Source organism: Rhodococcus sp. WS1 (assembly GCF_003797745.1).
Classification (GTDB): domain Bacteria; phylum Actinomycetota; class Actinomycetes; order Mycobacteriales; family Mycobacteriaceae; genus Rhodococcus_F; species Rhodococcus_F erythropolis.
Genome location: NZ_RKLZ01000001.1, coordinates 748552 through 863894, shown reverse-complemented (window position 1 = coordinate 863894; position 115343 = coordinate 748552). Strand labels below are relative to the sequence as shown.

Sequence of the window (115343 nt, the reverse complement as noted above, 5' to 3'; positions counted from 1 at the left end):
GAATTGATCAGCTGGTGTCTGGAACCCTACGTCCAAGTGAATTCGCTCACGAGCCGGACGCGCGATTCAGTCTGAAATGTCTGATAGCTCATATCGTTCCGTTCGTGCTCCGCGTGTCGGCCGACTATTCGGTACCTGTCGGTCGGTCTTGTGGTCAATGAGTCTCACCGTTGCGGTACGTCCGTACCAGAATTATGTATATGTGTATCCGCGCAAGACGGCTTACAGGCCACTGAACCCACTACGACGCAGTGGCGTTCGGTGGTGGTACTCCGACGTCTCTCGACGCTTCCGAACTCGACCGGATGTGCGATGTCGCGGAATTCCTTATGGGCGCTGACCTTTCATCCGTTCTCGTGTGAAAGAAGTCCCTGGACGCTGCGCCGGCTCAGGTCGCCATGCGCAAGTTCCTACGTGTCGGCGTGGTTGTCGAAGGTGCTGCCGACGATGCGTACCAAACCGACGGGATGATCGGATTGGGTTGTGGTGCATGCTCGTACAACACCGGAGGAAGATTTTCCGGAGGAACTGGCGCGAATCTGATCCCGATTCATCTCGCACGCTGACAGAAAAGATCCCCGGCCGAAAAGCGGCCGGGGATCTTTGTCCGTTCGTGGCAGAACTTACGGAACGTAGCGAACCGCTCCCTTGTCGGCGGACGTTGCCAGAGCGGCGTAGGCGCGTAGGGCTGTCGTCACGGTGCGCTGACGATCGACCGGCTGCCACGGGCGCTCGGAGGCCTCCATCTTCGCGCGTCGCTCGGCGAGGACGTCGTCGTCGACCAGGATCTCGAGCGTGCGCGAGGCGACGTCGATGCGGACCTGATCGCCGTTCTGGACGAGTCCGATGACTCCGCCTGCGGCAGCCTCGGGGGAGATGTGACCGATGGACAGTCCGGAAGTTCCGCCCGAGAAACGACCGTCGGTGATCAGTGCGCATTCCTTGCCGAGGCCTGCGCCCTTGAGGAAGGCAGTGGGGTGCAGCATTTCCTGCATGCCGGGGCCACCCTTGGGGCCTTCGTAACGCACGACGAGAACGTCGCCGGCCTTGATCTTCTTCTGCAAGATGACCGAGACGGCTTCTTCCTGAGATTCGACGACCAGCGCCGGGCCCTGGAAGGAGAACAGTTCCTCGTCGATGCCGGCCGTCTTGAGGATTGCGCCGTCGAGTGCGATGTTGCCGCGCAGGACAACCAAGCCGCCTTCGACGGTGTAGGCGTTCTCGACGTCGCGGATGCAGCCGCCGGCCGCATCGGTGTCGAGAGCAGACCAACGGTTATCCGTGGAGAACGGTTCGATGGTGCGCACGCCGCCGGGAGCCGCGTGGAAAAGCTCGATTGCCTCGTCGGTTGCCTTGCCGGAGCGGATGTCCCAGTCGTCGAGCCACTGGTCGAAGCTCTTGGTGTGCACGGTGGACACGTCGGTTTCGAGGAGTCCGCCGCGGCGAAGCTCACCGAGCAGCGCGGGGATTCCGCCGGCGCGGTGGACGTCCTCCATGTGGTAGTCCGAGTTGGGGGAGACCTTGGACAGGCACGGCACCTTGCGGCTGATCGCGTCGATGGTGTCGAGGTCGAAGTCGACCTCGCCTTCCTGAGCCGCAGCCAGCGTGTGCAGGACGGTGTTGGTGGAGCCGCCCATGGCGACGTCGAGAGCCATTGCGTTGCGGAACGCTGCCGGGGTCGCGATGTTGCGCGGCAGCACCGACTCGTCGCCGTCGCGGTAGTACTTGAGGGCAGCCTCGACCACGGTGGTGCCCGCACGAGAGAAGAGTGCGTGACGAGCCTTGTGAGTTGCCAGCGTGGAGCCGTTGCCCGGCAATGCGAGGCCGAGGGCTTCGGTCAGGCAGTTCATGGAGTTGGCGGTGAACATGCCCGAGCACGAGCCGCATGTCGGGCACGCGCTGCGCTCGACCTCGTCGAGGCCTTCGTCGGACACGGCATCGTTGGCAGAGGCCGAGATCGCCGTGATGAGATCGGTGGGGGCTTGGGCCACGCCGCCGACGACCACTGCCTTGCCTGCTTCCATCGGACCGCCGGAGACGAACACGGTCGGGATGTTCAGACGCATCGCGGCGTTGAGCATGCCGGGAGTGATCTTGTCGCAGTTGGAGATACACACCAGTGCGTCGGCCGTGTGGGCGTTTGCCATGTACTCGACCGAATCGGCGATGATCTCGCGGCTCGGGAGCGAGTAGAGCATGCCGCCGTGGCCCATTGCGATGCCGTCGTCGACTGCGATGGTGTGGAACTCACGAGCGACGCCGCCGGCCGCACTGATGGCCTCGGCAACGATCTCGCCTACGTTCTTGAGATGCACGTGTCCGGGTACGAACTGGGTGTACGAGTTCGCTACGGCGACGATCGGCTTTCCGAAGTCGGAATCCGTCATTCCTGTGGCGCGCCACAGGGATCGGGCTCCGGCAGCATTACGTCCGATGGTGGTGGTGCGTGACCTCAACGGGGGCATGGGCGTGTTCCTTATGTGATCGTTGCTGGTCCACTCAAATAGAAGCGAGGGCCTTCCAACGCTACTCGCGTGTTACGGGCGCTTCTCTTCGGGCTGGTCCTGTGAGTTCTCGGCGACCTCGGATTCTGCTTCTGCTTCTGCAGCTGCTTCTTCCTCTTCGGCTTCCTTGGCGGCGAAGGCTTCTGCAGCCGATGCATAGGGATCAGTGATGCGGCCGCCGCTGGCGATCGCGATCTCGGGAAGCCTGACGAAGCTGACCGCAGGCAGGGTCACCTCGGTTCCGTCGGTGAGTTCCGCGCGCGCCCAGCTGCGCTTCGGGAATCGGAAACCCTTGACGTCGTCCCAGGCGAGGGTGCGCTTGGAGAACGTCGAGCGGACCTCGAGGCCGTCAGGGCTGACGGTGGTGCGCAGTCGCGCGACGAGATAGACGGCGATGATCGGAAGGATCAGCAACCAGCTGAAGGCGACGGGCCACCCGAAGATCGGGAAGCTGACCGCGAACAGGAGGAACGCGCACGCCATGTAAGCGAGCTGCGAAATGCGGATGACGTGCCGAAGTGGTTTCGGCGTGTGGGATGATTGAGCCGGTGGCACGGGCTGCTGCGAAGTTGACACCTCTACATCTTCGCATTGCAGCCGATGTATCTCAGATTCTGGGACGGTCGACTCACCAAGTTTGCCGTTCGCGACTAGCGCCTCTACTGTCGAGTGCGTGAAACAGAATGAGTTGCTTGTAATCGGCCGGCGCGTCGTCGCCTGAGTCGATTTTTCAACTCACCAGATAACGACGCGCCACCCTCGCTCAGCAGATGCTGACGGGGGTTTTTTGTTGCCCGGAGCCAGAATCAGAGGATTTCCCAGTGAGCGCACCAACAGCACGGCCTCAACCCACGCCGCGCAAGTCAGGGACACCGAGCCCGACAACCGCGGCTGCCGCAACCCAGACGGCCAACCGTCGCCAGCTCCCGCCTGAGCGGGTAACCGGCGCGCAGTCTGTGGTTCGAGCCCTCGAGGAGCTCGAGGTCGACACGGTATTCGGCATTCCCGGCGGTGCCGTGCTCCCGGTTTACGACCCACTCTTCGATTCGGTCAAGGTCCGCCACGTGCTCGTGCGCCACGAGCAGGGTGCAGGCCACGCTGCCACCGGTTACGCCCAGGCGACCGGCAAGGTCGGCGTCTGCATGGCTACCTCGGGTCCCGGTGCGACCAACCTGGTCACGCCACTGGCCGACGCGCAGATGGACTCCGTTCCGATCGTCGCGATCACCGGACAGGTGGCGCGCTCGCTGATCGGTACCGACGGCTTCCAGGAAGCCGACATCTCAGGCATCACGATGCCGGTCACCAAGCACAACTTCCTGATCACCGACGCGATCGACATCCCGCGCATCATGGCCGAAGCCTTCTACCTCGCGGCCAGCGGTCGCCCCGGCGCCGTCCTGGTCGATATCCCCAAGGACATCCTGCAGTCGCAGACCACGTTCTCGTGGCCGCCGGAGATGCGTCTGCCGGGCTACCGCCCGGTCACCAAGCCGCACGGCAAGCAGGTTCGAGAAGCTGCACGTCTGATCGCCGACGCGAAGTCGCCGGTTCTGTACGTCGGTGGCGGCGTCATCAAGTCGGACTCCTCGCCGGAACTGCTCGAATTGGCAGAGCTGACCGGTATCCCCGTCGTCACCACGCTGATGGCCCGCGGCGCGTTCCCGGACAGCCACGACCTCAACTGCGGTATGCCGGGAATGCACGGCACCGTTGCCGCAGTCGCCGCTCTGCAGCGCAGCGATCTGCTGATCACCCTCGGCGCGCGTTTCGACGACCGCGTCACCGGTCAGCTGAATTCCTTCGCGCCCGACGCCAAGGTCATTCACGCCGACATCGATCCGGCCGAGATCGGCAAGAACCGCTACGCCGACGTCCCGATCGTGGGCGACTGCAAAGAGGTCATCACCGAACTCATCGAGGCTATCCGTGCCGACATGGCCACGGGCACCACGTTCGAACTCTCGGAATGGTGGGCGTACCTGAACGACATCCGTCGTACCTACCCGCTGAGCTACGACCGTCCCACCGACGGTCAGCTGAGCCCGGAGTACGTCATCCAGACCGTCGGCAAGCTCGCCGGACCGGATGCCATCTACTGTGCCGGCGTCGGCCAGCACCAGATGTGGGCCGCGCAGTTCGTCGGTTACGAGAAGCCGCGCACGTGGCTCAACTCGGGCGGGCTCGGCACGATGGGGTACGCGGTTCCCGCAGCCATGGGCGCCAAGATGGGCATGCCCGACACCGAGGTGTGGGCGATCGACGGCGACGGCTGCTTCCAGATGACCAATCAGGAACTCGCAACCTGCGCACTCGAAGGTATCCCGATCAAGGTTGCCCTCATCAACAACGGCAACCTCGGCATGGTGCGTCAGTGGCAGACACTCTTCTACGAAGAGCGCTACTCCAACACCAACCTCGGAACGCACGGCGCCATCCGCATCCCGGACTTCGTCAAGCTTGCAGAAGCATTGGGCTGCCACGGAATTCGTGTCGAGCGCGAAGAAGATGTCGAAGCTGCGATCCGTGAGGCGCAGTCCATCAACGACAAGCCTGTCGTGATCGACTTCATCGTCACCGCTGACGCACAGGTGTGGCCGATGGTCGCTGCCGGAACGAGCAACGACGAAATCATGGCGGCCCGGGGCATCCGGCCGCTGTTCGACGACGACGAGGCAGTTGCCGAGCCCGCCGTCATCCACGAAGCCATGTCACGCGAGCAAGCCGGACCCGCCGCGGGCACAGGGGAGGATCAGAAGTGAGCACCAGTCACACCCTCAGTGTTCTCGTCGAGGACAAGCCAGGCGTGCTGGCCCGCGTCTCCGCACTTTTCTCCCGCCGCGGATTCAACATCGAATCCCTTGCGGTGGGCGGAACCGAGATCCCCGAGATCTCACGTATGACCATCGTCGTCACGGTCGACGAGTTCCCTCTCGAGCAGGTGACGAAGCAGCTCAACAAGCTGATCAACGTCATCAAGATCGTCGAGCAGGACGGTGAAGCATCCGTCGCTCGCGAGCTCGTGCTCATCAAGGTGCGCGCAGATGCAAGCGTGCGCACGCAGGTCATCGAAACGGTGAACCTGTTCCGCGCCAAGGTGATCGACGTCTCCCCGGAGTCCGTCACCATCGAGGCGACCGGTACTCGGTCCAAGCTGGATGCACTGCTGCGGATGCTTGATCCGTACGGTATCCGGGAGATCGTTCAGTCCGGGGTCGTGGCAGTCGGTCGAGGGCCGAAGTCGATCACGGCCACCCGCTAGTACTTTTAGACACGTAAAAATCCAAGGAGAGGTTGAGAACTGTGGCAGTCGAGATGTTCTACGACGACGATGCCGATCTGTCGATCATTCAGGGCCGCAAGGTTGCTGTGATCGGCTACGGAAGCCAGGGCCACGCCCATTCGCTGAGCCTGCGTGACTCGGGCGTCGATGTGCGCATCGGCCTCAAGGAGGGCTCCAAGTCCCGCGAAAAGGCGCAGGAGCAGGGCCTGACAGTCGGTACGCCGGCCGAGGTTTCCGAGTGGGCCGACGTCATCATGGTGCTCGCACCTGACACCGCTCAGGCCAGCATTTTCAAGGGCGACATCGAGCCGAACCTCAAGGACGGCGACGCGCTGTTCTTCGGTCACGGCCTGAACATTCACTTCGACCTGATCAAGGCTCCGGAGTTCGTCACCGTCGGCATGGTTGCCCCCAAGGGACCGGGCCACCTGGTGCGTCGTCAGTTCGTCGACGGCAAGGGCGTTCCCGCGCTCATCGCCATCGACCAGGATCCCAAGGGTGAAGGCCAGGCTCTCGCTCTGTCCTACGCCAAGGGCATCGGCGGAACCCGCGCAGGCGTCATCAAGACCACGTTCAAGGAAGAGACCGAGACGGACCTCTTCGGCGAGCAGGCTGTGCTCTGCGGCGGCACCGAGGAACTGGTCAAGACCGGTTTCGAGGTCATGGTCGAGGCCGGCTACGCACCCGAGATGGCGTACTTCGAGGTTCTGCACGAGCTCAAGCTCATCGTCGACCTCATGTACGAGGGTGGCATCGCCCGCATGAACTACTCGGTGTCCGACACCGCTGAGTTCGGTGGATACCTCTCCGGTCCGCGCGTCATCGACGCCGACACCAAGGAGCGCATGAAGGCGATCCTGGCCGACATCCAGTCCGGCGAGTTCACCCGTCGTCTGGTTGCCAACGTCGAGAACGGCAACACCGAGCTCGAAGGCCTGCGCAAGGCCAACGCCGAGCACCCCATCGAGGTCACCGGCAAGAAGCTGCGCGACCTGATGAGCTGGGTCGATCGTCCGATCACCGAAACCGCGTAATTCGTAGTTTCACGCTCCACGTCTCCACTGGCCTGATGTCGCGCCGGTTCAATTACGTTGAACCAGCGCGGCATTGGGCCGGAGTCGTTTTCCGGGCCGGCTGAGTCCGGATTCATATTCCATCGAGAATTCGCCCGCGAAAGTGTCCACTATGTGGTATCGCCTACCGCGTTGTGGATTCGAAGTGAGCGCGCACTAAACTATCGGTGGTTAAACCACCTTCACACCCACCTAATCAGGGAGTTTGCACGTGAGCCAGCCTGGCCGTCCCGTTGTTCTGATCGCCGACAAGCTCGCGCCGTCCACAGTCGAGGCGCTCGGTGACGGTGTGGAGGTGCGTTGGGTCGACGGACCCGACCGCCCGGCGCTGCTCGCCGCGGTACCCGAGGCCGACGCGATTCTCGTCCGTTCCGCCACCACCGTCGACGCCGAGGTTCTGGCCGCAGGCACCAAGCTGAAGATCATCGGCCGCGCCGGCGTCGGCCTGGACAACGTCGAGATCCCCGCAGCCACCGAGCGCGGCGTGATGGTCGTCAATGCACCGACCTCCAACATCCACTCGGCAGCCGAGCACGCAGTTGCTCTGCTCATGTCGACCGCTCGCCAGATTCCCGCAGCAGACAAGACACTGCGTGAGAACACCTGGAAGCGAAGCAAGTTCAACGGCGTCGAGATCCTCGGCAAGACCGTCGGCGTTGTCGGTCTCGGCCGCATCGGCCAGCTGTTCGCGCAGCGTCTCGCCGCGTTCGAAACCACCATCATCGCGTACGACCCCTACTTGCCCGCAGCTCGTGCAGCGCAGCTCGGCATCGAACTGGTCACCATCGACGAGCTCGTCGAGCGCGCCGACTTCATCTCCGTGCACCTGCCCAAGACCAAGGAAACGGCCGGCCTGATCAACGCCGAGCGTCTCGCCAAGGCCAAGGACGGCGTCATCATCGTCAACGCCGCCCGCGGTGGTCTGATCGACGAAGACGCGCTCTACGACGCACTGGTCTCCGGCAAGGTCCGCGGCGCCGGTCTCGACGTGTTCAGCACCGAGCCGTGCACCGATTCCAAGCTCTTCGAGCTCGACAACGTCGTCGTCACCCCGCACCTCGGAGCATCGACGTCCGAGGCTCAGGACCGCGCGGGCATCGACGTGGCGAAGAGTGTTCTCCTCGCTCTGGCGGGCGAATTCGTTCCCGAGGCTGTCAACGTCTCCGGCGGCCCCGTCGGAGAAGAAGTTGCTCCGTGGCTCGAGCTGGTCCGCAAGCTCGGTCTCCTCGCTGCGACGTTGTCGCCCGAAGCTGTGCAGACCGTGCAGGTTGTCGCCACCGGCGAGCTGTCTGCCGAAACCGTCGACATCCTCGGCCTGGCTGCACTGCGCGGCGTGTTCTCCGCCAGCAGCGACGAGGCCGTCACGTTCGTCAACGCTCCGGCACTGGCCGAGCAGCGCGGCGTGACCGTATCGGTCGAGAAGCACTCCGAGGCTCTTGCTCACCGCAGCGCGGTCGAGGTTCGCGCAGTTGCCGCGGACGGCACGGTCACGTCGGTCACGGGCGCACTCACCGGTCTGCAGCAGGTCGAGAAGATCGTCAACATCAACGGACGCAGCTTCGACCTGCGCGCCGAGGGTCACAACATCGTCGTTCACTACAGCGATCGCCCGGGCGTTCTCGGTGTCCTCGGCACCGTTCTCGGCAACGCGGGCGTGGACATCCTCGCCGCAGCACTGAGCCAGGATGCCGAAGGCGAAGGCGCAACGGTCATCTTGCGCGTCGATCGCGTCGTCGGAGACGCCGAGGTCGAGGCAATCGTCTCGCAGCTCGACGCTCGCGTCGCCCAGGTCGACCTTTCCTGATTGTTTTTGCTGTGCGCCTTTATTAACCGCCCGCGGTTAATAAAGGCGCACAGTTCTACTGAGATGAGGACTCCATGAAGCTTGCGGTCATTCCGGGCGACGGAATCGGTGTCGAGGTCACAGCCGAAGCACTCAAGGTGCTCGGCAAGTTGGTTCCGGGTCTGGAAACCACCGAATACGATCTCGGTGCCCGTCGCTACAACGCCACCGGCGAGTTGCTCCCGGCGGACGAGCTGGACCAGATCCGCCAGCACGACGCAATCCTGTTGGGCGCCATCGGTGATCCGCGGATCGTCGCACCCGGCATCCTCGAGCGTGGTCTGCTGCTGAACATGCGTTTCCAGCTCGATCATCACGTGAATCTTCGCCCCGCACAGCTGTACCCGGGTGCGCTGTCGCCGTTGGCCGCCCAGCCGGAGATCGACTTCGTCGTGGTTCGTGAAGGCACCGAGGGCCCGTACACCGGTAACGGTGGAGCAATCCGCGTCGGCACCGATCACGAGATCGCGACCGAGGTGTCGATCAACACCTGGTTCGGCGCCGAGCGTGTTGTTCGTTATGCATTCGCGTTGGCGCAGACACGTTCCAAGCACCTCACACTGATCCACAAGACCAACGTGCTCTCCAATGCGGGCGCAATCTGGACGCGTGCGATCGAGACCGTCGGGGCCGAGTACCCGGACGTCGAGACCGCGTACTGCCACATCGACGCTGCCACCATCTACATGGTGACCGACCCGTCGCGGTTCGACGTCATCGTCACGGACAACCTCTTCGGTGACATCATCACCGACCTGGCCGGTGCCGTGACCGGTGGAATCGGTTTGGCCGCAAGCGGAAACATCGACGCGTCCGGTACCAACCCGTCGATGTTCGAGCCCGTGCACGGCAGTGCTCCGGACATCGCCGGCAAGGGAATCGCAGATCCCACCGCCGCGATCCTCTCGGCCGCACTGCTTCTTCGCCATCTCGGACGCGAGGACGACGCCGCTCGCGTCGAGGCTGTGGTCGCTGCCGACCTGGCAACGCGCGGCGAAGGCCCCATCTCCACGACCGAGATCGGCGACCGGATCACCGCAGCGCTGTAAGGATTTCTTTCACGAGACTGACGCGCGTAAGCCTTTCGGCTTGCGCGCGTCAGTCGTTTCCGGCACCCCGATAGACTGGCCAGTATGCGTCTTGGTCGAATTGCCAGTCCCGATGGTGTTGCGTTCGTCAGTATCGAAGGTGAAGAGGATGCCCTCGTCGCCAAGGAAATTGCGGAGCACCCGTTCGGGAACCCCACCTTTACCGGCCGTAGTTGGCCGCTTGCCGATGTTCGTCTGCTGGCTCCGATTCTCGCCAGCAAGGTGATCTGTATCGGCAAGAATTATGCAGATCACATCGCGGAGATGGGCGGCGAGGCGCCGGCTGATCCGGTGATCTTCCTCAAGCCCAATACGTCCATCGTCGGCCCGGGCGCCCCGATCGTCTTGCCTCCGACGTCCAACGAGGTGCATTTCGAGGGTGAACTCGCGGTGGTCATCGGTCAGCCTTGCAAAGACGTACCCGCGGCGAAGGCGTTGAGCGTGGTCCTTGGCTACACGATCGCCAACGACGTATCGGCGCGAGATCATCAGCGTCACGACGGGCAATGGACGCGCGCGAAGGGCCACGACACCTTCTGCCCGCTCGGTCCGTGGATCGAAACCAGCCTCGATGCGTCCGACGTCGACATCAAGACCGAGGTGAACGGTCAGGTCAAGCAGGACAGCAGCACCGCCTTCCTGCTTCACGACATTCCGAAGATCATCGAGTGGATCTCGGCGGTGATGACCCTCCTGCCCGGCGACGTCATCCTCACCGGAACCCCCGCCGGAGTCGGCCCGATCGTCGAAGGAGATTCCGTGTCGGTCACGGTGTCGGGGATCGGCACGCTCACGAACCCGGTGACCGCAAAGAATTGATCTGACCCGGTTCGTTCCGTCATGTCACTACGAAGGCCCCATTCCCACCGGATGGGGCCTTCGTCGTGGTGTGAGTCGAGAGGTGTCTGTCAAAGAAAAGTTGCAAGATGGTAACTAACGTTCGGTGGCCGATTGGGATTGCCTTCCGGTTCCAGGTAATCGGGCCCTGGGACTGACCTGCGGGTTTCATGAGCCAGGCGAAGCTTCGTTCCTGATCCTCCTGGCGTTATGTCTGATTTAGCCAGGTTGAGAGAGTTCGCCTCGCGGTTTGCTGCCGCGGCTCACAACAGACCAAATTCCCTGAAATGTAACGCTGAGCAGTAGGGTGACCGATAACTGAAGAGAAGCCGATGGGGCAATCGAGTGGATTGCGCAGAAACGTGGTGATACATGACGACCTTCGCGGAAGGCTCCCGGACAGCGGCAGGGCAAGCGCAGAACGGTCAGCGGCCGGTGTGGCGAGACAAGAAGCGCTACCTGTGGCCACTGGGTTTGCTGGTGCCCCTCAGTCCGTTCGCTGCGTGGTTCCTGGTCGACAAATTCAGTCTCGGGCTCTTCTGGGCCATCGGGGCCTGGCTCATCGTGATCGTCATTCCCCTGATCGATCTACTGGCGGGCGAGGACGGTAACAGCCCACCGGACGAAGCGATCCCTGAATTGCAAGAGGATCGTTTTTACCGCTGGTGCACGTATCTGTTCCTGCCCCTCCAATACGTCGGTCTCGTGTTCGTCGCCTGGTGCTGGGTGAATGCGCCGATGGCGGCGGGGGAGAAGTTCGCGCTCGCGATGACTGCCGGCGTGGTTGCCGGTGTGGGGATCAACGCGGCGCATGAATTAGGGCACAAGAGCGAGAAGCTCGAGAAGTGGCTCGCGAAAGTAGCGCTGGCGCAGTCCTTCTACGGCCATTTCTACGTCGAGCACAACCATGGTCACCACGTCCGTGTCGCGACGCCGGAGGATCCGGCCAGTTCGCGATACAAGGAAAACTTCTGGTTCTTCTTGCCGCGCAGTGTCATCGGCGGCCTGCGCTCGGGATGGCGGATCGAAAGCGCTCGCCTGCAGCGTCAAGGCAGACGGACGTGGAGCTATCGGAACAACATCCTGAACGCGTGGGCGATGAGTGTTGTCCTGTTCGGCAGCCTGATCGCGGTGTTCGGGTGGGAAATCGCACCGTGGCTGGCCGTTCAGGCGATTGCCGGATTCACGTTCCTCGAGACCGCCAACTATCTCGAGCACTACGGCTTGCTACGTGCGAAGCGGCCTGACGGCTCGTACGTTCGCTGCTCGCCCGAGGACAGCTGGAACAGCGACCACGTCGTCAGCAATCTGTTCCTCTATCAACTTCAGCGTCACAGTGACCATCACGCGAATCCGCGTCTGCGGTACCAGAGCCTGCGCAGTGCGGCCGAAGCGCCGCAACTTCCAGCGGGTTACGCGGTCATGATCGTATGCGCGTGGGTGCCGCCGCTGTGGCGAAAGGTCATGGACAAGCGACTACTCGCCTACTACGACGGTGACATGACACGTATCAACGTCTTGCCGGGTAAGTGATCGGCGGGATGGAGGAAGCGCTGCGGGACTAACCTGTAGTACGACCATCCATCATCGCCGAGCCAAGTGAGCCATGACCAACAGCGAAGTACGCGTCCGTTTCTGTCCGTCACCCACCGGAACCCCGCACGTAGGTTTGGTGCGCACCGCCTTGTTCAACTGGGCATTCGCACGACACCACGGCGGCACGTTCGTGTTCCGTATCGAAGACACCGATGCGCAGCGCGACAGTGAAGAGTCCTACCAGGCCATCCTCGACGCCCTCCGCTGGTTGGGGCTCAATTGGGACGAGGGCCCGGAGGTCGGTGGGCCGCACGCACCGTATCGCCAGTCCGAGCGTCGCGACCTGCATCTCGACGTCGTTGCCAAGTTGCTGGCCGCGGGCGAGGCCTACGAGTCCTACTCGACCAACGAAGAAGTGGAAGCGCGACACAAGGCGGCCGGACGCGACCCGAAGCTCGGATACGACAACTTCGATCGCGACCTCAGCGACGAGCAGCGCGCTGCCTACGTCGCCGAGGGTCGCAAGCCGGTCGTCCGCCTCCGGATGCCCGATCACGACCTGACGTGGAACGACCTGGTTCGCGGCGAGACCACGTTCAAGGCAGGCACCGTTCCGGACTTCGCGTTGACTCGCGGGAACGGTATTCCGCTGTACACGCTGGTCAACCCCGTCGACGACGCGTTGATGAAGATCACCCACGTACTGCGCGGAGAGGACCTGCTGTCCTCGACCCCGCGTCAGCTCGCGTTGTACGAGGCTTTGATCCGCATCGGTGTCGCCGATTTCACACCGTCGTTCGGGCACCTGCCGTTCGTGATGGGTCAGGGCAACAAGAAGCTTTCCAAGCGCGATCCCGAGTCCAACCTCTTCATTCACCGCGATCGGGGCTTCATTCCCGAGGGACTGCTGAACTACTTGGCTCTGCTCGGGTGGAGCATTGCCGACGATCACGATGTCTTCTCACTCGACGAGATGGTTGCGGCCTTCGACGTTTCGAAGGTCAACTCCAACCCTGCCCGCTTCGACCAGAAAAAGGCCGACGCGATCAATGCCGAGCACATTCGCTTGCTCCAGCCGGCCGACTTCGCGGCCCGCCTGAAGTCGTTCCTGGTGGAGCACGGCCACATCAGCGCCGACGTCGATGAAGCCACGTTCACTGTTGCGGCGGACCTCGTGCAGACGCGCATCGTCGTCCTGTCCGACGCGTGGGATCTGCTGAAGTTCCTGTTCGTCGACGAGGCGTCGTTTGCTCTCGATCCGGCCGCGGCGGCAAAGAACCTGAAGGAAGACGCTGGTCCGGTTCTGGACGCGTCTCTTGCGGCGCTCGAGGCAACCTCGGAGTGGACTGCGGCCAGTATCGAGGAAGCACTCAAGAAGGCCCTCATCGAGGATCTGGAGCTCAAACCGCGTAAGGCCTTCGCTCCGGTTCGGGTCGCGATCACCGGCTCTCACATCAGCCCTCCGCTGTACGAGTCGATGGAATTGCTCGGTCGTGAGGTCTCGATTGCTCGGTTGCGCGCCGGTAGGGCAGCGGTAACCGCCTAGATCGGACGGTCTTCCGGCCGAAAATGAAGCAAAAACCTCCCGTGACCATACGATTTGGTATTTGGGGCAGGGGTACTGGTAATCTTCTTTTCGGCCGGAGACGAGCCGCCGAGCACAACAGCGAAGCGGATCGGGCAAGGCTGGTGAGCAAGACCTTGGGGTATGGTGTAATTGGCAACACAGCGGTTTCTGGTACCGCCATTCTAGGTTCGAGTCCTGGTACCCCAGCGGAAATCCGGTCGATTTTGTGGCCGGACTCAGACAAGCTAAGCTTGCTGAGCATCCAAGAGCAAGACTGAATACCACGTTTAAAAGCGTGTCCTGGCCCCGTCGTCTAGCGGCCTAGGACGCCGCCCTCTCAAGGCGGTAGCGCGGGTTCGAATCCCGTCGGGGCTACAAAGGAAAGACCCTCCGATGATTGATCGGAGGGTCTTTTCGTATGTGCCGGAAATGTCTCCGGCGATGCGAAAAACGATCACCCCCAGTCGAATTCGACTGGGGGTGATCGTCATCTCACTCTGTTGTCCGCGATCGGCTATCCGCTCTTGCGGCGGAACTCTCGCTTGTGATCGGCCGGGCCATGCGTGTTGTGGACCTTGGACTGTCCGTCGCGATGGTCGGTCGATTTGGCGTTCTGATGATTCTTCCGTTCGAGGGCTTCACGGAACTTTCGTTTGGTTTCCTCCGATTAGGATTCGGGTTCCGACGGGGTGTTGCTGTCGAGATCGCTCATATGCTCACTCCTTGTTGTTGGGCCTGTTGGTGAAACTACGCCGGCCCGAATTCGAAAGCTCGTGAATTTCGCTTCACGAATCTCGGGGTCTACGGCGATGGTGCAGTAGAACCGGAAAGAGGCATCGCAGGCATCCCGAGTTTGCGGTGATCCCACGAACGAGTTCGATCGGGAACGAACCGTACCGCGACGCGCTTGTGGAGCATCGCGTCGACGGCCGGGCGGAGATCCTCCGTGTACGGGCCCGTGTATCGCTCCCAGACACTGATTCCCACGGCAAAGAGAGCCCCCGGATCCTCGACGATCACTCCGGTGCCCTCCATCGAGACTCCTCGCAGCGTGTCGTACGTCAGACCGTCTTCGATCAGGACGGACATACGGGTGTCCCGGCGAAGATTGACCGCCTTCTGCGACTTGGCTTTGGTTTCGAACCAGATTTCGCCGTCGACTATCGCAAACCACATCGCGATCAGGTGAGGCATTCCGTCGGCGCTCAACGTCGCCATCGTTGCCGTACGGCTCTTTTCGACGAAGCTCGAAATTTCGGCCTCGGTCATCGTGATCTGACTACGCTGCTTTCCTGCCATGGTCGCGTCGTACTCCTACGTGCTCGAGGATCTGAAGGCCTTACTGTGTCACGAATTACAGACGCTTGTGGAGCGCTTCGGCAGCTGCGAGAAGGTCCGCCGCCCAGCGGGCTCCCGGTCGTCTACCCATCCGATCGATGGGGCCGGAGACCGAAATCGCGGCAATGACAGCGCCTGCCGAGTCTCGGACGGGAGCCGCGACGCTGGCGACACCCGGCTCACGTTCGGCTGCACTCTGTGCCCAGCCGCGCCGGCGAACCTCGAGGAGCACTCGTTCGCCGAACGACGCATCGGCGAGAACGGTCCGTTGGGTTTGTGGATCTGCCCATGCGAGAAGGACCTTGGCGCCGGAACCGGCATTCATCGGCAGCCTGGCCCCGACGAGAACTGTGTCGCGAAGGCCCGTGGGCGGTTCCATCGACGCAACGCAGATGCGTTGGGTGCCTTCCCGGCGGTACAGCTGGACGCTTTCGCCGGTGATTTCGCGAAGGCGGGGGAGGATGAGTCCGGCCGCAGCAATGAGTGGATCATTAGCGGTGGCAGCGAGTTCGGCGAGTCCGGGCCCTGGGCACCACTGACCATCCGAGTCGCGTGTGAGGAGTCGATGGACTTCGAGACCGACGGCGAGTCTATGGGCGGTCGCGCGCGGCAAACCGGTTCGTGCACAGAGTTCGGTGAGGCTGCACGGTTCCTCAGCTACTGCATGAAGAACGCCCATTGCTTTGTCCAGGACGCCGATGCCGCTATGCTGTCTCATAGGTCGATACCAGTTTCTCGCATAGTGGGATAATAGCGCATTTCCTGGTGGACTAGCGCATTTACTGAAGGGCTAGTGCATTTCCTAGGGGCAGCCTGCATCTGCTGCGAGGGCTGGGGACCTACTTCACGCGCGGCGGGCCAGCCCGTAGTCCGCCGACGCGAGGCTACGTACAGAGGTGGAAGACATGGCACAGAAAGCACGCACTCTCGCCGAGAAGGTGTGGGACGACCACGTTGTCGTGAAAGGGGAGGGGCAGGATCCCGACCTCATCTACATCGATCTCCACCTCGTTCACGAAGTGACGAGCCCGCAGGCCTTCGACGGACTTCGCTTGGCCGGACGCCCGTTGCGCCGTCCCGACCTGACGATCGCCACCGAGGACCACAATGTTCCGACGATCGACATCGACAAGCCGATCGCCGATCCCGTGTCCAAGACTCAGGTCGACACCTTGCGCCGAAATTGCGAAGAATTCGGAGTTCGCTTGCACCGCATGGGCGATCTCGATCAGGGCATCGTGCATGTGGTCGGACCGCAGCTCGGCCTGACTCAGCCGGGAACCACCGTGGTGTGCGGCGACAGTCATACGTCGACGCACGGCGCATTCGGTGCGCTCGCAATGGGAATCGGCACCAGCGAGGTCGAGCACGTGATGGCGACGCAGACATTGTCGTTGCGCCCCTTCAAGACCATGGCGATCACGGTCGACGGCGAGCTGCCTCCTGGCGTCACGAGCAAGGACTTGATCCTGGCAGTCATCGCCAAGATCGGCACCGGCGGCGGCCAGGGCTACGTCCTGGAGTACCGCGGCGAGGCCATTCGCAAACTGTCGATGGAAGCTCGTATGACCATCTGCAACATGTCGATCGAGGCCGGAGCCCGTGCGGGCATGATCGCACCGGACGAGATCACTTACGAGTTCATCAAGGGCCGTCCGCATGCACCGTCGGGCGCAGAGTGGGACGAAGCCGTCGCCGCGTGGGAGTTGCTCAAGACCGACGAGGGCGCCGAATTCGACAACGAGGTCCACATCGACGCAAGCGCATTGACGCCTTTTGTCACGTGGGGAACCAATCCGGGACAGGGTGCACCGCTCGGTGACCGTGTTCCCGATCCGGAACTGATCGTCGACGAGAGCGAGCGTCAGGCTGCCGAGAAGGCGCTCACCTACATGGGTCTCGACGCCGGCATGGCGCTTCGGGATGTTGCTGTCGACACCGTCTTCGTCGGTTCGTGCACCAACGGACGCATCGAAGATCTGCGCGCGGTGGCCGAGGTGCTCGAGGGTCGCCATGTGGCAGAGGGCGTTCGGATGCTCATCGTTCCCGGCTCGATGCGGGTGCGTGCTCAAGCCGAAAGTGAAGGTCTCGGTGAAATCTTCACGGCGGCAGGGGCCGAATGGCGCCAGGCCGGTTGCTCGATGTGCTTGGGAATGAACCCTGACCAGCTTGCTCCCGGCGAGCGTTCGGCATCGACGTCCAACCGGAATTTCGAAGGCCGACAGGGTAAAGGCGGTCGGACCCATCTGGTTTCCCCGCTCGTCGCGGCTGCCACTGCGGTCCGCGGAACGCTCTCGGCACCGGCCGATCTGGTCTGACCCACTTACCATCTCGAGGAGAATTTCGATGGAATCCTTTACCACGCACAAGGGTATCGGCGTCCCGCTGCGACGCTCGAATGTCGATACCGATCAGATCATCCCTGCCGTGTACCTGAAACGGGTGACGCGCACGGGATTCGAGGACGGGCTGTTTGCAGGCTGGCGCACCGACCCCAACTTCATTCTCAATCTGGCTCCGTACGACAAGGGAAGTGTCCTCGTAGCCGGTCCCGATTTCGGCACGGGCTCTTCGCGTGAGCATGCCGTGTGGGCTCTCTCCGACTTCGGATTTCGGGTCGTCATCGCTTCCCGGTTCGCCGACATCTTCCGCGGGAACGCCGGAAAAGCCGGTCTCGTAGCGGCACAGGTCGAGCAGAGTGACGTCGAATTGCTCTGGAAGTTGCTCGAAGAGCAGCCCGGACTGGAATTGACAGTAGATCTCGAGAATCGGACCGTGAGCGCCGGAACTACGGTGGTGCCGTTCAATATTGACGACTACACACGGTGGCGTCTGCTGGAGGGTCTCGACGACATCGGACTGACATTGCGGCAGGTAGAAGCGATTTCCGAGTTCGAAAAGTCAAGGCCTTCATGGAAACCGACTACCCTTCCAGCCCGAATTTCGCAGGGCTGAACCGAAATCCGCAACTCCGCGCGGGAAGAGAAATAGGTCACCATTTCGCAGTCACGTTGAATGAGAATTGGCGTGGCACATAGACTCTTGCCGTTATCAGGTTTACCGTGGTTCTCAGTCGGTCCGACGGTGGACCACAATTAGCGGAGGAATTTCAATGAACAAGGCAGAGCTCATCGATGTTCTGACTGAAAAGCTGGGTTCGGACAGGCGCACAGCGACCGACGCAGTGGAGCACGTCGTGGACACCATCGTCCGCGCCGTCCACCGTGGCGAGAGCGTGACCATCACCGGCTTCGGAGTCTTCGAGCAGCGTCGTCGTGCAGCACGTGTTGCACGCAACCCGCGTACGGGCGAGACCGTCAAGGTCAAGCCGACGTCGGTTCCGGCTTTCCGTCCGGGTGCGCAGTTCAAGGCTGTTATCGCTGGTGGACAGAAGCTTCCGGCCACCGGCCCGGCAGTCAAGCGTGGCGTAGCAGCACCGGCCACCAAGGCTGCAGCCAAGAAGGCTGCTGCCAAGAAGACCGCAGCCAAGAAGGCTCCGGCAAAGAAGGCTCCGGCCAAGACCGCAGCCAAGAAGACGGTTGCCGCGAAGGCTCCCGCCAAGAAGGCTCCGGCCAAGACCGCAGCCAAGAAGACGGTTGCCACCAAGGCTCCCGCCAAGAAGGCTCCGGCCAAGACCGCAGCCAAGGCTCCGGCCAAGAAGGCTCCGGCCAAGAAGGCTCCGGCCAAGACCGCAGCCAAGAAGGCTCCGGCCAAGAAGGCTCCGGCCAAGCGCGGAAAGTAGTCGCGTTCGGGTGAAAAACCCGATGCCGTAAGACAAAGAGGTGCAGCCGCGGATCTGATCCGCGGCTGCACCTCTTTTTGCTGTCTGGGAGAAGTGTGAATTCTCCTGTGTTTCAGTGCTTTGCAAAACTACCGAATCGAGCTGGGGCCGGTTGGTCCAAATCCCTCAGGAGTTGGCGACTTTGGGGAGCGGGCTGTCGAGGTGATCGGCGGCGACGAGACGGCCGTCGAGGAACGAGAGCACCCAAGTGCTCGCCTTACGGTTGCGTGCAGAGGGCAGTGTTACACCGGCCGTATCAGCCCACCAGCGCATCAAATCGGGGATGACGCCTCCTTGGCTGCAGATCACTGGAGTGCCCTCCAGTGCGGCTATCTGCAGCGCACGTGCCCGCGCGGCGTCGGGATCGGCCTCGTAACCTTCTTCGGTCAGAAGAGGTTCCGTCGAAATCTCGACACCCAATGCCTCCGCCAACGGCATTACGGTGTCGATGCAGCGCGTACGGTCAGCCGCGAAAACCGAATCGGCTCCGAAGATTTTCAGCTGTTCGACCAAGGCGGCGGATTGTTCTTTGCCCTTGGCGTCGAGTGGACGCAAATTGTCGTCGCCCTTGTACCGCTTACGGCTTCCAGCCTTTGCGTGGCGGACGAGTAATACCGTTTTCGTGTCAGGCCGAATGGAAACGAAGCGGCGAAGAATCATTCGATCCATCGGGTAGGAAAGATGATCGGCGACTTCGGCGACCGGAAGCCAATAGAGAACATCTACTTCGTTATTCGGCCCGAAATCTCCGTCGACTGCTTCGGCCGACCAGTATTCGACTCGTTTGAGTTTGCGATGTCCCGGGATCGGGTACGTCACGCCACCGAGGTGCCTTCCGAAACGTCCGGTGATCGAGGTCTCTTCGCGGACCTCGCGAACTGCTGCGGTCAAGAAGGTCTCGCCTGGATCGAGCTTTCCTTTGGGGAATGACCAGTCGTCGTACTTCGGTCGATGTACGACGGCGATCTCGATGGCGGAAGGATCCTGGGGAGCCTTCCGCCACAGAACCGCGCCTGCGGCAAAGATGTTGGCTTTGACCGGCTTGTCGCTCATGGTGTGATCCGAGCCCGTCAAGACCCGCTGGCGGTGCGGCTGCGCATCAACGACTGTTGATGCTCACGTACGTCCTCACCGCGTTCGGGTGCAGCGACCCAACTGCCGTCCGGATGCAGTACCCAGCAGCGAGTTCGCGGATCGAGAGCGGAATCGAAGATGTCACCGAGTTGCTTCGACAGTTTCGGATCCTTGACCTGCACCATGACCTCGACGCGGCGATCGAGGTTGCGGTGCATCATGTCTGCGCTGCCGATCCAGAATTCGTCGGCCGAGCGGAAATGGAACATTCGCGAGTGTTCGAGGAACCGCCCGAGAATGGAACGTACTTCGATGTTTTCGCTGAGGCCCGGAACACCCGGCTTGAGCGCGCAGATTCCGCGGACCACGATCTCGACGGGGATACCGGCCTTGGACGCGCGGTACAACGCGTCGATGACCTGCTCGTCGACCAATGCGTTGGCTTTCAAGCGGATACCGGCATCGCGGCCTGCAAGCTTGTGAGCGATCTCGTTGTCGATCCGCTCGATGATCCCGCGGCGAACCCCGTACGGCGCAACGAGAAGGTTGCGGTAGCTCGTCTTTCGGGAGTATCCGGTCAGCGAGTTGAAGAGGTCGGTGAGGTCAGCACCGATCTCCGGTGCTGCGGTGAGCAATCCGACGTCCTCGTACATGCGCGCGGTCTTCGGGTTGTAGTTGCCGGTGCCGATGTGGCAGTAGCGACGAATTGTCGAACCTTCGCGCCTGACGACGAGGCAGGTCTTGCAGTGAGTCTTGAGACCGACGAGACCGTAGACGACGTGAACGCCGGCCTGCTCGAGTTTGCGTGCCCACTTGATGTTGGCCTGCTCGTCGAAGCGCGCCTTGATCTCGACGAGGGCAACAACTTGCTTGCCGGCCTCGGCGGCGTCGATCAGTGCGTTGACGATGGGGGAGTCGCCCGAAGTTCGGTACAGGGTCTGCTTGATCGCGAGCACCTGCGGGTCGGCCGCGGCCTGTTCGATGAAGCGTTGAACGCTGGTGGAAAACGAGTCGTAAGGGTGGTGGACGAGCACGTCGCCCTCGCGCAGGGTCGAGAACACACTCTTCGGCGTCTCACGCTCGCCGAACGCCGGATGCGTCGCCGGGACGAACGGAGCGTCCTTGAGCGCCGGGCGATCGACGGCGTAAACCTGCCAGAGGCAGGACAAGTCGAGGAGCCCGGAAACCTCGATCACGTCAGCCGGATCGACGTCGAGTTCACGCAGAAGCAGTTCGAGCATGTGCTCGGTCATGTCGTCGGCAACTTCGAGGCGAACGGGCGAACCGAAACGACGACGCGCCAATTCACGTTCGAGTGCCTGCAGCAGATCCTCGTCCCGATCCTCTTCGACCTCGAAATCGGCGTTGCGTGTGATTCGGAAGGCGTGATGTTCGACGATTTCCATTCCGGGGAACAGCACGTCCAGATGAGCCGAAATCAGTTCTTCCATCGGGAGGAACGAATCGATGGTGGACGAAGACGTCGTGCTCTTGACTCGCACGAACCGGCCGACGTTGTCGGGGACCTTGACTCGAGCGAAGTGTTCGCCGCGGGTGACGGAGTCCTTCACTGTCACGGCGAGGTTGAGGCTCAGTCCGCTGATGTAGGGGAACGGGTGGGCGTGATCGACTGCCAACGGCGTCAGTACCGGGAAGACCTGCTCGTGGAAATGCGCCGATAGCCGGCCGTGATCGTCGGCGCTGAGGTCGGCCCATCTAACAATTGAAATGCCTTCTGCCGCCAGGGCAGGGCGGACCGAGTCGAGAAACACGTGTGCGTGCTTGTCGGCGAGTTCCTGGGTGCGACGCGCAATGAGCGCCAATTGTTCGCGTGGGGAGAGGCCGTCGGCGGACCTGACCGACAGTCCCGTCTCGTCGCGGCGCTTGAGTCCGGCGACCCGGACCATGAAAAATTCGTCGAGATTGGAAGCGAAGATGGCGAGGAACTTTGCGCGTTCGAGCAACGGCAGTGACTCGTCGGCAGCCAATGCGAGAACACGGGCATTGAAATCGAGCCAGCTGAGTTCGCGGTTTAGGTAACGATCCTCGGGAAGTCCGACGAGCAATTCGGGTAGCTCTGCCTTGGTAGCTGCTGGGGGAGCGCCCGGGATGTTGGTGGCGACCGCGACGGCCTGAGATCGCGGCGAGGTGGCCGCGCCGTTCTCGTGTCGGCCGGAGCTGTGGTCTCCGTCCGACTGGTCTTCGGAAATACGGTTTTCGAGTGCTTCGCCATTGCTCACTCGTCGATCATCCCCCACAATCGCGCGGTCCGACAATCGATGAAAGAAAATTCATCGACTGTTCGACGGCGTGGCCTTGAGTCTGGTCAACGAAGCCAATGTCGCGGGGCCTACTCCCATTGCGCGCACGGTGTCGAGATCGGCGTGGGTATCGACGTCGGTGCGCAGTCCCGGCCATTGGCCGTTGAGTGGACGAGCACCTGAATTAGCATGTCCCCGTGCGGATTCCGGACCGAATCGGGGGTCGAGCGCACTCTCGCCACACGCAAACAATGCGGAAGTGCCGGTGCCGTGGTGATCGACGACGACTGAACGTCCACCGCTTCGGGCGGCGGCCACGGCCTCCGTCAGTTCGCTCGGTTGCATCGCGGGCAAGTCGGCTTGCAGCACAACGAGGTCGACCACTCCGCGTTTGGCTCGGATATCGGCGGCCGCTGCACTCAACGCTGCGTTGAGGGTTTCCTCCGCGCGCGGTGAGGCGCCGTTGGTCAGCGAGATGTCGGGAGCTGGATCGGCGTAGACCGTCACGCCGACGGAATACGCAAGAGCGGCAACGGTCGGGTCTGGGGTGACCACTGTGACGGTGTCGATGGCAGAGACGGCGGCAACGGTCGCGAGGGTGTCGTGAAGCATGGCCAACACGAGGTCTGCACGCGCGTCCGCGTCGAGTTCGCCCGCGAGCCGGGACTTGGCCGATCTCAAGGACTTGACGGCCACTATCGCATGCATGGGGCGTTCGATCTCCGTGCGCGCATGCGGTGTCTCCACGACGTGTGGGTACGGGGGTTCCGCGCTGTCCATCCCTCGATCTTGCCAGTCATCACGCTCGGTGTCCGCGGCTGCCCACCGCAGTGCACCACAGGCGATACTCTGTGCAGACGATTTTTCTGGCGGCGACCCGCTTCGCCGGGTAGACGGGGTGAGCGTGTGAGTAAGGCAGCTGTATTGGGCGCAGGTTCGTGGGGAACAGCGTTGGCCAAGGTGATGGCCGAGGCCGGAACCGACGTGACGATGTGGGCCAGGCGTGAAGAGGTCGCGAAGCGCATCGACACCACGCACGAGAACAGCGACTATCTGCCAGGCATTGCTTTGCCTTCGTCGATTCGCGCGACCCATCACCACGAGGAGGCGATGGCAGGCGCTGACTTCATCGTGCTGGCGGTTCCCTCGCAGTCGCTACGGGGAAACCTGGAGCAGTGGAAAGGCTCGATCGGACCCGATGCGACTCTGCTGAGTCTGGCCAAGGGAATCGAGACCGGGACGCTCATGCGCATGAGCCAGGTCATCGTGTCGGTGACCGGCGTGGAACCGGGGCGCGTCGCGGTGCTCTCGGGCCCGAATCTTGCACACGAGATCGCCAGCGGGCAGCCAGCGGCCACGGTGATCGCCTGCTCGGATTCCTCGCGTGCCCTCGCTCTCCAGGATGCTTGCGCTACCGGCTATTTCAGGCCGTACACCAACTCCGACGTCATCGGTTGCGAGATCGGTGGCGCGTGCAAGAACGTGATCGCGCTGGCCTGCGGCATGGCCGCCGGTAGTGGATTCGGCGACAACACGGTTGCCAGCATCATCACCCGTGGTCTCGCCGAGACGATTCGGCTCGGTGTCGCGCTCGGCGCCAAGGCGTCGACGCTTGCAGGCTTGGCGGGCGTCGGTGACCTGGTCGCGACCTGCACGTCCGAGTTGTCGCGAAACCGGACGTTCGGAGAGCGACTCGGACGGGGCGGGTCGATGGAGTCGGCACAGAAGGCAACCAACGGTCAGGTCGCCGAGGGCGTGAAGTCGTGTACGTCGGTACGCGCACTCGCTGCCGGCTACGACGTGGAGATGCCGTTGACCGACGCGGTCCATCGGGTGTGCCACGAAGGCATGGCCGTCAGCGATGCGATCGGTCAGTTGCTCGGACGCCGGACGAAGCCGGAATGAGTGAAATCGGTGTGAGTGATTTCGAGGGTTACGGGGATTCGACGCGCAGTGTGAGCGCCGTTGCGCGCGAACACGCTGCGGGTCAGCCCATGCAGCTGGGTCCGATATTTGCTGCGCCGTACCAACTTTCGGTGGACGAAGGCTCCGAGTCCGATACCTATGCTCGAGCGTCGAACCCGGGTTGGCGTGGACTCGAATCGGCGCTCGCGGCGCTCGAAGGAGCGGACCACGCACTCGTCATGGGGTCGGGGATGTCTGCGATCACAGCGACCTTGCGCAGCGTGCTCGTCGCCGGGGATACCGTCGTCGTGCCCTCGGACGGGTACTACCAGGTGCGGTTGTACGCGAACGAACGTCTGGCTCCGTTGGGAATCACCGTTCGCGAAGTCTCGACCCTGCAGATGGGCGACGCGAGCTTCGCGGATCTGCTCGACGCGTCACCGGGTCGCGTGGTCGTCGTCGCCGAGACGCCGTCCAACCCGGTGCTGGACGTGGTCGACCTTCGCGTGCTCGCCGACGTGTGTCACCGATCGGGCGCGCTGCTGATCGTCGACAACACGACTGCGACACCGCTGGGGCAGCGCCCGCTCGAATTGGGTGCCGACGTCGTGGTGGCCAGCGGTACCAAGGCACTCAGCGGGCACAGTGACCTCCTGATGGGTTACGTCGCTACTTGCGATGCGGCGGTGAGTCAGCGGATCGAGCGTGAGCGACTTCTTTCGGGAACAGTGCTCGGCCCCTTCGAGACGTGGCTTGCGCACCGGAGTCTCGGCACGGCAGGCCTGCGATTCGGGCGTCAGTGCGACAACGCGCTGGCCCTGGCAGAGATGTTGGCTGGACACAAAGCGGTCCGGTCCGTTCGTTATCCCGGCCTTCGCGGTGACCCGTCCTACACAACGGCATCCGGTCAGATGAAACGATTCGGCGGATTGGTGAGCGTCGAGTTGGATTCGGCTCAAGCATTCCACTCGTTCGTCGAAGCGAGCAATCTCGTCACGGCCGCCACCAGCTTCGGTGGGATCCACACGACGGCGGATCGTCGTGCGCGCTGGGGCGATCCGGTCAGTGCGGGTTTTGTCCGAATCGCTTGTGGCATCGAGGACACCGCCGATCTCCTGGCCGACATCGAGCGCGCGCTCGACGCGTGAGCGGACCACGTCGATGATTTCCGGCCCGGCCCGATCGCGTGCCGAAGTCGATTCGGCGGTACGGTTTGACGCGTGAACAGCAGCCGTACCCGCGTGGCCGTGATCTTCGGTGGCCGGAGCAATGAGCATTCAGTGTCCTGTGTTTCCGCCGGAAGCGTCCTGAGCAACCTCGACCCGGATCGGTACGACGTCGTACCGATCGGCATCACAGTCGACGGTTCCTGGGTCCTCGGGTCGAGCGACCCCAGCTCCCTCGCGATCAGCGGGCGCGCGTTGCCGTCGGTCGACAAAGACGGAACGTCGGTGGTCCTCAGCGCGGACCCCACCCGCGAGGGCGAGGTCATCTCCTTCGACGGCTCCGACGCCGGTGCTGTGCTCGCGTCGGTCGACGTCGTTTTCCCCGTTCTGCATGGGGCTTACGGCGAAGACGGCACCATTCAGGGATTGCTCGAACTTGCCGGGGTTCCGTATGTCGGACCAGGAGTCCTGGCCAGCGCCGCCGGCATGGACAAAGAGTTCACGAAGAAGCTTCTTGCCGCTGAAGGACTTCCCGTCGGAGTGCAGGTCGTGCTTCGACCGGGAATCGCAACGCTGACCGAAGAGCAGAAGGCGGAGTTGGGCCTTCCCGTGTTCGTGAAGCCCGCTCGTGGTGGTTCGTCCATCGGCATCACCCGGGTGAGCAATTGGGACGGTCTGGACGGGGCGATCGCTCATGCGCGCCTGCACGATCCCAAGGTGATCGTCGAAGGCGCGATCATCGGCCGTGAGGTGGAATGCGGCGTCCTCGAATTCCCGAACGGTGACGTCAAGGCGAGTGTGGTCGCTGAGATCCGGATGCCGGATTCCGACACCGATTCGGACGCGTTCTACGACTTCGACACCAAGTACCTCGACGACGTCTGCGAATTCGACATCCCCGCGAAACTCGACGAGTCGGTGAGCGACCAGATCAGGGAGCTTGCAGTCCGCGCGTTCAAGGCACTCGATTGCCAGGGACTCTCGCGAGTCGATTTCTTCGTCACGGCTGACGGCCCGGTGATCAACGAGATCAACACGATGCCCGGGTTCACTTCCATCTCGATGTATCCGAAGATGTGGAACGCCACCGGAATCGATTACCGCACTTTGATTTCGACACTGGTCGACACCGCCATCGCTCGCGGTACCGGACTTCGCTGATCAGGGAACCGCGACCGGCGCCGGGTCGAGGGGCTTCTGTTCGAGAGTCGCCGTGATGGTGTCGGAGATCTCCTGAATCGGCGTCGGGCCGGTCCCGTCGGGGATCGTGATACCGATGTACTCACCGCGGTCTACGGCAAACCAAGTGCTCGCAGCCAGACCGACGTCGGTTCCCGAGACCTGGAACCATTGGACACCGTTCACAACCTGTAGTGCTGCAGCCTGGTCGAACTCGGTCGGACGGTCGAGCCCGCAGCGCAACACGATCGGCTCACCTTCGCTGCGCTGCCAAGCTGCCGCTCCAGCCGGAGCGGGGTCAACCAACTCGGCTTTCGTGAAGTCGTCGATCTTGTCGGGGAGCGCACCGAGGAGGGAAACGCAGGCCTCCGACTCCGCTGCCGGTGCCGGTACGGGTCCCAGCGCTACCGGCGAGAGTTCAGGGTTGTTTCCCGCTACGACGGCCGCGATCACCACTCCGACGATCAGGGCTACCGGGAGCGCGATGGCGGTGGCGATCAGCGCCGGACTGCGGCGCTCGGACGGATCGTCGTCGCTATCGGGGTCGATGTCGGCGTTGTCTGCGGTGGAGGTGTTTTCTGCCATGCTCAGTTCTTCGCTCGGGTCCTGGTCCAGTCGATCAGCGGCCTTGTCACTTCTGAGGGCACGTCGGTGAATCGGTAGGATTGCCGACACACGCGTGAGCTTGCAGAAGCATTCACGACCACAGCTAGAAGGTACCGCAGGCCGCTTACGAGCGAATTGCGTCGGCATTGGAGACACTCATCGCATCATCGGAGTTCGGGTCAGAGCACACTGTTGAACAGGTGGGGGAGTTCGACGTGATCGCGCGATCTCTGGTCGGCCGAATCCAACCGGTCACCACCGAATTGGGGCCGGGTGACGATGCCGCGATCGTGACGTCCGGAGACGGCCGTGTGGTTGTCTCGTCCGACATGCTGGTCGAAGGTCGGCATTTCCGAATGGATTGGTCTTCGCCACGCGACATCGGCCGAAAGGCAGTGGCACAGAACGCTGCGGATGTCGTCTCGATGGGAGCGCGGCCGACGGCATTCACCGTGTCTCTGGGATGCCCGCCTTCGACTCCGGTCGACGTGATCGACGCAATCTCCGCGGGAATCTGGGACGCGGCAACTGATCTGGGGGCCGGTGTGGTCGGCGGTGACCTGGTCCAGTCACCGGTGGTCGTGGTGTCGGTGACCGTGCTCGGCGATCTCGGTGGCCGTCCGGCAGTTCTGCGTTCGGGAGCAAAGATCGGTGACAAGATCGCGGTCGCCGGGTTGTTCGGTTGCTCGGCAGCAGGGTTGGCACTACTGCTCGACGAAGCCGTATTGCTCGACGAGGCCGAAAGCTTTCCAGACTTGCTTGCCTCTCATCGTGTTCCGAATCCGCCGTATCAATCGGCATGGGATGCCGCAGAATCAGCACATTCCATGACGGACGTATCCGACGGATTGATCGCGGACCTTCGACATCTCGCAGAGGCCTCGCACGTGCGGTTCGACATCGTCTCGGCCGCGGTTCCCACCTCACCCGATGTCGCATCGGTGGCCGAGGCGCTCGACGTCGATCCGCTGGACTGGATCCTCTCCGGTGGTGAAGATCACGGATTTGCAGCAACTTTCGGGCCTGAGGTCGAGATTCCGTCGGGTTGGACTGTGATCGGTGAGGTTGCGGCCGGTTCCGGCGTGAGCGTCGACGGTTCGCCTCGTGAGAGCGGTGGGGGCTGGCACAGCTTTTCGACCACCGGCACCACCGCGGTATAGGTTGCTTTCATGGCTGTATATGCACTTGGAGACAGAGTTCCGGACATTCATCCGGACGCATACGTTCACCCGGACGCAGTGGTGATCGGCGCCGTGACTCTCGCGGCAGGCACCTCGATCTGGCCGCAGGCGGTATTGCGTGGTGACTACGGAACCATTTCGGTGGGAATCGGATCCAACATCCAGGACGGAACTGTCATCCATTGCACCGCCATCGATGCGACTGTCATCGGTTCCGGTTGCGTCGTGGGCCACAACGCGCACATCGAGGGGTCGACCATCGAGGACCACTGCCTGATCGCATCGGGATCCGTGGTTCTCAACGGAACGGTGATCGGGACGGGGTCGATCGTCGCCGCGGGTGCGGTGGTGGCCAACAAGATGCAAGTTCCCCCGCGCAGCATGGCACTCGGTGTGCCCGCCAAGGTCCGTGCGGGATACGAAGTTCCGCTCGGCCACCTCGACGGAAACGTCAAGATGTACGCAGCCAATGCGGCGTACTACCGCGACGCGTTGCGCAGGCTCGACTGATGGCGCCGCTTGCAGAGATCGTCGATCCAGGGTGGGCGCGGGCACTCGAACCGGTCTCGGAGCAGATCTCCGCGATGGGTAAGTTCTTGCGCGAAGAGATCGCTGCGGGACGGGAGTATCTGCCTGCGGGAGAGAACGTCTTGCGTGCATTCACGAACCCGTTCGACGACGTTCGGGTGCTCATCGTCGGTCAAGATCCCTATCCGACGCCCGGTCATGCTGTCGGGTTGAGCTTTTCGGTTGCCCCGGACGTGCGGCCGGTTCCACGAAGTCTCGGTAATATCTACAAGGAGTATCACCAGGATCTCGGGTTGCCGATACCGCCGAACGGCGATCTGACGCCGTGGTCGAAACAAGGTGTGCTGCTTCTCAATCGCGTACTCACCGTGCAGCCGGGTCAAGCCGCTTCTCATCGTAAGAAGGGCTGGGAGCCGGTGACCGAGCAGGCTATCCGCGCTTTGGTGGCGCGGTCGTCACCGATGGTGGCGATCTTGTGGGGTCGTGACGCGGCCACTCTCGCGCCGATGCTGGGCGACACACCGATCATCGAATCAGCGCACCCGTCACCGCTTTCGGCTTCGCGCGGCTTCTTCGGTTCGCGCCCGTTCAGTCGTGCGAACGAACTCTTGACCGGACTCGGGGCCGACCCGGTCGACTGGAATCTGGGCTGATCGAACTGCGCCTGCACTCACCTGGCATGCCGAACGTCGTGACACGACATTCGGCATGCCAGCTGACTAGGCCTGCTTTGCGGAAGTGAAATCGGGGCGACGCTTGTCGACGAATGCGTCGACACCCTCGCGCCCGATCGGGCTGTTCGCCGCGAGGGCGATGGACGCAGCCTCGGCGTCGAGTTGCTCGGCGAGCGAGTTCGTCCGCGACGAACGCAGCAGTGCTTTGATTCCCGAGTACGACGTACTCGGTCCGTTGGCCAAAGCGCGGGCGAGGCGAGCTGCCTCTTCCTGGACCTCGTCGTCGCCGACGAGGCGGGTGAGGATCCCCAGCCGGACGGCTTCGTCGCCACCGATCACCGAATCGTTGAGAAGAATCTCGCGAGCGCGTGCCACGCCGACGATGCGGGGGAGTGTCCACGACATTCCGCCGTCCGGGGTGAAACCGATGGAGGGGTACGCGGGGCGGAGCTTGGTGCCGGTGCCGCCGATTGCGACGTCGGCGAGGCAGACCAGGCTCATTCCGGCGCCGGCAGCCCATCCGTGGACCCCGGCCACCACTGGAGCGGTCGCGGCGTCGAGCGCGCGAACGAACACGTGGAAGACACGGGCAACCTCGGCGACGTACTCGCCGCGGTCGGGGGCGGCCGCGAACGCGCGGACGTTGCCTCCGGCGCAGAAGTTTGCGCCTTCGCCGACCAGAAGGATGCTCCCGATGTCGTTTCCGACTGTCTCGAGCGCCTGCGCGCCCTGAACCAGTCCTTCGTCGTCGAGGGAGGTGCCGTTGGCGGCGGTGGAAATGGTGATGCGGAGTACGCCCTCGTCGAGGGTCACTTTGCTCAGGTCATCGATGGAAGTCACTCAACGCACATTACGGGTGTCGGACAGCCATACGAAACACGGGGACACATAGATACAGCCACATAGAAACAGCTCTGCCCCCGTCACCGAAGTGACGGGGGCAGAGCCTGCAATAGTTTGTGCTCGGGCAATCAGCCCCGAGCGACCTTGCCTGCCTTCAGGCAGGAGGTGCACACGTTGACCTTACGGGTGTTACCCGGGGCAACCTCGGTACGAACAGACTGAATGTTCGGGTTCCAGCGACGATTGGTACGCCGGTGCGAGTGCGAGACCGACTTACCGAAGCCGGGCCCCTTGGCGCATACGTCGCAGACGGCAGCCATAGTCGCGAACTCCTTGTTAGAAATGAATATTGAAGTGGTTACCCTACACGGTAGGGCAGCCAGAATTACAATCCGAATATACTCGACTTCGAACCGATCCTTGACCGCTCACTGTGCAGTCGAACGTGAAAACAGTCAATCAGCAACAAACAAAGTGCAGCATTATTTCGTGTAGCCCGTTCGAGGCAACCGTGTAAGAGTAACCGCTTCCGGCCCGAATGGCCAAACCGCCCGGTAATGACGGTTGCGCAGAAGCGTCGGACTACCCTCGACTGCACCGATCACCGATCTCTTTTTCATCGTCAGTCTTTCCATCGTCGAGGGGAACCGTCAGTGGGGGAAGTGCAACGCGTCGCCGAAGAAGCGGAATCCGTCGCGGACGGACATCTGCTGCGGCGCTGGGCCCGCCGGGCGGTCGACAGCCTCCAGAAACGTCGCGGAGAGATCAACAGCCTCAACGTCTTTCCCATCCCTGATTCGGATACCGGCACCAACCTGTTGTTCACGATGCGGGCCGCGCTCGATTCCGCCGAGACGATCGAGGACGACGTCCGCAGTGCCGGCCGCGTCGCCAACGCGCTGGCTCGGGGCGCAGTGTCCGGTGCACGCGGTAATTCCGGAGTGATCCTCTCCCAGGTGATCCGGGGTATCGCGGAGAGCGTTCAAGGCGAGCACATCGACGGCCGGAGCTTTGCGAACTCACTGACCACGGCGACGGGACTGGCTTCTCGGGCTGTCTCCGATCTGGTGGAAGGCACCATCGTCACGGTTCTGCGCGCGTCGGGTGAGGCAGCGCAGGAGTGCGTCGACACCAAGACGCCGAGCGGCGAGGACCTTGCTTCCGTGGTTGCCGCCGCTGCCGATGCGGCTGCGATCGCGCTGAACAAGACCCCGGAGCAACTGGACGTTCTGGCGTCGGCCGGGGTGGTCGATGCCGGGGGATTCGGTCTGGTTCTGATCCTCGACGCTTTTGTCGAGGTGGTGACCGGGAAGTCGCAGGTTCGCGAGGATCTGGGGACGCCGGACCCGAGGTCGAGCGCAGTTGTCGACGTCAGCGCATTCGATCACGATTGGGCTCACAAGAGCCCGATCGAATGTGGTGATCACTCGGAACAGGATTTCGAGGTCATGTACCTCGTCGACGACTCGGACGACGATCGCATGACGGCGCTGCGCACGCGACTGTCCGTCCTCGGAGATTCGACGGTCATCGTCAGCGACGGCTTCGGTGGCTGGTCGGTGCACGTGCATTGCTGCGATGCCGGTGCAGCCGTGGAAGCCGGCCTCGAAGCCGGGAAGGTCCACGGTATTCGCATCAGCAGTTTTCTCGTCGACGAACGCGACCAGTTGGTGGCACGGGCGGAGAGGCGATTCCCGGGTGCCGGTGCCCGCGGCGTTCTGGCCGTCGTCGCCGGTGAGAGTGCGGCGGCGTTGTTCGAGAGTGAGGGCGCGACGGTTCTTCGGTGCGACGACGCGCCGGTGACACGTGCGCAACTGCTCGGCCGCATTCGTCAGATGGAGCGAAGTGAAGTTCTGGTGCTGCCGAACGGAGCCTTGACGGCTCAGGAACTGGTCGCAGTCAGTGCCGCTGCACGCGATCCGCTTCACCAGGTCCTGCTGCTGTCGACATCGTCGATGGTTCAGGGCTTGGCCGCACTTGCCGTTCACGACGCTCAACGCAACGTCGCCGACGACGGCTTCACGATGTCCGAGGCGGCGGCTGCGACGCGCTGGGGATCATTGCGAATTGCGGTCGAGCGTTCGCTGACGTACGTCGGGACGTGTGATCCGGGTGACGCGATCGGTCTGATGGGGCACGAGGTGGTGCTCATCGGTCCCGACGTCGCGGAGTCGAGTGCGCGACTGGTCGACCTCGCGCTCGGATCCGGTGGCGAACTCGTGACCCTACTCATGGGCGCCGACGCGCCGGACGACCTGGCCGGGCAGCTCGAGGCGCACGTCATCGCGCACCATCCGGGCGTCGACGTGCTCGTCTATCAGGGTGATCAGCCGGGTGACCTGTTCCAGTTGGGTGTGGAGTGATCGAATCGGGTCTGTCGGTGACTACTGATATACGAACACATGTGCTTACCGCGACACTGTGCTGGAGGAACTGATGGCGACGCTCGCCGACCCACTCGATCGGCTGCTGGGAAAGAAGACCGCGGACGCGCTCGACGAGGCATTCGAGATTCGGACGGTCGAGGACCTGCTGCGTCACTACCCACACCGGTACGCGTCGGCAGGCAAGGAACTTGCCGAGAAGGAGCCGCCCGAAGGTGAGCACATCACCATCATCGCGCGGGTGGCGTCGGCGGCGGTCGTGAAGATGAAGAACCGTCCGGGGCAGATGTTGCGAGTATCGCTCGCGACTGATTCGCAGACCGTCGACGTCACGTTCTTCAACCCGCAGAAGGTGCGGCACGTCATCAAGCCCGGCGTGCGCGCGATGTTCTCCGGGACGGTGAAGTACTTCCGCGGCAAGTGGTCTCTCACCCACCCGAGCTACCTGATTCTCCCGGAACCTCGTGTCGGCGAGGAGGATTCGGTAGTTCCGCTTGCATCCATCAAGGGGGCCGGTGACCTTGCCGGTCTGGCTCGCGCAAACCAGGATCCCGGCGCCGAACTCGACCTGTCCGTCTTCGACCGCGCATTGATCCCGCTGTACCCGGCAACCCGCGAGGTCGAGAGCTGGACCATCATGCGGTGCGTGCGGCAAGTGCTCGACCAACTCGATCCGATCGAGGAGCCGTTGCCTGACGAGACCAGGGCCGAGCACGGATTCATCGGTTTGGACGAGGCACTGCGCACCGTTCACCTCCCGGATACCAAGGAGGACATCGAACGATCTCAGGATCGTCTGCGTTTCGACGAGGCGCTGTCTCTGCAGTTGGTCCTCGCGATGCGTCGTCACGACAATTCCGAGCGGGTGGCGCCGGCCAGCGCTCCGGTTGCCGGCGGGATCGCGGACCAGTTCGAGGAGATGCTCCCGTTCACTCTGACGGAGGGACAGCAAGCAGTCGCGGAGGAGATCTCCAGCGATCTCGCTCGCCCACACCCGATGAGCCGGCTTCTTCAGGGCGAGGTCGGGTCAGGCAAGACCATCGTGGCTCTGCGCGCGATGCTGCAGGTCGTCGACGCCGGTTATCAGTGCGCGTTGCTCGCACCGACCGAGGTCCTGGCAAATCAGCACGCGCGATCACTGCGCAAGATGATGGGCCCGCTGGCCGCAGGCGGTGAACTCGGTTCGGCCGAACATTCCACCCGTATCGCCCTTCTGACCGGCTCGCTGCCGGTCGCTGCGAAGCGCGCAGCGCTGCTCGAAGCCGTGACTGGCGATGCCGGGATCGTCATCGGTACCCATGCGCTCATCCAGGACAACGTGGAGTTCTTCAACCTCGGCATGGTTGTCGTCGACGAGCAGCACCGCTTCGGCGTCGAGCAACGTGATCAGTTGCGATCACGTGCCCGTGAAGGTCTGAGTCCGCATCTGCTGGTGATGACGGCAACGCCGATTCCGCGAACCATCGCCATGACGGTGCTCGGCGACCTCGAGGTCTCGACCCTGCGGGAACTACCGCGTGGGCGAACCCCGATCAAGAGCAGCGTCGTGCCCGCGAAGCAGAAGCCGCAGTGGGTGGATCGCGCATGGGAACGAATCCGTGAGGACGTTGCCGCTGGTCGTCAGGCGTATGTCGTGTGCTCACGCATCGGCGACGGTGAGCAGGGTGCCGGTGAGGACCAGTTCACCGAGGAGAAGCAGCCCGAGACCAAGTCGGCGGTCGACGTCTTCGAAGAGCTGTCGAGTGGCCCGCTGGCCGATCTGCGAGTCGGGTTGCTGCACGGTCGACTGCCTTCCGACGAAAAAGACGTCGTGATGAGCGCGTTCAACGTCGGTGACATCGACGTCCTCGTCTGTACGACTGTCGTCGAAGTCGGTGTGGACGTTCCGAATGCGACGGTGATGGTGATCGTCGACGCCGAGCGGTTCGGCGTCAGTCAGCTCCACCAACTACGTGGACGAGTCGGTCGAGGCAAGCACCAGGGACTGTGCATCCTCGTCACCGGAAGCAATCCCGGCGGACCGGCGTACGAGCGGCTCTCTGCGGTGGCAGCGACCAACGACGGGTTCGAACTGGCACAACTCGACCTCGCGACCAGACGTGAAGGAGACATCCTCGGTGCGGCGCAGTCTGGCACAACCTCGAATCTGAGACTGCTTTCCCTCATGGCCCACGGAGACATCCTCGAGTCCGCCAGGGAGTTCGCTCAGGGAATCGTCGACTCCGATCCGTCGCTCGAGGATCATCCCGCCCTCGCTTCCATGGTGACCGCTGCCCTGGACTCCGACCGGATCGAGTACCTCGAGAAGTCGTGACGGGTATGACGACAAGCTGAAATCGAATAGCACGAGGACCACCGGGTTGGTTTCTCGATTCAGTCCGAAATATGAGACTCCGCATGTAGACGCAAGATGAAATCGGGGTAGTTTTCTCGAATGTTCTCCAAAGTGCTCGTCGCGAACCGCGGCGAAATTGCGATCCGTGCCTTCCGCGCCGCCTACGAACTAGGTGCCGGAACCGTCGCGGTGTTCCCGTACGAGGATCGGAACTCGATCCACCGTCTCAAGGCAGACGAGAGCTACCAGATCGGGGAGAAGGGTCACCCCGTTCGGGCGTATCTCTCAGTCGAGGAAATCGTCGCCGCCGCCAAGAGTGCCGGAGCCGACGCCATCTACCCCGGTTACGGCTTCCTTTCCGAGAACCCGGATCTGTCGGCGGCGTGCGCCGAGGCAGGCATCAAGTTCGTCGGCCCGTCCGCCGAGATCCTCGAGTTGACCGGCAACAAGGCTCGGGCCATCGCAGCGGCAAAGGCCGCCGGTCTCCCCGTGCTCGCGTCGTCGGAGCCGTCAGCGGACATCGACGAGTTGCTCGCGGCCGCCGAGGACATGACCTTCCCGATCTTCGTCAAGGCCGTTGCAGGCGGCGGTGGACGCGGAATGCGCCGCGTTGCGGAGCGCTCACAGCTCAAGGAATCGATCGAAGCCGCAGCGCGCGAAGCGGAATCGGCCTTCGGCGATTCGACGGTCTTCCTCGAGCAGGCCGTCATCGACCCCCGGCACATCGAAGTGCAGATCCTCGCCGACGAGCAGGGCAACGTCATCCACCTCTTCGAGCGTGACTGCTCGCTGCAGCGTCGCCACCAGAAGGTGATCGAGCTTGCTCCGGCGCCCAATCTCTCGGAAGAGTTGCGCGCCAAGATCTGTGCCGACGCCGTCGCCTTCGCGAAGGAGATCGGGTATACGTGCGCGGGCACCGTCGAGTTCCTCCTCGACAAGCGCGGCAATCACGTCTTCATCGAGATGAACCCGCGAATTCAGGTGGAGCACACCGTCACCGAAGAAGTGACGGACGTTGACCTGGTCCAGTCGCAGCTCAAGATCGCGTCCGGTTCGACGCTTGCAGAGCTTGGTTTGTCACAGGACACGATCAAGCTTCGCGGCGCGGCGCTGCAGTGCCGCATCACGACCGAGGACCCGGCCAACGGATTCCGCCCGGACACCGGCCGCATCACCGCGTACCGCACCCCGGGCGGAGCCGGTATCCGCCTGGACGGCGGCGCCACGCTCGGAGCCGAGGTCGGCGCCTACTTCGACTCGATGCTGGTCAAGCTCACCTGCCGTGGTCGTGACCTCGAAGCCGCTGTCGCGAGGGCTCGCCGCGCGGTCACCGAGTTCCGCATTCGTGGCGTCTCGACCAACATCCCGTTCCTGCAGGCGGTTCTCGACGACCCGGACTTCCGGGCCGGACGTGTGACGACCTCCTTCATCGAGGAACGTCCTCAGCTGCTGACTCTGCGTTCTTCGGCAGACCGCGGCACGAAGATCCTGACCTACCTCGCGGATGTGACGGTCAACAAGCCTCACGGTGAGCGGCCCTCGGCGGTGTACCCGCAGGACAAGCTGCCCAAGATCGATCTTTCGACGACTCCTCCTGCCGGTAGCCGTCAGCGCCTGCTCGAACTCGGACCCGAAGGTTTTGCGAAGGCACTGCGTGAGCAGAAGGCCGTCGGCGTCACCGACACCACCTTCCGTGACGCGCACCAGTCGTTGTTGGCCACGCGAGTTCGAACCAGCGGACTGCTCGGAGTTGCCGGGCACGTTGCGCGGTTGACGCCGGAACTGCTCTCGATCGAAGCCTGGGGCGGCGCGACCTATGATGTGGGACTTCGCTTCCTGCACGAGGATCCGTGGTACCGGCTCGCCGCACTCCGCGAGGCGATCCCGAACATCTGCCTTCAGATGCTTCTTCGCGGCCGAAACACGGTGGGCTACACGCCGTATCCCGAAAAAGTCACGCGCGCATTCGTTCAGGAAGCCACCGACACCGGTATCGACATCTTCCGAATCTTCGACGCGCTCAACAACGTCGACCAGATGCGGCCCGCCATCGACGCGGTGCGTGAAACCGGAACGGCCCTCGCGGAGGTTGCGCTGAGCTACACCGGTGATCTGTCGGATCCGAACGAAACTCTGTACACGCTCGACTACTACCTGAAGTTGGCCGAAGAGATCGTCGATGCCGGCGCTCACGTGCTCGCGATCAAGGACATGGCAGGCCTGCTGCGCGCTCCGGCAGCTACCAAGCTGGTGACGGCGCTACGCAGCAACTTCGATCTGCCGGTTCACGTTCACACGCACGACACTCCCGGTGGACAGCTGGCCACGTACTTCGCAGCGTGGCAGGCGGGCGCCGACGCAGTCGACGGTGCTTCCGCGGCACTGGCCGGAACCACCAGCCAGCCTGCGCTCTCGGCCATCGTCGCCGCTGCCGCGCACTCCGAGTTCGACACCGGACTGAACCTGCAGAACGTGTGCGACCTCGAGCCGTACTGGGAAGCGCTGCGAAAGGTGTACGCGCCGTTCGAATCCGGACTGCCGGCGCCGACGGGTCGCGTGTACACGCACGAGATTCCGGGCGGCCAGCTCTCCAATCTCCGGACGCAGGCCGTTGCTCTCGGTCTCGGCGACCGGTTCGAAGAGGTCGAAGCCAAGTACGCCGACGCGGACCGCATGCTCGGGCATCTCGTGAAGGTGACGCCGTCGTCGAAGGTCGTCGGCGACCTCGCGCTCCATCTTGTCGGTGCCGGCGTGCCTTCGGAGGAGTTCGCCGCAGATCCGGCGAAGTTCGACATTCCCGACTCCGTGGTGGGCTTCCTGCGCGGTGAACTCGGTACGCCTCCCGGTGGTTGGCCGGAACCGTTCCGCAGCAAGGCACTCGAAGGACGTGGCCAGGCCAAGCCGGAAGCGACGTTGTCCGCTGAGGACGAGGTGCTGCTAGAGGGCTCGTCGAAGGACCGTCAGGCGACGCTGAACCGTCTGCTGTTCCCCGGCCCGACAAAGGAATTCCTCGAACACCGCGAGAAGTACGGTGACACGTCGCGGCTTTCGGCAAACCAGTTCTTCTACGGTTTGCGGCGCGGCGACGAGCACCGGGTCGAGTTGGCTCCCGGCGTGGAACTGATCATCGGTCTCGAGGCGATCTCCGAGCCCGACGAGCGCGGCTACCGCACTGTCATGTGCATCCTGAACGGCCAGCTTCGCCCGGTCTCGATCCGCGATCGCTCCATTGCCAGTGACGTACCGGTGGCGGAGAAGGCCGACAAGAACAACCCGGGCCACGTGGCTGCACCGTTCGCGGGCGTCGTGACGCTCGCGGTCAAGGAAGGCCAGAAGATCGAGGCCGGCGACACCGTGGCCACGATCGAAGCGATGAAGATGGAAGCGGCGATCACCTCGCCGCGCGCCGGCGTCGTCTCGCGGATCGCGATCAGCGCCGTCCAACAGGTCGAGGGCGGAGACCTGCTGGTAGTCGTCTCGACGGGGGAGAGCGCCGCAGAGTGACACGCATCATCTCGGGACTCGCGGGCGGTCGACGCCTGCGAGTCCCGCCGAGCGGCACCCGTCCGACGTCGGACCGGGTTCGTGAGGCGCTGTTCAGTGCTCTCGAAGCGCGCATCGATCTCGAAGGGTGCGCGGTTCTCGACCTCTTTGCGGGTTCGGGTGCTCTCGGCCTCGAGGCGCTCTCGCGGGGAGCCGAGCACGTTGTTCTCGTGGAATCCGATGCCAAGGCTGCTGCCGTCATCAAGGCGAACATCGGCACTGTCGCGTTGCCGGGGGCGACGGTTCGCGCCGCTCCGGTCGCGGCCGTGGTCTCGGGTCCGAGCGCGCGTGAATACGACATCGTGATCGCGGACCCGCCGTATGCGGTAACCGACGAGGCCGTCGTGTCCATGCTCGCTGATCTGCAGGCCAACAAATGGGTGGGGGAGGGCACGATCGTGGTACTCGAACGATCGTCGCGCTCGCCGGAGACCGTGTGGCCTCAGGGCTACGAGCCGATCAAGGCCAAGAACTACGGTGAAGCCCGCATCGAGCTGGCCACCTGCTACGGTCTGGACTCATGACTGGCGCCGTCTGCCCCGGATCCTTCGACCCTGTGACCAACGGTCACCTCGACGTAATCGGAAGAGTTGCTGCGCAATTCGACGAGGTCGTGGTCACCGTGCTGATCAACAAGAGCAAGCGTGGCATGTTCACGATCGACGAGCGGATCGAGATGCTCGAAGACGCGACGAGTCACCTGCCCAACGTTCGCGTCACGTCGTGGCACGGATTGTTGGTCGACTACGCGAAACAAGAAGGCCTCAGCGCGATCGTCAAGGGTCTGCGCGGCGCGAACGACTTCGATTACGAGCTGCAGATGGCTCAGATGAATCAGAAGCTCACGGGCGTCGACACGCTCTTCGTTGCCACGAATCCGACTTACAGCTATCTGTCGAGTTCTCTGGTGAAGGAAGTTGCGACCTTCGGCGGCGACGTCTCCGACATGCTCCCGGCCAAGGTGCATTCTCGGCTACTCGCGCGTATCGCCGAACGAGCAGCCGAAAACAGCTGATCCCCGACACACCGACCACGACGACACCCCGTTGGCCGTTCTTCCGGCAAACTTGGACAGGAACGGGCACAGGTCCGAGTGGACCGGTGACGATGTGGGCCGATTTCGGCCGGTAGAGATTGGGGTTGCTTGTGTACCGCGTATTCGAGGCACTGGACGAACTGGTCGCAATTGTCGAAGAGGCGCGCGGTGTTCCCATGACCGCAGGGTGTGTTGTGCCTCGCGGTGACGTACTCGAGCTACTCGACGACGTCCGGGACGCAATTCCGAGTGAGCTGGACGACGCTCAGGACGTCCTCGATCATCGCGACAAATTGGTCGGTGACGCGCGAGCAAACGCCGAGAAGACAGTCAGCAGCGCCAATGCCGAGGCAACCTCGACTGTCGAGAACGCACGCGACGACGCCGACCGGATTCTGTCCGATGCCAAGGCTCAGGCCGATCGCATGGTTGCCGAAGCACGCGCGCACGCCGATCAGTTGGTCGAGGACGCCGAAGCAGAAGCGGAACGGACCGTCACCGACGGCCGTCGTGAGTACGAGGCCGTCACCGGACGGGCGCGTGCCGAGGCCGATCGGATGATCGAGTCCGGCCAGGCCTCGTACGAACATTCGGTGGCGGAGGGAACGGCGGAGCAGGCTCGTCTGGTGTCGCAGACCGAGGTTGTCCAGTCAGCTCACGCGGAATCCGCGCGAGTGATCGACGCCGCTCATGCCGAGTCCGACAGGATGCGTTCGGAGTGTGACCTGTACGTGGACACCAAGTTGGCCGAGTTCGAAGAGTTCCTCACCGGAACGGTTCGATCGGTCGGGCGTGGTCGTCAACAGCTTCGAACAGGTTCGGGAGTCCCCGACTACCAGGACGACGATCGTCGTTCGGAGCGTCGTCGCTAGAGCGAACGAGACAGTCGAGGGTGGGTCGTCCGATATGGGGCGGCCCACTTTTTCGTGGACGGAATTGGGATTTGCGCTGTAGCTGCCGTATTGTGGAGTGGTTGCCCATACCAGTTTCAACAGTTAGGTGAGTTCTCTTTGTCAACGCATCGTCGTAGTTCGTCGCATCAGTCAAGTGATGCGGGATTTTTGCTGGACACGGTCAAGCTCGGTCGTCGTCCAGGGTCGATGCGTACCGTCGAGAGAACAATTCAGTCCCCGAACCGTATCGGTCTCGATCTGATCGCGATCGAAGCGGGCGCGGACATAGATCTCGATCTTCGTCTCGAAGCAGTGTCCGAAGGCGTTCTCGTCACCGGAAACGTGCACGCACCCACCAAGGGTGAATGCTCGCGGTGCCTTGAACCTTTCACCGACACCGTGGACATCTATCTCACGGAGTTGTTCGCTTACCCGGACAGCACCACCGAGGAGACGACGGAAGAGGGAGAGGTCTACGCGGTCGAAGACGACGAAATCGACCTCGAACCGGTCATCGTCGATGCAGTCGGTCTGGCGCTTCCGCTCCAGCCTCTGTGCAGTGACGATTGCCTGGGATTGTGCTCAGAATGTGGCATTCGCCTGGCGATTGCGGAATCTGGGCATGGGCATGACATACTTGATCCTCGCTGGGCTGGTCTCGCGGCCAAATTTGGCGTGGAATCAAACACCAGCGAAAATCTTGTGATCACCGAAGCCGAGGAGAAGTAGAAGTGGCTGTCCCCAAGCGCAAAATGTCGCGATCCAACACGCGGTCGCGTCGTAGCCAGTGGAAGACCACTGTGCCCACCCTCGTTACCTGCCCCAACCGTGGCTGTGGCGAGCAGACCCTTCCCCACATCGCATGCCCGTCATGCGGTACTTACAAGGGCCGCCAGGTAACCGCTGCTGTCTAGTTCTCCCCGGAGAAAGACTATGACGAGCGAAAATACAGTTTCAGCCGCCGGCGGCGAGGGCAATCACGACAAGCTCCTCGCCGCTGTCGGCGTAGATATAGAGCCCGGTCTTCTGACCCTGGCTCTAACGCACCGCTCGTACGCGTACGAGAACGGCGGTCTGCCCACGAACGAGCGCCTCGAATTTCTCGGGGATTCCGTTCTCGGCGTCACGGTGACCGAAAATCTTTATCTGTCCCACCCGGACAAATCCGAAGGTGATCTGGCGAAGATTCGTGCCAGCGTGGTCAACATGCATGCACTCGCCGAGGTTGCCAGGACTCTGGGTGAAGGTGGACTCGGAGCTCACCTGCTGCTGGGTAAGGGCGAGGAAATGACGGGCGGCCGTGACAAGCCGTCCATCCTCGCCGACGGTATGGAGTCGATTCTCGGCGCCATACACCTGCAGCACGGCATCGATACTGCGAGACGTGTTGTTCTCGATCTGTTCGACGATCTACTCACTCGCGCACCGCTTCTCGGCGCGGGTCTGGATTGGAAGACGAGTCTGCAGGAACTGACCGCAGAACACGGTGCCGGAGTTCCCGTCTACGAGATCACCGCTACCGGACCCGATCACGACAAGGAATTCACGGCCACAGTTCTCATCAGTGGCAAGCCCTTGGGCGTCGGTGTCGGTCGTTCCAAGAAGGAAGCCGAGCAGAAGGCAGCAAGTTCGGCATGGAAGACGATGTCGGAGAATGCCGCTGCTAGCGCAGTCGCTGCTGACAACCCGTCTGATCTCGCCGGCTGAGTTCACTCTTGCCTGAGCTTCCCGAAGTCGAAGTCGTTCGCCGCGGCCTACAGTCTCATGCTGTAGGTGCGGCGATCGAGGCCGTCGAGGTCCTCCATCCCCGCGCGATCAGGCGCCACATTCTCGGTTCCGAGGACTTGATCGGCCAACTCACCGGGCAGACCATCGCTTCGGCAGAGCGTCGCGGCAAGTATCTGTGGCTGGTTCTCGAGCCTGCCGGTGTCGGACTGGTGGTTCATCTCGGGATGAGCGGACAGATGTTGGTCCAACCCCCGACAGTCGACTGGGAAAAGCACCTACGCATTCGGTTGGCCCTCGATTCCGGGGCTGATCTTCGATTCGTCGACCAGCGGACCTTCGGTGGCTGGTCGATTTCACCCCTCGTCGAGGTCGACGGAACGATGCTGCCCGAGTCGGTGGCGCACATCGCTCGCGATCCTATGGATGCTGCGTTCGATCTCGAATCCGTCGTGAAAGTCCTGCGGGGCAAGCACACCGAGATCAAGCGGGCGATTCTCGACCAGACAGTGGTCTCCGGAATCGGAAACATCTACGCCGACGAATCATTGTGGCGTGCAAAGATTCACGGCAACCGAATCGCCGAATCGCTCACCAGGCCCAAACTTCGAGAACTGTTGACCGCGGCGCACTCGGTGATGGGCGAGGCGCTCGATCAGGGCGGTACGTCCTTCGACGCGCTGTACGTGAACGTCAACGGGGAATCGGGCTACTTCGACCGGTCGCTGTCGGCGTACGGGCAGGAGAATCTTCCGTGCCCGCGATGCGGCGCGCCGATCAAGCGTGAGAAGTTCATGAATCGATCGTCGTTCAGTTGCCCGCGGTGTCAGCCGACCCCGAGGGCACGGCGAATCGCCTAGGTCTCCGCCCCTTCGGTTCGGCGGAGTGGCAAGATTGCGTCATGGCTGAACAGACTCCAGACAACACTGCAACCGCCCCAGCTCACACGGAGCTTTGGGTGGAACGCACAGGAACCCGCCTCTACACCGGCAAGAGTTCGCGCGGCGCAGAGGTTCTCATCGGCTCCGAATCGGTGCCAGGAGTCTTCACGCCCGGCGAACTCCTCAAAATTGCACTGGCTGCATGCACCGGGATGAGCTCAGACTTCCCGATCTCTCGCCGCCTCGGTGACAACTACGACGCGACGGTCCGAGTGTCCGGTGCCGCCGATCGTGAAAACGAGGTCTACCCGCAGCTCGACGAGGTTCTCGAACTCGACCTCAGTGAGTTGGATGCCGAAGCGCAGCAGCGCCTCATCACTCTCGTCGAGCGTTCCGTCGACAAGGTGTGCACGGTCGGGCGCACTCTCAAGGCCGGAACCAAGGTCACGCTGTCGTTCGACACGGAAGCCTGATGTCCCGCGCCGGCAGTGTTGTCGCTGCGATCGCACTGGGTTCCGTTGTGGCGGTGAGTGCTCCGGCACAGGCCTCGGTCCCGGCCGACGGCTCGGACGGTGGTTGCGGCAAATGGACGTCGAGCGTCGTGACGACTGGTGCCGGAATGCTCGAGAATCTCGAATTCGACGGCAGCGGATCGATGGTGTTGTCGCAGTCGGCTCTGATCGGGCCGGGTGCACTGCTGAAAGTGGCGCCGGACGGAACACGGACAACTTTGGTCGGTGACGTCACCGGACCTGGCGGGCTGGTCGCGCGTGACGGTTCCGTGTACTTCACCACGGGCAACTCGACTGTCTCGGGTCTGTTCGGAATCGCCGACGGCAGCCTTCGTAAGGTCGACGTCGCAGACGGATCGGTGACAACGATTGCCGACGGTCTGGTGATGCCGAACGGGCTTGTGCCGCTGGACGGTAACCGTTTCCTCACAGCTCGCACCCTGACCCGGCCGGGGCTCACGGTCATCGACAGTGACGGAACCAGTTCGATCGTTCGTGAGGATCTCGGCACCGTCGACGGCCTCGCACGCTCCGGTTCGACGATCTACGTAACGACCACTTTCGACATGGTGACCGCGGTCCACGTCCTCGACGCACACGATCTGGGCGGGCCGGTGCGAACGATCACGCTCCCCGGGTTCGGTCCGGCAAACATGGCGGACGATCTGACCGTCGGACCGGACGGCGCGTTGTACGTCGCATTCAATGCCGGCGGCAAAGTTGTTCGCGTCGATCCGGATTCAGGATCTTCGTGTGAGATCGCCTCGGGTCTGCCGTTCACATCCGCGGTGAAGTTCGGTGCCGGCCCGGGCTGGGACCCCAACTCGATCTACACCACCGGTTTCCTCGGCGACGTCCACCGTCTCGAACGTGTGGCGGGCTGAACGTCATGACTGAGACACCGCCTGTGCGGTTGACGGCGTGGGTTCACGGATATGTTCAGGGCGTCGGGTTCCGGTGGTGGACCAGGGCCCGCGCCCTTGAACTCGGGTTGATCGGATATGCGTCGAATCAGCGTGACGGTCGAGTGCTCGTCGTGGCGGAAGGCGAACGCACGCAGCTCGAGAGATTGTTGGAGTTGCTTCGCTCGGGAACAACACCGGGCACGGTGGATCTCGTGGTCGACAGCTGGGACCCCGCCAGGGGCGACCTGACAGGGTTCGTCGAACGCTGACCGGTTTGGCGGTAAAGTTTCCCCCCATGCACCTCAAGAGTCTGACACTCAAGGGATTCAAATCCTTTGCGTCGGCAACGACTCTTCGGTTCGAGCCGGGGATCACCTGTGTCGTCGGGCCGAACGGCTCGGGTAAATCCAACGTCGTCGATGCGTTGACCTGGGTGATGGGCGAGCAGGGCGCCAAGGCTCTGCGCGGCGGCAAGATGGAAGACGTCATCTTTGCCGGCACCTCCGGCCGCGCGCCGCTGGGCCGCGCCGAGGTGACCTTGACCATCGACAACGCCGACGGCGCGCTCCCGATCGAGTACTCCGAGGTGTCGATCACGCGCCGGATGTTCCGCGACGGCGCGGGGGAGTACGAGATCAACGGCTCGTCCTGCCGTCTGATGGACGTCCAGGAACTGCTCAGCGACTCCGGTATCGGCCGCGAAATGCATGTCATCGTCGGGCAGGGACGGCTCGCCGCGATCCTCGAATCCCGCCCCGAGGATCGACGCGCCTTCATCGAAGAAGCCGCGGGAGTCCTCAAACATCGCCGCCGCAAGGAAAAAGCGGTACGCAAGCTCGATTCCATGCAGGCCAATCTCGCTCGACTCAGTGACCTCACCGCGGAACTGCGTCGGCAACTCAAACCGCTGGGACGCCAGGCCGAGGTTGCTCGGCGAGCACAGACGGTCCAGGCTGACCTGCGTGATGCCAAGATGCGGCTGGCCGCTGACGACCTGGTGACCCGTCGAACCCAACTGAACGACCAGGCGCAGGACGAGATAGCGGCCCGCGAACAGCACAACGAGGTGGCGTCCGCGCTCGACGAGGCCAACCTCGAACTCGGGCGCCAGGAGCAAGCTCTCGCTCGTCTGACTCCGGGATCGGAAGCGGCAGCGCAGAGTTGGTTCCAGCTCTCCGCGCTTGCCGAACGAGTCAACGCCACCGTGCGCATCGCCCGCGAGCGTGCACGACATCTCGACTCCGAACCCGTCGGCAACCGCGGCCAGGACCCGGACGAGATGGAAGCGCGCGCCGAACGTCTTGCGGCCGAGGAGGCCGAACTCCTCGAAGGCGTCGAAATCGCGCGAGCGGCGTCGGAAGCTGCTCGGGACCAGCTGGCAGCCACCGAAGATGCTGCAGCAGAAGCGGAACGGGCGCACATGGCGGAAGTTCGTGCCGTCGCCGACCGCCGTGAAGGTCTTGCTCGACTCTCCGGTCAGGTCGACACTCTGCGTACCCGCGTCGAATCCGTCGACGCGGAAGTTTCGCGACTGACCGAGGCCATCGACGAGGCTCGTCTGCGTGGTGATGCCGCACAAGCCGAGTTCGACACGGTGCAGGAAAGCATCGGGGACCTCGACGCCGGTGAAGTAGGCCTCGACACCAATCATGAACGCGCCGTCGAAGCTCTCGAGATGATCGACGCACGTGTCGAAGAACTTCGTGAGGAAGAAAAGACGAGCGGGCAACGCATAGCTTCGCTCCGTGCACGCGTCGAGGCACTGTCGATGGGCTTGCAGCGCAAGGACGGTGGCGGCTGGCTGCTCGAACATCGGCGCGACGACGGCATCACCTCGCTGGTCGGATTGATTCACGTCGAACCCGGCTACGAAGCTGCGATCGCTGCCGCGATGGGGCCGGCGGCGGACGCCGTCGTGGCGCAGTCGCTGGACTCTGCTCGCTCCGCTGTTGCAGTGCTGGCCGATCAGGACGGTGGGCGTGCGTCGCTGATCGTGAGCGGTGAACCGGTGATCAAACGCGAGGCCGAGATCGCACCGGGCGGTCGTCCTGCCGTCGACGTCATCGACTGCCCTGACGAGTTGCGTGCGGGGTTGACCGCAATACTCGATGGCGTTGTCCTGGTCGAGACCCTCGAGGACGCGATTCGAGTTGTTGCTGACCACAAGGGAATTCGTGCAGTGACGCGTTCCGGCGATCTGCACGGTTCGGGGTGGATGATCGGTGGCTCGGATCGGCAACCCAGCACGCTGGAGGTACAGGCGGCGATCGACGCGTCAGCAGCGGAACTGGCGGCAACGGAGAGCCGATCAGAGGAACTCGACGCGGCGCTGTCCGGCGCTCTGGCCGAACAGGCCGCTCGACGCGAGACCGCGGAGCAGACTTTGGCGGCGCTCAACGAGTCGGACGCCGCCATGTCCGCCATTTACGAGCAGTTGGGCAGATTGGGGCAGGCAGCACGAGTCGCCCACGCGGAATCCGAGCGGTTGACCGCCCAGCGAGTGCGTGCCGAGGAGGGCCGCGGTGAGTCGCTGACAAAGCTGGCGGACCTGGAAGAACGTCTGCGTGTGGCCGAAACCGACGGCAGTGCACCGGGACACGGTGCGGAATCGACCGCTGCCGATCGCGAAATGGCCGCAGCAGCGCTGGCCGAAGTGCGCATAGTCGAAATGGATGCTCGCCTTGCCGTGCGCACCGCCGAAGAACGTGCGGAATCCGTACGCGGAAAGGCTGATTCGCTTCGCCGCGCCGCTGCTGCCGAACGAGAGGCACGAATTCGCGCCGAGCGGGCTCTGCGCGCCAGAGCGCACGCTGCGGAGGTTGCAGCTGCCGTCGCCGAGTCGGGGCAGCGCGTGGCGGCCGAACTCGAGGCCGTCGTCGCTGCAGCTCTTGCTCATCGCGACGAGTTGGCTCGGGCCCGCTCCGAGTGCACAGCCAAGCTGGATCAGGTCCGCGAGATCGTCCGGGCACTGACCGGACAGCTCGCTTCACTCACCGACGCCGTCCATCGCGACGAGGTTGCGAAGGCTCAGGCAGCGCTGCGCATCGAACAACTCGAGGAGTCGATCCTCGATCAGTACGGTATCGGCCTCGATGATCTGATCGCCGAGTACGGACCCGACGTCGAACTGCCGCCGACCGCTCTCGAAATCGAGGAGTACGAGCAGGCCAAGGAGCGCGGCGAGCAGGTAACCGCCCCCGCTCCGCTTCCGTACGATCGTGCGACTCAGGAACGGCGCGCGAAGCGGGCGGAGAAAGACCTCGCCACCCTCGGCAAGGTCAATCCGCTGGCCCTCGAGGAATTCGCAGCTCTCGAGGAGCGGTATACCTTCCTCTCCACTCAGCTCGAAGACGTCAAGACCGCACGCAAGGACCTTCTTGCTGTGGTCGCAGACGTGGACGCACGAATTCTGCAGGTGTTCACCGAGGCCTATGCCGACGTCGAGCGTGAGTTCGTGGGCGTGTTCGAGAAATTGTTCCCCGGGGGAGAAGGACGACTGGTTCTCACCGATCCGTCGGACATGCTGACCACAGGCATCGAAGTCGAGGCGCGTCCGCCCGGTAAGAAGGTCAAGCGGTTGTCGTTGCTGTCGGGCGGCGAGAAGTCCTTGACCGCGGTGGCCATGCTGGTCGCGATCTTCCGGGCACGCCCGTCCCCGTTCTACGTGATGGACGAGGTCGAGGCGGCGTTGGACGACACCAACCTGCGGCGGCTGATCGGACTCTTCGAACAATTGCGGGAGAAGTCGCAGTTGATCGTGATCACTCACCAGAAACCGACGATGGAGATCGCCGACGCGTTGTACGGAGTCAGCATGCGCGGCGACGGCATCACCACCGTGATTTCGCAGCGACTTCGCGGTCAAGACATGGCCTCGACGTAAGCCCTGCTCACTTTCCGGGTCGGAGCCTGAAACAATGGGCCGGTGACTACCCAGGCTTGGATCATCATCGCGGCTGTAGCGGCCATACTACTCGTCGTTCTCGTTGCCGGATTCCTGCGCTACCGCAAGGGGCAGGTCTCGCTGAAGGCGCCCGAGACGAAGCCGGAGCTCGGCACCCCCGAGAAGGACAAGTCAGGCGGCTACAAGGCCGGTGGCGGGTTCAACTTCAGTCAAGGCTCGACGGCAACGGCGCCACCTCCGGTGGTTCCGACGCCGCCGGTCGCGGAGAAGCCGCCTGTCGTCGAAGAACCTGTCGTCGAAAAACCGATCATCGAAGAACCTGTTGCGGAGAAGCCGGCCGTCGTCGAGGAGCCGGTTGTCGAAGAACCCGCTGTTGTCGAGGAACCGGTTGTCGAAGAGCCGGTAATCGAAAAGCCGGTCGTAGAAGAACCACCAGTAGCAGAACCTGTTGTCGAAGAACCTGTCGTTCCCGAACCTGCAGTCGTACCCGAGCCCGTCGTAGTTCCCGAACCCGTCGTAGTTCCCGAACCCGTCGAGCCTGCACCGCTCGTGTTGGACGAGATCGACCCGACCGAAGGCCGGCTGGACCGACTGCGCGGGCGCCTCTCCCGCTCGCAGTCAGCAGTCGGCAAGAGCTTGCTCGGCCTACTCGGTGGCGGCGATCTCGACGAGGACTCGTGGGAAGAAGTCGAGGACACCCTTCTCATCGCAGACCTCGGCTCCGCGACCACGGAAAAGGTCGTCACGAAGCTTCGTGAGCAGATGGCGGCCCGCAGCGTCCGGACCGAGGCTGCCGCCCGCGCGCTCCTGCGTGAGGTGTTGATCGCCGAGTTGCGTCCCGAACTGGACCGCTCCATCCGCGCGTTGCCGCACGATGATCACCCGGCTGTTCTGCTCGTCGTCGGCGTCAACGGAACCGGCAAGACCACCACCACCGGCAAGCTGGCTCGCGTGCTCGTCGCCGACGGTCGTCGCGTCGTGCTCGGCGCCGCGGATACGTTCCGCGCGGCCGCTGCTGATCAGCTCCAGACGTGGGCCGAGCGTGTCGGCGCTGAAGTTGTTCGTGGCAAGGAGGGTGGCGATCCCGCTGCGATTGCCTTCGACGCGGTCTCACGGGGCATCGCGGACGGCGTCGACGTGGTCCTCATCGACACCGCCGGCCGTTTGCACACCAAGACCGGTCTGATGGACGAGCTCGGCAAGGTCAAGCGGGTCATCGAGAAGAAGGCGTCGGTCGACGACGTTCTGCTGGTTCTCGATGCGACGGTCGGCCAGAACGGACTGGCGCAGGCTCGAGTGTTCGCGGAGGTCGTGGACATCACCGGCGTCGTACTGACCAAGCTGGACGGAACCGCCAAGGGCGGAATCGTCTTCCAGGTTCAGCATGAACTGGGTGTGCCGGTGAAGTTGGTCGGTCTCGGTGAAGGTGCCGACGACCTGGCGCCCTTCGAGCCGGGTGCGTTCGTCGACGCCCTGCTGGGCTGACGCCCCGTGCGCCTTTTTGGTAGCGCGAACTACCGAAAAGGCGCACAGGGTCGGTAGAACCCCCTGGCGAAACCTGTTTGCAACAAAGTTGGGCAATTGGTTCACGTCTGCGAAACGCGACAGCGCCATGGACGAAACACCAGCCCAGCACTCTTCTCCTTAACGACGTGCTGCCCGGCACGTGCGACTAGGAGGTAGTAAGTGAGTACCGACGATTTGTTGGCGAACTCCGGTAACGCCGCATGGATGCTGATGGCTGCATCTCTGGTCTTGCTGATGACACCCGGCCTCGCTTTCTTCTACGGCGGGATGTCTCGGTCCAAGTCCGTCCTGAACATGATGATGATGTCCTTCGGGGCCATGGCCGTCATCGGCGTCATCTACGTTCTGTGGGGATGGTCGATGTCCTACGGCACCGAGAACATCGGGGGCATTTTTGCCAACCCGTTCGAGTTCTTCGGCCTCAAGAACAGCATCACCGATGCTGACGGCAACTTCATCGCCGGCGCGTGGGGCTACCCCAACGTCATCGACATCGCGTTCCAGGTGACATTCGCGATCATCACCACCGCCCTTATCAGTGGTGCCCTGGCCGAGCGGGTCAAGTTCGGCACCTGGCTGCTGTTCTCGGGTATCTGGGTCACCGTCGTCTACTTCCCCCTCGCACACATGGTGTGGGGCGGCGGACTCCTCTCGGGCTCCGAGGACGGCATCGCGGCAAAGCTCTTCGGCACCACGGTCAACGACGACGGAGTCACCGTCGCCAACGTCGCTCCGATCGACTTCGCCGGTGGCACAGTCGTTCACATCAACGCGGGTATGGCCGGTCTGGTCCTCGCCCTCATCGTCGGCAAGCGTCTCGGCTTCGGCAAGACCGCCTTCCGTCCGCACAACCTGCCCTTCGTGATGCTCGGCGCCGCACTTCTCTGGTTCGGTTGGTTCGGCTTCAACGCCGGTTCGGCATTCGCCGCCGACGGTAACGCCGGTCTCGCCTGGGTCAACACGACCACCGCGACGTGTGCCGCAGTCCTGGCCTGGCTCGCCACCGAGCGTATTCGTGACGGTCACGCCACCAGCCTCGGCGCAGCTTCCGGTGCGGTCGCCGGTCTGGTCGCCATCACCCCTGCTGCCGGTGCGCTCAACCCCGTCGGTTCCATCTTCCTCGGCGCCGTAGCCGGCATCCTGTCCGCTCTCGCAGTCGGCCTGAAGTTCCGCTTCGGCTTCGACGACTCGCTCGACGTCGTCGGTGTTCACCTTGTCTCCGGCCTGTGGGGCACGATCGGTATCGGATTCTTCGGCACCGCAACCGGCCTCTTCTACGGCGGCGACTACAAGCAACTGGTGGTTCAGATCGTGATCGCACTCGCAGCACTCGTCTTCACCGGCGTTCTGACGACGATCATCGGCTTCGCACTCAAGCCCCTGGGCTGGCGAATCTCGGCCGAGGACGAGGCACGCGGCATCGATGAGACCGAACACGCAGAGACCGCATACGACCTCGCGTGATCAGCACGTGATTAAAGTGAATTCAGGCACTTCAGAGTTTGGAAAGGGATGAGCACATGAAGCTGATCACAGCAATCGTCAAGCCGTTCACGCTCGAGGACGTCAAGACCGGACTCGAGCAGGCCGGAGTGCTGGGTATGACAGTCAGCGAAGTTCAGGGCTACGGCCGACAGAAGGGCCACACCGAGGTGTACCGAGGCGCGGAGTACTCCGTGGACTTCGTACCCAAGGTCCGGGTCGAGGTCGTCGTCGACGACGCGGCCGTGGACAAGGTGGTCGAGGTGATCGTCGAGGCCGCTCGCACCGGCAAGATCGGTGACGGCAAGGTGTGGGTCTCGCCAGTCGAGTCGGTCATCCGGGTTCGCACCGGGGAACGCGGTGGCGATGCACTCTGACCCGAAAGGGTCCGAGAACTTCGGCCCTGGTTCCGTCGCGAAAGCGACGGGGCCAGGGCCGGTCTCGTCAGGGGGATCCGACGAAGCTGCGGACCTGGCCCGCGCACGCAAGGCCCTACTCACCGGAGGCGTCAAGAACAGGAGGCTCGACGCCCCCTCACTGCGACATGCACTGGTCGATCTGCACGAATTCTGGTTGACCACCAAGGGGACCGAACTGGGCATCAAACCGGATTGTGGGTTTGCCATCGTCGCCGTGGGTGGTCTGGGCCGACGCGAACTGCTGCCGTATTCCGATCTCGATCTGATTCTGCTGCACGACGACATGGACCCAGCAGTCGTGGCCCAGGTTGCGGACAGCCTGTGGTACCCGCTGTGGGACGCGCACATCAAACTCGACCACAGCGTGCGGACGCTTCCGCAGGCGCTTCAGGTTGCGGCCACCGACATGACGGCGGCACTCGGAATGCTCGAAGCACGCCACATTGCCGGCGATGTGGAGCTGAGCAACCTGTTGATCAGTGGTGTCCGTCGACAGTGGCGCATGGACATCCGCAGCCGATTCGACGAATTGATCACCCAGACCCGTACGAGGTGGGAGCGCAGCGGCGAGATCGCCCATCGCGCCGAACCGGATCTCAAGAGCGGCCGTGGCGGGCTGCGTGACGTCCAACTGCTCAACGCCCTGTCCATCGCGCAATTGACCGACGGGATGCCAGGGCTGGGACCCAACTCGCCCGGCGGCGGTCTGGCACTTGCGCACAGGCGGTTGCTCGACGTGCGCACCGAACTTCACCGCGTTGCCGGTCGCGCCCGCGATCAACTGCGAGCGCAGGATGCCGACGAAATCGGTGCGGCGCTGCGGATCGGTGATCGATTCGATCTGGCCCGCCTTCTCAGTGAATCGGCGCGCACCATCAGCTATTCGGTGGACGTCGGTATCCGTACCGCCGGAAACTCCTTGCCCCGGCGTGGTTTGTCGCGGCTGCGTCGCGCGCCGGTGCGGCGACCACTGGACGAGGGCGTCGTCGAGCATGCCGGCGAAGTTGTCCTGGCGCGCGATGCGAGGCCGAAGAAGGATCCCGGTCTGGTGATGCGGGTCGCGGCAGCGGCGGCCACCAACGGCATGCCGATCTCCGCATCGACGCTCAATCGACTGGCCGACAATGCCCCGGAACTGCGTGAGCCGTGGCCGAAAAATGCGGTCAACGATCTCTTGGTCGTGCTCGGTTCGGGATCGCGTGCGGTTCCGGTGATCGAGGCGATGGACCGGACCGGGCTCTGGGGTCGACTCCTGCCGGAGTGGGGGACCATTCGCGATCTTCCGCCGCGCGACGCCGTCCATACGTGGACGGTGGATCGCCACCTGGTCGAAACCGCCGCGTATGCAAGCGGATTCACCACTCGCGTCGCTCGGCCGGATCTGCTCATGCTCGGTGCGCTGATCCACGACATCGGGAAGGGGCGAGGGGGAGACCACAGCGTCGTCGGTGCCGAATTGGCCACCGCGATCGGAAATCGCTTGGGACTCTGGCCTTCCGACGTCGCGACGTTGACGGCGATGGTGCGCTATCACTTGCTGCTGCCGGAAACCGCGACTCGTCGCGACCTCGACGATCCGGCAACGGTGCAGCGAGTGGTCGACGCACTCGAAGGGGACGGGACGCTTCTCGATCTCCTGCATTCGTTGGCGGAGGCGGATTCGCTGGCCACCGGTCCTGGCGTCTGGGGCGACTGGAAGTCGTCTCTGATCGGTGAGCTCGTGCGTCGTTGCCGTTTGTTGATGGCGGGGGAGGAACTCCCACAACCCGATCCACTCGCTCCCGAGCAGTTGGCCATTGCCGAGGATGGCGGGGTTCACGTCTCGCTCGTACCGGCCGAGAATCCGCACACCTACGTCGTGACCGTCATCGCGCCCGACGCGCCCGGGTTGCTGTCTCGGGCTGCCGGCGTTCTGGCGCTGCAGTCGTTGCGGGTGCATTCCGCTTCGCTGGGGTCGCATGCGGGTTCGGCGGTCAATTCGTTTGTCGTCACACCGAGGTTCGGCACACCGCCGCAGGCGGTGCTGCTCAGGCAGGAATTGATCCGCGCTTCGGCCGGTGAACTGAATCTGCTCGAACTTCTCGACGCCAAGGACGAGGAGGCACGGGCAGAGCAGTGGGACGACCCGATCCAGACAAACAAGGACTCGGCGGTTCCGGTGCTCTATTCGCAGGCGCCGCCGCGGGTCATCTGGTTCGACGCGCCCGGTGACGGTCACGCGATCCTCGAATTGCGTACCGAGGACCGCGTCGGCCTGCTTTGCCGACTGGCCGCAGCACTCGAACACAGTGGTGCCGACATCCGGTGGGCGAAGGTCGCCACGTTGGGTTCCTCGGTGGTCGACGCGTTCTGCCTCGACTTCGGTGAGGCCGATACCCGCGCGGCGCGAGAGCGCGTCGAGGAGGCGGTGCTGGCGGTGGTTCCGGTGCCACAACCGAAGAAGAAAGAGGATTGACGGACCGGTTTCGGCAGTTACGCCCGCATCGGCTGGGATCGGTGCGGGCGTAGCGGCTAGGCTGGTGCCCGAGAATATCCACGGCTAACTCGCACGACCTTCAGGAGCGCACTCGGTGTTCGAATCCCTTTCCGACAGATTGACCGGATCTCTCAAGGATCTGCGTGGCAAGGGTCGTCTGTCCGGCGCCGACATCGACGCTACGGCCCGCGAGATCCGCCTTGCCCTGCTCGAGGCCGACGTCGCGCTTCCCGTAGTGCGCAGCTTCATCGCCAAGATCAAGGAACGCGCCAAGGGCGCCGAGGTCTCGGGTGCACTGAACCCGGCTCAGCAGGTCGTCAAGATCGTCAACGAAGAGCTGGTCGAGGTTCTCGGCGGCGAAACTCGTCGACTCCAGTTCGCCAAGACTCCGCCGACGGTCATCATGTTGGCCGGTCTGCAGGGTTCCGGTAAGACCACGCTGGCCGGAAAGTTGGCCAAGTGGCTCAAGGACCAGGGGCACACGCCCCTCCTCGTTGCCTGCGACCTTCAGCGTCCCGGCGCCGTCACTCAGCTTCAGATCGTCGGTGAGCGTGCGGGCGCGGCAGTCTTCGCGCCGCACCCCGGTACCTCCATCGGCGGCGGCGAAAACGCACTGGGCGTGTCCGCAGCCGACCCCGTCGAGGTCGCCCGGGCCGGCGTCGAAGAAGCACGCAACAAGCATTACGACGTCGTGATCGTCGACACCGCCGGTCGCCTCGGTATCGACTCCGAGCTGATGGCGCAGGCCGCCGGTATCCGTGACGCCGTCAACCCGGACGAGACCATCTTCGTCCTCGACGCCATGATCGGTCAGGACGCGGTCAGTACCGCCGACGCGTTCCGTGAGGGAGTCGGCATCACCGGTGTCGTCCTCACCAAGCTCGACGGCGACGCCCGCGGTGGTGCCGCACTGAGCGTCCGCGAGGTCACCGGCCAGCCGATCCTCTTCGCGTCCACCGGCGAGAAGCTCGAAGATTTCGACGTCTTCCACCCCGATCGCATGGCCAGCCGGATCCTCGGTATGGGCGACGTCCTGAGCCTCATCGAGCAGGCCGAGCAGGTTTTCGACGCCGATCAGGCCGAAGCGACCGCAGCGAAGATCGGTTCCGGTCAGCTCACCCTCGAAGACTTCCTCGATCAGATGATGGCCGTCCGCAAGATGGGCCCGATCGGCAACCTCCTCGGCATGCTGCCGGGTGCCGGCGGCATGAAGGACGCGCTGGCCAACGTCGACGAGAAGCAACTCGATCGCATTCAGGCCATCATCCGCGGTATGACGCCGGCCGAGCGCGACGATCCGAAGATCATCAACGCCTCACGCCGACTGCGCATCGCGAACGGTTCGGGCGTCAAGGTTTCCGACGTCAACCAGTTGGTGGATCGCTTCTTCGAAGCCCGCAAGATGATGGCTGCAATGGCCGGCCGTATGGGCATGCCCGGCGCGCGTAAGCAGGTTCGCAGCAAGAAGGGCAAGAAGGGCAAGAAGGGCGGCAAGGGCCCGACGCAGCCCAAGATGCGCGGAGGATTCCCCGGCATGGGCGGATTCCCGGGTATGCCCGGCGGAATGCCGGCCGGTATGCCCGACCTGTCGAACATGCCCAAGGGTCTCGATCAGTTGCCGCCCGGACTGGAAGGCATCGATCTTTCCCAGCTCAAGCTGCCCAAGAAGTAGTCGGTGGCTGCGCTTCATCTGCGGGGTATCGGTCTGCCCGATGCCGAGCCGATCGAATTGTGGATCGTCGACGGGCTGATTTCCTTCGAGCCGGTGTCCGGTGCGGAGACGATCGTCGAATCGGGTTGGATCACACCGGGTCTCGTGGATGCGCATTGTCACGTCGGTATCCGCTACGGCGGTGGCGGCGGCGAAACCGTCGACGGCTTGCTGGAGCAGGCGAAGACCGAACGTGACGCGGGCGTGCTGTTGCTCCGCGACGCCGGATCACCGGTCGACACCAGGTTCATCGACGAGCGCCTCGATTTGCCGCGGATCATTCGCGCAGGTCAGCACATCGCGGCACCCAAGCGGTACATCCCGGGCTTGCCGGTCGACCTGGACGACGAATCTCAGTTGCCGGCCGAGGTAGTGCGTCAGGCACGCGCTGGTGACGGCTGGGTCAAGCTCGTCGGCGACTGGATCGATCGTTCCGTCGGCGATCTGGCTCCCTTGTGGAGCGACGAGATCCTGGTCGAGGCCATCGCTGCCGCCCACGCCGAAGGCGCAAAGGTCACCGCTCACGTTTTTGCCGAAGACGCTTTGCCCGGCCTGATCAACGCCGGTATCGACTGCATCGAGCACGGCACCGGATTGACGGACGCGACCATCGAGTCGATGGTCGCGCACGGCACGGCCCTGGTTCCGACGCTGATCAACATCGCTACTTTCCCCGAGATCGCGGACTCCGCCACGCGGTATCCGATCTACGCGGCGCACATGCGCGATTTGCACGCTCGTCGGCACCAGACAATCGGTGCCGCTCACGAGGCCGGGATTCCGATCTATGCCGGAACGGATGCCGGCGGTTCGATCAGGCACGGGCGGATCGCCGACGAGATCGCCGAACTCGAAGTTGCCGGATTGACAGCTCACCAGGCGTTGGGCGCAGCCAGCTGGGATGCGCGGAGTTGGTTGGGTGCCCAGGGCATCGAAGAGGGAGCGCCCGCCGACCTGGTGGTTTACTCCGAAGATCCGCGCGGAAACCCCGATGTGCTCGCGAAGCCGGCGCGTGTGATCCTCCGCGGCACCCCCGTGAGTGGTTAGGGAGTCCCTGCACTCTCGAAGCGCGCACAGGGTGGTTTCCGAACGAGCCCACCCATCTGGCACAATGGACCATTGTTCGTCGCAACCGGTTACGTACCGCTGCGACGGTCACAGGATAGAGGCAAAACCGGGCTCACAAATCGTGTGGGTCGCTGAATTGCACGTGACATGCGCAGCACTGTTGTGCGCGCTGAAGGAGAACTGCAGCTGTGGCTGTCAAAATCAAGCTCACCCGCCTCGGCAAGATCCGCAACGCTCAGTACCGCGTTGTCATCGCCGACTCGCGCACCCGTCGTGACGGCCGTGCGATCGAGACCATCGGCAAGTACCACCCCAAGGAAGAGCCCTCGCTGATCGACATCGATTCCGAGCGCGCTCAGTACTGGCTGTCCGTGGGCGCACAGCCCACCGAGCCCGTCGAGGCACTCCTCAAGATCACCGGTGACTGGCAGAAGTTCAAGGGCCTGCCGGGCACCGAAGGCACCCTTCGCGTCAAGGAAGCCAAGCCCACCAAGCTCGAGCTCTTCCAGGCTGCACTCGCGCAGGCCGAGAACGAGCCGGTTGCAGAAGCAATCACCCCCAAGAAGAAGAAGGCTGCAAAGGCTGACGAGGCCAAGGCAGAAGACACCGCGGCTGACGCCGAGGCTCCCGCTGCAGACGCCGAGGCTGCTGACAAGTGAGTGCCGTCGTCGCTGATGCGGTAGAGCATCTCGTGCGTGGCATCGTCGCCAATCCCGACGATGTGCGTGTCGAGCTGATCACCGGACGTCGGGGACGGACCGTCGAGGTGCACGTGCACCCCGACGATCTCGGCAAGGTCATCGGTCGGGGTGGTCGCACGGCGACCGCTCTGCGGACCTTGGTCTCCGGCATCGGTGGCCGCGGTATCCGTGTTGATGTCGTCGACACCGATCAGTAGACGGCAGTAAACAGGTGGAACTCGTAGTCGGTCGTGTCGCGAAGTCGCATGGCATCAAAGGTGAATTGGTAGTCGAGGTTCGTACAGACGAGCCCGAAGATCGTTTTGCCGTAGGTTCTGTGCTGCGTGGGCGCAAGCCGCGCGAGTCCACACTGAAGTCGTACACAGTGGAAGCCGCCCGGGATCATTCCGGGCGGCTTCTGCTGCGCCTCGAAGGCGTCAGTGACCGTGGCGACGCAGATGCGTTGCGCGGCACACTGTTTGTCATCGACAGTTCCGAACTCGAGCCTTCGGATGATCCGGACGAGTTCTACGATCACGAACTCGAAGGACTGAAGGTCGTCCTCACGGACGGTACCGAGGTCGGTTCGGTCATCGAGGTATTGCATTCCGCAGCAGGCGAATTGCTTTCGATTCGTCGTACCGGCGAGACGTCCGGTGAATTGCTGATCCCGTTTGTCGCCGCCATCGTCACCTCGGTGTCGATTGCCGACGGCGTCGTGATGATCGAGCCTCCCGAGGGACTGCTCGACCCGGACTTCGGCGACAAGTCGAACAGCGATAATTCGAACCCAGACAACGACTGATCGTTTGTCATGCGTCTCGACGTCGTCACCATCTTTCCCGAGTATCTCGAACCGCTTCGTGCTGCCTTGCTGGGCAAGGCAATCGAACGTGGCTTGATCTCGGTCGACGTCCACGATCTTCGGTCGTGGACCCATGACGTACACAAAGCCGTCGACGATTCCCCGTACGGCGGCGGGCCCGGCATGGTCATGAAACCCACCGTCTGGGGCCCGGCGCTCGACGACGTGATCGGTCGCTCCGATTCTTCCGGCCCGGATGATGCCGAGACGATCTTGGTGGTGCCGACTCCCGCAGGCGTCCCGTTCACTCAGGCGACCGCACATCGCTGGGCCACCGCCAAGCACCTTGTCTTCGCCTGCGGCCGATACGAAGGTATCGACCAACGGGTTTTCGACGACGCCGCCAAGCGGGTTCGCGTCGAAGAAGTCAGTATCGGCGATTACGTTCTGATCGGCGGTGAAGCAGCCGTGCTGGTGATGGTCGAGGCTGTTGTGCGACTGATGCCCGGTGTTCTCGGCAATCAGCTGTCACACCAAGAGGATTCGTTCTCCGACGGGCTCCTCGAAGGGCCCAGTTACACTCGCCCCGCCGTGTGGCGTGATCTCGAGGTTCCGCCTGTTCTGCTTTCCGGAGATCACGCGAAGATCAAAGCCTGGCGCCATGAACAGTCGCTGCAGCGCACGGCCGAGCGTCGACCGGATCTACTTCCTTAGGTATTTCTCTTCAACCAGGTGATGCTTGCGCCGTCGTCGAGCGATTCGGTTGCAGTCGGTGTGAACAGTGTCGGCTCGAAGTTACCTCTGATCAGCGGTATGCCCGCGCCGGCGACAACCGGATACCTTTTGACGATCAACTCGTCGATCTCCGGTAGTAGTTCGCCGGCGAGAGTTCCGCCGCCGCACAGCCAGATATCTTGTCCTTCTTCCTCTTTGAGGGATCTGACGACCGCACGTGGATCGGTGCGAACGATGGTGACCGCGGGATCCTCGGCGTCAGGGAGGGTGCTGGAGACGACGAACTGGCGCAGGTGCGCAAAGGGGCTGGTCACGCCGAGGCTCAGCCCGGGCTCGTAAGAGCCGCGGCCCATGACGACCGTGTCGAAGGTTCTGTTGGGTGCGTCCTCGATTCCGAGAGCGGGCCGCACATGCGTTGGCACGGTCTCGGGATATCGATCGCATATCCAGGCCGTGATCTGTTCGGAAACCGGGAAGAAATCGAATTCGCCGTCTGGTCCCGCGATGTAGCCGTCGAGGGAAGCTCCCACGTAGTACACAAGCTTTCGCATGAAACGCTCCGTTCGTAGTACTATGTTTGTAGTGGTTTAACTTAGGGGCGTGTCAGGAGTGATGTCAAGTGCGAAAGAACCCGGAACGACGGCTTGCCCTGATCGACGCGGCAATCGAGGTGTTGGCCCGAGAGGGTGCTCGAGGCTTGACCTTTCGAGCCGTCGACACCCAGGCAGCCGTGCCGAACGGGACAGCGTCGAACTACTTCTCCAATCGCGACGACCTACTCACGCAAGCCGGTGGCCGGATCTACGAGCGACTGATTCCGGACGACCTCGAGGGATTGATCGATCCCGTCAACGGCACCGATCGTGAGCGACTGGTGACGCTCATGCTCGACGTGGTCGAGCGGGTCACCTCGTTTGGAACGGGTTTCCTCGCGCTCATGGAGTTGCGACTGGAGGCGATACGTCGTCCGGACCTGCGAGCGGTCCTGACCGTCCGCATCCGAGAAGACTTCGATCTGAACGTAGCCAATCATCTGGCGTCGGGCGTGCCGGGTGATGCGATGACCGTTCGCCTGCTCTATTTGTCGCTGAACTGGCTCGTACTGGATCGACTGACATTGCCGAACCTGTTCGGGGAGGAAGATATTCGTACGATCGTCGAGGCCGCGGTGGATCGAGCGCTACCCCGCGAATCGTAGAAGGGTCAGTGCCGCTCGGCAGGTTTGCGGCGGAACGAGAAGTATCGATGACCGAAGAAACTCACCCCGGCAACGATCAACATGACAACCGCCTGGGCGGGAAGCGGCGGGGCATGCAGAATCGACACCGCGATCGTTCCGAGTATCAGATTCAGCACGAGGCCACCGGAATTGACGACGATGAACGCGCCCAGGTCGCGTGCCACATGTCCGCGGACGCGGAAAACCAACGTCCGATGCAGAACGAAAGCGATGAGCACGCTGATGGAGTACGCACCGATCACAGCCACTTGATACAGATCCTTGTTGTCGAGGATCAGTGACCAGATCACGAAGAGCCCGTATCCGATCGCCGTGTTGGCCACTCCGACAATGGCAAACGCGATGGGTTGATGCTTGACCACCCGCAGCAGTGGGCCGGGGTTCTCGGGTGATGCGATGTCTTCGGTCATGAAGACTCGGTTTTCACGGTGTTGATCCGGTCCTTGCGTCGTGTCCGCAGATACATCCACTCGAGCACGCCGAGTCCGAGGATTCCGGCGACCATCGAAGCGCCGCCGACCTTCCATCCCGGGGGTCGCCACGTGAGGACAAGTTCAGCGTCCTTCGTCCCGGCTGGGATGTCCACGGTGACAAAGGACTTCGCGACGACGTCGATCGGGACAGGCTGACCGTCGAGGCTAGCTCGATACCCGGGCCAGCCGAGCCGTGCGAACACAACCTTGCCGCCGGTCTCCGAACTGACACGAAGGGTGCTCGACATGTTCGACTCGGCGGTCGAAACAGCTTCGACGCCATGGGTATCGGCGATGCGGCCGTTTCGTGTCGAGACGGGCCCGTCGACGCGTTCGAGTACGGAGATGTAGTTCTCGTGACCGGGGTAGTCCACCCATGTCCACCCGTCGGGGGCCGGGCTCTTACGTGCATCGGGGTAGAGGGCGTTCTGCAGTACGACGCGGTCCACGTTCATCAGGTCGACGATGGTGCGGCCGGTGGTGGGTTCGACGGTGAATGCCCGTCGGAAGGCGTCGGGGCAGACGCTCATGTCCCAGCGCATGCAGAGCAGATCACCGAAATAGAAGTGCCCGTTGGGGGTGTAGCCGCTGGTGTAGGTCAGTTCGAGGTCTTTGGGGTAGTTGCCGAAAGCCAGGGAACCGTACGCTCCGTCGAGGGTTTTGTCCCCGGGTGCGATGAGTGCACGGTCGCCCAGTTGCAGTGTCGTGCCTTCGAAGTCGGGGAAGGCCTCTTTCATCTCCGAGCGGGATTCGGGCAGGTCCCAGCTCATCGGGGTTGGTTGCGCGGCCCGAACCTGGGCGTAGGCGATGGGGGAGACCGCGGCGATTGCCAACAGGCATGCGAGCGCGGTGCCCTTGGTGCGGCCCAGCCACACCATCGCAGCGCCGAGTGCGGCAACGACCAGGGCTGAGATCACATGCCATTTCGCGAGCCCGGGAGCTGCCGAGGCGGACCTGATCAAGAGCAGGCCCACGAGGATTCCCGCTGCAACGCAGCGTCCGCGCAACTTGTCGGTCGTGGCGTAACGCCCGAGCAGGATGCACACCAGAAGCAGGAGTCCGATGGCCACCATCGGAAGCACGCGCGCGGGCCACCGCAGGGGGCCGATCGTGCTCGGCCCGGCAGTCCACATGAGGACGGCGACCGTGAAGATCCCGACGGCGGTCAATTCACGTGCCGCGGCGCGTGCCTTGCCCCAGTCGATGAATGCCAGAGCCGGAATGAGGAACCACGCGACGTAGACCATGGGCATGGTCTGGATGTATCCCCACCACGAGGAGAACGCGGGCATCGTGCTCGGCAGGCTCGCGTTCAGCGATTCCGACCAGGGAACGGCAAGGAAAGCGTCGTTCTTGACTTCGGATGCACCGCGCCAGGTGACGTCGGCGGTGAGCAGGCTCGGTAGATACGTCGCGAGACCGGCGAGGGCGGCACACGCGGACACCGCCAATAGCCGCAGCGACGGCAGCCAACGCCGCTGATAGACAACTTCGCCGATCGCGACTGCGACGATCATCAAGCCGGATTCGACTGCGGGGAAAACATATTGGACCGACATCGCGAGATACAAGAACACGAAGGTCGGGATCGGACCGCTCTTGCCTCTGGCGTAGCGGATTGCCGAGGCCCACGCCTGCACCATCCAGGCAGTGCCGGTGAAGGCTGTCATCCAACTGGCCGAGTCGAAGAACAGGAGGAAACCGGTGAACGGAATCGAGACTCCGGCGACCGCAGCCCACGTGGGCTGCGAGCCGTACTCCAGGCAGATCCGATAGACGCCCAGCGCAAGGATGATCGCGAAGATCAATTTCACGATCGTCGCGTACAGCGCCAGGTTGTCGAAGGACGGTGCGATCAGGTCGATCAGAAGTTGTGGCGGATTGAGAAGGCCCGCTTCCTCGATCGCGTAGTTGCCCGCCATCCAGTTCTCGGGGACGAGTACCGGCAGGTGTCCTTCTCGCAGGCTACGGCCGAGCATGACCCACAGCGGCGCGTACTGGGACTCGGTGTCGTCGGTGTAGAAGTGACGAGCGTTCGCGAGCACCACGGCCAGGTAGCCGGCGATGACACCGACCGCCGTGACGGCGCCCCACTTGTACACGTCTGCCCGGGCGAGAGTGCGAGTTTCCACCACGAGTTCCAGACCTTAACAGGGCAGGTGGGGCGCGCGGAGACGCGAGCGCATCACGCGCCGTCGGCATCCGAAGTCCAGACATCTCTGCGTGTTAAAGTTCGCGACGGTGTGGGCCCGATCGTGCCTGTCTCTCGGCGCCAGTCGAGCCCCCTGAAGGGAGTGGAAGCGAGTGCACTCGATTTCCGTCGTAGTGCCCGTTTATCAGGGCGAAAAGACGATCACGGCGCTCGTCGAGGAGTTGGACGGCCTGTGCGCACCGAGTTCGACGCCCGGTGGAGCGCAGTTCACCGTCGACGAGATCGTGCTGGTTCACGACAACGGTCCGGACCGTTCCGACGTCGTGTTACTCGAGTTGGAGCGCCGTTTCGATCAGGTGCGTGTCGTGTGGCTCAGTCGCAACTACGGCCAGGACGCGGCGACTATCGCCGGTATGGCCGTTGCACGTGGCCAGTGGATCGTGACGATGGACGAAGACGGCCAGCACGACCCGGTGCACATCGGGGCTTTCCTCGACACCGCGCTGACGGAGCGATCCGATCTCGTGTATTCCAAACCCACGAACACCCGCCCGCATGGATTCTTGCGGAACCTGACCTCGCGCGGCGCAAAGATCGTCTTGGCGACGGTATTCGCGTTCCCTGATTCGACGAGATTCGAAAGTTACCGCCTGATCCGAGGTGACATCGGCCGACAGTTGGCCGGCGTCGCCGCCAACGGCGTGTATCTGGACGTCGCGCTGACGTGGGTCGTCGGCAATACCGCCACTGCGCCGGTGACACTTCGAGCGGAAGGCCGCGAGGAATCGGGGTACAACTATCGCCGTTTGTTCTCGTTGTTCTGGAAGATGGTGTTGTGTAGCGGAACCCGCGGTCTGCGGCTGGTGAGTCTGCTCGGGGTCACCCTGGCGTCGGCCGGTGTGATCATGGCTGCGGTGATCTTCGTCCAAGCCATGACCGGTGACAACAACGACCCGGAAGGATGGGCGTCGATCATCATGGCGCTGCTGGTCTGTTCGGGTGCGATCCTGTTCTCGCTCGGTCTCATCGCCGAATACCTTGGCGTGGCACTGCACGTCCTTGTCGGAAAGCCTCTGTATCTGACTGTCGATTCACCGCGCCCCGGAACCTCGATCGATCGGCGTAGTCGTGAGCACTGATCGCATCATCTTCTCCCGCCCCTATCGGGCATCGAACGAATTGTCGAATCTGGCAACGGTTCTGGAGTCCGATCACATTCACGGTGACGGACGTTTCACCAAGTCCGCGACTGCAGCGCTCAAGGCGATCACCGGATCCACGCATGCTCTGCTGACGACCTCGTGCACGCACGCACTCGAATTGGGTGCGCTGCTACTCGAATTGGGCCCAGGTGACGAGGTGATCGTCCCGAGCTTCGCGTTCAGTTCGGCGGCAACCGCCGTCGCGTTGCGCGGTGCCACTGTTGTTTTCGTCGACATCGATCCGAGTACCGGCAATATCGATCCCGACTGCGTCGCAGCGGCGATCACGGAACGCACGAAAGCTGTACTGGTCATGCATTACGGCGGAGTCGCCGCCGACATGGAACCTCTCCTCGACCTCGCGGAACTCCACGGCGTCGCGTTGATCGAAGACAACGCTCACGGGCTCGGCGGAAAGTGGCGCGGGCGGGCGCTCGGCACCATCGGAACTATCGGTACGCAGAGTTTTCACGACACCAAGAACGTTCACTGCGGTGAGGGTGGCGCGCTGTTGCTCTCCGACGATCAGTTGATGACCCGCGCCGAAATCATCCGTGAGAAGGGGACCGACCGTGCGCGTTTCCTGCGCGGCCAGGTCGACAAGTATTCGTGGCAGGACATCGGGTCGAGTTATCTGCCCAGTGAACTCAATGCCGCTGTCCTCGACGCACAACTCTCGGAGTTCGACGCGATTCAGGCGGCCAGGCATCGCGTCTGGGATGCCTACAGCGTGAGTCTGGGCGAGTGGGCGTCCGAGAACGGTGTCGTTCCCATGGCGGTTCCCGATGATCGCGAGCACACCGCGCACCTGTTCTATCTCAAGATGCCTACCGAAGAGAGCCGCGACGGCTTGATTCGGCATCTTGCCGCCGACGGAATCGTGGCGCCGTTCCACTACATTCCGCTCGATACGAGTGCGGCCGGTGTGCGCTACGGACGAACACCGGAGCCGTGTGTGCGTAGCGCCGAGTTCTCCGCGTCGATCCTTCGACTGCCGCTGTGGCCCATGCTCACGTCCGAACAACAGGAACGGGTCATCGGTTCCGTCCTCGAGTACAAGCAGGCTTGAGGACGAACACGACCGCGTGGATCGAATCAGGGCCCGGAAGCTTCGGGCATCACCGAATCCGCGGTCGTGGATGCCGCCGCCCAGTCGTCGATGCTTCCGCTCGGGAAGAGAATCTGTGTGACGCCGGTGACCGTGTCACGTGCGTGCAGTGCGCTTTCGTCGTCGACGGCGTCGGTGAACGAGGTGTCGGGATAGAAGCTGTCCTCGTCCGTGTACTGGACGTCTTCTCGCGAACCGATTGCGATGATGTATCGGTTGTCGTCACCGACGATGCCGGTGGACAGATGGATCCACTTGTCCTCGACACAGCACATCCAGCCTTGCTTGACTCCGATGACCGACTCGCCGAACAAGGCCTCGGGCAATCCGAACCTCTGGTCGTAGCCGTCGGTTCCTTCGGGAGTGGATTGCCGCAGGTACTCGACGAATTGCTCGACCCGCTCAGGTCCGAGCTGGTCGGAGTCGTCGAGGACGCCGTTGTAGAAAGTGACCAGGTCGTGCGTCGTGGTCTCGGTGTTCCACCACATTCCGTCCCACGGCGGCGTCGTCGCGGTCAGTGCGTAACGCTCGGCAACCCGGGTGATCACCTCTTGTCCGCCGACCTCGTCCCACAGAAGGTTGGCTGCGGTGTCGTCGGAGGATTCGAGCATTGCCGCCATGAGGGTGCGATCGTCGTCGGTGATGGGCCGCTCGCCGCGAGCGTCCTGATGGAGGAGATCCTCGGCGATGAAAAGTTTTGCCACCGAGGCAGTTTCGATTTGCTGGTCGCCGGCGACATCGAGGTACCTGTCCGAGGATCGATCGAGGACGGCGATGGAGACGTCCGCACCACGCCCGAGCGCCGCCACCTGAGCTTGAGCCAGTCGGCCGTCGAGAGTCTCCGCGACCGGAACATTGGTGTCGGGGAAGGCGGGGGTCTGCATCGAATCATCCGGGTTCTGTCCACCGCTGCACGAAGCCGCAAAAGTAACTGCGGCCGCCATTGCGGCAATCCGGACGTACCGCGTACTCATCTGTTTCCCCCGGTAGCCCTGACACGGCACTGTTGCCGATCTTCTTGTCTCAGGATAGCGGTAGGGTCGGATCTCGTGATTCTCAAGACCGTGAACCAGCGCATTGCCGAGGAACTCGACGTCCGCGAAGGCCAGGTTGCAGCAGCAGTCGACCTTCTCGACGGCGGAGCCACGGTGCCCTTCATCGCCCGGTACCGCAAGGAAGTCACCGGCACGCTCGACGACGCCCAGTTGCGACTCCTGGACGAGCGGCTGCGGTATCTCCGCGAGCTCGACGACCGTCGTGACGCCGTGCTCACGGAGATCGACTCTCAGGGCAAACTCGACGATCAACTGCGCGGTCAGATCATGCTGGCCGAGACAAAAGCGCGGCTGGAGGACATCTACCTCCCCTTCAAGCCGAAGCGGCGCACCAAGGCGCAGATCGCCCGCGAGGCCGGCCACGAGCCCGTCGCGGACGCTCTCATCGGAGATCCCACCACCGATCCCGCGCAGTATTCGGACGAGCAACTCGACGGTGCCCGGTCGATCCTCGTGGAGCGCTTCGCCGAGGACGCCGATCTGGTCGGTGAATTGCGCGAGCTGATGTGGAGTCGCGGCCAGGTCGTCTCATCGGTCCGCAAGGGCAAGGAAACCGATGGCTCGAAGTTTGCTGACTACTTCGAGTTCTCGGAACCGTTCTCCAAATTGCCCTCGCACCGCATTCTCGCCGTCCTGCGCGGAGAGAAGGAAGAAGTGCTGTCGCTCAACATGGCGGCCGACACCGAAGAACTCGCGCCGGGGGAGCGCACAGTGTACGAAGGCCGCATCGCGTCGCGGTTCGAGATCGCCGACCGTGGTCGGGCCGCCGACGGGTGGCTTCTCGACACCGTCAAGTGGGCGTGGAAGACGAAGTTCGCCGTCACGCTCGGTATCGACACTCGAATGCGTCTGCGGCAGTCGGCCGAAAAGGACGCAGTCGACGTCTTCGCCACCAACCTCAAGGATCTACTCCTCGCGGCCCCCGCCGGCGCCCGACCCACCATGGGACTCGACCCCGGATTTCGCACCGGAACTAAGGTTGCCATCGTCGACGGAACCGGCAAAGTTGTTGCATACGAGACGATTTACCCGCACCAGCCGCAGAACAAGTGGGACGCGGCGCTTGCGACGCTTGCCGGGCTGGTCGCCAAGCACGGCGTCGAACTGATCGCCATCGGCAACGGCACGGCCTCACGCGAGACCGACACGCTCGCTACCGAACTGATCAAGAAGACCGGCGCGCCCAACCTGACCAAGATCGTCGTCTCCGAGGCAGGCGCATCGGTGTACTCGGCTTCGGCCTACGCGTCGCAGGAACTTCCCGACCTCGACGTCTCGATTCGCGGTGCGGTGTCCATTGCGCGTCGCCTGCAGGATCCGTTGGCGGAGTTGGTCAAGATCGATCCCAAGTCCATCGGTGTCGGTCAGTACCAGCACGACATCACCGAATCGCTGCTCTCACGTTCCCTCGACGCCGTCGTCGAGGATGCCGTCAACTCGGTCGGCGTCGACGTCAACACCGCGTCCGTGCCGCTGCTCGCTCGGGTGTCCGGAATCGCAGGTTCCCTAGCGGAGAGCATCGTCGCCCATCGGGACCAGAACGGTCCGTTCAAGTCCCGCAAGGGACTCAAGGACGTCTCCCGACTGGGACCCAAGGCTTTCGAGCAGTGCGCAGGCTTCTTGCGGATCACCGACGGCGACGACCCTCTCGACGCGTCGAGCGTCCACCCGGAGGCATATCCGGTGGTTCGCAAGATCGTTGCCAGTGCCGGCGGGGACGTGCGCACCGTGATCGGAAACTCGCAGGCACTTCGATCGGTCAAGGCGTCCGACTACGTCGACGAGCGATTCGGTCTACCGACCGTCACCGACATCATCTCCGAGTTGGAGAAGCCGGGGCGAGATCCACGACCCGAATTCAAGACCGCGACCTTTGCCGCAGGCATCGAGAAAGTCGCGCATCTCAAGCCCGGTATGACTCTCGAAGGTGTGGTCACCAACGTCGCAGCCTTCGGTGCCTTCGTCGACATCGGAGTTCATCAGGACGGTCTGGTTCACGTCTCGGCGATGTCACACAACTTCGTCAAGGACCCACGCGAGGTCGTCAAGTCAGGTGACGTCGTCAAGGTGAAGGTCCTCGAAGTGGACGAGGCACGCCAACGCATCGGGCTGACGCTTCGTCTCGACGACGAGGTGGGCGCACCCCGCAAGTCCGAAGGCCCGCGAGGTGGGCAACCACAGCGTCAGGGCCAGCCACAGGGTCAGCGTCAGGGGCAGCAACGAGGTAGTGGCGGACGTCAGGGTGGACGCGAGTCGCGTCCGGACAACCGCGCGCCCGCTGCCGGGTCGATGGCTGAGGCTCTGCGCAAGGCGGGCTTCGGCAAGTAATTCCGTCCGCCGGGTTTTCGGAGTCCGTATCGTCTCATTCGAGTCGGTTGGCGGTATCAATCGGAAGAATGATCGGATCTGAAATTCGGTGAAGGGAGGACAGTGATGCGGGAGTGGCTCGAGCGCGAGATCATCGCCCATGGCCGATTGCCATTGCTGTTCTTCCTGCTCGGATTCCTCTCTGCCTTCCTCTTCATCCGTCTCAGCGTCCGGATGATCCGTGCGCAGGTGAAATGGTGGCCGGGCAACATCGCGCCCGGAGGTCAGCACGTGCATCACGTCGTGTTCGGTGTGATCGCCATGATGATCTCCGGTGGTGCGCTGATCGCGGTCTACGTCGATGGTTCGCAGACCACCGGTGCCGTCCTGGCGGCGATCTTCGGTATGGGTGCGGCATTGGTGCTCGACGAGTTCGCACTGATCTTCTATCTGAAGGATGTGTACTGGTCCGAGCAAGGTCGGACCTCGGTGGATGCGGTTTTCGTCGCAATCGCGGTGACCGGTCTGGTGCTGTTGGGTTTCCGCCCGCTCGAACTTCTCGACGTCGCCGGGTTCCGTGAAGAACGGGATCCGTGGATCAAGTTGGTGTTCGTTTTTGTCGCGTTGATCAACTTCGCCTTGGCAGCCATCGTGATTCTCAAGGGGAAGATCTGGACGGGGCTCGTCGGCCTGTTCGTTTTCCCGTTGCTGGTAATCGGTGCGGTTCGCCTGAGCCGGCCGGGTGCGCCGTGGGCGCGTTGGCGGTACACGCGTAAGCCGAAACGGATGAACCGCGCGCTCGAGCGTGAGCGGAAGTGGCGGCGACCGGTCATCAGGGCCAAGATCTACGTCCAGGATCTGATTGCCGGATCACCGAGCGTCGAGCATGCGATGACCGCGGCCGAGCAGGAATTGGACCACACCATTCACGCGGCTCCGCCGCCACCGATTTCCCCGCTGGTGTCCGCGTCTGGCACAATGGACGGGTTGCCTGGACCAGGCAGCAGCACTTGATCTGGGCACGAACCAGACGAGCGCCGTTTCGGGAGACCGAAACGTGTGCCGCTCGGTTCCTCTGCTCCTGCGAAATACAAGGATGACATATGAACACCCTGGACTTCCTGGACAAAAAGTCGCTCCGCGACGACATCCCCGAGTTCCGTCCCGGCGACACGCTCAACGTGAACGTCAAGGTTATCGAAGGCTCCAAGGAGCGCGTGCAGGTCTTCAAGGGCGTCGTTATTCGTCGCCAGGGCGGCGGCGTTCGCGAGACCTTCACCGTCCGTAAGGTCTCCTTCGGCGTCGGCGTCGAGCGCACCTTCCCGGTTCACAGCCCCACGCTGGCCTCCATCGAGGTTCTGACCCGCGGTGACGTCCGTCGCGCCAAGCTGTACTACCTCCGTGAGCTTCGTGGCAAGAAGGCGAAGATCAAGGAAAAGCGCTGATCTTTCCGATGAGCCCGGCACCGCGTACGCGCGGTGTCGGGCTAATCTGGTTTCTGTGGCAGATTCTTCGAAGGAGCAGGCATTGTCGTCCGGACCCGAGAATCACGAGGGATCAAGCGGTTCCGCGGAACCGACCTCACATCGGCCGCAGAAGAAACAGCGATCGTTCCTGCGAGAACTCCCTGTTCTGATCGGCGTAGCGCTGGTACTCAGCATCGTCCTTCAGGCATTTGTCTTCAGAGTTTTTCTCATCCCATCCGAGTCGATGGAACCGACACTGCACGGCTGTGCAGGATGTACCGGTGACCGCATCGTGGTGGAGAAGATCGGATACCGCTTCGGCGATCCGGAACCCGGCGACGTCGTCGTCTTCAAGGGACCCGATTCGTGGAACACGAAATATGTGTCCAATCGGTCCGACAACGTTGTGGTTCGCGGCATTCAAGAGGTCGGTTCGTGGGTCGGCCTCGTTCCGCCGGACGAGAACGACTTGGTCAAGCGAGTGATCGCTACCGGCGGCCAGACCGTCGAATGCTGCGACGATCAGGGCCGAGTCCTGGTCGACGGCAAGCCGCTCGACGAGCCGTACATCAAGATGGATTTCCCGTTCACTCCGGGAACGCAAACGTGTGACACCGAATTGAAGTCGGGCCGCTGCTTCGGACCGATCACCGTTCCCGAGGACCACGTGTGGGTCATGGGTGACAACCGCAGCAATTCCGCCGACTCGCGCTACCACGTGGACGACGAGTTCCAGGGAACCGTCCCGATCGACAACATCATCGGTCAAGCTCGATTCATCGTTCTTCCCCCGTCGCGAATGGGCGCCATCGATGCGCCTGATATTCAGGGCAATTGAGTTGTCGTACCGCACACATGGATTCGCGTAGTTTCGAGTAGGCAGAGACAGTGAGTAGTTGGCCCCCTCGCGTTGTCATTCGCAGATCGGCAGGTCTGCGGACGATGGAGTCTGCGTTGGCGCGAACCGGACTCGGTCCGGTCGCCGGCGTCGACGAAGCCGGGCGCGGAGCGTGCGCTGGTCCACTCGTCATTGCCGCGTGTGTCCTGGCGCCGAAACCGCAAGCGGCACTGGCGCGGCTCGACGATTCGAAGAAGCTGACCGAACGTGCGCGCGAGGAGCTTTTCCCGGCGATCAAGCGCTTGGCGTTGGCGTGGAGTGTCGTTTCGGTACCCGCTGCGGAAGTCGATCAGATCGGTATCCACGTCGCCAACATCGAGGGGATGCGTCGAGCAGTCGCGGGCCTCGATCTCGAACCGGGCTACGTCCTCACCGACGGTTTCCGGGTTCCAGGACTGACGGCTCCGTCGCTACCGGTCATCGGCGGTGACGGCGCCGCTGCATGTATCGCCGCGGCCAGCGTTCTCGCGAAGGTGACCCGAGATCGTGTGATGACCGAGATGGACGAGACTCATCCCGGATACGGCTTCGCGATTCACAAGGGATACAGCACGCCGCTGCACATGGACGCTCTCGACGAGCTGGGGCCGTGCCCCGAGCATCGCATGACGTACGCAAACGTGGTGGCTGCGGGAGTCCGGTTGGAACAACGCGCGGGCCGTACGGGATGATGGACGTTCAGACGAACTGGGAGGACTGGCTAAACCGATGAGTGCCGAGGATCTCGAGAAGTACGAAACCGAGATGGAGCTGTCGCTCTACCGTGAATACCGGGACATCGTCGGACAGTTCTCCTACGTCGTGGAGACCGAACGACGTTTCTACCTGGCCAACACGGTCGAGTTGCTGCCCCACAATTCAGACGGGGAGATCTACTTCGAACTGCGGATGTCCGACGCCTGGGTGTGGGACATGTACCGCCCGGCGCGATTCGTGAAGTACGTGCGCGTCGTGACGTTCAAGGACGTCAACATCGAAGAGCTGGACAAGCCGGATCTGCGCCTTCCTGACTGATCTTGACAACGAAGTGCCCCGCCGATATCGGCGGGGCACTTTGCATTTCGCGGAGTTGCGCGGGGTCAGTTGCCCTTGACATTCACGATCTGACGCAGCGTGTGTCGAATCTCGACCAAGTCCCTCGCGTCGTCCATCACGACGTCGATGTCCTTGTACGCACCCGGGATCTCGTCGAGGAACGCCGCGGAACGCTTGTATTCGATGCCGACCATCGCCTTGTCGAGATCTTCGATGGTAAAGGTCTTGCGTGCCTGGTTACGTCCGTACACCCGACCCGCGCCGTGGGGGCTGGACTTGAACGACGGCACGTTTCCCTTCCCGACGACGACGTAACTCGCCGTCCCCATCGAACCGGGGATGAGCCCGGGCGTGCCCTCGTCTGCCTTGATCGCACCCTTACGGCTCAGCCACACACCCCGGCCCATATGGAACTCCTTCTGGGTGAAGTTGTGGTGGCAGTTGATCCGCTCGACTTCGTCGATGATCGCGGGCTTGCCGTCACCCATGAAGTGCGCGAAGTCCTTCACCACGCGGTCCATCATCTCTTCGCGGTTGAGCAGAGCGAAGTGCTGAGCCCAGTTGAGATCGGTGATGTACGAGTCGAATTCGGGCGTCTTCTCGACCAGGTAGGCAAGATCCGGATCGGGAAGGTTGATGTACCACCGCTCGCACAAGTCCTTGGCGATCTTGATGTGATGCTGTGCGAGCTTGTTTCCGATACCGCGGCTGCCCGAGTGCAGGAACAGCCAGACGCCGTCGCTCTCGTCGAGCGTCACCTCGATGAAGTGGTTGCCAGAACCCAGCGTTCCGAGCTGAAACCTCCAGTTGTTCTTGAACTTGTCGTAGAAGGCCAGGCGATCGCCCGCCATTGCCTCGAGTTCTGCGATGCGGATTTGCGCCGTGTCGCTCAGCGTCTTGTTGTAGACACCTGCCGAGAGCGGAACGGAGCGTTCGATGCTGTGGCGAAGAACGCTCAGGTCGCGGCCTTGAAGGTCGCGTGCGCTGAACTGGGTTTTGACCGCAATCATTCCGCAGCCGATATCGACTCCGACGGCGGCGGGCATGATTGCGCCTTCCGTCGGAATGACCGAACCCACCGTCGCTCCCGCACCGAGGTGCGCATCCGGCATAAGCGCCAGATGTGGACGGACAAAAGGCATCTGGGACGTACGCAGCGCTTGCTCGCGAGTGTTCTCGTCGAGTATCGATGCCCAGTTCCACAGCCTCTTGGTGATCTTCTCCATCAGATTTCTCCCACATAGTTCACAGCCGAACCGATCGGTCCGGTGTGTCGTGCAGGAATGACCATGCGCTCCGTCAGTGGTTGTGTGCAACCTCTTTTCAGGTGCGCAGACCGTCTGCGAGTTCGTAGATCCGTCCGACGTACTTTTCCTGGAAGGCTTTTCGGGCAGCATCTGCTTGTTGCCGTGCGCCCATCCTGGCGTAGAGGTACTCGAGTTGAACCAAGCTCTCGCCGATGTCGACGCGTCGCTGGTCGAGAACCGTCAACTCGTCGACCAGCCGAGCCAGATCGAGTCGTGCAAGATCTAGCGCTGTCTCCGGTACCTCGTCCATGGTGATCCTCGATGTCCGTGAGTGCTTCCTGGGTTTGAGGCTAGCATCATTCGAACATATTTTCGATACCTGGAATTGTTGGTTACTTCGACAATGTGGCGGACAGTTGGTCTATGGCGTACGGAATGCTCAGGACGGTATTGCCGGACATCGCCGCGCCGACGGGTGGATCTGCGGTGTATCGCACGACTATCGCATTTCCGTTTTTCACAGCGGGTAGCCGCTGGTAGAGAGTGTTGCCGGGGAGGGCCTTCTCTCCCTCCGGATCGGCCATCACGATCAAACGATCAACGGGTTCGAGGATGTCGTATCGCTCGTTCGGCAGCCAGTCGCCGAACTGGTCGCCGACGAATGCGTCGACCGTCGGGGGGAGGGTGAATCCGAGTGACGAGAGGAAGATGCCGCGTGGGTCGTGCGACGAGAACACGTATCCCTCGGGAGTGTCGAGGTTGACGATCGTTGCGGTTTGCCCGGAAAACTCCGGGTGTGCAGCGCGAGCGGTGGCAAACGCGTTTTCGGTATCCGCGATCAGTTGCTGAGCTTGTGGTTCTTTGCCGAGGGCGCGCCCGGCGGTGAGTGTCATGTCGGTCCACGGCGTTGTGTATGCGTCGTAGTCCTTGCTCTGCGCGACAGTCGGCGCAATCGAGGTCAGCTTCTTGTAGGTCTCCGCGTCGATGTCGGCGTACAGCGCTAGGATCAGATCTGGTGCGAGGGAGGCGATTTGCTCGAAGTTGAATTCTCCGCCGCTGTTGATGTAGGTCGGAGTTTTCCCCTTCCAGTAGTCCTTCGTCCACGGCCAGCTTTCATCCATGCCGGACCCCCACCATTCGGCCATGCCGACGGGTTCGACTCCCAAGGCGAGCAGTGGTTCGTGATCGGTGTATCCGAGTGTCACTACCCGCCGCGGTTCGGCATCGATGGTCGTCGAACCCTGTGCGTGCTCGATCGTCACGGGGAATGCGTCGTTGCTCTGGGTCGCTGATGCGGTGTCGACGCCTTGCGAGGTTCCACAGGCGGTCGAGAACCCGATGATCGCGGCCGTCGTGAATAAGGCGGCGAGGATTCGGGTGCTACGTGAGGGCACGTGCATGCTCCTTCGAAGTGGTGGGCGAAGTGATCTGAGTTCCGCGTGAAGTGCTGAACTGGTCGCGTCAGCAATAAAGTGAGGCTAACCTTTGCAGGATCGTCGGTCCATCCTTCAGGATGGACTCGGATACGCCCAGAAAGACGCAAAATGTCCACTATCGAGTACTCGACTCGTCCAAAGTCCTTGCTAGCGCTGCCCGATAGTCGCGGACGGACATTCAAAGATTTTCAGGTCTACACCAACGTCGTCGACGGAGTGACTGCGTACGGAGCTCATCGACACCCCGAGCATCAGATCGCCTGGATGAGTGAAGGGACGATGCAGATCGCTGCCGGAGGCAATGTGTGGCACCTGCACAGCGAGCACTTGGTCTGGTTGCCGGGCACCGTTCTCCACGACATGACACTTCTGACGGAGGGGTGCATGATTGCGGCCTATGCGCGTCCGGATCTACGCCCTGCCGGGCCGCGGTGGACTCAGCCACTTGTTCTCGAAGTCGATGCTCTGTCCGCTCAATTGCTGCGTCATCTCGCAGATCGGACCATCGACGATGCTCGGCGGTTGATGAGTCAGGAGTTGCTCTACGACATTCTTGCTGCCGCGCCCGAACGGCACGACGTCCTCGCGGTTCCTCGTAATGCTTTGGCGAGTTCGGTTTCTGCCCGCATCCTTGCCGATCCGGCAGACTCACGGACGCTGGGGGAGTGGGCGGGCGAACTCGGGGTCAGTTCCAAGACCTTGATGCGAGCCTTTGTCGCCGATACCGGGATTACCTTCGGGCAGTGGAGAACTCGAGCACGCATGTACGCATCACTCGAGATGCTCGCGCGGGGTGAGGGTGTCAATGACGTTGCCCCGCAGGTTGGTTACCGCACCAGCAGTGGGTTCATAGCCGCATTTCGGGAAACCTTCGGTACGACGCCGGCCCGGTACGGCGGAAAGCTGATGCGGTGATTTGCTGATGATTTCTTGAACTCGGTTGACGGCAAAGCTTTGTTCGGCAACGTAGAAATGGGCCGAGCTACCAGCATCTGCTGGTAGCTCGGCCGATTTACTAATCTGAACTGAGTCAGCTCATGTTGCCGAGCACATTGCCCAAGACACCGCTGATGACATTGGTCATCGACCCCTGCGGGTCGGTCAGGGAGCCGAATACCTGGCCTGATCCGGAGTTGAGTGAGCCGAAGCCCATGTCCTCGAGGCTTCCGGCGCCCGCCTCGACGGGGTTCGGCTGCCGGATGGTGACGCAGACGCCCATCGGATTGATGTTCCAGTCGCCCGCCGCCAGCACAATGTTGGTGCCGGCGCCGCTGTCGAGCTGCGTGCCTACAACTGCGTTATCGGGAACTTTGTAGGTGGTTTCCAAAGCGATGACGCCGCCGCCCGCAGTGGTCCATCCGCCGCCCTTTGCCACCACGGAGTTGTTGCCGACAACGACGGTCTTGGTGACGTCGTCCCACTTCTGGTCGCCGATAAGCCATTTGACGTTCAGGCGAGCCTTGACCAGCTGGAATCCTGCCGGGTGGAAATCGCGGATCTGATTGACGAGGGCTCCGGAACCGGAAACCTTGGTGATGTAGGTGACCGTCTGACCCGCGGCGACCTTGCCATCGCCGACAACCTCCTTGCTGACGGTGTACGGCGTCCCGAGGGAACCGGCCCAACTGTCGGTGACCGACTGGTTGAGCGCGCATGCCGGTGCTGCTTGCGCCACCGAGGCTCCAAGTCCAACAGTGACGCCGGCGGCGATGAGAACGAGGGATGTAGTGGTTGCTACTGCGTGGCGAAGTGAGCGGCGGGCCATGTAGAACTCCATTCAGCGGGGTGCGTGACGGTTTGAGCAAAACTGTAACTAGTTCTACTGGACTTTCGTCCAAATTGTGGGGATTTCAGAAAATTGTCACGGTTCGGGCCGCCGTTGGTGTGTCGCGCTGCCGAATTCCACAGGTTCTGAGTTGTCAACAGGTTGTTTTCGGGTGGCTTGGTTTTGTCGTGGTGGGTCGAGGGTGGTGGTTGGGACGCGTTTCGTATGGGGCGGGCGCGGGGTGTGAGTGGTGGGGGCTGGGATGGCGAGGAATATGGCGTTGGGTGCTCGGGGCGAGGATGTAGCTGTCGAGTTCCTGATCGATTCTGGTTTGGAGATTGTCGAGCGCAATTGGCGTTGTCGGTACGGCGAGTTGGATGTTGTTGCGACGTCCGGTGATCGGATTGTGTTCGTGGAGGTGAAGACTCGGTCGGGTGTCGGGTACGGGAGTCCGGCGGAGTCGGTGACGTTCGCGAAGCAGCGTCGGATTCGGGTGTTGGCGATGCAGTGGCTCACTGATTCGGGTCGGTCGTGGTCGAGGGTGCGTTTCGATGTGGTGGCGGTGTTGATCGGCCGCGACGGCGTGCCTTCGGTCGAGCATTTTGTGGATGCGTTCTGATGGCGTTGGGGCGGGCGCATTCTGTTGCGGTCAGTGGCGTGGACGGGCAGATCGTGGAGATCGAGGCGGATATCGGGCGCGGGTTGCCTGCGGTGCATTTGGTGGGGCTGCCTGATACGGCGTTGCACGAGTCGCGTGATCGGATTCGCGCCGCGGTGACCAATTCTGGTGAGGAGTGGCCGGACAGCAAGGTGATTTTGGCGTTGTCGCCGGCGACGTTGCCGAAGGTGGGCAGTGTTTACGATTTGGCTCTGTCGTTGTCGGTTCTCGATGCGGCGAAGAAGTTGCCGCGGAAGTTGTTGCGGGAGACTGTGTTTTTGGGGGAGTTGGCGCTCGACGGGCGTTTGCGGACGGTGCGTGGTGTGTTGCCTGCGGTGCTTGCGGCGAAGCGGGCGGGGTGGGGGACTGTGGTGGTTCCAGCTCGGGCGTTGGCTGAGGCGGGCCTGGTGAAGGGGATCGAAGTGCTGGGAGCTGACGATCTGTCTGCGGTGATCGGGTGGTTGCGTGGTGAGTTGGCGCTGGCTGTTCCTGATGTTTTCGAGCGTGCGGATGTGGTGACGGTGCGTGATTTGAGTGAGGTTGTCGGGCAGACGGATGCTCGGTGGGCGATCGAGGTTGCTGCGGCGGGTGCGCATCATTTGATGTTGACGGGTCCGCCGGGGATCGGGAAAACGATGTTGGCGCAGAGGCTTCCGGGGATTCTTCCGCCGTTGACGGAGGGGGAGTCGTTGGAGGTGACGGCGATTCATTCGGTGGCGGGGGTGTTGCCGGAGGATCGGCCGTTGATCGATATGCCGCCTTTCATTGCGCCGCATCACAGTTCGTCGGTCAGTTCGCTGGTGGGTGGTGGTAGTGGGATGGCTCGTCCTGGTGCGGTCAGCCGCGCCCATCGCGGCGTGCTGTTTCTCGACGAATGTGCCGAGATCGGGGTGAAGGTGCTCGAAGCGCTACGCACGCCACTTGAAGACGGGGAAGTGCGAATCGCCCGGCGGGACGGAGTTGCCCGATACCCGGCGCGGTTCCAGCTGATCCTGGCCGCCAATCCCTGCCCATGCGCGCCGCCGCGAGACGCGGACTGCGTCTGCGCACCTGCGGCGCGTCGCCGTTACCTGGGGAAATTGTCCGGTCCACTCTTGGACCGAGTCGACATCAGGGTCCGGATGCAGGCCGTTGCAACCGGAGCGCTGATCGACGAAGTAGGGGAAAGTACCGGCGATGTCCGTGCGCGCGTGGCGGCGGCTCGAGACACTGCAGCCCAGCGGTGGAGTGAGTACGGGTGGCGGACCAACGCGGAAGTACCAGGGCCGGCGTTGAGACAGAAGTTCAGACTCTCGCGTGCGGCGCTGGCGCCGGTGGAACGGGCGCTGCGCAAAGGTGTCATCACTGCTCGTGGGGCGGACCGAGCGTTGCGGGTTGCCTGGAGTGTCGCCGATCTGGCAGGTGAGGCGATGCCCGGACCAGACCAAGTTGTCACCGCACTCGACTTCCGAGACAGGGGATTCCAATGACTGCGCACGATCCGCGACTACTCGCTTGGGCATATCTGTCCCGCGTCGTGCAGGGCCCAAGCGCGTATATGTCCATGTTGATCGACGAGCTCGGGGTCGAAGAAACTGCGAGGGCGGTCCGCAACGGCGATCTGCCACCCGCGATCGAGGAGAAGACACGAGCCCGCGCTCACATCGACACAGCCCAACGAGACCTCGACCTGATGGAGGCGATGGGTGGCAGGCTCGTAACACCGAACTGCGCCGATTGGCCGGCGTGGCGAATGCTTTCCTTCGACGGACTCGATGCCTCCGGGGGTGAGACGGCGCCATTTGTGTTGTGGGTGTTGGGGTCCGGGGATTTGGTTGATCTGACCGAGAGATCGGTTGGGATTGTCGGCACGCGAGCATCTACTGCGTACGGCGAACACGTGACGGCAGAGATTGCCGGTGACCTCGCTGTCGACGGATGGACCGTGATTTCCGGGGCGGCCTTCGGTATCGACGGGGCCGCGCACCGCGCTGCATTGGGCGTAGGTGGAAACACACTGGCTGTCTTGGCCTGTGGGGTCGATCGAGCGTATCCGTCAGGGCATGCGCGACTACTCAAACAGATAGCGAGTTCGGGTGCAGTGATAAGTGAATATCCACCGGGCACAACACCTGCAAAGTTCCGGTTTCTGGCAAGGAATCGACTGGTAGCTGCGTTGTCGGACGGAGTAGTGGTGGTCGAGGCGGGTTGGCGCAGTGGTGCACGCAATACCGCCAATTGGGCCCGGAAATTGGGCCGGCCGGTAATGGCGGTGCCCGGGCCGGTTACTTCGGCATCGTCGACCGGATGTCACCGGATGATCCGCGAAGGTGAAGCGCAACTCGTTTCCAATGCCGTGGATGTAGTCGAAGCGTCAGGTCCATTTGGTGTCGGGGATTCCGCGGAGGATGCAGCCGCTACACGTGACATCGACGCATTGCGGGGCAATTCTCGATTGGTATACGAAGCATTGCCGGGTACAGGTTCACGTAGTACGCGTGAGCTGTCCGAGGAATCGGGATTGCTCATAACGCAGGTTCGTGCAACTCTTCCTCTGCTCGAACTCGAGGGGTTTGCGAGTTCTGATTCGAGTGGATGGTTTCGGACGCGGTAGCGCGTGAACTTGATTGTGCTCGTCCGGTGGGCGGGTGGCGATGCCCACTAACCGTTCCGGCGAGAACGAAACTCGAATACCCTCGCGATGCTGGTAATTGCACGTCAGGACTGCTTTTCGTGAACTCGATCGGCCTGTGTGCAGCGTTATTCTCGACCCAGCTTTGCAGACCTGGCCGTGAATTTAACGGGCCTCAGGAAAGTCTCAGGTCAATGTGCTTTGAAGTCTGATTAGTCTGGATCCCCTGAGTGCGGGTATTGATTGGTGCGTCGTTAACCCGCTGCTAATTCGGACCATTGAGTCTGTTCGGAAATGGCACAGGTTTCCGGACTTCTTTTGTTCATCAACGCTCTATCTGTGTATTGTGAAGGAGAATTGAATCGATCATTGAAAGAGGAGTGCAATGGCTGAGAAGCTGATTCGGCAACTCATCGACGACCTTGACGGTAAGCCGATTGACGATGGATTCGGTGATCGAATTGAGTTCTCTTACCAGGGAACGGATTACGTGATCGATCTGCGCGCCACCAATGCAGAGAAGTTCGACGCTGCGGTGAAGCCGTTCGTCGAGGCGGCGGCGAAGGTGAGCGGGAAGCGTGGCAAGAAGGCGCAGGCTGCATCTCCGCAGGCCACCTCGGGTTCTGGCCGCTCCAAGGAGACGCTCCAGGCCATTCGTGATTGGGCGGGTAAGAACGGTTACGAAGTTGCTCCGCGCGGGCGTATCAAAGCGGAAATCATCGACGCTTTCGACGCTGCACACTAGGTTGAATTAATACCTCCTCTGGCCCCTGGCGAACCTCGCCGGGGGCCAGAGGCGTATTTTACTATTGCTTTGCTGAATTTCTCCGATAGCGATGTGCTGCCTGATCATGCACGAGTCCTGATTCGGAAATTTGGCTGCCACCGACGAATTTACCCGGCAGAGTGGTCGGTTTATTTCGTTGAGCACCGTGGTCTGTCGCGCGCGGGGCGGATGTACCGGGGGAGGCATTTTGTCCATGCGCTGCAATTGTCGTGTACCTTAGTTAGGTAACACTAACTTTTGGAAGGATCTTTCTGTGGCCAAGCCGACAACTGCATTGACGGTTCTGCGGACCGAACAATTGACTCCCCATATGGTGCGAGTGTTTCTCGGGGGACCGGGCTTCGAGTCCTTCACTCCCAGCGAATACAGCGATTCCTATGTAAAGATCGAATTCGGTACTCCTGATCAGCCGATACTGCGCACCTACACGATTCGTTCGTACGATCTTGATGCCAAAGAGATTGCAATCGATTTTGTCGTCCACGGCGACATGGGAGTTGCAGGTCCGTGGGCCGCGTCCGTTCAGCCGGGCGCTGAGATTACCCTGCGTGGACCGGGTGGCGCGTTTTCGCCGTCACCATCCGCTGACTGGTATCTCTTCGTCGGAGACGAGACCGCAATACCTGCTATTACTGCTTCGATAGCGAGATTGGCGCCGGATGCGGTCGGCTACGCCGTCGTCGAAGTCGGGGGGCCGGAAGACGAAATCGCGCTCGATGCCCCCGAAGGTATTGCCGTGACCTGGCTGCATCGCGGAGCATCGTCCGATGCGGTCGGCGAAGAATTAGCTGGCGACAACGCTCCGGTTGTCGCCGCGGTCAAGGCACTCGAATGGTTACCGGGCGAACCGCACGTGTTCATTCACGGTGAAGCACAAGCCGTCATGCACAACCTCCGGCCGTACATTCGCAAGGAACGAAATGTCCCGGCGGCGGCTGCTTCTATTTCCGGCTATTGGCGTCGTGGTCGCACCGAAGAAGGCTTCCGGGTCTGGAAGTCCGAACTCGCCGCGGCCGAAAACTAACTCGCGGCGGCCTTGCCGCGAGTCAGCAACACGAGCGCAACGGCCGCAAGAACTCCGAAGGTGGGAATTGCGATTGCCATCGGCACGGCAGTGTCTTCTCCCGCAATTCCCACCAACGGCGAAACCAGCGCTGCCAAGCCGAACTGGCCCGCTCCCATCAGGGCTGAACCAGTTCCGGCCGCGTTGGTGACCTCTCCTTGGGCGAGAGCGGTTGCATTGCCCATGATGAACCCGATGCTCGAAATCGCCACGAACAGCGGGACCAAGATCAGCCACGTATTCGTGGAACTGAAAACCACGCTGGTACAGAACAATACGGCGCCACCAATGAGGAGCAGGCACACCCCGAACCGCAGCAGCGTGCGAGCTCCGACGCGACCGAGCAGGCGAGTGGTGATCATCGCTGCCGTGACCATTCCGGTGGCGTTCACTGCGAACACGATCGAGAATTGTGACGGACTCAGCCCGAGAACATTCTGAACGACGAACGGTGACGCGGAGATGTACGCGAACAAGGCGCCGAATCCGAAGACGAATGCGAGCGCATATCCGAGGTAGTGCCGGTTTCGGACCACGTACTGCAGATTCGAGATCAGGGCCTTCAAACCACCGCCATGGCGTCGCTCGGGTGGAAGTGTCTCGGGAACGAGCAAAACCACACCAGCCACCATCACGGCGCCCGCGACAGCCAGGACCCAGAAGATTCCGCGCCATCCGACGGGGCCGAGAAGTGCGCCGCCGATCAGTGGTGCGACCACGGGAGCGATACCGCCGATGATCATCATGATGCTGAAGAGCTTCGCTGCGTCGTCGCCGCGCGCTCGGTCGGCAATACAAGCGCGGGCAAGAACGATGGCAGCGCCTCCACTCAAGCCCTGGACGAGTCGTGCACCGATGAGAAACTCGATGTTCGGCGCCACAGCGCATGCCGCGCCGCTCAGTGCCGTGATGATTGTCGCGGCCAGCAGTATTCGTCGCCTGCCAAGTCCGTCGGAGATCGGACCGATGATCAGCTGGCCGATTCCGAGGCCTGCCATGAAGGTGGTCAGGGTGAGCTGAACGCTGGCCGCAGTAGTGTCGAGTGCATCCGCCATCAAAGGTAGGCCGGGCAGGTACATGTCGATGGACAGTGGAGCGATTGCGGAAATCAGTGCCAGTACACACAACATCTTCAGAGGAATTGCTCGATTCACCGATCAACCCTATCGGCGAGGCAGCTTGCGGTTTCAATCGCGGCGAGCGAGCGTGTGTTCATGACTGACGCATTGCCGGCGAGCTTGAGCGTTCACCTCGATGCGTATGCCGAGCACCTCCGACTGAGCCGAGGCCGGTCGGAACACACGATCCGCGCCTACGTCGGTGACGCGCGGGCGTTGCTGACCCATTTCTCCGCGGGTTCGGAGAATGCAGATCTCGACCGCCTCGACCTAAGTGTCATGCGTTCGTGGTTGGCCGCCCAGAATGCCGTAGGAACAGCCCGTACGACGGTAGCTCGACGGGCTTCTTCGGCGCGTGGTTTCACTGCGTGGCTCGCGCAGACCGGACGTATTTCCGTCGACCCGGGCACACGTCTGGCGGCTCCACCTGCTCGTCGCACGCTGCCGACGGTGCTGCGTCAGAGCCAGGCCCTCGACGCAATGGATGCAGCGGAAAGCGGTGCGCAGCAACAAGAGCCGCTCGCCCTGCGAGACCGACTCATCGTGGAATTGTTGTACTCCACCGGAATTCGCGTCGGCGAGTTGTGTGGACTGGACGTCGAGTCGGTCGATGCTGATCGACGTTTGCTTCGTGTCCTCGGCAAGGGGAACAAGGAGCGATCGGTGCCATACGGCCTGCCCGCAGAATCGGCACTGAACGGGTGGCTGGAGCACGGACGACCCGCGCTGAGTTCGGATAGGTCCGGGCGAGCATTGCTCCTCGGAGTTCGAGGCGGCCGGCTCGATCAGCGTCAGGCGCGTTCGGTGGTCCACGAAACCATGGCTGCAATTCCAGGGGCTCCCGACATGGGTCCGCACGGGCTTCGGCACTCGGCTGCGACGCATTTGCTGGAGGGTGGTGCAGACCTTCGTGTGGTCCAAGAACTCCTCGGGCATGCGAGTTTGGCGACCACTCAGCTGTACACGCACGTGTCGGTCGAACGCCTTCGATCCGTCCACGATCAGGCCCATCCACGCGCCTAGATTGTGAAGCGACGCGAGTTCTCGGCCGGTATTTGGTAGCGTCGCAGCTCAGAAGAGTGAACAATCGGCAAGTTCGATCGTCGTGTCGAGACACTCGATGACATGCGAAATCCGGGGGATTCGTGAACCGCCAAGATGTGAAGCACCTGCCGAACAGCGGCCAACCGGCCTGGCTGTCCGAAGCGCCGCAACCGGCTCCCGAGCCTGCGCCGACGCCGACGCCTGTGGCACGACTGCAAGAGGTCTGGCCCACGCCACCGCCACCGTCGAGCCAACAGCAGGTGACAAACCAGGATCTGGTTGCCGAAGCTTTACTGAAACGCCCTAAACGGACGCCGCGTGGCGGATGGCGTAGAGGATTGCATCGTGCGACCGGAGGTGTGGTCAATCTGGGGGATTCGACCAACGAACAGCGCAACCGTGCACTGGCCGCCCGAATCGAGCAGCCGATCCGTAACGACTACCGAGTCGCTTTGCTCTCGCTCAAAGGGGGCGTGGGCAAGACGACGGTCACCGTCGGACTCGGTGCGACATTTGCTTCGCTTCGTGGTGACTGCGTCGTAGCGGTTGACGCCAATCCAGATTTCGGAACTTTGGCGCAACGTGTTCCGCTGCAGACCAATTCGACGGTGCGCGATCTGATTGCTGCTAGACCGGACATAAAGAGCTATTCGGACGTTCGAGTGCACACATCCCAGTCGTCGAGTCGTCTCGAGGTCCTGGCGAGTGAGCAGGATCCGGCGATTTCGGAGGCATTCAGCGAGGCGGACTATCGCCAGGTCATCGACATCTTGCAGGTCTACTACAACATCATCCTCACTGATTGCGGTACCGGGATCATGCACTCGGCGATGAACGGCGTTCTCGATCTTGCCAATTCGTTGGTTCTCGTCAGTTCGCCGGCAATCGACGGAGCGCGCAGCGCAGCGGCAACGCTCGATTGGCTTCAGTTGCACGGATACGGCCATCTGGTCGAACGGACCGTCGTCGTCATCAGCGCCGCCCGACCAGGGTCGAGCGTGATCGACATGGACGCTTTGGTGGACTATTTCATGCGTCGATGCCGCGCCGTCGAGGTCATTCCTTTCGACGAGCATCTCGCGGAGGGGTCGGTGATGGACCTCGAGTTGATGCGACCGGCCACCAGACGAGCGTTCATGGAACTGGCAGCGATGGTGGCCGACGACTTCGCGGACGCTGTGGGTCGGCACGCCGTTTCCGAGTGGCACTGATTCTGCGACCGATTTCTGCGACCGATCAGCCTCCTTTCAATGGCTTGAGCCTGAGCGGTTGCGTCCGAACGAGTCCGAGTGGATCGAGATACTCGCGTCCACGGCGCAAGCCCCAGTGCAGACACGCTTCGACAGCACACCCTTCGTGCCCGGTTTCGAGGGTTCCGATCACGGACCTGGCGGCGACGCGTTCTCCTGCGCGAACGACTGCTACGACGGGTTCGTAGGTCGTGCGTAGGCCGCCGGAATGATCTATCGACACCGTCGGCTTTCCGGCGACCACTCCCGCGAACACCACAATGCCGTCGCCGGACGCGAGGACGGATTGGCCGGCACTGCCGCCGAGATCGACCCCGCGATGACCCGGCAGCCAATTCTTGGCCGGTTTGTCGAAAGCGCGTTCCACGTGCGGCCGGGGAGCGAGCGGCCAGTCGAAACGCGTGTCTGCCGACGCCGTGCCTACGGCGACACAGCAGGAGATCACGGCCACGACCACTCCTCGTCGAGCTCCGAGCAACATCGTCATTCCTTGATCTTGCGTGGAGTCGCACGCGCGTCAATGCAGATCAGACGGGTAATCCACAAGATGATCGCCGATCCACAACCGCCGGTTCGGTCTGTTGCTTACAGGGTGGTTATGGCATCGGCGGACGAGGACGTACACTTGTCGAGCGGTCTGTGCTCGCACAGTCCGACTTCGCGCGCCCGCGCACGTTTTCCGGCCTCGGCTGGTCCTGGTTCTCACGAAACAGGTCCGACGGCCGTGCGGGTGCCAGGGCAGGGATCACCCGATCGCCTGCATCAACCGGATTGAAAGTTTGAGGTACACAGCCATGGCTGTCGTAACCATGAAGCAGATGCTCGATAGTGGAACCCACTTCGGACATCAGACCCGTCGCTGGAACCCGAAGATGAAGCGATTCATCTTGACCGACCGCAACGGCATCTACATCATCGACCTCCAGCAGACGCTGACGTACATCGACAAGGCGTACGAGTTCGTCAAGGAGACCGTTGCCCACGGCGGCACCGTCCTCTTCGTCGGCACCAAGAAGCAGGCGCAGGAGTCCATCGCTTCCGAAGCGACTCGCGTCGGAATGCCCTACGTCAACCAGCGTTGGCTCGGCGGCATGCTCACCAACTTCACCACCGTTCACAAGCGTCTGCTTCGCCTCAAGGAGCTCGAGGCAATGGAGCAGACCGGTGGATTCGAAGGTCGCACCAAGAAGGAAATCCTCATGCTCACGCGTGAGATGACCAAGCTGGATCGCACCCTCGGTGGTATCCGCGACATGGCCAAGGTTCCTTCCGCGGTGTGGATCGTCGACACCAACAAGGAGCACCTGGCAGTTGCCGAGGCTCGCAAGCTGAACATCCCGGTCATCGCGATCCTGGACACCAACTGCGACCCCGACCTCGTCGACTACCCGATCCCGGGCAACGACGACGCCATCCGCTCCGCAGCACTGCTGACCAAGGTTGTCGCTTCCGCGGTTGCCGAAGGTGTGCAGGCACGTGCAGGACTGAGCGCCGACAAGGACGCGAAGCCCGAAGCCGGCGCAGGCGAGCCCCTCGCCGAGTGGGAGCAGGAACTGCTCTCGCAGGCAGCTCCGGCTGCAGAGGCTGAGGCAGCTCCGGCTGCAGAGGCTGAGGCAGCCCCCGCCGCAGAGGCACCGGCCACCGAGGCCTGATTCGTTGAAACCGGCCCTGACCAAGAGTTCTTTTGGTCAGGGCCGTTTCACCGTTAGGCCCGAGCACCACCGTCAGGCCGTGCTTCACCGCTAGGCCGTGCTTCACCGTTAGTCCTAGGTCCGAAACAGACACATGAGGAGGCTCGCTAATCATGGCGAACTACACCGCCGCTGACGTCAAGCGGCTCCGTGAGCTCACCGGCTCCGGAATGATGGCATGTAAGAACGCACTCGCAGATGCAGACGGCGATTTCGACAAGGCCGTCGAGCAGCTGCGCATCAAGGGCGCGAAGGATGTCGGAAAGCGCGCAGAGCGCACCACCGCTGAGGGTCTCGTCGTCGCCAAGGACGGCGTCATGATCGAGATCAACTGCGAGACCGACTTCGTCGCCAAGAACGACGAGTTCATCAAGCTGGCCGACGAGATCGTGACCGTCGCTGCTGCTGGCAAGCCTGCGGATCTCGACGCTCTCAAGGCGCTCGAGCTCGACGGCAAGACCATCGACACCGTAATTGCGGAGCAGTCCGCGAAGATCGGCGAGAAGCTCGAACTGAGCCGCGTCGCTTCCTTCGACGGCCCCGTTGCCGTTTACCTGCACAAGCGCAGCTCCGACTTGCCGCCCGCTGTCGGCGTTCTCATCGAGTACACCGGCGAAGGCGATGCTGCCGCTGAGGCCGCTCGCGGCGCTGCAATGCAGGTCGCAGCACTCAAGGCAAAGTACGTCACGCGTGACGAGGTTCCCGCTGAAATCGTCGCTTCCGAGCGTCACATCGCCGAGGAGACCGCCCGCGCAGAAGGCAAGCCCGAGCAGGCTCTGCCGAAGATCATCGAAGGCCGCGTCAACGGTTTCTTCAAGGACGTCGTTCTGACCGAGCAGTCTTCGGTCACGGACTCCAAGAAGACCGTCAAGGCGATCCTCGACGAGGCAGGCGTGACCATCAAGCGCTTCGTGCGTTTCGAGGTCGGCGCCTCCGCTTAATTCGGAGCCCGTACACATGGACCCCGCCTGAAGAGCATTTGCTCTACCGGCGGGGTCTACGTGTACCTGGGGCCTCCGATGAGGCAGGATAAGAGTGCTTCGGGACGAGTCCCGGGGGCTTTCCTATGTCGCGGTGTCCGATTCGGCGGCAGAAGAAGAATGAAGGACCTACAAGGTCTTGTATCGAACTGAGGAGAACAATGTCCGAACCAGCCAACGAACGTCCAGGATTCAAGCGGGTCCTGCTCAAACTCGGCGGCGAAATGTTCGGAGGCGGCAAAGTCGGTCTCGATCCCGACGTGGTCACCAAGGTGGCTGAGCAGATCGCAGAGGTCGTTCGATCGGGCGTACAGGTTGCAGTGGTCATCGGCGGCGGAAACTTCTTCCGCGGAGCGGAACTGCAGCAGCGTGGCCTCGATCGCGCGCGCTCCGACTACATGGGCATGCTCGGCACCGTCATGAACTGCCTCGCTCTGCAGGATTTCCTGGAGAAGGCCGGCGTCGATTCTCGAGTGCAGACGGCAATCACCATGGGACAGGTCGCCGAGCCGTACCTTCCGCTTCGCGCACGTAGGCACCTCGAGAAGGGGCGCGTAGTCATCTTCGGTGCCGGGATGGGTATGCCCTACTTCTCCACCGACACCACTGCTGCGCAGCGCGCGCTGGAGATCGGTGCCGAGGTAGTGCTGATGGCCAAGGCCGTCGACGGCGTCTACTCGGCCGACCCGCGTATCGACCCGGACGCGACGATGTACGAACAGATCACGCACCGCGAGGTCATCGAACGTGAGCTCAAGGTCGCGGACGCGACGGCGTTCAGCCTGTGCATGGACAACTCGATGCCGATGATGGTGTTCAACCTCCTCACCGAAGGAAACATCGCTCGCGCGGTGTCCGGTGAGAAGATCGGCACCCTGATCAAGTCGTGAGTGACACCCAAAAAATGATGCAGAACAACATGGAGGAACAGCCGTGATCGATGAAGCGCTCTTCGAGGCAGAAGAGAAGATGGAAAAGGCTGTCACGGTAGCCAAGGACGATCTCGGCTCGGTTCGCACCGGACGCGCGAACCCCGGTATGTTCTCGCGCATCGTGATCGACTACTACGGTTCGATCACGCCGATCACGCAGCTCGCGAGCATCAACGTCCCCGAGGCCCGCATGGTCATCGTCAAGCCGTACGAGGCTTCGCAGCTCAACGCGATCGAGACGGCGATCCGCAACTCGGATCTCGGTGTGAACCCGTCCAACGACGGCAGCATCATCCGCATCTCGGTTCCGCAGCTCACTGAAGAGCGTCGTCGTGAACTGGTGAAGCAGGCCAAGTCCAAGGGCGAGGATTCGAAGGTCACGCTGCGCAACATCCGCCGCAAGGCGATGGACGAACTCGGCCGGATCCAGAAGGACGGTGAAGCCGGCGAGGACGAGGTCGGTCGCGCAGAGAAAGAACTCGACAAGACCACGGCGAAGTACGTGCACACGGTCGAGGAACTCGTCAAGCACAAGGAAGCAGAGTTGATGGAGGTATAGCCTCCTCATTTGCAGTGTTTGTCGTCGGGAGTAGATCAGGGAGTTTGGGTGCACGCACAAGAGGGAACCGCCGGTGGTCCCGTCACGGACGGGCCTACGGGCGGCGCTGAGGGCGCGCAACCGCCGAAGTCGAAGGCGGGCAGGAACCTACCTGCCGCCATCGGCGTCGGAGCTGGTCTCGGAGCCTTGGTCATCGGCACTTTGATCTTCCTGCCCCCGGGATGGATCGCTGTCGTCGCGATCGCGATGTTCATCGCGACGTGGGAGGTCACCACGCGGCTTCGTGAAGCCGACATCGAGGTGCCGCGAATTCCGCTTCTCGTCGGAGGGCAAGCCACGATCTGGCTCGGCTGGCCGTGGGGACCGGTCGGGGTGCTCAGCGGATTCACCGCGACCGTCCTGGTGTGCATGGTGTGGCGGTTGTTCGACCACGGGCTCAAGGCGACCCCGAAGAACTTCCTGAGAGACACCTCCATCACGGTGTTCGTTCTGGCGTGGATCCCGCTGTTGGCGTCGTTCGGTGCGTTGATGGTGCTCGAAGACGACGGCCCGGGTCGCGTTTTCGTCCTGATGATCGGTGTCGTGTGCTCCGACATCGGCGGTTACGCGGCCGGAGTGCTGTTCGGGAAGCACCCGATGGTGCCGGCTGTGAGTCCGAAGAAGTCCTGGGAAGGATTTGTCGGCTCCCTCATTTTCTGCGTCATCGGCAGCCTGCTTTCGGTGACGTTGATCCTCGACGCGAACTCGATGATCGGCGTCCTGCTCGGTGTCGTCCTGGTGGTAGTCGCGACGGTCGGCGACCTGATCGAATCGCAGATCAAGCGTGAACTCGGCATCAAGGACATGGGAACCCTGCTTCCCGGCCACGGCGGAATCATGGATCGCCTGGATTCACTCCTGCCGTCGGCATTTGTCACCTGGCTGATTCTGTACGCACTCGTCTGATTTCGCGTGCGTGATTTCTTCTCCGGCCGTTCCAAGCCGATCCCCAGCCCGAACATCTGGCATTGGCCGGACGTGTACGAAATCGAGAACCGCGCGCAGGACGTCGACGGTTCCATCTGGGCCGCGATGCGAGCCCAGGTCGACTGGTCTGGACGCGACGTCGTCGACGTCGGCTGTGGGGCGGGGTTCCATCTACCGGAGTTCGCTCGTACTGCCCGTCGTGTTGTCGGAGTGGAGCCGCACGCACCGCTGGTGAAGGCCGCGCGGGAACGAACCCGCGATTCGGCGTCGATCGACGTAGTCCAGGGTTCAGCAGAGTCCACGGGTCTGGTGGATGCTTCAGTCGATCTCGTTCATGCCCGTACGGCGTACTTTTTCGGCAAAGGCTGCGGCCCGGGAATTCGTGAAGCCATGCGCATCCTGAGGCCCGGGGGAGCCCTGCTGATCGTGGATCTCGATGTGAGCGCCGGCCCGTATGGAGAGTGGATGAGGGCGGATCTGCCCAAATACGATCCCGCGCCGGTCGAAGGATTCTTCGAGGCTCAAGGGTTCTCGCTCACGCGTGTCGACGCCCGGTGGGAGTTCGAGAATCGAGACGACTTGCGGCGGGTACTCGGAATCGAGTTCACCGAGAAGACTGCCGAGCGTGCGTTCTCGCAAGTAACGGGATTGGGCTTCACGGTGCGATACCGGATCCATGTTCGGTCCAAACCACGATCACTCGAACTTGCGTGAAAGCGGGCTCGAAAGACGAACGTCAGGCGCTCCGACCTGAGCGCCTGACGTTTTCTGCACCGATTCAGTAGTAAAAAAATCAGTGATCGGTGGGGATGTGGAACAGGGTGGCGAGCTTGTGAATCTTCTTCGCCTTGGCGAGCTTGGGTAGGTCGCTGCCATCGCGCACGCGTGAGCCGTCTTCGCCGAGATCGTCGATGACATTCTGAGCCCAGATCGCGTCGGCCACGGAGGGACTCAGTCCCGCGTTGACGGGGGCGGTCTGCGCGGTGGTCATGCAGAGTTTGCCGGCCATACCGAGTGACAAGGTGATCGCACAGTCTCGGGCGAGCAGATCCAGATCGGGGCCGAGCGTGGGACCGTCGATCGGCGGAGCGATGCGTGCCGCGCGGCTGGCGATGGTGAGCCGCGAACGCGGGTACGACATCGACGTGGGGGAGTCGTCCATCCCAGTGTCGCGCCGGAAGTCGCCGCTGCCGAAGGCGAGACGGAAGATGCCGTCTGTGCGTGCGATCTCGGGCGCAGCCTCGAGTCCCACCGCGGATTCGACGAGAGCAAGAATCTTGGTGCCTTCGGGAAGTCGCTCGGCCGTGGCGTCGGCCTGCTGACCGCTTTCGGTCTTTGCGAGCATGACACCCTCGAGTCCGGGGAGGCCCGCGAGTGCGGCCAGATCCTCTTCCCAGAACGGTGTCGTGGCGTCGTTGATCCGAACCCAGGCGTGATTGTGTTCGCTCAGGAATGCGGCGACGTCGCGGCGGGCCGCCGGTTTGTTGGGTGCGGTGACGGCATCCTCGAGGTCGAGAATGACGGCGTCGGCCGCACTCGCGAGTGCGGCGTCGAAGGTGTCCGGTTTGGACGCGGGGACGAGGAGCCAGGATCTTGCCTGTTGCGGGGCAATACGCGAGGTCACAGGTCTCTCCATGTGAGTAGTCACATCGGGGCCTTTCGGGTGATTTCCACGACAACAATGATGCCTGCTTACTCGCGGGTAGACCCAATTGCCTAACTAGATTTCAGTCACATCTGCCGCTTCGCTGCGCGCCGGATCTGAATGATGCGAACCCCGCCTGCCAACGCCATGATCAATGCGCCCGCGATCGCGGAGAGCAGGATCGTGATTCCGAGCGGAAAGTCGATTTGCCAGGCCAGGATCTTGACGGAGACGCTCTCGAGGTTCTGCAGGATGAACACCAGCAGCATGATCAGCACGATTGCGCCGATGACCAGGCCAACCCACGTCGTCGCAGCCCTGGTTCGGTCGGTTACCGCGGTTCCGGTCGGCACCGGTTCAGGCGTCGGGTTCGGTTCGGGATCGTGTTTTTCGACTGCCTTGTCCTCGCCCACCTTCGGAAGTTCCGGGTCGGGACCGAAACCGTCGGCAGGGCCGTACACGGGGGAGTTCGACGGATCCTCTGGTGTGGTTGACATGACATGATCATCACGCAACCTGCGCAAAGTTGCACGGGTAATCCGGCCACAATCGGGTGGCAGTGGGGTAGCACCCCAAAACAATGGGACAATGGTGTAACTATGGCTGCCTCTCTTCCCCTCGTTTTCACTGCACCCAAGCGCGGAATGCCTCCACGGCACCTCGCCGATCTCGATTCCGCCGAGCGCAAAGAAGCGGTGAAAGAGCTCGGCCTTCCGGCTTTCCGGGCCGATCAGCTCGCGCGTCAGTACTACGCGCGTCTCGAAGCCGATCCGGAGAAGATGACCGATCTCCCCGCATCGGTGCGCGAGAAGGTGGGGGAGTCGCTGTTCCCGACCTTGCTGACCCCGATCAAGCACCTCGCGTGCGATTCGGGCGACACTCGCAAGACCCTGTGGAAGGCGCATGACGGAACGCTGCTCGAAAGCGTCCTGATGCGCTATCCCGATCGGGCGACGCTCTGTATCTCGAGTCAGGCAGGCTGCGGAATGGCCTGCCCGTTCTGTGCGACGGGTCAGGGCGGCCTCGACCGCAACCTTTCGACCGCCGAGATCGTCGATCAGGTTCGCGAGGCAGCGGCCGCAATGCGCGACGGTGATGTTGCCGGCGGACCCGGACGCCTCTCGAACGTCGTGTTCATGGGTATGGGCGAGCCTTTGGCGAACTACAAGCGCGTGGTGGCAGCGGTACGACGCATCACTTCGCCCGCACCCGACGGGCTCGGCCTGTCTCAGCGGTCCGTGACGGTCTCGACTGTCGGCCTCGCCCCCGCTATCCGCAAGCTCGCTGACGAAGGCCTGAGCGTCACGCTGGCGGTATCGCTGCACACACCGGACGACGAACTGCGCGACACACTTGTGCCGGTCAACAATCGCTGGTCGGTGTCGGAGGTACTTCAGGCTGCCCGGTACTACGCAGACAAGACCGGTCGGCGTGTGTCCATCGAGTACGCGATGATCAAGAACGTCAACGATCAGCCGTGGCGCGCGGACATGCTGGGCAAGAAGCTGAAGAAAGCACTCGGCGGGTTGGTGCACGTCAACCTGATTCCGCTCAACCCGACTCCGGGTAGCGAGTGGGACGCGAGCCCCAAGGACGTCGAGCGTGAGTTCGTGCGTCGGGTCATCGCCCAGGGTGTCTCGTGCACCGTGCGCGATACGCGCGGTCAGGAAATCGCCGCAGCCTGTGGCCAGCTGGCAGCCGAGAACTGAAACCCTCCAGGCCTGAAAAACACATAAAGAGAAGGCCTCCACGAACTTTCGTTCGTGGAGGCCTTCTCTTTGTCAGGTCTCTAGCGCGGGCGGCGACGGATGACGATGTCGCGGACCAGAACGAAGATCATCAATCCGGCGGTGCCGATGAGCCACAGATCCTCGACCTTGCCGTGATGGTTTCCGATCATCATCAGAAGCAGGAATATTGCGAAGAACCATCCGAGGAAACGGAAAAACTTGAGTCCTTCACCACTCCACCCCCATGCGGCAGAGGGGACCTCGGCCTCATCGACGTGCGAGACCACGACGGGGGCGCTGGACTTGACGTCCAACTGGGTATCGGCCACGGTCGATCCTCCTGCTCATTCGGTTGCACTACTGCCCAATATGGTGACATACGACTGCCTGTCGTACGTAGTTGGGCGTCGATAAGGTTGTTCTCAGGTGTTATCAGGAACAATGGGCGAGTGCAGGAAACCACACGTACCCGCGTCCTCCTCCTCGGCAGTACCGGTTCGATCGGTACCCAAGCGCTGGAGGTCATCGCAGCCAACCCCGATCGTTTCGAAGTAGTCGGTCTCGCAGCGGGCGGCAACAACGTCGAGTTGTTGGGCGAACAGATTCGTGCAACCGGCGTCACGGACGTCGCCGTCGCCGATCCTGCAGCGGCATCGGCGCTGGAATCGGTAACCGCCCGTTCGGGACCGAGCGCCGTGACGGAACTGGTTCGGGACAGCGGTGCCGATGTTGTCCTCAATGCACTCGTCGGTTCGTTGGGACTCGAACCGACTCTGGCGGCGTTGAACTCGGGAGCGCGCCTGGCGCTGGCGAACAAGGAATCGCTTGTCGCCGGCGGAGCGCTGGTGACCAAAGCCGCCGCACCAGGTCAGATCGTGCCGGTCGACTCGGAGCATTCGGCGCTTGCCCAGTGTCTACGTGGTGGAACTGGCGACGAAGTGGCTCGGTTGGTTCTCACCGCTTCGGGTGGACCGTTCCGTGGCTGGAGCGCCGAGGATCTCGAAAGTGTGAATCCAGCTCAGGCAAAAGCGCACCCCACCTGGTCGATGGGGCCCATGAACACCCTCAATTCGGCAACTCTGGTCAACAAGGGCCTCGAGCTGATCGAGACGAACCTGCTGTTCGGGATCGACTACGACCGCATCGACGTCACCGTGCACCCGCAGTCGATCGTGCATTCCATGGTGACCTTCTTCGACGGGTCGACGCTGGCACAGGCAAGCCCGCCGGACATGAAGCTCCCGATCGCTCTCGCTCTCGGCTGGCCGGACCGCATCGAAGGTGCTGCGTCGGCGTGCGACTTCACCACCGCCTCCACCTGGGAATTCGAGCCGCTCGATTCGTCGGTGTTCCCCGCCGTCGATCTGGCGCGAAGCGCGGGCAAATCCGGCGGTTGCTTCACCGCGATCTACAACGCGGCCAACGAAGTGGCGGCTCAGGCATTCCTCGACGGTGTCATTTCCTTCCCGGCGATCGTCCGCACGGTGGCCGCTGTTCTCGACGATGCAGGTCAATGGTCCGCGGAACCGGTTACCGTGGACGACGTTCTGGCCGCAGACGGCTGGGCACGCACACGAGCGCGTCAGCTCGTGAAGCAGGAGGGCTAGAGCTTTCATGGTTTTTGCACTGGGCGTAGTGCTGTTTGCCCTCGGCATCGGCGTGTCCATCGCCCTGCACGAAGCCGGCCACATGTGGACGGCCAAGGCTTTGGGAATGAAGGTTCGCCGCTACTACATCGGCTTCGGACCGAAGATCTTCTCGTTCCGTCGAGGTGAGACCGAGTACGGCCTCAAGGCGCTGCCGCTCGGTGGATTCTGCGACATCGCCGGTATGACGGCTCTCGACGAGATGACGCCCGAAGAAGAGCCGCACGCGATGTACAAGAAGGCGGCGTGGAAGCGTGTCGTCGTCATGTCCGGCGGTATCGCGATGAACTTCATTCTCGGGTTCCTCCTGATCTACGCGTTGCTCCTCGGTTGGGGCCGAACTGAACCCGCTCAGCCAGTGGTGCAAGAGGTCACATGTGTAGCCCCCGATCAGCTGGGCCAGGACGGCAACTTCGAGCTGACAGAGTGCTCGGGTGGAGGCCCCGCAGGAGATGCGGGCCTGAAATCGGGGGATCGGATCACCGCAGTCGATGGAAAGTCGACGAGTACCTTCCCCGAGGTGGCAGCTGCTATTCGAGGTGTGGATGGCCCGATCGTGTTGTCGGTTGATCGCGACGGAGAGGCGTTGTCGATCACGGTCGTCCCCGAACGAGTCCAGCGATATGTGAACTCGGCCAGTGGCGTTCCCGTGAAGCAGGAAGTATCCGCTGTCGGAATCGGTGGTCCGGGCTCGGCGCTGGTCGAGTACAACGCGCTCTCTGCTGTTCCGGCAGCCTTCGACTACACCGGACAGATCATGGTCGACTCGGTGAAGGCGTTGGCCGACATTCCGTCCAAGGTGGGGGCTCTGTGGGAGTCGATCACGGGCGGCGAGCGGGCACTGGACACACCTATCAGCGTGGTCGGCGCCAGCGTGATCGGTGGCGAGGCCGCTGATCGAGCCGAGTGGCCGATGTTCGTCGGACTGCTCGCATCGATCAACTTCTTCCTCGGCGTTTTCAACATCCTGCCGCTGTTGCCGCTAGACGGCGGTCACATCGCGGTGGTCTTCTACGAGAAGATCCGCGATTGGTTCCGCGCTCGCCGCGGCTTGATTCCGGGCGGTCCCGTCGACTACACGAGACTCCTTCCGATTACTTACGTATTCATCGTGATCGGTGGCGCGTTCATGTTGCTGACACTCACGGCTGACATCGTCAATCCGATCAAGATCTTCTGACCGTGTGAGCATGGCGACGGTTGCCGCGCGGTAGTGCGGCGATCGCCCGGCTAAACTTGCAGTGAAGCTATGAAAGAAGGCACAGACGTGACCATCCCTATCGGACTGGGAATGCCCTCGGCACCCGCAGCGATTCTTGCTCCTCGACGCAAGACACGGCAGCTGCAGGTCGGCACGGTAGGTGTGGGCAGCGATTTCCCCATCTCGGTGCAGTCCATGTGCACCACGAAGACGCACGACGTCAATGCAACGCTCCAGCAGATCGCGGAACTGACCGCGTCCGGTTGCGACATCGTCCGTGTCGCCTGCCCGCGTCAGGAAGACGCGGACGCGTTGTCGATCATTGCGAAGAAGAGCCAGATTCCGGTTATCGCCGACATCCACTTCCAGCCGCGCTACATCTTCGCGGCAATCGATGCGGGATGCGCTGCGGTGCGCGTCAATCCGGGCAACATCAAGGAATTCGACGGCCGTGTCAAAGAGGTAGCCAAGGCTGCCGGTGATGCAGGCATTCCGATTCGTATCGGTGTCAACGCGGGATCGCTCGATCCTCGGTTGATGGAGAAGTACGGCAAGGCGACGCCCGAAGCGTTGGTCGAGTCCGCGCTGTGGGAGGCCGGGTTGTTCGAAGAGCACGGCTTCGGTGACATCAAGATCTCCGTCAAGCACAACGATCCGGTGATCATGGTCGAGGCTTACCGCCAACTCGCCGCGAAGTGCGATTACCCGTTGCACCTCGGCGTCACGGAGGCAGGGCCGGCGTTTCAGGGCACGATCAAGTCCGCGGTCGCCTTCGGTGCGCTGCTCGCGGAGGGTATCGGCGACACCATCCGGGTTTCGCTCTCGGCTCCGCCGGCCGAGGAAATCAAGGTCGGTAACCAGATTCTGCAGTCTCTGAACCTGCGTCCCCGCAAGCTCGAGATCGTGTCATGCCCCTCGTGTGGCCGTGCACAGGTCGATGTCTACACACTTGCCGACGAGGTCTCTGCCGGCCTCGAAGGCATGGAGATCCCGCTGCGCGTGGCAGTCATGGGTTGCGTCGTGAATGGACCGGGTGAAGCACGTGAGGCTGACCTCGGTGTGGCGTCCGGCAACGGCAAGGGCCAGATCTTCGTCAAGGGCAAGGTCATCAAGACGGTGCCCGAGGCGCAGATCGTCGAGACTTTGATCGAAGAAGCGATGAAAATCGCCGAAAGCATGGAGGGTGACGCTTCGGAGGGTGCGCCGGTCGTCACCGTGAGTTGAGTGATTGCCGGATGAATCTTCCCCGTCGGTGTCAGGTTCGTGGCAATCTGAGTGCATCATGATCGGGTAGTGATATTCGTGGACGCGCAGTCGAGTCGAGGGGGTTGACGGATGCTCAAACTCCTCGGAGCCAAGCAGGTCGGAAGTCGAGATCTCGAAGACGTCCGACGGGTACTCGACGCCGATCCGGTGGCCGCCTGCATGATTGCCGCGCGCGTCGAAGAATGCGGTGTCGACCCACGAATGATTCACGGCGAGCTGTGGAGTCGAGGCGGGCCGTTGTCCTCGCTGTGCTTTGCCGGGGCAAATCTGGTTCCACTTCGAGGCGATCCGGATGACATTCGGGCATTCGCTGACCGCGCCTGTCGGATTCCGCGCATGTGCTCGTCGGTGGTCGGTCGCGCCGAATTGGCGTTGCCGCTGTGGGAGATGCTCGAGCTCGATTGGGGAACTGCGCGGGAGGTTCGCCCCGAACAGCCGTTGCTCGCGGTATCCGAGCCGCTGGCATGCCCGTCGGATCCACTGGTCCGGCAGGTTCGCTCGGACGAACTCGAGATCTATCTGCCTGCCGCGATCGCGATGTTCATCGAAGAGGTTGGCGTCGATCCGCGTGCAAACGACGGTGGGCGCGGATATCGACATCGTGTGGCAAGCCTGATCGCCGCAGGTCGAGCATGGGCGCATATCGAGGACGGCCAGGTCGTTTTCAAGGCGGAGGTCGGTTCGATGTCTGCTCGCTGTGGCCAGATTCAGGGCGTGTGGGTCAACCCGGAATTTCGTGGGCAGGGCTTCGGCGTGACCGGTACAGCGGCTGTAGCGGAGTCGATCATGGCGACCGGTCGCATTGCGAGCCTGTACGTCAACAGCTTCAATACGATTGCGCGGTCGACCTATTCGCGGGTGGGGTTCCGGCAGGTCGCGACCTTCTCGACGGTGCTGCTCGACTGAGCGTCCAAGCTGCGTGCAATGGTCGCGCCTACGCTGGGTGGAGCATTTGTCGCCCTACTATGGGGCTCGATGAACACTCGGCATTTCTCTCGTAGTCGCTCGGCCCAACTGTTGGCCTCCTGCACCGTGATTTTTTTGGCGGTGGGGATCAGTTCGTGTACTCCGAAACCCGCCGGCCCCGAGCCCGTCGCGCAGCAGTTCCTGAGTGCGTTCGGTAACAGGGACATCGACGAGGCAGCAAAAATGACGGACCGGCCTGATTCCGCGGGTCCTGTATTGAGTGACACCTGGGATGCGCTTCAGGCGGAGTCGATGACTGCCGAGACCACGTCGGTGAAGATGAACGGTGACACTGCGACGGTCGGCTACACCTACGAGTGGCACCTGCCGAAAGACCGCGTCTGGACGTACGACGGCGAGCTGCAGATGGGACGCAAGGACGGCGACTGGTCCGTCCGTTGGAGTTCGACGGACGTTCATCCGCGCCTCGGTGACAAGCAGACGATGTCGTTGCGGGCAACCGCGGCGCCGCGAGCGCGGGTCAACGAGCATTCGGGGACCGACGTCCTGGTGCCGGGAATCGTCTACCGAGTGAAGTTCGATCGCTCCAAGAGCAACGACATCATAGGTTCCGCGAACAGTCTCGCAAGTGTTCTCGGGCGGTTCGATGCGTCGCTGACGGGTCAGTCGATCGCCGAATCCTCGACGGCCGTCAAGGGTGACTATCTGGTGACGCGGCTGCGCAGTGACGACTACGACCAAGTTTCGGCGCAGTTGGGTGCGATATCGGGAGTATCGGTATCGGACGAATCGGATCTCGTGTCGACCGACCCGGAGTTCGCGCCTGACCTTCTCGGGCAGATCAAGAAGACGATCATCGACGAGGTCGACGGCAAAGCCGGCTGGAGTGTCGTCACTGTCAACCAGAACGGCGTCGACACCGACGTGTTGACCGAGACTGCGCCACAACCGGTTCCGTCGTTCAGTATCAGTCTGGACCGCAACATCCAGATCGCTGCTCAGCGCGCGGTGAACGTGAACAAGGATCAGGCGATGATGGTGGTGATCGAACCGTCGAGTGGCGCGATCCTGGCCGTCGCGCAGAACAAGGCAGCTGACCGCGACGGGCCGGTCGCGACGATGGGTCAGTACCCGCCTGGTTCGACCTTCAAGATCATCACGGCAGGTGCGGCAATTTCGACCGGTCAGGCGACCCCCGACACGATGGTGCCATGCCCGGGCCGAATCGAGATCGGCGAGCGCAGCGTCCCCAACTACAACGAGTTCGCACTCGGCACGGTGCCGATGGCAACGGCCTTCGCGCGTTCGTGCAACACGTCCTTCGCCAAGTTGGCCAGCGAGATGCAGGCAGACACGTTGACCACTGCGGCAGCGCAGTTCGGCATCGGCCAGGACTACAACGTGGTGGGATTGCCGATCGATTCCGGTTCTGTGCCGCCGGCGTCGGACCTGGTCCAGCGGACCGAAGACGGGTTCGGTCAGGGCAAGGTTGTGGTCAGTCCGTTCGGAATGGCGATGGCTGCTGCGACGGTCGCGAACGGTTCGACTCCGGTGCCGCAACTGATTTCAGGGCGCGAAACCACCATCGACGGTGAGCGCCCGGCGATCACGCCTGCCATGGTCGACGGCCTGCGCGGCATGATGCGGCTCGTGGTCACGAGCGGTACTGCAGAACGCGTCGAAGATCAGGGTGAGGTGTACGGCAAGACCGGTGAAGCCGAGGTCGACGGGGGATCGCATGCGTGGTTCGTCGGCTATCGCGGCAACCTGGCCTTCGCCACTCTGGTTGTGCGGGGCGGAAGTTCGGACAACGCCGTCGCAGTCACCCGCGACATGCTCACCGCCCTGCCGGAAGGCTACTGACCCCTCAGGGGAGCAGTCCCAACCTGCGGGCGGTAACCACGGCTTCGTGGCGTGAGCTCGCGTCCAGCTTTCCCATCGCGCTCCGCAGATAGCTCTTGACTGTTTCAGGTCGAAGGGAAAGCCTTTGGCCGGCTTCGATGTTGGTGCAGCCGAGTGCGACTTGCGAGAGAACGTCCACTTCACGCGGGGTGAGCGCGACGTCGGATTCGGCGTCGGCGGTAGGCCGCAGCAAGTTGGCCAAACGCTGGGAAAGTCCGCGAAGCTTGGTCTGCAAGTCGGTGTCGGTCACGGTCTGGGCGACACTGCGTAGTTCGGCGTGGACTCCGCGGATCTCTTCCGAAGACATACCGTCGGCGGTGGTCGCGGCGGCGGCCTGAAGTAGTTGCAGGCGACGATCGACCTCGTCGCGGATGGCGAACTCCATCCCGAGGCGCCGGGACGCGCTGACCATGACGTCTGCTGTGCGATCGCCGAGGGGAGCGGAATCGCGGATCGCGGCGTAGAGGACCGCGCGCGATTTGCCGGACACCATGACCGGAACGGCGATGATCGAATGCAGGCCCTCACTGAGAACAGGCCGGTCGAAGTGATGCGTGATGGACTGCGAATTGCCGTAATCGTTGACGGTGATCGGTGAACCCTGGGCGACGACGCGTCCGCCCATGCCCGAGCGCGGCGGGATGGCCAAGCCCTTGAGATTGTTGGTGCGGGTGCCGACGAATTCGCTCAGGTGCAGGGTTCCGTCCTGGACCTCGCCTCCGAACAGCACGGGAACAACGCCCTGAGCTGCAATTGTTCGGAGTTCACCTCGCATAGCGTCCCCGTCGCGGGGACGCAGAAGTGACGAAGCATGTCGATTCACGCAGGTACCCCTTTCTGGGGGTAGTGAAGTTCTCTTGTGAGCTAGATCATAGGGGGTGAACAGTACGTATGACGAGCCGCCAACGTAACCGGTCGGGCCAACCATACGACGATCGATAAGGAGCAAGTTGATGAGCACCGATCCCACCGCACGGGTGCGCGAGCTGCTGGACCAGTACGACACCCCGCATGCCAGCGCCGCAGAATTGCTCTGCGATCGGCATCCCGCGGATGGCGTTGCATTCACCGTCGTCGAAGCAGACCTTAGCTCGGTGGACCTCACTTACGGTCATCTACGTGAGCAGTCCGCGCGTTTCGCGGCAGCTCTGGCCGGCCTCGGAGTCGAGCCGGGTGACAACGTCGCGACCTTGATGGGCAAGTCTGCGGACCTCGTGGTCGCGCTCCTCGGAATCTGGCGCCGGGGCGCGGTCCACGTGCCCTTGTTCACGGCGTTCGCTTCGCCGGCCATCGCTTTCCGCTTGACGGCCAGTGGCGCGAAGGTGGTCGTTTCCGACGCCAATCAGCTCGACAAGCTCGCGCCGGGCGAGGACATCCCCGCCGACGCAGCGTGGCAGGTCATCGTCGCGGGCGGCGCGGCCGGTGACGAGTTGGACTTCGATGCACTTGTCGCAGCTCAGGATGCCGAAGACCCGAAGGGCGCTGCTCAGGCAGTCGGCGGCAACGCACCGATGGTGCAGTTGTTCACCAGTGGCACCACGGGGACACCCAAGGGCGTGCCGGTTCCGGTGCGCGCGCTCGCGTCGTTCCACGCCTACCAGGAGTTCGGCCTCGACGTCCGTCAGGACGACGTGTTCTGGAACGCCGCAGACCCGGGCTGGGCGTACGGGCTGTACTACGCGTTGCTCGGTCCGCTTGCCGCGGGAACGCGAAGCATTCTGCTGCACGCCGGATTCTCCGCGCCGCTGACGTGGCAGATCATCGAGAAGTTCGGTGTCACCAATTTTGCCGCTGCTCCGACCGTGTACCGCAGTCTGCGTGCCGACAAGGCACCCGTTCCGGAAGGCATCTCGCTTCGCCGCGCGTCCTCGGCCGGTGAGCCCTTGACTCCGGATGTTGTTGCGTGGTCGAAGAACTCGTTGGGCGTCGAGGTTCGTGATCACTACGGCCAGACCGAGCACGGCATGTTCATCGTCAACGCCTGGGCCGACGGACTCCGCGAGGACGTCCGTCCAGGATCCATGGGTCGTCCGTTGCCGGGCTGGTCTGCCGCTGTGCTGGAGGACAATTCGGATGACATCGCACCGGCTCGCACTCAGGGACGCGTGGCGATCGATACTCACAACAGCCCGTTGATGTGGTTCACCGGATACGTCGATGCGCCGGAGAAGACGAAGCAGCGATTCAGCGAAGACGGTCGCTGGTACATCACCGGTGACGCCGGAATGACGGACGAGGACGGATTCTTCTTCTTCTCCTCGCGCGACGACGACGTCATCATCATGGCGGGCTACCGCATCGGTCCCTTCGACGTCGAGAGCGTGCTGGTCATGCACGAGCACGTCATCGAGGCGGCAGTGGTGGGCATGCCCGACGAGTTGCGCGGTGAGGTCCTCGAAGCGTTCGTCGTACTTCGCGAAGGTGTCGACGGTGACGACGAACTCGAGAAGGAACTGCAAACCCTGGTGAAGAAGAAGTTTGCAGCGCACGCGTACCCACGCACAGTGCACTTTGTTCCGAACCTTCCCAAGACCCCGAGCGGCAAGGTTCAGCGGTACATCTTGCGGAAGGGATAAACCCCTTGCTGTGCGCCTTTATTAACCGCGGGCGGTTAATAAAGGCGCACAGCAAGGTCAGCGCCGACGGATTCTGCCGACCACCATGAGGGCGATCAGGGTAACTGCAAGCAGCAGTGTCGTATTTGCTGCGGCAAGAAATACCTGGCCGCGGTCGGTGAGTCCGAAGATGCTGACCGGCAAGGTCTTCCATGTCGCCGGGTAGACCATGACCGTTGCGCCCAGCTCACCCATCGACAGTGCGATGGAAAGCCCGGCGGCCGCACCCAACGCTGGGAGCAGCAGCGGTAGCGTCACCCGCGTCAGCACCCGCACTGGGCCGGCGCCGAGTGATTCGGCAGCTTGACGGTAGGCGGGATCGAGCCGTTCGAGCGCGGCCGATACGGAACTGAAGGCAAAGGCAAGCACGAGAACCGTGTGAGCGAGGATCACGATCCATTTGGTGCCGCCGAGCAGTAGTGGGCGCTCGTTGAAAGTGATGAGCAGACCCAAGCCGATCGCGACCGACGGAACCGCAATCGGTAAATGGAATACGGCATCGGTGATGCGCCGCAGCCACATCGGTGCCTCACGAGAGGCCAGCGCGGCCCACGTTCCGACGATCAATGCCAGTGCTCCCGAGATGAACGCAGTCTGCAAACTGACGATCAGGCTGGCGAAGTTCTCGTCGGACAGCGCCGTGGAGAAGTTCTTGCCGCCGAGATTCGACGGAAGTGGACCGGTCCACGATCCGGCCAAGGCAGCTGCGACGACGGTGGCGATGGGCGCGACAAAAACCACCGCGACGACGAGGGTGAAGAATCCGAGTACGAGAGCCCTAGAGCTTCGTGTCCACAGCAGCACGGCTTCCTCCCATCAATCTGTTGAAGGTGAATCGGTAGAGGCAGTACAGGCCGAGTGAGAGTGCGACCTGGACCGTCGCGATCACTGCCGCGCCGGGCAAGTCGAAGGTGACGATGCCGCGGGTGTAGATGAGGACCGGAAGAGTTACGACGTCTTTTGCTCCGGTGAAGAGCACGATGCCGAATTCATTCAGTGTCATCAGAAGTACGAGCGATCCACCGGCCAGGAGGGCTGGCCACGCTTCCGGCATCACCACCTGCCGCAGAACTCGGACGGGTGACGCGCCGAGACTGGCTGCAACGTCGAGCTGTTCACGCGGAATCTGGGTGAACGCGGCCAATAGCGGACGCACGACAAAGGGTGTGAAGAAGGTGATTTCGGCCGCGATGACTCCGAACGGAGTGTTCAGGAAATTTAGCGGGCCGCTCGCGTCGCCGGTGATGCTGATGATCAAGGCGTTGACGGCGCCGGCCGTGCCGTACAGAAACGTGAACGCCAGCGTGATCAGGAATGACGGCAGGGCGAGCACGGTGTCGATCAATCGCCCCACCACCTTGGATCCGGCGAATGGAACGAAGGCAAGCACCAAGGCGAGGAAGGTTCCCAGGATCAGGCACCCCAGAGTCGACGCCACGGCGATCTGGATGGTCCGCCACAGTGCGGTTCGGAACAGTTCCGAACCGAGCACGGAGGACCACGTGGACAACCCGGTGCCGCTTCCGGTGCTCAGCGATTCCGTGAGGACACGCGCAGTGGGATAGACAGCAAACACGAGGACAAGAAGCAGTGGCGGTAGCGTCCACCCGATCCGGCGCCAGGGGATGGGGTCTTTGTGCTGGGGCACAGCGGTTTCAGGGCGTTCCAAGGTTGTCGTCATGGGTGGCGATCCGCCGGCACCAGGACACTGCCGTCCGTGGGCAAGACGACGCCCACTTCGGTGTCGACCGGTCGTTCGTCGTGCCCTGGAACATCCACGTCGACGCGGACGTCGTCGAGGCCACGGACAGCCAGCGTCAGTCGCGTCGTGGAACCGCGCCAGACGCTCGAGACGATGCGCGCCGGGAATGATCCTCGTGCGCCGACGCCGGTTACGCCTACCGCGTGTGGACGAACACACAGGTAGGCGTCCATGTCGGACTCCCATTCGATGTGCCCGATCTCGGGCTGCGGGGCGTGAGCGGTGAACGGCGTGCCACCGATCGAGACCAGTGCGGAGGTGCCGATGACGCGTGTGACGGTGCAGGGCAGCAGGTTGGCACCCCCGAGGAAGGCCGCGGTGAAGCTGGACGGCGGGCGTTTCCACAAGGCCTCGGCGGTGTCGATGTCCGCGAGTCTGGCGTTGCGCATCACTGCGATTCGGTCTGCGAGCGCCAGGGCTTCACTCTGATCGTGCGTCACATAGAGCATGGCTGTGTCAGGTAGTGCGGCGCGCAGTCTCGCCAGTTCGCCGAGCATGCTCTCGCGAAGTTGCGCATCCAGGGCGGCCAGTGGTTCGTCGAGGAGGAGTACTCCAGGGCGAATTGCCAAGGCTCGGGCGATTGCGATTCGCTGCTGTTGACCGCCGGAAAGCTCACGGGGAAGGCGCTTTCCGTACGCCGACATCCCGACCATGTCGAGGGCTTCGGCTACGCGAGGGCCGATCTCCGACCGCGGCACGCGATGGGCTCGGAGTCCGAAGGCTACGTTCTCGGAAACTCGCATGTGCGGGAAGAGTGCGTACGACTGAACGACGACGCCGATACCGCGTTGTGCGGGAGGCAGATTGGTGACGTCTCGGGTGCCGAGCTTGACGGAACCGGACGTGGGGCGGACAAATCCCGCGAGGGCCTTCAGAGCGGTCGACTTGCCGGATCCACTGGGCCCCAGCAGTGCCACAGTTTCACCCGGTGCCACTCGCAGATTGAAATCGACGAGTGCATGGGTTGCGGTCTTCCCGCGGCCGTAGGCGACGTTGACGCGATCGAAGGTGATGGCCGGAGCGGAATGTTCGATCGCTCCGTGAACACCGACGGTCTCGGGGAGCGTCCGCCCCAGTCTGGTTCTTGCCATGATCAGCTCCCGGTGGCTTTCTGGTAAGCGGCGATGTCGGCGTCGAGCGAGCTGAGGACGTCGTTCCAGTTCGGGGTCCACACGTTGACGCCCTGTAGAACTCCCGACGGCGTGTTCTTGTCGGTCGATTCACCGGCACTGCTTCGGACGTCCTCGCGGACCGATACGCCGAGTGCATCGGTGGCGACGGTCTTCTGGGATTCTTCGGAGAGCAGGAACTCCATCAACTTCTTGGCTTGTTCGCTGCTCGGTGCGCTCTTGGCGAGGCCCATCACGTAGGGCAGTGCAATGGTGGTGCGAGTGCCGTCGGCTCCCGCGGGGAAGAAGATGTCGAACTTCGAGCCGTCGTCGGCGATGGAGGCGAGGTTCATCTGGACGTCACCGTTGGCGACCAGGAGTTCTCCGTTGCTGACCTTGGGCTGGAGCTTTCCGGTGGAGGACGAGGGACCGACGTTGTTGGCCTGGAGCTTTCCGAGGTAGTCGAGTGCGCCTTCCTTGCCCATCAGATGCTGGAGCAGCAACAACACCGCGGTACCGTCGCCGGCCTGGCCGGGCGTGGAGTACTGCAACTTGCCCTTGAACTGATCAGTGAGCAGGTCGTCCCAAGATTGTGGGGCGGGTGACGCAGTCGGATTGGCGATGAACGAGAGGTAATTCTCGACGACGGGTACGTATTTGCCGGCGTCGTCCTTCTCGTCCGCGGGAACGGCGGAGGTGTCGATTCCGCTGGGCTCGAGCAGACCTTGGGCGTCGGCCTTCTGGATGAACGGCGGCAGCGTGATGATCACGTCCGCCTGTGGGTTGGACTGTTCTTTCTCGACCCGCGAGACGACCTCGCCGGATCCGGCTTCCACGAGGTTGACGGCGATACCGGTCTGCGCGGTGAAGGCGTCGAATCTTCCCTTGTACCAACCGGACAGACCGTCGGCGCTGTAGACGGTGACGGTTTCGGTGTCTGATCCGGCAGCAGTGCCGGTGCCACCGCAGGCGGTGGTGAACGAAAGGACGGACACGGCGAGAGCGGCCGCAGCGATGCTCGGGCGTAGACGCATGACGATTCCTTTTTCGGAGGTGAGATCAGGAGTGGGTGAGGAGTTCGGCGAACTCCGTCACCGACGGGACGATGTGGGTGGCTCCGGCGTCGCGAAGCTGTTGCTCGTCGTGTGCGCCGGTCAGAGTTCCGGCGACGATGGATGCGCCGGAACGAATGCCGCTGAGCACGTCGTTGGACGTGTCGCCGAGTACGGCGATCTGGTGGACGTCGTCGATCGAAAGTTTGAGCAGGGCAGTCAGAATCAGGTCCGGGTACGGTCGACCGCGACCGGCCTCGGCGGGGGAGAGGGTGAGATCGGCGAGGGTTTCCCAGCCGAGCGCGACGAGGAGTTTGTCCTGCGTCGATCGGCTGAACCCGGTGGTCAAGGCAACTTTGATGCCGGCCTCGCGCAGTGTGGTGATCGCCTTCTCCGCGCCAGGGATCGGCTCGGCCAGCCCCTGGTCGATGAGGGAATCGTAAGTGGTTTCGAATGCGGCGTTCGCGGCCTGGGCGCGGTTCTCGTCACCGAAGATCGCCCGGAACACGACGATCTTCGACTGGCCCATGGTGTCGAGGACGTACTGGCGAGCGGCGTCGGCTTCCGGGCCTTCGGCAGGCAGTCCGCCGGCTTCGGCAGCGGCGGCGAACGCGCGAAGAACCAGTCCGTCGTCGGCGACGGTGGTGCCGGCCATGTCGAGAACGGCAAGGGTGATGGGAGACATGAGAAGTCTTTCTTGTCGGAAGGATTCAGAGACCGAGCTGGTCGGCGGTTTGTTCCGCCAGTGCCGGGCCGAGCGTCATGCCGCGGCCACCGGGACCGGCAACCACCCAGACGTTGTCGGCGGCTTGTGCGCGGTGAACAAGTTGTGAGGGGTCGAGGCACTGGCTGTAGACGCCCGCCCATCGCTTGACGATGGGCGGAAGATCGCGCCCCAGAAGTATTTCCACCACTCCGGACAGATGGCGATAGGGCGCCTCGTCGACGTCGAAGTCGAAGGGCTCCTCGTATTCGTGGGTGTCACCGATGGTCAGACCGCCGTGCAAGCGCTGCACGCACAGGAGTTGCATGCGGTGCTCCTCGGCAGTCGGTTCCTGTGGCTGCACCGTGCGAAGGTGATCGAGGGCAGATCCGGCGAAACCGGGGTAGTAGCGGAAGCTGTCACCGTCAGCGATTGCGGTGGTGAGCTTTTCGCCGAGTGGGGCGGTCTGCATCATCTGCAGGCGCACACGTCGCAACGGGAGATCGCCGGCGAGATCGCGGGCCAATCCGCCGAGTGTTGCTCCGGGGCAGACGATCACGAGATCGGCGTCGAAGTTGCGACCGCGATCGTCGCGGATGTGTACGCCGGGGGTGTTCGTCGTGATCTCGCGGGCTTCCGTTCCGGCGTGGAAGGTGTAACGGCCGGTGGATTCGAGGTAAGAACGGATGGCGGGGAGCGCTTGCCGTGACTCGACAGCGGCGTCCAGGGTGCAGTGCAGTCCGCCGAGAAACTTGCCCCGGAGCGCGGGGTTGACGACGCGAACGGCGTCGGGATCGAGAAGTGCGAACCCTCGGTTGTCGGCGTCCGGCCGAGCGAATGCTTCCTGCGCGACTGCGACCTCCTCCTCGGTGCGCATGAGGGTGATGGAGCCGGCCGGGCGGTATCCGACGCCGGGGACACGGGCGGCAAGGTCCGCCCACAGCTCGCGCGAACGCAGCGCGGCTTCGAGTTCGTGCGGAGCGCGCCCGGATACCCAGACCAATCCGAAGTTCCGTACCGTTGCACCGCGGGCTTCGGGCTCGCGTTCGAGATGGATGACGTCGTGTCCCCGGCGGATTGCCTCGTCGGCGTGCGCCGTTCCGAGGATTCCTCCGCCCACAATCAAAATTCGCATGTAGAGATAGTGACGTTTGGTCTAGACCAATAGGGGGAATCGAGACGAACTCAAGGTTAACAATTGGTATAGACCGAATTCTTGTACGCTTGCGCCATGAATCAGCAGACGTCCACCGGGCCGGGGACCTCGAGCGTCGTGATCGAACCGGAGCTGAAGTACTACCGGGTGCGCACCGAGATCGAGACCATTCTCAGTGGGCTCGAGGAGGGCGACGCAGTCCCGTCCGAGCGGGAATTGGCGGCACGTTTCACTGTCGCTCGCGAGACGGTCCGTCAAGCGCTTCGTGATCTGCTTGTCGAAGGACGGATCGAGCGGCGGGGGCGGGGCACTGTCGTCGCGAGTCCGAAGTTGGTTCAGCCGCTCTCGATTCGTTCTTATACCGAAGGCGCACTGAGTGCTGGGCGAGTGCCCAGTCGTAAGGTTGTGACGTTCGAACGAATGTCGGCCGACGACGGTCTCGCCACGGAGTTGGGTATCGAGTTGGGCGACAGCGTCGTTCATCTCGAGCGTGTCCTCTTCGCCGACGGTGAGAAGATCGGACTCGAATCAACCTTCCTGCCGGACAGCAGGTTCGGTGAAATGCTCGACGCTTTCGACGCGACGACATCGCTCTACGCGGCCATTCGCTCGATCGGCGTGGTCTTCGCCTCCGCAACCGAACGGATCGAGACGGTACTTGCCTCACCGCGGGAGGCAACCCTCGTCGAGTCCACCACCTCGATGCCGATGCTTCTACTGCACCGCACGTCTGTCGACCCGGATGGTGTGCCGATCGAGCGGGTTCGCTCGCTCTACCGTGGTGACCGTATTGCCTTCTTGACGACTCTTCGCGAGTAGGAGGGGCGCCGAGGGGGTCTGCTGTTACCGGGAACGATAGGCACTCCCAGGCCCGTGGAATCTGTTCTGTACTGGACTCCATCAAACGGGAGGACAGTGAACATGGGTGACAAGAAAGTCTGGTTCGTAACCGGCGCAGGCCGGGGCATGGGAGTCGACATTGCTCAGGCGGCTCTTGCCGGCGGGCACGCGGTGGTGGCAACGGGGCGTGATGCGGACCGTGTTTCTGCAGCGATCGGTGAGCATGACGACCTGTTGGTGATTGCCTTGGACATCACCGACGAACAAGCCGCATATGCTGCGGTGGACACGGCAGTTGCGCGATTCGGTGGAATCGATGTGCTGGTGAACAACGCCGGAAACTTCTACGCCGGGTTCTTCGAGGTTGTCAGTCCGGCGCAACTTCGCGCTCAGATGGAGACCAACTTTTTCGGGCCGATCAATGTGACACGGGCGGTGTTGCCGGTGATGCGTAGGCAACGGAGTGGACATGTCGTGACTGTCAGTTCGCTTGCGGGCCTGGTTGGTCAGGAGTTTTGCGCAGCCTACGCCGCGTCGAAATTTGCGCTGGAGGGCTGGATGGAATCATTGCGATTCGACGTCGAACCGTACGGAATCGGGACGACGATCGTGGAGCCGGGATTCTTCCGGACCGAACTGCTTGTCGAGGGTGCGTCGTCGATCTGGCCTGAATTGTCGATAGACGATTACGACGCCCGGACTGGCAAGACCGTCGAAGCGTGGAAGAGCATGAACGGTGCCCAGGGTGGGGATCCGGTGAAACTTGCCGCGGCACTTGTGGCACTTGTCGATTCGCCGCTACCCCCGCGTCGGTGGGTCGCCGGCGCCGATGCACTGTCCGTGGTCGAGCAGAAAGCCCACCAACTGCTCGATGAAGTCGAAGCCCACCGTGGTTTGTCTTCGTCGCTTGCCCTCGAGGCATGACGACCTGATCCGAATTCGTCAGGTCACGGTTGTGAGTTGAACATGTCCAGGAGCCCCTGGGGTGCGTTCTCGCCGAAGCACATGTCCAGACCGTCAGCCGACTGTTGTGCCGATGCGGCGCTGCGTGGGAAGAGTCGTTCTTCGTAGGCAGCAAGTCCTTCCTCCGTGCCGCTATGTGATGCGATCGCCTCGCCGAGTTCGGCGCCGTCGAGCATTGCCAGGTTCGCGCCCTCTCCGGCAAACGGCGACATGACATGCGCTGCGTCCCCGAGCAGAGTGACCCCGGGAGTACGGCTCCAACTGTGCCCGATGGGAAGAGCATGGATGGGGCGAGGGGTCAGCGAGCTGTCCGCTTCGACGATCAGTGACCGCAGCGACTCGTCCCAGTCCGAGAAGTGTTCCAGCAGAATCTTCTTCGCAATATGATCGTCGGAGAAGTCGACACTCGCTGACCAGTTCTCGGGAACTCGCAGGGCGGCGTAGATGTGCAGACTGTTGTCGGTCTCACGGTGGGCAAGGAAGCCCTTGTCGGCGCTGAGCGCGAACATCATTCCGCCGCCTACTGTTTCAGCGGCCTTCGCGTGCTGGTTGTCGGCGTCGTGAAGGTCGAACTCCACGAAAGATACTCCGGTATAGGCAGGAGTGGCGTTTGAAACCAGTGGGCGAATTTTCGACCACGCGCCGTCGGCGCCGACCAGGAGATCGGTGGTGAAGTGGGTGCCATCCGTGAGGTGGACCTCGTGTCGACGGTCCGGCAACGGATGGGCACTGCGGACCTTTGCTCCCCAGTGGATTGTTTCTTTCGGAATAGAGCTGAGCAGTAGGTCACGCAGCTGGCCGCGGTCGATTTCCGGGCGGTCGCCGTCTCCGGTGTCCTGCTCGCTCAGGTGCACGACGGCATTTCGATCGAGGACGCGTGTCTCTTCGCCGCCTTGATGAACGAGTGCGCGGAACTCGTCGTAGAGGCCTGCGGCACGAAGCGCGATCTGGCCCGAGTCTTCGTGGATGTCGAGCATCCCGCCTTGGGTCCGAGCTGTTGGTCCGGATTCGAAATCGAATACCGCCGAATCGATTCCGCGGAGATGGAGGACTCGGGCGAGGGTGATGCCGCCGAGGCCGGCGCCGATGATTGCGATGGGGTAGTGGTTCATGGTGGGTTCCTAAGAAGTGAGTGGGGTGTTCTCGATGCCCGTGATGAGCGTGCGGAATCCCCAGGAGAGGCGCGCGGTGGGTTCACCGGCAAGTAGAGCTGTTGCATGGCCTGCGACGAGTGGGTGCGTCTGCGGGTTTGCGTTCCGGATTGCGTCGGTCAACGCGCTCCATTGGGCATCCGAGTCGGCGGAATTGTTCGGCGCCGAGTGTTCGGCAGCAGTGGACGTCGCGTACTGCAGCAGCAAGTCCACGCCCCACGCGGCTTGACCCGAAGGGACTTCGCCTTCGTCGAGCAATGCCAGCAGGCGCTCGAGCAGGCGTACGTAGTGAACTCCGCTGGGCCGGGAAACGAGAACCGACTGGGCAAGGCCGGGATGATCGAACAGTATGGCCGTGTAGGACGTCAGCACCCGTTCGAGGCGCGCTTGCCAAGTGCCGGAGGAATTTTCGGCGAGGTCCACGACTCCGAGCAGTTCGTCCAGAACGGCGGCGTGCAATTCGGCGGTATTTTGAACGTACACGTACAGCGACGCCGGCCCGGTGTCGAGTTCGAGGGCGAGTCGACGCATGGTCAACTTCTGCAACCCCTCCGACCGCAAGATTTTCACCGCGGTACTGACGATGCCCTCGCGTGTCAGAGCGGGTTTGGCCGGACGATTGCGTCGGCTCGATGGACTTGCTGGCTGATTGGGCATATTTTCACGGTACACGAACATGTTCGTAACGAACATGTTCGTTGAGTCACGTGAAGATGTCACGAATCACATGCTGATGTGAATGGGCTACATGCCCGTACCGCCGGAGAGCATTGCGATCGTCAGCAGGATGCCGCCGACTATGCCCACGAGCGGGCTGTCGCTGTTGAGTAGCCAGTCGTTCAACGATCCCATGAGCGCCTCTTTCGGGTTTCGATCTGCCGACGGTCGAGCTTATCGACAGATCGAACCCGGTATGTCACTTTTGTCCGAATTGTGGATCGGACCTGAGGTGATCAGCCGTAGACGTTGTCGGGGCTGATCAACTTGGTGATCGGTGCCATCAATGCGCTGGTCAGATCAGTCTCGCCGTCGATGTCGGTGTTGATGAAGACGACCAGGGTGGTGTCCTTCTCGGGCAAGTAGACCGAGACTGTCTTGTAGCCGGGCAGGCTTCCGTTGTGACCGATCCAGCCACCGCTGTTGAACAATCCGAGTCCGTAGCCGGAGCTGTCGTCCCCTTCGCTCAAGTTCACGGTTTGCAGGCGCTGCTTCTGAGTGTCGTCGGTGAGGAGATCGCCCTTGGCCAGCGCCGGAACCCAGATGCGCATGTCGTCCAACGACGAGATCATTGCACCCGCGGCGCCGCCCCACGACGGATTCCAGTCCGTCGCCGCGGTCACGGATTCGTCGAGCGTTTGGTTGGTGTACCCCTGTGCGTGTGGTGTCGGGAACGCGTTGGTCGTGGGAAAGCTTGTGTGCTCCATGCCGAGTGGTGTCGTGATCTTGGTGTCGATGACGTCCGACAGTTTTGAGCCGGAGACCTTTTCGATCACCATTCCCAGCAGAATAGTGTTGGTGTTCGAGTAGTCGACGGTGGTCCCTGGTCGAAGTTGGAGTGGGAGGTCCTTGACGTATCCGACGAGTTCCTCCGGTGTGAAAGTTCGGCGAGGATCCGAAAGATATTCCATCACAAACTGTTCAGACGTCGTGTAGTCCACGAGGCCGCTGCGCATCCCTGCCAGATGACGCAAGCTGATCGCATCACCTTCCATGACCCCGTCGACGTACTGGGAGATCGGATCGTCGAGACCGATCTTTCCCTCGTCGACCAATTGCAGCAGGGCGGTGACGGTAAATGTCTTGGTGACGCTACCGATCCGGTGGTAGAAGTCGGTCTCCATCGGTGCCTTGGTTGCAGTGTCGGCGACTCCTGCAACCTTCACATAGTTGCCGTCGGGTCCCCAAATGCCCACCATCGCACCGGGAATCCCCGTCGAATTCACCGCAGCGTCGATGATCGAATCGAGCTGGCCGGTGATGGCAGAGTCCATGACCTTGTCAGTGGTGGATGTGGGATTGTCTGCGGATTTGTCCGTGCTGCAGCTGATTACAGCGCCGGCAACCATGGCGCTGCACAGGCCGACAAGCATGATGCGTCTTGCTCCGGTTTTCATGAGTCGAACTCTGCCTGTCCGAGGGCACTCACACATCGACCCCGGGTACGGCAGACGCAGTCCCCAGGTACCTCCTCAACCGGTACCGGGGGACTACGGAACCCTGGTCTGAACCCTTGACTTGGGTCAGAGCCCGCCGTCGAAGAACGCCGCCAGGGCCAGTGCGGGGTCTGCCGCGGTGCCCATATTTGCTACGCCGACAACGATCAATCCCAGCGTGAACAGTGCAGTGAGAAGACCTATCGACCCCGACATGAATCTCGTCCGCCTGTCGGATCGTGCCGTTCTCGCGAAGCGTGCCCACACGACCACAGCCACGGCCAGTGATATTGCTGCCGCGATCAGCGCGATCACCGCCATGGCCAAGTGATACCGCGCGAAGTCGCTGATCATCAGTTCGAGGGCGGGACTTTGCTGATTTCCGGTGCCCGTCGACTGAGCGAGCTGTTGTCGGACCTGCCCGACAGTTTCGGAGAGTGCCCCATCCGTCTGGGCCACGGGCAACATCGAGATCAGCGAAGAGAAGGGTGCGACAACACCTTGGACATTTGCCATCACGAGTACCGAAGAGAACAGTGCGAGGAGCGCGACCAGGCCTCCCGCCGAGACGAATGCGAGTTTCTTTCCAGTCGTCAGAGGGCCGGCGTTCACGAACGACGCCTTGAGCATGCGGCCGAGTGCGAACAGAACCGTCAGCAGGATTACCGCGATCACAGCCTTGGCCACGTGGTAACGCAGCCAGTAGTCGACAGCGGACTCCAAGCTCGGAGAGAAGGCTTGGGCACCGGAACTCCAGTATTCGACGAACGCGGCGCGGACCGTCTCGACGAGTTCCCCCTCGCCTGCGTACCCATCGCCCGGCCTACTCGTCAGCATGCCCGGGGCGAGAACGAAGGCAGCGGAGAAACCGGCGACCAACGCGATCAACGTGGCGATCTTGCGACCGGAGGACTGCGTCGAGCGCGACGGCCCCGCGGTGTTGTGCAGTGGAGAGTTGTGCAGTGGGATTCCTCCAGCGTGATGAGCGATCATCTGGTCACCGTCCACAAAGTCATGTCAACGAGTGTAGAAATCGGTACACCGGACTTCATCGTTCGAGAGGATGATATTTCCGGCGATGGCGTCCGCCCGCCGTCGCCGCTGCCGTCGACATCCCCTCAGCACTCGACGACATTGACGGCGAGTCCGCCTTCACTGGTTTCCTTGTAACGCACGGACATGTCGTTTCCG

Annotated in this window: 108 protein-coding genes, 2 tRNA genes and 1 pseudogene (1 of these 111 running past the window's edge); 75 read left to right on the top strand and 36 right to left on the bottom strand. The window is 62.6% G+C overall.

Translation table 11 applies throughout. The features are described from left to right. Window positions 1-623: 623 nt before the first annotated feature. Together ilvD and EEB12_RS03920 are read right to left on the bottom strand one after the other, a co-directional pair. Window positions 624-2465 (bottom strand): dihydroxy-acid dehydratase, encoded by a 1842-nt coding sequence (gene ilvD / locus EEB12_RS03925; RefSeq protein ID WP_019747927.1) that lies wholly within the window; start codon window positions 2463-2465, stop codon window positions 624-626. Between the two features lie 72 nt (window positions 2466-2537). Further along, entirely contained in the window at window positions 2538-3059 is a 522-nt protein-coding gene (locus EEB12_RS03920) for a PH domain-containing protein (protein ID WP_021333074.1), read from the bottom strand. Window positions 3060-3325: 266 nt separating this feature from the next. Here EEB12_RS03920 and EEB12_RS03915 point away from each other — a divergent pair, with 266 nt between their 5' ends. From EEB12_RS03915 to EEB12_RS03870, 10 genes are all read left to right on the top strand, one after another. Continuing rightward, on the top strand, window positions 3326-5266 hold the full coding sequence (locus tag EEB12_RS03915) for an acetolactate synthase large subunit (RefSeq protein WP_019747929.1): 1941 nt from the start codon (window positions 3326-3328) through the stop codon (window positions 5264-5266). Then, window positions 5263-5766: an acetolactate synthase small subunit gene (gene ilvN / locus EEB12_RS03910; RefSeq protein WP_003944718.1), complete on the top strand. Its 504-nt coding sequence runs from the start codon at window positions 5263-5265 to the stop codon at window positions 5764-5766. Before EEB12_RS03915 ends, ilvN begins: the two co-directional genes overlap by 4 nt. Before the next feature lie 53 nt (window positions 5767-5819). Continuing rightward, window positions 5820-6821, top strand: coding sequence for a ketol-acid reductoisomerase (ilvC, locus tag EEB12_RS03905; protein WP_029255107.1), 1002 nt, complete (start codon window positions 5820-5822; stop codon window positions 6819-6821). Between the two features lie 250 nt (window positions 6822-7071). Further along, a complete protein-coding gene (gene serA, locus EEB12_RS03900) occupies window positions 7072-8664 on the top strand; it encodes a phosphoglycerate dehydrogenase (RefSeq protein WP_003944758.1) in 1593 nt (530 codons plus the stop codon). Between the two features lie 74 nt (window positions 8665-8738). Next, window positions 8739-9752, top strand: coding sequence for a 3-isopropylmalate dehydrogenase (locus EEB12_RS03895; RefSeq protein ID WP_069145944.1), 1014 nt, complete (start codon window positions 8739-8741; stop codon window positions 9750-9752). A gap of 84 nt (window positions 9753-9836) precedes the next feature. Continuing rightward, window positions 9837-10610, top strand: coding sequence for a fumarylacetoacetate hydrolase family protein (locus tag EEB12_RS03890; RefSeq protein ID WP_134998813.1), 774 nt, complete (start codon window positions 9837-9839; stop codon window positions 10608-10610). Window positions 10611-11000: 390 nt separating this feature from the next. Continuing rightward, a complete protein-coding gene (locus EEB12_RS03885; protein ID WP_020969312.1) occupies window positions 11001-12161 on the top strand; it encodes an alkane 1-monooxygenase in 1161 nt (386 codons plus the stop codon). Window positions 12162-12234: 73 nt separating this feature from the next. Further along, complete coding sequence (gene gltX, locus EEB12_RS03880) at window positions 12235-13710, top strand: glutamate--tRNA ligase (RefSeq protein ID WP_019747934.1); 1476 nt, start codon at window positions 12235-12237, stop codon at window positions 13708-13710. A gap of 156 nt (window positions 13711-13866) precedes the next feature. Next, window positions 13867-13938, top strand: a tRNA-Gln gene (locus EEB12_RS03875). A gap of 95 nt (window positions 13939-14033) precedes the next feature. Next, a tRNA-Glu gene (locus EEB12_RS03870) sits at window positions 14034-14106 on the top strand. Window positions 14107-14245: 139 nt separating this feature from the next. Here the strand turns inward: EEB12_RS03870 and EEB12_RS03865 are convergent. The 3 genes and pseudogenes from EEB12_RS03865 to EEB12_RS03855 form a co-directional block, all read right to left on the bottom strand. Beyond that, window positions 14246-14398: pseudogene (locus tag EEB12_RS03865) on the bottom strand (DUF5302 domain-containing protein); the annotation flags it as partial. Between the two features lie 134 nt (window positions 14399-14532). Next, window positions 14533-15030, bottom strand: coding sequence for a pyridoxamine 5'-phosphate oxidase family protein (locus EEB12_RS03860; RefSeq protein WP_069145947.1), 498 nt, complete (start codon window positions 15028-15030; stop codon window positions 14533-14535). Window positions 15031-15085: 55 nt separating this feature from the next. Then, the gene (locus EEB12_RS03855; protein ID WP_007729342.1) at window positions 15086-15787 is read right to left on the bottom strand and encodes an IclR family transcriptional regulator; all 702 of its coding nucleotides are present in this window, start codon (window positions 15785-15787) and stop codon (window positions 15086-15088) included. Window positions 15788-15965: 178 nt separating this feature from the next. On the opposite strand from EEB12_RS03855, the gene leuC reads away from it, so the two are divergent. The 3 genes from leuC to EEB12_RS03840 all read left to right on the top strand — a co-directional run bounded on the left by leuC (window position 15966) and on the right by EEB12_RS03840 (window position 18811). Next, window positions 15966-17387 carry a 3-isopropylmalate dehydratase large subunit gene (leuC, locus tag EEB12_RS03850; RefSeq protein ID WP_046378385.1) on the top strand — a complete coding sequence of 474 codons (1422 nt, stop codon included), beginning with the start codon at window positions 15966-15968 and terminating at the stop codon, window positions 17385-17387. A 28-nt stretch (window positions 17388-17415) separates the two neighbouring features. Next, window positions 17416-18024 (top strand): 3-isopropylmalate dehydratase small subunit, encoded by a 609-nt coding sequence (gene leuD, locus EEB12_RS03845; protein ID WP_019747937.1) that lies wholly within the window; start codon window positions 17416-17418, stop codon window positions 18022-18024. 157 nt (window positions 18025-18181) lie between these two features. Next, a complete protein-coding gene (locus EEB12_RS03840) occupies window positions 18182-18811 on the top strand; it encodes an HU family DNA-binding protein (RefSeq protein WP_019747938.1) in 630 nt (209 codons plus the stop codon). A gap of 165 nt (window positions 18812-18976) precedes the next feature. Here EEB12_RS03840 and EEB12_RS03835 read toward each other — a convergent pair whose 3' ends face one another. The 3 genes from EEB12_RS03835 to cofC are packed head-to-tail and all read right to left on the bottom strand — an operon-like array spanning window position 18977 to window position 22965. Then, complete coding sequence (locus tag EEB12_RS03835; protein WP_019747939.1) at window positions 18977-19903, bottom strand: bifunctional NUDIX hydrolase/histidine phosphatase family protein; 927 nt, start codon at window positions 19901-19903, stop codon at window positions 18977-18979. 17 nt (window positions 19904-19920) lie between these two features. After that, window positions 19921-22164 carry an RNA degradosome polyphosphate kinase gene (locus EEB12_RS03830; RefSeq protein ID WP_003942685.1) on the bottom strand — a complete coding sequence of 748 codons (2244 nt, stop codon included), beginning with the start codon at window positions 22162-22164 and terminating at the stop codon, window positions 19921-19923. Window positions 22165-22215: 51 nt separating this feature from the next. Continuing rightward, on the bottom strand, window positions 22216-22965 hold the full coding sequence (cofC, locus tag EEB12_RS03825; RefSeq protein ID WP_141487423.1) for a 2-phospho-L-lactate guanylyltransferase: 750 nt from the start codon (window positions 22963-22965) through the stop codon (window positions 22216-22218). 126 nt (window positions 22966-23091) lie between these two features. Here cofC and EEB12_RS03820 point away from each other — a divergent pair, with 126 nt between their 5' ends. From EEB12_RS03820 to EEB12_RS03810, 3 genes are all read left to right on the top strand, one after another. Further along, window positions 23092-24090: an NAD(P)H-dependent glycerol-3-phosphate dehydrogenase gene (locus tag EEB12_RS03820; protein ID WP_019747941.1), complete on the top strand. Its 999-nt coding sequence runs from the start codon at window positions 23092-23094 to the stop codon at window positions 24088-24090. Further along, window positions 24087-25238: a cystathionine gamma-lyase gene (locus EEB12_RS03815; protein WP_141487422.1), complete on the top strand. Its 1152-nt coding sequence runs from the start codon at window positions 24087-24089 to the stop codon at window positions 25236-25238. The genes EEB12_RS03820 and EEB12_RS03815 overlap by 4 nt, the downstream gene beginning before the upstream one ends. Window positions 25239-25310: 72 nt before the next feature. Then, window positions 25311-26417, top strand: a complete 1107-nt coding sequence (locus EEB12_RS03810; RefSeq protein WP_024487352.1) for a D-alanine--D-alanine ligase family protein — start codon at window positions 25311-25313, stop codon at window positions 26415-26417. Here EEB12_RS03810 and EEB12_RS03805 read toward each other — a convergent pair whose 3' ends face one another. After that, the gene (locus EEB12_RS03805; RefSeq protein ID WP_141487421.1) at window positions 26418-27110 is read right to left on the bottom strand and encodes a DUF3515 domain-containing protein; all 693 of its coding nucleotides are present in this window, start codon (window positions 27108-27110) and stop codon (window positions 26418-26420) included. A gap of 89 nt (window positions 27111-27199) precedes the next feature. Between EEB12_RS03805 and EEB12_RS03800 the strand changes: the two genes are divergently transcribed. The 3 genes from EEB12_RS03800 to EEB12_RS03790 are packed head-to-tail and all read left to right on the top strand — an operon-like array spanning window position 27200 to window position 29403. Beyond that, a complete protein-coding gene (locus EEB12_RS03800) occupies window positions 27200-28201 on the top strand; it encodes a thiamine-phosphate kinase (RefSeq protein WP_141487860.1) in 1002 nt (333 codons plus the stop codon). Between the two features lie 9 nt (window positions 28202-28210). Next, a complete protein-coding gene (locus tag EEB12_RS03795; RefSeq protein WP_007729328.1) occupies window positions 28211-28732 on the top strand; it encodes a gamma carbonic anhydrase family protein in 522 nt (173 codons plus the stop codon). Further along, on the top strand, window positions 28732-29403 hold the full coding sequence (locus EEB12_RS03790) for a uracil-DNA glycosylase (protein WP_020907272.1): 672 nt from the start codon (window positions 28732-28734) through the stop codon (window positions 29401-29403). The genes EEB12_RS03795 and EEB12_RS03790 overlap by 1 nt, the downstream gene beginning before the upstream one ends. A gap of 66 nt (window positions 29404-29469) precedes the next feature. Here the strand turns inward: EEB12_RS03790 and EEB12_RS03785 are convergent, their stop codons facing one another. Both EEB12_RS03785 and rpmB read right to left on the bottom strand, forming a co-directional pair. Continuing rightward, a complete protein-coding gene (locus EEB12_RS03785; RefSeq protein ID WP_019747947.1) occupies window positions 29470-30264 on the bottom strand; it encodes an enoyl-CoA hydratase-related protein in 795 nt (264 codons plus the stop codon). A gap of 131 nt (window positions 30265-30395) precedes the next feature. After that, window positions 30396-30587, bottom strand: coding sequence for a 50S ribosomal protein L28 (gene rpmB, locus EEB12_RS03780; RefSeq protein WP_003942669.1), 192 nt, complete (start codon window positions 30585-30587; stop codon window positions 30396-30398). Window positions 30588-30920: 333 nt separating this feature from the next. On the opposite strand from rpmB, the gene EEB12_RS03775 reads away from it, so the two are divergent. From EEB12_RS03775 to trmD, 24 genes are all read left to right on the top strand, one after another. Continuing rightward, window positions 30921-32630: a DAK2 domain-containing protein gene (locus tag EEB12_RS03775; RefSeq protein WP_020907273.1), complete on the top strand. Its 1710-nt coding sequence runs from the start codon at window positions 30921-30923 to the stop codon at window positions 32628-32630. Between the two features lie 73 nt (window positions 32631-32703). Next, window positions 32704-34965 (top strand): ATP-dependent DNA helicase RecG, encoded by a 2262-nt coding sequence (gene recG / locus EEB12_RS03770; protein WP_141487420.1) that lies wholly within the window; start codon window positions 32704-32706, stop codon window positions 34963-34965. Between the two features lie 120 nt (window positions 34966-35085). Continuing rightward, entirely contained in the window at window positions 35086-38490 is a 3405-nt protein-coding gene (locus tag EEB12_RS03765; RefSeq protein ID WP_141487419.1) for a pyruvate carboxylase, read from the top strand. Next, the gene (gene rsmD / locus EEB12_RS03760; RefSeq protein WP_003942746.1) at window positions 38487-39053 is read left to right on the top strand and encodes a 16S rRNA (guanine(966)-N(2))-methyltransferase RsmD; all 567 of its coding nucleotides are present in this window, start codon (window positions 38487-38489) and stop codon (window positions 39051-39053) included. The genes EEB12_RS03765 and rsmD overlap by 4 nt, the downstream gene beginning before the upstream one ends. Continuing rightward, on the top strand, window positions 39050-39544 hold the full coding sequence (coaD, locus tag EEB12_RS03755) for a pantetheine-phosphate adenylyltransferase (RefSeq protein WP_003942776.1): 495 nt from the start codon (window positions 39050-39052) through the stop codon (window positions 39542-39544). The genes rsmD and coaD overlap by 4 nt, the downstream gene beginning before the upstream one ends. A 131-nt stretch (window positions 39545-39675) precedes the next feature. Further along, window positions 39676-40437 (top strand): DivIVA domain-containing protein, encoded by a 762-nt coding sequence (locus EEB12_RS03750; RefSeq protein ID WP_003942696.1) that lies wholly within the window; start codon window positions 39676-39678, stop codon window positions 40435-40437. A 189-nt stretch (window positions 40438-40626) separates the two neighbouring features. After that, window positions 40627-41187, top strand: coding sequence for a YceD family protein (locus EEB12_RS03745; RefSeq protein WP_007729319.1), 561 nt, complete (start codon window positions 40627-40629; stop codon window positions 41185-41187). 2 nt (window positions 41188-41189) lie between these two features. After that, window positions 41190-41372, top strand: a complete 183-nt coding sequence (gene rpmF, locus EEB12_RS03740) for a 50S ribosomal protein L32 (RefSeq protein WP_007729318.1) — start codon at window positions 41190-41192, stop codon at window positions 41370-41372. Between the two features lie 19 nt (window positions 41373-41391). Next, window positions 41392-42165: a ribonuclease III gene (rnc, locus tag EEB12_RS03735; RefSeq protein WP_019747952.1), complete on the top strand. Its 774-nt coding sequence runs from the start codon at window positions 41392-41394 to the stop codon at window positions 42163-42165. Between the two features lie 8 nt (window positions 42166-42173). Continuing rightward, window positions 42174-43043: a bifunctional DNA-formamidopyrimidine glycosylase/DNA-(apurinic or apyrimidinic site) lyase gene (mutM, locus tag EEB12_RS03730; protein ID WP_019747953.1), complete on the top strand. Its 870-nt coding sequence runs from the start codon at window positions 42174-42176 to the stop codon at window positions 43041-43043. Between the two features lie 41 nt (window positions 43044-43084). Beyond that, window positions 43085-43537, top strand: coding sequence for an OsmC family protein (locus EEB12_RS03725; protein ID WP_020907278.1), 453 nt, complete (start codon window positions 43085-43087; stop codon window positions 43535-43537). After that, complete coding sequence (locus EEB12_RS03720; protein ID WP_029255119.1) at window positions 43537-44460, top strand: SMP-30/gluconolactonase/LRE family protein; 924 nt, start codon at window positions 43537-43539, stop codon at window positions 44458-44460. The genes EEB12_RS03725 and EEB12_RS03720 overlap by 1 nt, the downstream gene beginning before the upstream one ends. Before the next feature lie 5 nt (window positions 44461-44465). Continuing rightward, a complete protein-coding gene (locus tag EEB12_RS03715) occupies window positions 44466-44750 on the top strand; it encodes an acylphosphatase (RefSeq protein WP_019747956.1) in 285 nt (94 codons plus the stop codon). A gap of 26 nt (window positions 44751-44776) precedes the next feature. Beyond that, window positions 44777-48364: a chromosome segregation protein SMC gene (gene smc / locus EEB12_RS03710; RefSeq protein ID WP_141487418.1), complete on the top strand. Its 3588-nt coding sequence runs from the start codon at window positions 44777-44779 to the stop codon at window positions 48362-48364. 42 nt (window positions 48365-48406) lie between these two features. Further along, window positions 48407-49870, top strand: coding sequence for a signal recognition particle-docking protein FtsY (gene ftsY / locus EEB12_RS03705; protein ID WP_141487417.1), 1464 nt, complete (start codon window positions 48407-48409; stop codon window positions 49868-49870). Between the two features lie 246 nt (window positions 49871-50116). After that, window positions 50117-51376 (top strand): ammonium transporter, encoded by a 1260-nt coding sequence (locus EEB12_RS03700; protein ID WP_042450902.1) that lies wholly within the window; start codon window positions 50117-50119, stop codon window positions 51374-51376. A 56-nt stretch (window positions 51377-51432) separates the two neighbouring features. Then, window positions 51433-51771, top strand: a complete 339-nt coding sequence (locus EEB12_RS03695) for a P-II family nitrogen regulator (RefSeq protein WP_003942772.1) — start codon at window positions 51433-51435, stop codon at window positions 51769-51771. Further along, window positions 51761-54268 (top strand): [protein-PII] uridylyltransferase, encoded by a 2508-nt coding sequence (locus EEB12_RS03690; RefSeq protein ID WP_069146078.1) that lies wholly within the window; start codon window positions 51761-51763, stop codon window positions 54266-54268. The genes EEB12_RS03695 and EEB12_RS03690 overlap by 11 nt, the downstream gene beginning before the upstream one ends. A gap of 115 nt (window positions 54269-54383) precedes the next feature. After that, on the top strand, window positions 54384-55961 hold the full coding sequence (gene ffh, locus EEB12_RS03685) for a signal recognition particle protein (RefSeq protein ID WP_003942713.1): 1578 nt from the start codon (window positions 54384-54386) through the stop codon (window positions 55959-55961). 3 nt (window positions 55962-55964) lie between these two features. Beyond that, window positions 55965-57047, top strand: a complete 1083-nt coding sequence (locus EEB12_RS03680) for an amidohydrolase family protein (protein WP_021333057.1) — start codon at window positions 55965-55967, stop codon at window positions 57045-57047. A 209-nt stretch (window positions 57048-57256) separates the two neighbouring features. Further along, window positions 57257-57727, top strand: a complete 471-nt coding sequence (gene rpsP / locus EEB12_RS03675; RefSeq protein ID WP_003942818.1) for a 30S ribosomal protein S16 — start codon at window positions 57257-57259, stop codon at window positions 57725-57727. Next, on the top strand, window positions 57724-57966 hold the full coding sequence (locus EEB12_RS03670; RefSeq protein ID WP_003939023.1) for an RNA-binding protein: 243 nt from the start codon (window positions 57724-57726) through the stop codon (window positions 57964-57966). Before rpsP ends, EEB12_RS03670 begins: the two co-directional genes overlap by 4 nt. 14 nt (window positions 57967-57980) lie before the next feature. Next, a complete protein-coding gene (gene rimM / locus EEB12_RS03665; protein WP_020969330.1) occupies window positions 57981-58553 on the top strand; it encodes a ribosome maturation factor RimM in 573 nt (190 codons plus the stop codon). A gap of 9 nt (window positions 58554-58562) precedes the next feature. Further along, window positions 58563-59267, top strand: coding sequence for a tRNA (guanosine(37)-N1)-methyltransferase TrmD (gene trmD, locus EEB12_RS03660; protein ID WP_019747962.1), 705 nt, complete (start codon window positions 58563-58565; stop codon window positions 59265-59267). On the opposite strand, the gene EEB12_RS03655 is transcribed toward trmD, so the two are convergent. Further along, a complete protein-coding gene (locus EEB12_RS03655) occupies window positions 59264-59839 on the bottom strand; it encodes a dihydrofolate reductase family protein (RefSeq protein ID WP_046378394.1) in 576 nt (191 codons plus the stop codon). The genes trmD and EEB12_RS03655 overlap by 4 nt on opposite strands. Before the next feature lie 68 nt (window positions 59840-59907). Between EEB12_RS03655 and EEB12_RS03650 the strand changes: the two genes are divergently transcribed. Beyond that, window positions 59908-60486 carry a TetR/AcrR family transcriptional regulator gene (locus EEB12_RS03650; RefSeq protein ID WP_020969331.1) on the top strand — a complete coding sequence of 193 codons (579 nt, stop codon included), beginning with the start codon at window positions 59908-59910 and terminating at the stop codon, window positions 60484-60486. A 5-nt stretch (window positions 60487-60491) separates the two neighbouring features. Here EEB12_RS03650 and EEB12_RS03645 read toward each other — a convergent pair whose 3' ends face one another. Beyond that, entirely contained in the window at window positions 60492-60938 is a 447-nt protein-coding gene (locus tag EEB12_RS03645; protein WP_020969332.1) for a GtrA family protein, read from the bottom strand. Continuing rightward, window positions 60935-63133 (bottom strand): YfhO family protein, encoded by a 2199-nt coding sequence (locus tag EEB12_RS03640; RefSeq protein WP_141487416.1) that lies wholly within the window; start codon window positions 63131-63133, stop codon window positions 60935-60937. The genes EEB12_RS03645 and EEB12_RS03640 overlap by 4 nt, the downstream gene beginning before the upstream one ends. A 172-nt stretch (window positions 63134-63305) precedes the next feature. Between EEB12_RS03640 and EEB12_RS03635 the strand changes: the two genes are divergently transcribed. Both EEB12_RS03635 and rffA read left to right on the top strand, forming a co-directional pair. Next, a complete protein-coding gene (locus EEB12_RS03635; RefSeq protein WP_019747967.1) occupies window positions 63306-64292 on the top strand; it encodes a glycosyltransferase in 987 nt (328 codons plus the stop codon). After that, complete coding sequence (rffA, locus tag EEB12_RS03630; protein WP_021343913.1) at window positions 64282-65424, top strand: dTDP-4-amino-4,6-dideoxygalactose transaminase; 1143 nt, start codon at window positions 64282-64284, stop codon at window positions 65422-65424. Before EEB12_RS03635 ends, rffA begins: the two co-directional genes overlap by 11 nt. A 26-nt stretch (window positions 65425-65450) precedes the next feature. Here rffA and EEB12_RS03625 read toward each other — a convergent pair whose 3' ends face one another. Continuing rightward, complete coding sequence (locus EEB12_RS03625; protein ID WP_024487348.1) at window positions 65451-66437, bottom strand: serine hydrolase; 987 nt, start codon at window positions 66435-66437, stop codon at window positions 65451-65453. A 75-nt stretch (window positions 66438-66512) separates the two neighbouring features. Here EEB12_RS03625 and EEB12_RS03620 point away from each other — a divergent pair, with 75 nt between their 5' ends. The 6 genes from EEB12_RS03620 to EEB12_RS03595 all read left to right on the top strand — a co-directional run bounded on the left by EEB12_RS03620 (window position 66513) and on the right by EEB12_RS03595 (window position 72203). Then, window positions 66513-68846 carry a Tex family protein gene (locus EEB12_RS03620; protein WP_021333050.1) on the top strand — a complete coding sequence of 778 codons (2334 nt, stop codon included), beginning with the start codon at window positions 66513-66515 and terminating at the stop codon, window positions 68844-68846. A 105-nt stretch (window positions 68847-68951) separates the two neighbouring features. After that, window positions 68952-69839: a hypothetical protein gene (locus tag EEB12_RS03615; protein ID WP_003942742.1), complete on the top strand. Its 888-nt coding sequence runs from the start codon at window positions 68952-68954 to the stop codon at window positions 69837-69839. Window positions 69840-69928: 89 nt separating this feature from the next. Then, window positions 69929-70270 (top strand): 50S ribosomal protein L19, encoded by a 342-nt coding sequence (rplS, locus tag EEB12_RS03610; protein WP_003942791.1) that lies wholly within the window; start codon window positions 69929-69931, stop codon window positions 70268-70270. A 55-nt stretch (window positions 70271-70325) separates the two neighbouring features. Then, on the top strand, window positions 70326-71129 hold the full coding sequence (gene lepB / locus EEB12_RS03605; protein WP_181447584.1) for a signal peptidase I: 804 nt from the start codon (window positions 70326-70328) through the stop codon (window positions 71127-71129). A 50-nt stretch (window positions 71130-71179) separates the two neighbouring features. Further along, window positions 71180-71860, top strand: coding sequence for a ribonuclease HII (locus EEB12_RS03600; RefSeq protein WP_020907294.1), 681 nt, complete (start codon window positions 71180-71182; stop codon window positions 71858-71860). 37 nt (window positions 71861-71897) lie between these two features. After that, a complete protein-coding gene (locus EEB12_RS03595; RefSeq protein ID WP_003942715.1) occupies window positions 71898-72203 on the top strand; it encodes a DUF2469 domain-containing protein in 306 nt (101 codons plus the stop codon). A gap of 65 nt (window positions 72204-72268) precedes the next feature. Here EEB12_RS03595 and EEB12_RS03590 read toward each other — a convergent pair whose 3' ends face one another. The 3 genes from EEB12_RS03590 to EEB12_RS03580 all read right to left on the bottom strand — a co-directional run bounded on the left by EEB12_RS03590 (window position 72269) and on the right by EEB12_RS03580 (window position 74871). Continuing rightward, window positions 72269-73450, bottom strand: coding sequence for an RtcB family protein (locus tag EEB12_RS03590; RefSeq protein WP_141487415.1), 1182 nt, complete (start codon window positions 73448-73450; stop codon window positions 72269-72271). A gap of 97 nt (window positions 73451-73547) precedes the next feature. Beyond that, entirely contained in the window at window positions 73548-73781 is a 234-nt protein-coding gene (locus EEB12_RS03585) for a hypothetical protein (protein WP_019747974.1), read from the bottom strand. A gap of 82 nt (window positions 73782-73863) precedes the next feature. Further along, window positions 73864-74871, bottom strand: a complete 1008-nt coding sequence (locus EEB12_RS03580; RefSeq protein ID WP_258537428.1) for an iron-siderophore ABC transporter substrate-binding protein — start codon at window positions 74869-74871, stop codon at window positions 73864-73866. 144 nt (window positions 74872-75015) lie between these two features. Between EEB12_RS03580 and EEB12_RS03575 the strand changes: the two genes are divergently transcribed. Beyond that, a complete protein-coding gene (locus EEB12_RS03575) occupies window positions 75016-75822 on the top strand; it encodes a helix-turn-helix transcriptional regulator (protein WP_141487414.1) in 807 nt (268 codons plus the stop codon). A 115-nt stretch (window positions 75823-75937) separates the two neighbouring features. Here the strand turns inward: EEB12_RS03575 and EEB12_RS03570 are convergent, their stop codons facing one another. After that, the gene (locus EEB12_RS03570; protein ID WP_003942731.1) at window positions 75938-76672 is read right to left on the bottom strand and encodes a hypothetical protein; all 735 of its coding nucleotides are present in this window, start codon (window positions 76670-76672) and stop codon (window positions 75938-75940) included. Between the two features lie 262 nt (window positions 76673-76934). On the opposite strand from EEB12_RS03570, the gene EEB12_RS03565 reads away from it, so the two are divergent. From EEB12_RS03565 to EEB12_RS03545, 5 genes are all read left to right on the top strand, one after another. Further along, window positions 76935-77291 (top strand): YraN family protein, encoded by a 357-nt coding sequence (locus EEB12_RS03565; RefSeq protein ID WP_029255132.1) that lies wholly within the window; start codon window positions 76935-76937, stop codon window positions 77289-77291. Next, window positions 77291-78799, top strand: coding sequence for a YifB family Mg chelatase-like AAA ATPase (locus tag EEB12_RS03560; RefSeq protein ID WP_021333044.1), 1509 nt, complete (start codon window positions 77291-77293; stop codon window positions 78797-78799). Before EEB12_RS03565 ends, EEB12_RS03560 begins: the two co-directional genes overlap by 1 nt. Then, window positions 78796-79923: a DNA-processing protein DprA gene (gene dprA / locus EEB12_RS03555; protein WP_020907367.1), complete on the top strand. Its 1128-nt coding sequence runs from the start codon at window positions 78796-78798 to the stop codon at window positions 79921-79923. The genes EEB12_RS03560 and dprA overlap by 4 nt, the downstream gene beginning before the upstream one ends. Before the next feature lie 403 nt (window positions 79924-80326). Beyond that, window positions 80327-80686: a histone-like nucleoid-structuring protein Lsr2 gene (locus EEB12_RS03550; protein WP_003942721.1), complete on the top strand. Its 360-nt coding sequence runs from the start codon at window positions 80327-80329 to the stop codon at window positions 80684-80686. Between the two features lie 295 nt (window positions 80687-80981). Then, window positions 80982-81752, top strand: coding sequence for a siderophore-interacting protein (locus tag EEB12_RS03545; protein ID WP_019747982.1), 771 nt, complete (start codon window positions 80982-80984; stop codon window positions 81750-81752). Here EEB12_RS03545 and EEB12_RS03540 read toward each other — a convergent pair. Continuing rightward, window positions 81749-82921, bottom strand: coding sequence for a multidrug effflux MFS transporter (locus EEB12_RS03540; protein WP_046379882.1), 1173 nt, complete (start codon window positions 82919-82921; stop codon window positions 81749-81751). The two genes, EEB12_RS03545 and EEB12_RS03540, sit on opposite strands and share 4 nt — an antisense overlap. A gap of 84 nt (window positions 82922-83005) precedes the next feature. On the opposite strand from EEB12_RS03540, the gene EEB12_RS03535 reads away from it, so the two are divergent. Both EEB12_RS03535 and EEB12_RS03530 read left to right on the top strand, forming a co-directional pair. Further along, window positions 83006-83932, top strand: coding sequence for a tyrosine recombinase XerC (locus EEB12_RS03535; protein ID WP_031331262.1), 927 nt, complete (start codon window positions 83006-83008; stop codon window positions 83930-83932). A 122-nt stretch (window positions 83933-84054) separates the two neighbouring features. Then, complete coding sequence (locus EEB12_RS03530) at window positions 84055-85164, top strand: MinD/ParA family protein (protein ID WP_141487413.1); 1110 nt, start codon at window positions 84055-84057, stop codon at window positions 85162-85164. Between the two features lie 25 nt (window positions 85165-85189). Here EEB12_RS03530 and EEB12_RS03525 read toward each other — a convergent pair whose 3' ends face one another. Continuing rightward, window positions 85190-85684 (bottom strand): M23 family metallopeptidase, encoded by a 495-nt coding sequence (locus EEB12_RS03525; RefSeq protein WP_258537435.1) that lies wholly within the window; start codon window positions 85682-85684, stop codon window positions 85190-85192. 313 nt (window positions 85685-85997) lie between these two features. Here EEB12_RS03525 and rpsB point away from each other — a divergent pair, with 313 nt between their 5' ends. The 6 genes from rpsB (at window position 85998) to EEB12_RS03495 (ending at window position 91045) form a co-directional block, all read left to right on the top strand. Then, window positions 85998-86855, top strand: a complete 858-nt coding sequence (rpsB, locus tag EEB12_RS03520; protein ID WP_003942709.1) for a 30S ribosomal protein S2 — start codon at window positions 85998-86000, stop codon at window positions 86853-86855. A 152-nt stretch (window positions 86856-87007) separates the two neighbouring features. Beyond that, window positions 87008-87835, top strand: a complete 828-nt coding sequence (gene tsf / locus EEB12_RS03515; RefSeq protein ID WP_019747987.1) for a translation elongation factor Ts — start codon at window positions 87008-87010, stop codon at window positions 87833-87835. Between the two features lie 200 nt (window positions 87836-88035). After that, complete coding sequence (gene pyrH / locus EEB12_RS03510; RefSeq protein ID WP_019747988.1) at window positions 88036-88764, top strand: UMP kinase; 729 nt, start codon at window positions 88036-88038, stop codon at window positions 88762-88764. A gap of 43 nt (window positions 88765-88807) precedes the next feature. Continuing rightward, window positions 88808-89365 (top strand): ribosome recycling factor, encoded by a 558-nt coding sequence (gene frr, locus EEB12_RS03505; RefSeq protein ID WP_003942777.1) that lies wholly within the window; start codon window positions 88808-88810, stop codon window positions 89363-89365. A gap of 48 nt (window positions 89366-89413) precedes the next feature. Further along, a complete protein-coding gene (locus tag EEB12_RS03500; RefSeq protein ID WP_003942673.1) occupies window positions 89414-90310 on the top strand; it encodes a phosphatidate cytidylyltransferase in 897 nt (298 codons plus the stop codon). A gap of 6 nt (window positions 90311-90316) precedes the next feature. Then, window positions 90317-91045, top strand: coding sequence for a class I SAM-dependent methyltransferase (locus EEB12_RS03495; RefSeq protein ID WP_141487411.1), 729 nt, complete (start codon window positions 90317-90319; stop codon window positions 91043-91045). A 79-nt stretch (window positions 91046-91124) separates the two neighbouring features. Here EEB12_RS03495 and EEB12_RS03490 read toward each other — a convergent pair whose 3' ends face one another. Both EEB12_RS03490 and EEB12_RS03485 read right to left on the bottom strand, forming a co-directional pair. Further along, window positions 91125-91967 carry an HpcH/HpaI aldolase/citrate lyase family protein gene (locus EEB12_RS03490; RefSeq protein WP_030244636.1) on the bottom strand — a complete coding sequence of 281 codons (843 nt, stop codon included), beginning with the start codon at window positions 91965-91967 and terminating at the stop codon, window positions 91125-91127. 95 nt (window positions 91968-92062) lie between these two features. After that, on the bottom strand, window positions 92063-92473 hold the full coding sequence (locus tag EEB12_RS03485; protein ID WP_180279630.1) for a lipopolysaccharide assembly LapA domain-containing protein: 411 nt from the start codon (window positions 92471-92473) through the stop codon (window positions 92063-92065). Window positions 92474-92575: 102 nt separating this feature from the next. Between EEB12_RS03485 and rlmN the strand changes: the two genes are divergently transcribed. Then, entirely contained in the window at window positions 92576-93685 is a 1110-nt protein-coding gene (gene rlmN, locus EEB12_RS03480; protein WP_019747992.1) for a 23S rRNA (adenine(2503)-C(2))-methyltransferase RlmN, read from the top strand. Between the two features lie 80 nt (window positions 93686-93765). Here rlmN and EEB12_RS03475 read toward each other — a convergent pair whose 3' ends face one another. Continuing rightward, on the bottom strand, window positions 93766-94035 hold the full coding sequence (locus EEB12_RS03475; RefSeq protein WP_019747993.1) for a DUF2631 domain-containing protein: 270 nt from the start codon (window positions 94033-94035) through the stop codon (window positions 93766-93768). Between the two features lie 120 nt (window positions 94036-94155). On the opposite strand from EEB12_RS03475, the gene dxr reads away from it, so the two are divergent. The 5 genes from dxr (at window position 94156) to EEB12_RS03450 (ending at window position 100609) form a co-directional block, all read left to right on the top strand. After that, complete coding sequence (gene dxr, locus EEB12_RS03470) at window positions 94156-95313, top strand: 1-deoxy-D-xylulose-5-phosphate reductoisomerase (RefSeq protein ID WP_020969350.1); 1158 nt, start codon at window positions 94156-94158, stop codon at window positions 95311-95313. Window positions 95314-95320: 7 nt separating this feature from the next. Then, complete coding sequence (locus EEB12_RS03465) at window positions 95321-96532, top strand: M50 family metallopeptidase (protein WP_141487410.1); 1212 nt, start codon at window positions 95321-95323, stop codon at window positions 96530-96532. 87 nt (window positions 96533-96619) lie between these two features. After that, complete coding sequence (gene ispG, locus EEB12_RS03460) at window positions 96620-97777, top strand: flavodoxin-dependent (E)-4-hydroxy-3-methylbut-2-enyl-diphosphate synthase (RefSeq protein WP_007734888.1); 1158 nt, start codon at window positions 96620-96622, stop codon at window positions 97775-97777. 111 nt (window positions 97778-97888) lie between these two features. Then, window positions 97889-98725, top strand: coding sequence for a GNAT family N-acetyltransferase (locus EEB12_RS03455; protein WP_003942692.1), 837 nt, complete (start codon window positions 97889-97891; stop codon window positions 98723-98725). 69 nt (window positions 98726-98794) lie between these two features. After that, the gene (locus EEB12_RS03450; protein WP_181447588.1) at window positions 98795-100609 is read left to right on the top strand and encodes a penicillin-binding transpeptidase domain-containing protein; all 1815 of its coding nucleotides are present in this window, start codon (window positions 98795-98797) and stop codon (window positions 100607-100609) included. A 4-nt stretch (window positions 100610-100613) separates the two neighbouring features. Here the strand turns inward: EEB12_RS03450 and EEB12_RS03445 are convergent, their stop codons facing one another. Beyond that, on the bottom strand, window positions 100614-101423 hold the full coding sequence (locus EEB12_RS03445; RefSeq protein ID WP_046378400.1) for a LuxR C-terminal-related transcriptional regulator: 810 nt from the start codon (window positions 101421-101423) through the stop codon (window positions 100614-100616). A gap of 178 nt (window positions 101424-101601) precedes the next feature. Between EEB12_RS03445 and EEB12_RS03440 the strand changes: the two genes are divergently transcribed. Further along, entirely contained in the window at window positions 101602-103224 is a 1623-nt protein-coding gene (locus tag EEB12_RS03440) for an AMP-binding protein (protein ID WP_141487409.1), read from the top strand. Window positions 103225-103281: 57 nt separating this feature from the next. On the opposite strand, the gene EEB12_RS03435 is transcribed toward EEB12_RS03440, so the two are convergent. The 6 genes from EEB12_RS03435 to EEB12_RS03410 are packed head-to-tail and all read right to left on the bottom strand — an operon-like array spanning window position 103282 to window position 109024. Next, window positions 103282-104067 (bottom strand): ABC transporter permease, encoded by a 786-nt coding sequence (locus EEB12_RS03435; protein WP_019747999.1) that lies wholly within the window; start codon window positions 104065-104067, stop codon window positions 103282-103284. Further along, window positions 104042-104944, bottom strand: coding sequence for a 2-aminoethylphosphonate ABC transporter permease subunit (locus EEB12_RS03430; protein ID WP_019748000.1), 903 nt, complete (start codon window positions 104942-104944; stop codon window positions 104042-104044). The genes EEB12_RS03435 and EEB12_RS03430 overlap by 26 nt, the downstream gene beginning before the upstream one ends. Then, complete coding sequence (locus tag EEB12_RS03425) at window positions 104941-106116, bottom strand: ABC transporter ATP-binding protein (protein WP_019748001.1); 1176 nt, start codon at window positions 106114-106116, stop codon at window positions 104941-104943. Before EEB12_RS03425 ends, EEB12_RS03430 begins: the two co-directional genes overlap by 4 nt. 2 nt (window positions 106117-106118) lie before the next feature. Further along, window positions 106119-107168, bottom strand: coding sequence for a 2-aminoethylphosphonate ABC transporter substrate-binding protein (locus tag EEB12_RS03420; RefSeq protein ID WP_020969356.1), 1050 nt, complete (start codon window positions 107166-107168; stop codon window positions 106119-106121). Window positions 107169-107193: 25 nt separating this feature from the next. Next, a complete protein-coding gene (locus EEB12_RS03415; RefSeq protein ID WP_019748003.1) occupies window positions 107194-107871 on the bottom strand; it encodes a phosphonatase-like hydrolase in 678 nt (225 codons plus the stop codon). A gap of 25 nt (window positions 107872-107896) precedes the next feature. Then, window positions 107897-109024 (bottom strand): TIGR03364 family FAD-dependent oxidoreductase, encoded by a 1128-nt coding sequence (locus EEB12_RS03410; protein WP_141487408.1) that lies wholly within the window; start codon window positions 109022-109024, stop codon window positions 107897-107899. 96 nt (window positions 109025-109120) lie between these two features. Between EEB12_RS03410 and EEB12_RS03405 the strand changes: the two genes are divergently transcribed. Both EEB12_RS03405 and EEB12_RS03400 read left to right on the top strand, forming a co-directional pair. Continuing rightward, window positions 109121-109864, top strand: a complete 744-nt coding sequence (locus tag EEB12_RS03405) for a GntR family transcriptional regulator (RefSeq protein ID WP_019748005.1) — start codon at window positions 109121-109123, stop codon at window positions 109862-109864. A gap of 102 nt (window positions 109865-109966) precedes the next feature. Beyond that, a complete protein-coding gene (locus EEB12_RS03400; protein WP_020969358.1) occupies window positions 109967-110809 on the top strand; it encodes an SDR family NAD(P)-dependent oxidoreductase in 843 nt (280 codons plus the stop codon). A 23-nt stretch (window positions 110810-110832) separates the two neighbouring features. Here EEB12_RS03400 and EEB12_RS03395 read toward each other — a convergent pair whose 3' ends face one another. The 5 genes from EEB12_RS03395 to EEB12_RS03375 form a co-directional block, all read right to left on the bottom strand. Beyond that, entirely contained in the window at window positions 110833-111960 is a 1128-nt protein-coding gene (locus tag EEB12_RS03395; RefSeq protein ID WP_141487407.1) for an FAD-dependent oxidoreductase, read from the bottom strand. 9 nt (window positions 111961-111969) lie between these two features. Beyond that, window positions 111970-112656: a TetR/AcrR family transcriptional regulator C-terminal domain-containing protein gene (locus EEB12_RS03390; protein ID WP_141487406.1), complete on the bottom strand. Its 687-nt coding sequence runs from the start codon at window positions 112654-112656 to the stop codon at window positions 111970-111972. 296 nt (window positions 112657-112952) lie between these two features. Next, on the bottom strand, window positions 112953-114113 hold the full coding sequence (locus EEB12_RS03385) for a serine hydrolase domain-containing protein (protein WP_080910462.1): 1161 nt from the start codon (window positions 114111-114113) through the stop codon (window positions 112953-112955). A gap of 126 nt (window positions 114114-114239) precedes the next feature. Beyond that, complete coding sequence (locus EEB12_RS03380) at window positions 114240-115145, bottom strand: hypothetical protein (protein WP_258537434.1); 906 nt, start codon at window positions 115143-115145, stop codon at window positions 114240-114242. A 125-nt stretch (window positions 115146-115270) separates the two neighbouring features. Next, window positions 115271-115343: the 3' portion of an L-serine ammonia-lyase gene (locus EEB12_RS03375; RefSeq protein ID WP_141487404.1), read on the bottom strand. It continues 1286 nt past the right edge of the window; the window shows 73 of its 1359 coding nt (coding positions 1287-1359); the start codon falls outside the window, past its right edge — the gene reads right to left on this strand; its stop codon occupies window positions 115271-115273.

What these genes read in the sequence shown, in the direction of transcription:
- EEB12_RS03445 (WP_046378400.1), bottom strand. Translation starts at nt 101,423, where the DNA reads ATGCGAGGTGAACTCCGAACAATTGCAGCTCAGGGCGTTGTTCCCGTG.
- EEB12_RS03860 (WP_069145947.1), bottom strand. Translation starts at nt 15,030, where the DNA reads ATGGCAGGAAAGCAGCGTAGTCAGATCACGATGACCGAGGCCGAAATT.
- EEB12_RS03490 (WP_030244636.1), bottom strand. Translation starts at nt 91,967, where the DNA reads ATGGAGAGACCTGTGACCTCGCGTATTGCCCCGCAACAGGCAAGATCC.
- EEB12_RS03575 (WP_141487414.1), top strand. Translation starts at nt 75,016, where the DNA reads ATGTCCACTATCGAGTACTCGACTCGTCCAAAGTCCTTGCTAGCGCTG.
- EEB12_RS03795 (WP_007729328.1), top strand. Translation starts at nt 28,211, where the DNA reads ATGGCTGTATATGCACTTGGAGACAGAGTTCCGGACATTCATCCGGAC.
- EEB12_RS03385 (WP_080910462.1), bottom strand. Translation starts at nt 114,113, where the DNA reads ATGAAAACCGGAGCAAGACGCATCATGCTTGTCGGCCTGTGCAGCGCC.
- rpsB (WP_003942709.1), top strand. Translation starts at nt 85,998, where the DNA reads ATGGCTGTCGTAACCATGAAGCAGATGCTCGATAGTGGAACCCACTTC.
- EEB12_RS03815 (WP_141487422.1), top strand. Translation starts at nt 24,087, where the DNA reads ATGAGTGAAATCGGTGTGAGTGATTTCGAGGGTTACGGGGATTCGACG.
- rnc (WP_019747952.1), top strand. Translation starts at nt 41,392, where the DNA reads ATGACGAGCGAAAATACAGTTTCAGCCGCCGGCGGCGAGGGCAATCAC.
- EEB12_RS03415 (WP_019748003.1), bottom strand. Translation starts at nt 107,871, where the DNA reads ATGTCTCCCATCACCCTTGCCGTTCTCGACATGGCCGGCACCACCGTC.
- EEB12_RS03425 (WP_019748001.1), bottom strand. Translation starts at nt 106,116, where the DNA reads ATGGCAAGAACCAGACTGGGGCGGACGCTCCCCGAGACCGTCGGTGTT.
- pyrH (WP_019747988.1), top strand. Translation starts at nt 88,036, where the DNA reads ATGTCCGAACCAGCCAACGAACGTCCAGGATTCAAGCGGGTCCTGCTC.
- EEB12_RS03855 (WP_007729342.1), bottom strand. Translation starts at nt 15,787, where the DNA reads ATGAGACAGCATAGCGGCATCGGCGTCCTGGACAAAGCAATGGGCGTT.
- EEB12_RS03390 (WP_141487406.1), bottom strand. Translation starts at nt 112,656, where the DNA reads ATGCCCAATCAGCCAGCAAGTCCATCGAGCCGACGCAATCGTCCGGCC.
- EEB12_RS03725 (WP_020907278.1), top strand. Translation starts at nt 43,085, where the DNA reads ATGGCTGAACAGACTCCAGACAACACTGCAACCGCCCCAGCTCACACG.
- EEB12_RS03895 (WP_069145944.1), top strand. Translation starts at nt 8,739, where the DNA reads ATGAAGCTTGCGGTCATTCCGGGCGACGGAATCGGTGTCGAGGTCACA.
- tsf (WP_019747987.1), top strand. Translation starts at nt 87,008, where the DNA reads ATGGCGAACTACACCGCCGCTGACGTCAAGCGGCTCCGTGAGCTCACC.
- ilvD (WP_019747927.1), bottom strand. Translation starts at nt 2,465, where the DNA reads ATGCCCCCGTTGAGGTCACGCACCACCACCATCGGACGTAATGCTGCC.
- EEB12_RS03440 (WP_141487409.1), top strand. Translation starts at nt 101,602, where the DNA reads ATGAGCACCGATCCCACCGCACGGGTGCGCGAGCTGCTGGACCAGTAC.
- EEB12_RS03420 (WP_020969356.1), bottom strand. Translation starts at nt 107,168, where the DNA reads ATGCGTCTACGCCCGAGCATCGCTGCGGCCGCTCTCGCCGTGTCCGTC.
- EEB12_RS03585 (WP_019747974.1), bottom strand. Translation starts at nt 73,781, where the DNA reads ATGGACGAGGTACCGGAGACAGCGCTAGATCTTGCACGACTCGATCTG.
- EEB12_RS03565 (WP_029255132.1), top strand. Translation starts at nt 76,935, where the DNA reads ATGGCGAGGAATATGGCGTTGGGTGCTCGGGGCGAGGATGTAGCTGTC.
- EEB12_RS03465 (WP_141487410.1), top strand. Translation starts at nt 95,321, where the DNA reads ATGGTTTTTGCACTGGGCGTAGTGCTGTTTGCCCTCGGCATCGGCGTG.
- EEB12_RS03535 (WP_031331262.1), top strand. Translation starts at nt 83,006, where the DNA reads ATGACTGACGCATTGCCGGCGAGCTTGAGCGTTCACCTCGATGCGTAT.
- leuD (WP_019747937.1), top strand. Translation starts at nt 17,416, where the DNA reads ATGGAATCCTTTACCACGCACAAGGGTATCGGCGTCCCGCTGCGACGC.
- EEB12_RS03625 (WP_024487348.1), bottom strand. Translation starts at nt 66,437, where the DNA reads ATGAGTACGCGGTACGTCCGGATTGCCGCAATGGCGGCCGCAGTTACT.
- ilvC (WP_029255107.1), top strand. Translation starts at nt 5,820, where the DNA reads ATGTTCTACGACGACGATGCCGATCTGTCGATCATTCAGGGCCGCAAG.
- EEB12_RS03615 (WP_003942742.1), top strand. Translation starts at nt 68,952, where the DNA reads ATGCGGGAGTGGCTCGAGCGCGAGATCATCGCCCATGGCCGATTGCCA.
- EEB12_RS03525 (WP_258537435.1), bottom strand. Translation starts at nt 85,684, where the DNA reads ATGTTGCTCGGAGCTCGACGAGGAGTGGTCGTGGCCGTGATCTCCTGC.
- recG (WP_141487420.1), top strand. Translation starts at nt 32,704, where the DNA reads ATGGCGACGCTCGCCGACCCACTCGATCGGCTGCTGGGAAAGAAGACC.
- EEB12_RS03720 (WP_029255119.1), top strand. Translation starts at nt 43,537, where the DNA reads ATGTCCCGCGCCGGCAGTGTTGTCGCTGCGATCGCACTGGGTTCCGTT.
- EEB12_RS03590 (WP_141487415.1), bottom strand. Translation starts at nt 73,450, where the DNA reads ATGGAGAAGATCACCAAGAGGCTGTGGAACTGGGCATCGATACTCGAC.
- EEB12_RS03450 (WP_181447588.1), top strand. Translation starts at nt 98,795, where the DNA reads ATGAACACTCGGCATTTCTCTCGTAGTCGCTCGGCCCAACTGTTGGCC.
- cofC (WP_141487423.1), bottom strand. Translation starts at nt 22,965, where the DNA reads ATGGACAGCGCGGAACCCCCGTACCCACACGTCGTGGAGACACCGCAT.
- EEB12_RS03405 (WP_019748005.1), top strand. Translation starts at nt 109,121, where the DNA reads ATGAATCAGCAGACGTCCACCGGGCCGGGGACCTCGAGCGTCGTGATC.
- rlmN (WP_019747992.1), top strand. Translation starts at nt 92,576, where the DNA reads ATGGCTGCCTCTCTTCCCCTCGTTTTCACTGCACCCAAGCGCGGAATG.
- EEB12_RS03790 (WP_020907272.1), top strand. Translation starts at nt 28,732, where the DNA reads ATGGCGCCGCTTGCAGAGATCGTCGATCCAGGGTGGGCGCGGGCACTC.
- coaD (WP_003942776.1), top strand. Translation starts at nt 39,050, where the DNA reads ATGACTGGCGCCGTCTGCCCCGGATCCTTCGACCCTGTGACCAACGGT.
- EEB12_RS03690 (WP_069146078.1), top strand. Translation starts at nt 51,761, where the DNA reads ATGCACTCTGACCCGAAAGGGTCCGAGAACTTCGGCCCTGGTTCCGTC.
- EEB12_RS03430 (WP_019748000.1), bottom strand. Translation starts at nt 104,944, where the DNA reads ATGACGACAACCTTGGAACGCCCTGAAACCGCTGTGCCCCAGCACAAA.
- EEB12_RS03655 (WP_046378394.1), bottom strand. Translation starts at nt 59,839, where the DNA reads ATGCGAAAGCTTGTGTACTACGTGGGAGCTTCCCTCGACGGCTACATC.
- EEB12_RS03595 (WP_003942715.1), top strand. Translation starts at nt 71,898, where the DNA reads ATGAGTGCCGAGGATCTCGAGAAGTACGAAACCGAGATGGAGCTGTCG.
- EEB12_RS03835 (WP_019747939.1), bottom strand. Translation starts at nt 19,903, where the DNA reads ATGAGCGACAAGCCGGTCAAAGCCAACATCTTTGCCGCAGGCGCGGTT.
- EEB12_RS03395 (WP_141487407.1), bottom strand. Translation starts at nt 111,960, where the DNA reads ATGAACCACTACCCCATCGCAATCATCGGCGCCGGCCTCGGCGGCATC.
- EEB12_RS03550 (WP_003942721.1), top strand. Translation starts at nt 80,327, where the DNA reads ATGGCTGAGAAGCTGATTCGGCAACTCATCGACGACCTTGACGGTAAG.
- gltX (WP_019747934.1), top strand. Translation starts at nt 12,235, where the DNA reads ATGACCAACAGCGAAGTACGCGTCCGTTTCTGTCCGTCACCCACCGGA.
- dprA (WP_020907367.1), top strand. Translation starts at nt 78,796, where the DNA reads ATGACTGCGCACGATCCGCGACTACTCGCTTGGGCATATCTGTCCCGC.
- EEB12_RS03485 (WP_180279630.1), bottom strand. Translation starts at nt 92,473, where the DNA reads ATGTCAACCACACCAGAGGATCCGTCGAACTCCCCCGTGTACGGCCCT.
- EEB12_RS03580 (WP_258537428.1), bottom strand. Translation starts at nt 74,871, where the DNA reads ATGCACGTGCCCTCACGTAGCACCCGAATCCTCGCCGCCTTATTCACG.
- EEB12_RS03410 (WP_141487408.1), bottom strand. Translation starts at nt 109,024, where the DNA reads ATGCGAATTTTGATTGTGGGCGGAGGAATCCTCGGAACGGCGCACGCC.
- EEB12_RS03885 (WP_020969312.1), top strand. Translation starts at nt 11,001, where the DNA reads ATGACGACCTTCGCGGAAGGCTCCCGGACAGCGGCAGGGCAAGCGCAG.
- smc (WP_141487418.1), top strand. Translation starts at nt 44,777, where the DNA reads ATGCACCTCAAGAGTCTGACACTCAAGGGATTCAAATCCTTTGCGTCG.
- EEB12_RS03715 (WP_019747956.1), top strand. Translation starts at nt 44,466, where the DNA reads ATGACTGAGACACCGCCTGTGCGGTTGACGGCGTGGGTTCACGGATAT.
- EEB12_RS03400 (WP_020969358.1), top strand. Translation starts at nt 109,967, where the DNA reads ATGGGTGACAAGAAAGTCTGGTTCGTAACCGGCGCAGGCCGGGGCATG.
- trmD (WP_019747962.1), top strand. Translation starts at nt 58,563, where the DNA reads ATGCGTCTCGACGTCGTCACCATCTTTCCCGAGTATCTCGAACCGCTT.
- rpmB (WP_003942669.1), bottom strand. Translation starts at nt 30,587, where the DNA reads ATGGCTGCCGTCTGCGACGTATGCGCCAAGGGGCCCGGCTTCGGTAAG.
- EEB12_RS03560 (WP_021333044.1), top strand. Translation starts at nt 77,291, where the DNA reads ATGGCGTTGGGGCGGGCGCATTCTGTTGCGGTCAGTGGCGTGGACGGG.
- EEB12_RS03765 (WP_141487419.1), top strand. Translation starts at nt 35,086, where the DNA reads ATGTTCTCCAAAGTGCTCGTCGCGAACCGCGGCGAAATTGCGATCCGT.
- EEB12_RS03840 (WP_019747938.1), top strand. Translation starts at nt 18,182, where the DNA reads ATGAACAAGGCAGAGCTCATCGATGTTCTGACTGAAAAGCTGGGTTCG.
- EEB12_RS03700 (WP_042450902.1), top strand. Translation starts at nt 50,117, where the DNA reads ATGCTGATGGCTGCATCTCTGGTCTTGCTGATGACACCCGGCCTCGCT.
- EEB12_RS03455 (WP_003942692.1), top strand. Translation starts at nt 97,889, where the DNA reads ATGCTCAAACTCCTCGGAGCCAAGCAGGTCGGAAGTCGAGATCTCGAA.
- EEB12_RS03570 (WP_003942731.1), bottom strand. Translation starts at nt 76,672, where the DNA reads ATGGCCCGCCGCTCACTTCGCCACGCAGTAGCAACCACTACATCCCTC.
- EEB12_RS03695 (WP_003942772.1), top strand. Translation starts at nt 51,433, where the DNA reads ATGAAGCTGATCACAGCAATCGTCAAGCCGTTCACGCTCGAGGACGTC.
- EEB12_RS03380 (WP_258537434.1), bottom strand. Translation starts at nt 115,145, where the DNA reads ATGATCGCTCATCACGCTGGAGGAATCCCACTGCACAACTCTCCACTG.
- EEB12_RS03540 (WP_046379882.1), bottom strand. Translation starts at nt 82,921, where the DNA reads ATGTTGTGTGTACTGGCACTGATTTCCGCAATCGCTCCACTGTCCATC.
- rplS (WP_003942791.1), top strand. Translation starts at nt 69,929, where the DNA reads ATGAACACCCTGGACTTCCTGGACAAAAAGTCGCTCCGCGACGACATC.
- EEB12_RS03890 (WP_134998813.1), top strand. Translation starts at nt 9,837, where the DNA reads ATGCGTCTTGGTCGAATTGCCAGTCCCGATGGTGTTGCGTTCGTCAGT.
- EEB12_RS03645 (WP_020969332.1), bottom strand. Translation starts at nt 60,938, where the DNA reads ATGACCGAAGACATCGCATCACCCGAGAACCCCGGCCCACTGCTGCGG.